Origin of the sequence: Diaphorobacter sp. C33 (genome assembly GCF_030503915.1) — a bacterium.
Classification (GTDB): Bacteria; Pseudomonadota; Gammaproteobacteria; order Burkholderiales; family Burkholderiaceae_C; genus Diaphorobacter; species Diaphorobacter nitroreducens.
This window is the reverse complement of record NZ_CP129980.1, coordinates 1,619,962-1,731,116: the sequence shown is the minus strand read 5'-3', so window position 1 is coordinate 1,731,116 and position 111,155 is coordinate 1,619,962. Positions and strand designations below refer to the sequence as shown.

At 67.8% G+C, this 111,155-nt stretch carries 106 protein-coding genes and 1 tRNA gene (2 of these 107 only partly in view); 38 read left to right on the top strand and 69 right to left on the bottom strand.

Translation table 11 applies throughout. The features are described 5' to 3' along the window. Both QY917_RS08225 and QY917_RS08220 read left to right on the top strand, forming a co-directional pair. On the top strand, positions 1-570 hold the 3' portion of the coding sequence (locus tag QY917_RS08225; RefSeq protein ID WP_041836343.1) for a tripartite tricarboxylate transporter substrate binding protein. Its footprint begins 417 nt before the window's first position; 570 of the gene's 987 nt are visible here — the last part of the coding sequence; its start codon lies off the left edge, out of view; the stop codon is at positions 568-570. A gap of 64 nt (positions 571-634) precedes the next feature. Beyond that, on the top strand, positions 635-1,150 hold the full coding sequence (locus tag QY917_RS08220) for a M48 family metallopeptidase (RefSeq protein WP_123676085.1): 516 nt from the start codon (positions 635-637) through the stop codon (positions 1,148-1,150). Between the two features lie 67 nt (positions 1,151-1,217). On the opposite strand, the gene murI is transcribed toward QY917_RS08220, so the two are convergent. The 10 genes from murI to QY917_RS08170 all read right to left on the bottom strand — a co-directional run bounded on the left by murI (position 1,218) and on the right by QY917_RS08170 (position 7,814). Then, positions 1,218-2,093, bottom strand: a complete 876-nt coding sequence (gene murI, locus QY917_RS08215; RefSeq protein WP_011806020.1) for a glutamate racemase — start codon at positions 2,091-2,093, stop codon at positions 1,218-1,220. A gap of 98 nt (positions 2,094-2,191) precedes the next feature. Beyond that, on the bottom strand, positions 2,192-2,623 hold the full coding sequence (locus QY917_RS08210) for a GFA family protein (RefSeq protein ID WP_123676032.1): 432 nt from the start codon (positions 2,621-2,623) through the stop codon (positions 2,192-2,194). 25 nt (positions 2,624-2,648) lie between these two features. Further along, on the bottom strand, positions 2,649-3,293 hold the full coding sequence (locus tag QY917_RS08205) for a DUF938 domain-containing protein (protein ID WP_123676033.1): 645 nt from the start codon (positions 3,291-3,293) through the stop codon (positions 2,649-2,651). An 11-nt stretch (positions 3,294-3,304) separates the two neighbouring features. Beyond that, positions 3,305-4,255 carry a CDF family Co(II)/Ni(II) efflux transporter DmeF gene (dmeF, locus tag QY917_RS08200; RefSeq protein ID WP_302079260.1) on the bottom strand — a complete coding sequence of 317 codons (951 nt, stop codon included), beginning with the start codon at positions 4,253-4,255 and terminating at the stop codon, positions 3,305-3,307. After that, entirely contained in the window at positions 4,252-4,524 is a 273-nt protein-coding gene (locus tag QY917_RS08195; protein WP_123676034.1) for a metal/formaldehyde-sensitive transcriptional repressor, read from the bottom strand. Before QY917_RS08195 ends, dmeF begins: the two co-directional genes overlap by 4 nt. A gap of 203 nt (positions 4,525-4,727) precedes the next feature. Then, complete coding sequence (locus tag QY917_RS08190) at positions 4,728-5,822, bottom strand: tartrate dehydrogenase (protein WP_123676035.1); 1,095 nt, start codon at positions 5,820-5,822, stop codon at positions 4,728-4,730. Positions 5,823-6,158: 336 nt separating this feature from the next. Further along, on the bottom strand, positions 6,159-6,620 hold the full coding sequence (locus QY917_RS08185; protein ID WP_123676036.1) for a GatB/YqeY domain-containing protein: 462 nt from the start codon (positions 6,618-6,620) through the stop codon (positions 6,159-6,161). Positions 6,621-6,717: 97 nt separating this feature from the next. Further along, positions 6,718-6,930, bottom strand: a complete 213-nt coding sequence (gene rpsU, locus QY917_RS08180) for a 30S ribosomal protein S21 (protein WP_007833691.1) — start codon at positions 6,928-6,930, stop codon at positions 6,718-6,720. A 129-nt stretch (positions 6,931-7,059) separates the two neighbouring features. Continuing rightward, positions 7,060-7,464: an antibiotic biosynthesis monooxygenase gene (locus tag QY917_RS08175; protein WP_123676037.1), complete on the bottom strand. Its 405-nt coding sequence runs from the start codon at positions 7,462-7,464 to the stop codon at positions 7,060-7,062. Further along, entirely contained in the window at positions 7,461-7,814 is a 354-nt protein-coding gene (locus QY917_RS08170) for an NIPSNAP family protein (RefSeq protein ID WP_123676038.1), read from the bottom strand. Before QY917_RS08170 ends, QY917_RS08175 begins: the two co-directional genes overlap by 4 nt. Positions 7,815-7,922: 108 nt before the next feature. Here QY917_RS08170 and QY917_RS08165 point away from each other — a divergent pair, with 108 nt between their 5' ends. From QY917_RS08165 to sufT, 7 genes are all read left to right on the top strand, one after another. Next, positions 7,923-8,642, top strand: a complete 720-nt coding sequence (locus QY917_RS08165) for a helix-turn-helix transcriptional regulator (RefSeq protein WP_123676039.1) — start codon at positions 7,923-7,925, stop codon at positions 8,640-8,642. A 150-nt stretch (positions 8,643-8,792) separates the two neighbouring features. Then, positions 8,793-10,286, top strand: coding sequence for a Fe-S cluster assembly protein SufB (gene sufB, locus QY917_RS08160; RefSeq protein ID WP_123676040.1), 1,494 nt, complete (start codon positions 8,793-8,795; stop codon positions 10,284-10,286). 79 nt (positions 10,287-10,365) lie between these two features. Further along, a complete protein-coding gene (gene sufC / locus QY917_RS08155) occupies positions 10,366-11,136 on the top strand; it encodes a Fe-S cluster assembly ATPase SufC (protein ID WP_123676041.1) in 771 nt (256 codons plus the stop codon). Positions 11,137-11,140: 4 nt separating this feature from the next. Continuing rightward, on the top strand, positions 11,141-12,388 hold the full coding sequence (locus QY917_RS08150; protein ID WP_123676042.1) for a SufD family Fe-S cluster assembly protein: 1,248 nt from the start codon (positions 11,141-11,143) through the stop codon (positions 12,386-12,388). Beyond that, the gene (locus QY917_RS08145; RefSeq protein WP_123676043.1) at positions 12,381-13,646 is read left to right on the top strand and encodes an aminotransferase class V-fold PLP-dependent enzyme; all 1,266 of its coding nucleotides are present in this window, start codon (positions 12,381-12,383) and stop codon (positions 13,644-13,646) included. Before QY917_RS08150 ends, QY917_RS08145 begins: the two co-directional genes overlap by 8 nt. Beyond that, on the top strand, positions 13,643-14,122 hold the full coding sequence (gene sufU, locus QY917_RS08140; RefSeq protein WP_011806006.1) for a Fe-S cluster assembly sulfur transfer protein SufU: 480 nt from the start codon (positions 13,643-13,645) through the stop codon (positions 14,120-14,122). The genes QY917_RS08145 and sufU overlap by 4 nt, the downstream gene beginning before the upstream one ends. Further along, positions 14,119-14,676 (top strand): putative Fe-S cluster assembly protein SufT, encoded by a 558-nt coding sequence (gene sufT / locus QY917_RS08135; protein ID WP_088886400.1) that lies wholly within the window; start codon positions 14,119-14,121, stop codon positions 14,674-14,676. Before sufU ends, sufT begins: the two co-directional genes overlap by 4 nt. A 67-nt stretch (positions 14,677-14,743) precedes the next feature. Here sufT and QY917_RS08130 read toward each other — a convergent pair whose 3' ends face one another. From QY917_RS08130 to QY917_RS08115, 4 genes are all read right to left on the bottom strand, one after another. Beyond that, complete coding sequence (locus tag QY917_RS08130) at positions 14,744-15,043, bottom strand: DUF2249 domain-containing protein (RefSeq protein WP_011806004.1); 300 nt, start codon at positions 15,041-15,043, stop codon at positions 14,744-14,746. A gap of 70 nt (positions 15,044-15,113) precedes the next feature. After that, positions 15,114-16,319: an NnrS family protein gene (locus tag QY917_RS08125; protein ID WP_123676044.1), complete on the bottom strand. Its 1,206-nt coding sequence runs from the start codon at positions 16,317-16,319 to the stop codon at positions 15,114-15,116. A 102-nt stretch (positions 16,320-16,421) separates the two neighbouring features. Next, positions 16,422-17,663, bottom strand: a complete 1,242-nt coding sequence (locus tag QY917_RS08120) for an NAD(P)/FAD-dependent oxidoreductase (RefSeq protein WP_123676087.1) — start codon at positions 17,661-17,663, stop codon at positions 16,422-16,424. Between the two features lie 70 nt (positions 17,664-17,733). Continuing rightward, positions 17,734-18,900: an ABC transporter substrate-binding protein gene (locus tag QY917_RS08115; protein ID WP_123676045.1), complete on the bottom strand. Its 1,167-nt coding sequence runs from the start codon at positions 18,898-18,900 to the stop codon at positions 17,734-17,736. Positions 18,901-19,094: 194 nt separating this feature from the next. Between QY917_RS08115 and QY917_RS08110 the strand changes: the two genes are divergently transcribed. Continuing rightward, positions 19,095-19,595 (top strand): acyl-CoA thioesterase, encoded by a 501-nt coding sequence (locus QY917_RS08110; RefSeq protein WP_011806000.1) that lies wholly within the window; start codon positions 19,095-19,097, stop codon positions 19,593-19,595. Positions 19,596-19,599: 4 nt separating this feature from the next. Here QY917_RS08110 and cobA read toward each other — a convergent pair whose 3' ends face one another. From cobA to QY917_RS08070, 8 genes are all read right to left on the bottom strand, one after another. After that, positions 19,600-20,409 (bottom strand): uroporphyrinogen-III C-methyltransferase, encoded by an 810-nt coding sequence (cobA, locus tag QY917_RS08105; RefSeq protein ID WP_123676046.1) that lies wholly within the window; start codon positions 20,407-20,409, stop codon positions 19,600-19,602. Next, positions 20,406-21,335, bottom strand: a complete 930-nt coding sequence (gene ybiB / locus QY917_RS08100) for a DNA-binding protein YbiB (protein ID WP_123676047.1) — start codon at positions 21,333-21,335, stop codon at positions 20,406-20,408. The genes cobA and ybiB overlap by 4 nt, the downstream gene beginning before the upstream one ends. A 93-nt stretch (positions 21,336-21,428) precedes the next feature. Next, a complete protein-coding gene (locus QY917_RS08095; RefSeq protein ID WP_123676048.1) occupies positions 21,429-24,287 on the bottom strand; it encodes a nitrate reductase in 2,859 nt (952 codons plus the stop codon). Positions 24,288-24,657: 370 nt separating this feature from the next. After that, a complete protein-coding gene (nirD, locus tag QY917_RS08090) occupies positions 24,658-25,047 on the bottom strand; it encodes a nitrite reductase small subunit NirD (protein WP_088886406.1) in 390 nt (129 codons plus the stop codon). Positions 25,048-25,123: 76 nt separating this feature from the next. Beyond that, positions 25,124-27,589, bottom strand: a complete 2,466-nt coding sequence (gene nirB, locus QY917_RS08085; RefSeq protein ID WP_123676049.1) for a nitrite reductase large subunit NirB — start codon at positions 27,587-27,589, stop codon at positions 25,124-25,126. A gap of 488 nt (positions 27,590-28,077) precedes the next feature. Continuing rightward, positions 28,078-29,664: an efflux transporter outer membrane subunit gene (locus QY917_RS08080; protein ID WP_123676050.1), complete on the bottom strand. Its 1,587-nt coding sequence runs from the start codon at positions 29,662-29,664 to the stop codon at positions 28,078-28,080. Continuing rightward, complete coding sequence (locus QY917_RS08075; RefSeq protein WP_088886409.1) at positions 29,661-32,828, bottom strand: efflux RND transporter permease subunit; 3,168 nt, start codon at positions 32,826-32,828, stop codon at positions 29,661-29,663. Before QY917_RS08075 ends, QY917_RS08080 begins: the two co-directional genes overlap by 4 nt. 18 nt (positions 32,829-32,846) lie before the next feature. Next, entirely contained in the window at positions 32,847-34,187 is a 1,341-nt protein-coding gene (locus QY917_RS08070) for an efflux RND transporter periplasmic adaptor subunit (RefSeq protein WP_123676051.1), read from the bottom strand. A gap of 376 nt (positions 34,188-34,563) precedes the next feature. Between QY917_RS08070 and QY917_RS08065 the strand changes: the two genes are divergently transcribed. Next, positions 34,564-35,232 carry a DUF937 domain-containing protein gene (locus QY917_RS08065; protein ID WP_123676088.1) on the top strand — a complete coding sequence of 223 codons (669 nt, stop codon included), beginning with the start codon at positions 34,564-34,566 and terminating at the stop codon, positions 35,230-35,232. Positions 35,233-35,411: 179 nt separating this feature from the next. Next, on the top strand, positions 35,412-35,849 hold the full coding sequence (locus tag QY917_RS08060; protein WP_011805990.1) for a CBS domain-containing protein: 438 nt from the start codon (positions 35,412-35,414) through the stop codon (positions 35,847-35,849). A 176-nt stretch (positions 35,850-36,025) separates the two neighbouring features. On the opposite strand, the gene QY917_RS08055 is transcribed toward QY917_RS08060, so the two are convergent. From QY917_RS08055 to QY917_RS08040, 4 genes are all read right to left on the bottom strand, one after another. Then, positions 36,026-36,829, bottom strand: a complete 804-nt coding sequence (locus tag QY917_RS08055) for an ABC transporter ATP-binding protein (protein WP_123676052.1) — start codon at positions 36,827-36,829, stop codon at positions 36,026-36,028. Continuing rightward, positions 36,826-37,767 (bottom strand): nitrate ABC transporter permease, encoded by a 942-nt coding sequence (gene ntrB, locus QY917_RS08050; protein ID WP_123676053.1) that lies wholly within the window; start codon positions 37,765-37,767, stop codon positions 36,826-36,828. Before ntrB ends, QY917_RS08055 begins: the two co-directional genes overlap by 4 nt. A 34-nt stretch (positions 37,768-37,801) precedes the next feature. Then, positions 37,802-39,046: a CmpA/NrtA family ABC transporter substrate-binding protein gene (locus tag QY917_RS08045; protein ID WP_123676054.1), complete on the bottom strand. Its 1,245-nt coding sequence runs from the start codon at positions 39,044-39,046 to the stop codon at positions 37,802-37,804. Positions 39,047-39,377: 331 nt separating this feature from the next. Continuing rightward, a complete protein-coding gene (locus QY917_RS08040) occupies positions 39,378-39,998 on the bottom strand; it encodes an ANTAR domain-containing response regulator (protein ID WP_011805986.1) in 621 nt (206 codons plus the stop codon). A 160-nt stretch (positions 39,999-40,158) separates the two neighbouring features. Between QY917_RS08040 and QY917_RS08035 the strand changes: the two genes are divergently transcribed. Then, entirely contained in the window at positions 40,159-41,319 is a 1,161-nt protein-coding gene (locus QY917_RS08035; RefSeq protein WP_123676055.1) for a branched-chain amino acid ABC transporter substrate-binding protein, read from the top strand. 77 nt (positions 41,320-41,396) lie between these two features. Beyond that, positions 41,397-42,446, top strand: a complete 1,050-nt coding sequence (gene tsaD, locus QY917_RS08030; RefSeq protein WP_123676056.1) for a tRNA (adenosine(37)-N6)-threonylcarbamoyltransferase complex transferase subunit TsaD — start codon at positions 41,397-41,399, stop codon at positions 42,444-42,446. A gap of 69 nt (positions 42,447-42,515) precedes the next feature. Here tsaD and QY917_RS08025 read toward each other — a convergent pair whose 3' ends face one another. Next, positions 42,516-43,967, bottom strand: coding sequence for an aldehyde dehydrogenase (locus QY917_RS08025; RefSeq protein WP_123676057.1), 1,452 nt, complete (start codon positions 43,965-43,967; stop codon positions 42,516-42,518). A gap of 158 nt (positions 43,968-44,125) precedes the next feature. Between QY917_RS08025 and QY917_RS08020 the strand changes: the two genes are divergently transcribed. From QY917_RS08020 to QY917_RS08005, 4 genes are all read left to right on the top strand, one after another. Then, positions 44,126-45,553 (top strand): efflux transporter outer membrane subunit, encoded by a 1,428-nt coding sequence (locus QY917_RS08020; RefSeq protein WP_123676058.1) that lies wholly within the window; start codon positions 44,126-44,128, stop codon positions 45,551-45,553. A 70-nt stretch (positions 45,554-45,623) separates the two neighbouring features. Further along, positions 45,624-47,024 (top strand): efflux RND transporter periplasmic adaptor subunit, encoded by a 1,401-nt coding sequence (locus QY917_RS08015; protein WP_123676059.1) that lies wholly within the window; start codon positions 45,624-45,626, stop codon positions 47,022-47,024. Then, complete coding sequence (locus QY917_RS08010; RefSeq protein WP_123676060.1) at positions 47,021-47,791, top strand: ABC transporter ATP-binding protein; 771 nt, start codon at positions 47,021-47,023, stop codon at positions 47,789-47,791. Before QY917_RS08015 ends, QY917_RS08010 begins: the two co-directional genes overlap by 4 nt. Continuing rightward, positions 47,791-48,996, top strand: a complete 1,206-nt coding sequence (locus tag QY917_RS08005) for an ABC transporter permease (RefSeq protein ID WP_302079270.1) — start codon at positions 47,791-47,793, stop codon at positions 48,994-48,996. Before QY917_RS08010 ends, QY917_RS08005 begins: the two co-directional genes overlap by 1 nt. Before the next feature lie 252 nt (positions 48,997-49,248). Here the strand turns inward: QY917_RS08005 and QY917_RS08000 are convergent, their stop codons facing one another. Further along, a complete protein-coding gene (locus QY917_RS08000) occupies positions 49,249-49,644 on the bottom strand; it encodes an Hsp20/alpha crystallin family protein (protein ID WP_123676089.1) in 396 nt (131 codons plus the stop codon). Between the two features lie 191 nt (positions 49,645-49,835). On the opposite strand from QY917_RS08000, the gene QY917_RS07995 reads away from it, so the two are divergent. Together QY917_RS07995 and QY917_RS07990 are read left to right on the top strand one after the other, a co-directional pair. Beyond that, a complete protein-coding gene (locus tag QY917_RS07995) occupies positions 49,836-50,729 on the top strand; it encodes a DUF2242 domain-containing protein (protein WP_123676062.1) in 894 nt (297 codons plus the stop codon). A gap of 67 nt (positions 50,730-50,796) precedes the next feature. Continuing rightward, the gene (locus tag QY917_RS07990; RefSeq protein WP_123676090.1) at positions 50,797-52,107 is read left to right on the top strand and encodes a branched-chain amino acid ABC transporter substrate-binding protein; all 1,311 of its coding nucleotides are present in this window, start codon (positions 50,797-50,799) and stop codon (positions 52,105-52,107) included. Between the two features lie 108 nt (positions 52,108-52,215). On the opposite strand, the gene mltB is transcribed toward QY917_RS07990, so the two are convergent. From mltB to QY917_RS07970, 4 genes are all read right to left on the bottom strand, one after another. Beyond that, positions 52,216-53,280, bottom strand: coding sequence for a lytic murein transglycosylase B (gene mltB / locus QY917_RS07985; protein ID WP_123676063.1), 1,065 nt, complete (start codon positions 53,278-53,280; stop codon positions 52,216-52,218). Further along, positions 53,277-55,343 (bottom strand): DUF3488 and transglutaminase-like domain-containing protein, encoded by a 2,067-nt coding sequence (locus tag QY917_RS07980; RefSeq protein ID WP_123676064.1) that lies wholly within the window; start codon positions 55,341-55,343, stop codon positions 53,277-53,279. The genes mltB and QY917_RS07980 overlap by 4 nt, the downstream gene beginning before the upstream one ends. 99 nt (positions 55,344-55,442) lie before the next feature. After that, entirely contained in the window at positions 55,443-56,468 is a 1,026-nt protein-coding gene (locus QY917_RS07975; RefSeq protein WP_088886423.1) for a DUF58 domain-containing protein, read from the bottom strand. Positions 56,469-56,472: 4 nt separating this feature from the next. Then, positions 56,473-57,393, bottom strand: coding sequence for a MoxR family ATPase (locus QY917_RS07970; RefSeq protein ID WP_011805970.1), 921 nt, complete (start codon positions 57,391-57,393; stop codon positions 56,473-56,475). A gap of 38 nt (positions 57,394-57,431) precedes the next feature. Here QY917_RS07970 and QY917_RS07965 point away from each other — a divergent pair, with 38 nt between their 5' ends. From QY917_RS07965 to QY917_RS07930, 8 genes are all read left to right on the top strand, one after another. Further along, entirely contained in the window at positions 57,432-58,391 is a 960-nt protein-coding gene (locus tag QY917_RS07965) for a histone deacetylase family protein (protein WP_015913716.1), read from the top strand. A gap of 48 nt (positions 58,392-58,439) precedes the next feature. Then, positions 58,440-59,258, top strand: a complete 819-nt coding sequence (locus QY917_RS07960; protein ID WP_123676065.1) for an enoyl-CoA hydratase — start codon at positions 58,440-58,442, stop codon at positions 59,256-59,258. Positions 59,259-59,277: 19 nt separating this feature from the next. Beyond that, on the top strand, positions 59,278-60,561 hold the full coding sequence (locus tag QY917_RS07955; RefSeq protein WP_123676066.1) for a mechanosensitive ion channel family protein: 1,284 nt from the start codon (positions 59,278-59,280) through the stop codon (positions 60,559-60,561). 161 nt (positions 60,562-60,722) lie between these two features. Next, entirely contained in the window at positions 60,723-61,472 is a 750-nt protein-coding gene (locus QY917_RS07950; protein WP_302079259.1) for an electron transfer flavoprotein subunit beta/FixA family protein, read from the top strand. A 21-nt stretch (positions 61,473-61,493) separates the two neighbouring features. Continuing rightward, on the top strand, positions 61,494-62,426 hold the full coding sequence (locus QY917_RS07945) for an electron transfer flavoprotein subunit alpha/FixB family protein (RefSeq protein WP_135149135.1): 933 nt from the start codon (positions 61,494-61,496) through the stop codon (positions 62,424-62,426). A gap of 80 nt (positions 62,427-62,506) precedes the next feature. Beyond that, the gene (locus tag QY917_RS07940; RefSeq protein WP_011805964.1) at positions 62,507-64,297 is read left to right on the top strand and encodes an acyl-CoA dehydrogenase; all 1,791 of its coding nucleotides are present in this window, start codon (positions 62,507-62,509) and stop codon (positions 64,295-64,297) included. 78 nt (positions 64,298-64,375) lie between these two features. Further along, positions 64,376-65,332, top strand: coding sequence for a nitronate monooxygenase family protein (locus QY917_RS07935; protein WP_123675589.1), 957 nt, complete (start codon positions 64,376-64,378; stop codon positions 65,330-65,332). Positions 65,333-65,518: 186 nt separating this feature from the next. Next, positions 65,519-66,682 (top strand): acyltransferase, encoded by a 1,164-nt coding sequence (locus QY917_RS07930; protein WP_123675590.1) that lies wholly within the window; start codon positions 65,519-65,521, stop codon positions 66,680-66,682. Between the two features lie 55 nt (positions 66,683-66,737). Here the strand turns inward: QY917_RS07930 and rnk are convergent, their stop codons facing one another. Continuing rightward, positions 66,738-67,145, bottom strand: a complete 408-nt coding sequence (gene rnk, locus QY917_RS07925; protein WP_015913710.1) for a nucleoside diphosphate kinase regulator — start codon at positions 67,143-67,145, stop codon at positions 66,738-66,740. A 278-nt stretch (positions 67,146-67,423) separates the two neighbouring features. On the opposite strand from rnk, the gene QY917_RS07920 reads away from it, so the two are divergent. Next, positions 67,424-68,581, top strand: coding sequence for a PA0069 family radical SAM protein (locus QY917_RS07920; RefSeq protein WP_123675591.1), 1,158 nt, complete (start codon positions 67,424-67,426; stop codon positions 68,579-68,581). A 55-nt stretch (positions 68,582-68,636) separates the two neighbouring features. Then, a complete protein-coding gene (locus tag QY917_RS07915) occupies positions 68,637-68,936 on the top strand; it encodes a putative quinol monooxygenase (protein WP_123675592.1) in 300 nt (99 codons plus the stop codon). 191 nt (positions 68,937-69,127) lie between these two features. Here QY917_RS07915 and fghA read toward each other — a convergent pair whose 3' ends face one another. The 10 genes from fghA to QY917_RS07865 form a co-directional block, all read right to left on the bottom strand. Then, complete coding sequence (gene fghA / locus QY917_RS07910; RefSeq protein WP_123675593.1) at positions 69,128-70,000, bottom strand: S-formylglutathione hydrolase; 873 nt, start codon at positions 69,998-70,000, stop codon at positions 69,128-69,130. A 106-nt stretch (positions 70,001-70,106) separates the two neighbouring features. Then, on the bottom strand, positions 70,107-71,222 hold the full coding sequence (locus QY917_RS07905) for an S-(hydroxymethyl)glutathione dehydrogenase/class III alcohol dehydrogenase (RefSeq protein WP_123675594.1): 1,116 nt from the start codon (positions 71,220-71,222) through the stop codon (positions 70,107-70,109). Between the two features lie 34 nt (positions 71,223-71,256). Beyond that, positions 71,257-71,523, bottom strand: coding sequence for a metal/formaldehyde-sensitive transcriptional repressor (locus QY917_RS07900; protein WP_011805955.1), 267 nt, complete (start codon positions 71,521-71,523; stop codon positions 71,257-71,259). 313 nt (positions 71,524-71,836) lie between these two features. Further along, positions 71,837-73,147: a citrate synthase gene (locus tag QY917_RS07895; protein ID WP_011805954.1), complete on the bottom strand. Its 1,311-nt coding sequence runs from the start codon at positions 73,145-73,147 to the stop codon at positions 71,837-71,839. A gap of 42 nt (positions 73,148-73,189) precedes the next feature. Beyond that, positions 73,190-73,462, bottom strand: coding sequence for a succinate dehydrogenase assembly factor 2 (locus tag QY917_RS07890; protein WP_047350435.1), 273 nt, complete (start codon positions 73,460-73,462; stop codon positions 73,190-73,192). A gap of 5 nt (positions 73,463-73,467) precedes the next feature. Further along, complete coding sequence (locus QY917_RS07885; protein WP_011805952.1) at positions 73,468-74,172, bottom strand: succinate dehydrogenase iron-sulfur subunit; 705 nt, start codon at positions 74,170-74,172, stop codon at positions 73,468-73,470. A gap of 30 nt (positions 74,173-74,202) precedes the next feature. Then, on the bottom strand, positions 74,203-76,008 hold the full coding sequence (gene sdhA / locus QY917_RS07880; RefSeq protein WP_011805951.1) for a succinate dehydrogenase flavoprotein subunit: 1,806 nt from the start codon (positions 76,006-76,008) through the stop codon (positions 74,203-74,205). 22 nt (positions 76,009-76,030) lie between these two features. Next, positions 76,031-76,396, bottom strand: coding sequence for a succinate dehydrogenase, hydrophobic membrane anchor protein (gene sdhD, locus QY917_RS07875; RefSeq protein WP_015913703.1), 366 nt, complete (start codon positions 76,394-76,396; stop codon positions 76,031-76,033). Positions 76,397-76,443: 47 nt separating this feature from the next. Then, positions 76,444-76,878 (bottom strand): succinate dehydrogenase, cytochrome b556 subunit, encoded by a 435-nt coding sequence (gene sdhC, locus QY917_RS07870; protein ID WP_015913702.1) that lies wholly within the window; start codon positions 76,876-76,878, stop codon positions 76,444-76,446. 137 nt (positions 76,879-77,015) lie between these two features. Next, positions 77,016-77,804, bottom strand: coding sequence for a GntR family transcriptional regulator (locus QY917_RS07865; protein ID WP_088886435.1), 789 nt, complete (start codon positions 77,802-77,804; stop codon positions 77,016-77,018). 200 nt (positions 77,805-78,004) lie between these two features. Here QY917_RS07865 and QY917_RS07860 point away from each other — a divergent pair, with 200 nt between their 5' ends. The 5 genes from QY917_RS07860 to acnB all read left to right on the top strand — a co-directional run bounded on the left by QY917_RS07860 (position 78,005) and on the right by acnB (position 84,173). Then, on the top strand, positions 78,005-78,991 hold the full coding sequence (locus tag QY917_RS07860) for a malate dehydrogenase (protein WP_015913700.1): 987 nt from the start codon (positions 78,005-78,007) through the stop codon (positions 78,989-78,991). 12 nt (positions 78,992-79,003) lie between these two features. Continuing rightward, a complete protein-coding gene (gene tam / locus QY917_RS07855) occupies positions 79,004-79,780 on the top strand; it encodes a trans-aconitate 2-methyltransferase (protein ID WP_123675595.1) in 777 nt (258 codons plus the stop codon). Continuing rightward, positions 79,777-80,787 carry a CoA ester lyase gene (locus QY917_RS07850; RefSeq protein ID WP_011805945.1) on the top strand — a complete coding sequence of 337 codons (1,011 nt, stop codon included), beginning with the start codon at positions 79,777-79,779 and terminating at the stop codon, positions 80,785-80,787. The genes tam and QY917_RS07850 overlap by 4 nt, the downstream gene beginning before the upstream one ends. A gap of 59 nt (positions 80,788-80,846) precedes the next feature. Next, positions 80,847-81,467, top strand: a complete 621-nt coding sequence (locus QY917_RS07845) for a hypothetical protein (protein WP_011805944.1) — start codon at positions 80,847-80,849, stop codon at positions 81,465-81,467. 114 nt (positions 81,468-81,581) lie between these two features. Beyond that, on the top strand, positions 81,582-84,173 hold the full coding sequence (acnB, locus tag QY917_RS07840; protein ID WP_123675596.1) for a bifunctional aconitate hydratase 2/2-methylisocitrate dehydratase: 2,592 nt from the start codon (positions 81,582-81,584) through the stop codon (positions 84,171-84,173). Positions 84,174-84,392: 219 nt separating this feature from the next. Here acnB and QY917_RS07835 read toward each other — a convergent pair whose 3' ends face one another. Beyond that, on the bottom strand, positions 84,393-85,208 hold the full coding sequence (locus QY917_RS07835) for a helix-turn-helix domain-containing protein (protein ID WP_123675597.1): 816 nt from the start codon (positions 85,206-85,208) through the stop codon (positions 84,393-84,395). A gap of 105 nt (positions 85,209-85,313) precedes the next feature. Here QY917_RS07835 and QY917_RS07830 point away from each other — a divergent pair, with 105 nt between their 5' ends. Then, a complete protein-coding gene (locus tag QY917_RS07830; protein ID WP_123675825.1) occupies positions 85,314-85,745 on the top strand; it encodes a hypothetical protein in 432 nt (143 codons plus the stop codon). Positions 85,746-85,752: 7 nt separating this feature from the next. On the opposite strand, the gene QY917_RS07825 is transcribed toward QY917_RS07830, so the two are convergent. From QY917_RS07825 to cyoA, 10 genes are all read right to left on the bottom strand, one after another. Beyond that, positions 85,753-86,637: a plasmid replication/partition related protein gene (locus QY917_RS07825; protein ID WP_103738442.1), complete on the bottom strand. Its 885-nt coding sequence runs from the start codon at positions 86,635-86,637 to the stop codon at positions 85,753-85,755. Positions 86,638-86,785: 148 nt separating this feature from the next. Next, positions 86,786-88,162 carry a tRNA 5-hydroxyuridine modification protein YegQ gene (gene yegQ / locus QY917_RS07820; RefSeq protein ID WP_015913693.1) on the bottom strand — a complete coding sequence of 459 codons (1,377 nt, stop codon included), beginning with the start codon at positions 88,160-88,162 and terminating at the stop codon, positions 86,786-86,788. A gap of 320 nt (positions 88,163-88,482) precedes the next feature. After that, positions 88,483-89,127: a glutathione S-transferase family protein gene (locus QY917_RS07815; RefSeq protein ID WP_302079241.1), complete on the bottom strand. Its 645-nt coding sequence runs from the start codon at positions 89,125-89,127 to the stop codon at positions 88,483-88,485. A 111-nt stretch (positions 89,128-89,238) separates the two neighbouring features. Continuing rightward, complete coding sequence (locus QY917_RS07810; RefSeq protein ID WP_011805937.1) at positions 89,239-89,772, bottom strand: response regulator transcription factor; 534 nt, start codon at positions 89,770-89,772, stop codon at positions 89,239-89,241. Beyond that, complete coding sequence (locus tag QY917_RS07805) at positions 89,762-91,102, bottom strand: ATP-binding protein (RefSeq protein WP_123675598.1); 1,341 nt, start codon at positions 91,100-91,102, stop codon at positions 89,762-89,764. Before QY917_RS07805 ends, QY917_RS07810 begins: the two co-directional genes overlap by 11 nt. Then, positions 91,099-91,908 carry an SURF1 family protein gene (locus QY917_RS07800; protein WP_123675599.1) on the bottom strand — a complete coding sequence of 270 codons (810 nt, stop codon included), beginning with the start codon at positions 91,906-91,908 and terminating at the stop codon, positions 91,099-91,101. The genes QY917_RS07805 and QY917_RS07800 overlap by 4 nt, the downstream gene beginning before the upstream one ends. 11 nt (positions 91,909-91,919) lie before the next feature. Then, positions 91,920-92,339, bottom strand: coding sequence for a cytochrome o ubiquinol oxidase subunit IV (gene cyoD, locus QY917_RS07795; protein ID WP_015913689.1), 420 nt, complete (start codon positions 92,337-92,339; stop codon positions 91,920-91,922). Continuing rightward, positions 92,340-92,975 (bottom strand): cytochrome o ubiquinol oxidase subunit III, encoded by a 636-nt coding sequence (cyoC, locus tag QY917_RS07790; protein WP_047350443.1) that lies wholly within the window; start codon positions 92,973-92,975, stop codon positions 92,340-92,342. Then, positions 92,968-94,974: a cytochrome o ubiquinol oxidase subunit I gene (cyoB, locus tag QY917_RS07785; protein ID WP_123675600.1), complete on the bottom strand. Its 2,007-nt coding sequence runs from the start codon at positions 94,972-94,974 to the stop codon at positions 92,968-92,970. Before cyoB ends, cyoC begins: the two co-directional genes overlap by 8 nt. A 61-nt stretch (positions 94,975-95,035) precedes the next feature. Continuing rightward, positions 95,036-96,085, bottom strand: coding sequence for a ubiquinol oxidase subunit II (cyoA, locus tag QY917_RS07780; protein ID WP_123675601.1), 1,050 nt, complete (start codon positions 96,083-96,085; stop codon positions 95,036-95,038). 311 nt (positions 96,086-96,396) lie between these two features. Between cyoA and QY917_RS07775 the strand changes: the two genes are divergently transcribed. Next, positions 96,397-97,728: an MFS transporter gene (locus QY917_RS07775; protein ID WP_015913685.1), complete on the top strand. Its 1,332-nt coding sequence runs from the start codon at positions 96,397-96,399 to the stop codon at positions 97,726-97,728. Between the two features lie 122 nt (positions 97,729-97,850). Here the strand turns inward: QY917_RS07775 and tolA are convergent, their stop codons facing one another. From tolA to QY917_RS07720, 11 genes are all read right to left on the bottom strand, one after another. Then, positions 97,851-98,822 carry a cell envelope integrity protein TolA gene (tolA, locus tag QY917_RS07770; protein ID WP_011805929.1) on the bottom strand — a complete coding sequence of 324 codons (972 nt, stop codon included), beginning with the start codon at positions 98,820-98,822 and terminating at the stop codon, positions 97,851-97,853. A 21-nt stretch (positions 98,823-98,843) separates the two neighbouring features. Next, positions 98,844-99,269 carry a biopolymer transporter ExbD gene (locus tag QY917_RS07765; protein WP_011805928.1) on the bottom strand — a complete coding sequence of 142 codons (426 nt, stop codon included), beginning with the start codon at positions 99,267-99,269 and terminating at the stop codon, positions 98,844-98,846. Between the two features lie 179 nt (positions 99,270-99,448). Further along, positions 99,449-100,150, bottom strand: a complete 702-nt coding sequence (gene tolQ, locus QY917_RS07760) for a protein TolQ (RefSeq protein WP_011805927.1) — start codon at positions 100,148-100,150, stop codon at positions 99,449-99,451. Then, positions 100,147-100,572, bottom strand: a complete 426-nt coding sequence (locus tag QY917_RS07755; protein WP_011805926.1) for a YbgC/FadM family acyl-CoA thioesterase — start codon at positions 100,570-100,572, stop codon at positions 100,147-100,149. Before QY917_RS07755 ends, tolQ begins: the two co-directional genes overlap by 4 nt. A 20-nt stretch (positions 100,573-100,592) precedes the next feature. Then, a complete protein-coding gene (locus QY917_RS07750; RefSeq protein ID WP_123675602.1) occupies positions 100,593-101,777 on the bottom strand; it encodes a pyridoxal phosphate-dependent aminotransferase in 1,185 nt (394 codons plus the stop codon). 92 nt (positions 101,778-101,869) lie between these two features. Continuing rightward, positions 101,870-102,403: a transcription antitermination factor NusB gene (nusB, locus tag QY917_RS07745; protein ID WP_015913682.1), complete on the bottom strand. Its 534-nt coding sequence runs from the start codon at positions 102,401-102,403 to the stop codon at positions 101,870-101,872. Beyond that, the gene (ribH, locus tag QY917_RS07740; RefSeq protein ID WP_047350450.1) at positions 102,400-102,864 is read right to left on the bottom strand and encodes a 6,7-dimethyl-8-ribityllumazine synthase; all 465 of its coding nucleotides are present in this window, start codon (positions 102,862-102,864) and stop codon (positions 102,400-102,402) included. Before ribH ends, nusB begins: the two co-directional genes overlap by 4 nt. Before the next feature lie 3 nt (positions 102,865-102,867). After that, a complete protein-coding gene (gene ribBA / locus QY917_RS07735) occupies positions 102,868-103,989 on the bottom strand; it encodes a bifunctional 3,4-dihydroxy-2-butanone-4-phosphate synthase/GTP cyclohydrolase II (RefSeq protein WP_123675603.1) in 1,122 nt (373 codons plus the stop codon). A gap of 258 nt (positions 103,990-104,247) precedes the next feature. Continuing rightward, a complete protein-coding gene (locus QY917_RS07730; RefSeq protein ID WP_011805921.1) occupies positions 104,248-104,541 on the bottom strand; it encodes a 2Fe-2S iron-sulfur cluster binding domain-containing protein in 294 nt (97 codons plus the stop codon). An 81-nt stretch (positions 104,542-104,622) separates the two neighbouring features. Further along, positions 104,623-105,537 (bottom strand): SPFH domain-containing protein, encoded by a 915-nt coding sequence (locus tag QY917_RS07725; protein WP_011805920.1) that lies wholly within the window; start codon positions 105,535-105,537, stop codon positions 104,623-104,625. A gap of 78 nt (positions 105,538-105,615) precedes the next feature. Then, positions 105,616-106,047 (bottom strand): NfeD family protein, encoded by a 432-nt coding sequence (locus QY917_RS07720; RefSeq protein WP_011805919.1) that lies wholly within the window; start codon positions 106,045-106,047, stop codon positions 105,616-105,618. Between the two features lie 170 nt (positions 106,048-106,217). Between QY917_RS07720 and QY917_RS07715 the strand changes: the two genes are divergently transcribed. Then, positions 106,218-108,587, top strand: a complete 2,370-nt coding sequence (locus QY917_RS07715; RefSeq protein WP_123675604.1) for an arginine/lysine/ornithine decarboxylase — start codon at positions 106,218-106,220, stop codon at positions 108,585-108,587. Between the two features lie 110 nt (positions 108,588-108,697). Here the strand turns inward: QY917_RS07715 and QY917_RS07710 are convergent, their stop codons facing one another. The 4 genes from QY917_RS07710 to pepN all read right to left on the bottom strand — a co-directional run. Further along, the gene (locus tag QY917_RS07710; RefSeq protein ID WP_123675605.1) at positions 108,698-109,678 is read right to left on the bottom strand and encodes a DNA ligase; all 981 of its coding nucleotides are present in this window, start codon (positions 109,676-109,678) and stop codon (positions 108,698-108,700) included. A 232-nt stretch (positions 109,679-109,910) separates the two neighbouring features. After that, a tRNA-Thr gene (locus QY917_RS07705) sits at positions 109,911-109,986 on the bottom strand. Between the two features lie 11 nt (positions 109,987-109,997). Continuing rightward, the gene (locus tag QY917_RS07700; RefSeq protein ID WP_015913677.1) at positions 109,998-111,017 is read right to left on the bottom strand and encodes a class 1 fructose-bisphosphatase; all 1,020 of its coding nucleotides are present in this window, start codon (positions 111,015-111,017) and stop codon (positions 109,998-110,000) included. Positions 111,018-111,028: 11 nt separating this feature from the next. Further along, positions 111,029-111,155, bottom strand: partial view of an aminopeptidase N gene (pepN, locus tag QY917_RS07695; protein WP_123675827.1) — the final stretch only. 2,582 nt of this gene lie beyond the right edge of the window; only the last 127 of its 2,709 coding nucleotides appear in the window; its start codon lies off the right edge, out of view; its stop codon occupies positions 111,029-111,031.

Genomic DNA, 111,155 nt, shown 5'->3' with positions numbered 1-111,155 from the left:
CCGGTGAAGACCCTGGCCGAGCTGGTGGCCTACGCCAAGGCCAACCCCGGCAAGCTCAACTACGCCTCGTCAGGCAACGGCTCGCTGCAGCACGTGACCGGCGCCATGCTGGAGCAGCAGGGCGGCATCAAGATGGTGCACGTGCCCTACAAGGGCACGGGCCCCGCGCTGCAGGACCTGCTGGGCGGCCAGGTGGACCTGACCTTCGGCACCGCACCGCCGTTCATGCCCCACATCCAGTCCGGCAAGCTGCGCGTGCTGGCCGTCACGGGTAAGGAGCGCCTGGCCAGCCTGCCCGACGCCCCCACCACGGCCGAGGCCGGCTACCCGGGCGTGAACGCCACCTCGTGGTTCGCGCTGTTTGCACCCGCAGGCGTGCCCAAGCCGGTCATCGACAAGCTGGCCGCCGACATGAAGAAGGTGGTGGAAGACCCGGCCTTCCGCAAGAAGGCGCAGGAACAGGGTGCCGCGGCCGACTACCAGGGCCCGCAGCAGCTGGGCGAGCGCGTGAAGAGCGACTTCGCCAACTGGGCGGGCGTGATCAAGAGCTCCAAGATCGAGGCGGAATAAATCCGCCCTACACTGGGCGCCCTTTGCAACCGGCAGCACGCGCGTGCTGTCGCCCGGCGCCCCCATGACCGCTCCCACTGATCTGCCCTACCTGCGGGCCTACGCGCCCGCGCTGCAGGCCCAGGCCCACGCGCTGCTGGCGCAGGGCCAACTGGGCGCGCTGCTGCAGCGCAAGTACCCCGAGGGCCACGCGGTGCGCAGCGACAAGGCGCTGTACGACTATGCCCAGGAGTTCAAGGCGCGCCACCTGCGCAACGCGGGCACGGTGAACAAGGTGCTGTTCGACAGCAAGATCCACGTGGTGCGCCATGCGCTGGGGCTGCACACCCACCGCACGCGGGTGCAGGGCGGGCGGCTGGCGGCGCGGCATGAGATTCGCGTGGCCGCACTGTTCAAGCAAACGCCCGACGAGTTCCTGCGCATGATCGTCGTGCACGAGCTGGCCCACCTGCGCGAGAAGGACCATGGCAAGGCCTTCTACCAGCTGTGCACCCACATGGAGCCGCAGTACCACCAGTTCGAGTTCGACCTGCGCCTGTACCTCACTCACCTGGACGCGGGCGGTGAGCTGCTGTGGTGAAATGCTATTGAAAAAATAGCTGCCAGCGCTTGATGGGTAAGCGCTAAGGCCCGTTTTGGCTTAAATCTCAGTCGATCTGCAGCGCCGCGCAGTACTGCGCGGGCAACTGTAGCCAGCGCTCGGCTGCCGACTGCAGCGCGGCCAACTGGCCCGTGGTGTAGAGCTGGATGTGCCCCGGCGCGGCGGGCGCGCCATCCGCCGCGTGCTCGGGTGCGAGGGCGCCGGCCTGGTCGAGGATGCGCCGGGTCTGGCGCGCCACGGGCGCACCTGTGTCGATGATCTGCACATCCGGCCCCACCAGGGCGCGCAGCATGTCCTTGGCGAACACGTAGTGGGTGCAGCCCAGCACCAGCGTGTCGATCTCGCCCGTTTTCAAGCCAAAAGTGCCCAGCGCGCCCGTGTACTGGACGCAAAGCGCTTCTATTTTTGCCATGGATGCGGCGGCGGGCAGCGGCTCCTCGGTGCTTTGCTCGATGGCGCGCGCCAGGCCGTCGCAAGGCTGCACCGAAAAGCGCGTGCCGGCCGAATGCCCATCGCGCAGGCGCTGAAAGCGCGCGCTGCCCACCGTGCCGCGCGTGGCCAGCACGCCCACGTGGTGCGTCTGGCTGCTGGCGGCGGCGGGCTTGAGCGCCGGCTCCACCCCGATGGCGGGCAGGTCGGGCAGGGCCGCGCGCAGTTGTTCCACCGCGGCGGCGGTGGCCGTGTTGCAGGCGACCACCAGCGCCTTGATGCCGTGGTGTTCGCGCAGCCAGCGGGCGATGGCCAGCGTGCGCTGCTGCACGAAGGCGTCACCCTTGGCGTCCCCATAGGGAGCGTTGCCGCTGTCGGCCAGGTAGACGAAATGCTCGTGCGGCAGTTCGTGGCGCAGCGCCTGCAGCACGCTCAGGCCGCCAATGCCGCTGTCGAACACACCAATGGGCCGGGCGGCAAGGGGCGATGTCATGGAAGGCGTGGCAAGAAATCGGGGAAAGGGCACCGCCAGGAGGGGCGGCGCACGGGCCTCCAGTATGCCCGTGCGGCGGCCGGGCTGCAGGGGGCGCTCTAGGCCGCGCCGGGCGGTACGTACCCCTGCGGGTGCTGGGGTAGATCGTCCTGGAGGGGCCACCAGCTGCAGCGCGAGGCCACATGCATGTGGAATGCCGGCGCCGCGGCCACGGGCTCGTCCAGCAGGCCTGCGCGGATGCGCACCACGCCGGGCAGGCTGTCACGTTCGCTGAATACCGGCGAGCCGCAGACACCGCAGAACACGCGCCGCTTGCCGGGGGAGGACTCGAAGCGCCGCAGCAGGTCCTGGCCGGCCTGGAACTGCAGCCGATCCACGTCCACCGGCAGATTGGCAGCAAACGCGCTGCCCTGCGCGCGGCGGCACTGCGCGCAGTGGCAGATCTGGATCGGGGCCAGCGGCCCGCGGATCGTGAAGCGCACGCCCTGGCAGAGGCAGGCGCCGTGGTGCAGCGGCTCGGATGGGTTCATGGCAGACGGCGAAGGTGTGTTGGCGTCACTCTACGGCAGGCTCCGCCGGGGCGGCGGTGCGGTGAAACACCAGCAGCCGGTTGTTCGCGGGCATGGCGTGGTCGTGCGTTAGCGCGAGGCGGTGCTGTGCCGCTAGTGCCACGATGTCCTCGAAATGGCGGATGCCGCTGTGCGGGTCGCGCTGGCGCAGCCAGGCATCAAAGGCGCGGTTGCTGTCACTGGTGTAGGTTCCGCCGTAGTTGAAGGGGCCGTACAGCGCCAGCACGCCGCCGCCAGGCAGGTGGGCACCGGCCAGCGCGAACAGCCGCTGCACCAACGGCCAGGGCACGATGTGCGCGGTGTTGCTGCTGAATACCGCGTCGAACGGCCCGCTGCCAGGGTCGCCCTGTGGCCAATCGCTGTGCGCCAGGTCCAGCAGCAGCGGCGGGCGCAGGTTGGGGGCCGGGTGTTGCGCATGCCAGGCGCGTATGCCCGCGTGGTTGTCCGCCAGGTCGCTGGTCTGCCACACCAGGTGGGGCAGGCGTGGCGCGAAATACACGCTGTGCTGGCCCGTGCCCGAACCCACCTCCAGCACATGGCGCCGGTCGGCAAAGGCCTGCTGCAGCACGGCGAAGATGGGCGCCTGGTTGTTTTCGCAGGCCTGGGAAAACGGCAGGGGAGGGTGATTCATGGCGTGTGTGCTTAAAGCGCCTGTACTTCCACGGTGACGTGCGACAGCTCGTGCACTGGCAGCAGCAGGGCCTTGTAGTGCTGTGCGGGCTGCGGCGTGGCCGAGGCGACGGAAACGATGGCAGCAAAATGGCCCGGGCCGATTTGCCAGACGTGCAGGTCTTTCAGCGTGTCGCCCGTGGCGGCGAGGATGTCCTCGATCTCCTGGCGGACCTGCGGCCCTTCCGCCGGCGCATCCAGCAGCACGCTGCCGGCGTCACGGATCAACCCCCAGGACCAGCGGGCGATCACCAGCGCGCCCACCACGCCCATGGCCGGGTCGGCCCAGAGCCAGCCGTAGCTGCGCCCCACGAGCAGCGCCGCGATGGCCAGCACGGAGGTCAGCGCGTCGGCCAGCACATGCAGGTAAGCCGCGCGCAGGTTGTTGTCTTGGCCATGGCGGCCGTGGTCGTGATCGTGGCCATGGTGGTGGTGCCCATGTCCGCCATGCAGCAGCCGGGCGGACACCAGGTTCACCACCAGGCCGATCACCGCCACGGCGATTGCCTGCTCGAAGCGGATGGGCACGGGGTCGGTCAGCCGCAGGAAGCTCTCCCACGCGATGAGCAGCGCCACGATGGCCAGCACCACGGCGCTGGCGAAGCCGGCCAGGTCGCCCATCTTGCCGGTGCCGAACGAGAAGCGTGGGTTGGCCGCATGGCGGCGTGCATACCCATAGGCCAGCGCCGTGATCAGCATGGCACCGGCGTGCGTGGACATGTGCCAGCCGTCGGCCACCAGGGCCATCGAACCGTACAGCTTGCCCGCCAGGATCTCGGCGACCATCATGCTGGCCGTCAGCGCGATCACGAGCCACACGCGCCGCTCGTTGCGCTGGTGCTCCGCGCCCAGGAAGACGTGGTGATGGTCGGCGGGGAAGGGTGCGGGCGCCGCGCCCGCGGTGTGCAGGGTGGAGGAAGTCATTTCAGGTACGAGCGCAGGATGTCCATCATTTCTTCGCCGCCGGTGCGGCGCTCGGCATCGGTGCCGGCGTCCACCACGTGATCCTGCAGGTGGCCCAGCATGACTTCGGTGGTCAGACCATTCATGGCGCCGCGTGCCGAAGCGAGCTGCCGCAGCACTTCCGCGCACGCGGCGTCACCCTCCAGGGCGCGCTCGATGCCCTCCATCTGGCCCTTGATGCGCCGCACGCGTGCGATCAGCTTGTCTTTTTGCCCGTGGGTGTGGGACATGGAATGACTCGAAAATATAGTGTGGGGGGCTATGCTAACCCGGCCGCACGGACCGCGGCGGGAACGCGGCCATTGCGCGCAGCGGGCGCGTGCGCAATATGTTGCAGAAATGGGCTGCAGCGCTTTATGGACAAGCGCTGTGTGCTATTTAATCAATAGCGTAAGTCCGTTGACGGAAACATGCCGCGCCCTGCGGGCGGGGGTTACCCGTGCGCGATGCGCGCGGCGATGGCCTCGCCCACCTGCGTGGTGCTTGCCGCACCGCCCAGGTCTGGCGTGCGCGGGCCGCTTTTGATGATCTCTTCGATGGCTGCAATGATGGCATCGTGGGCCTGCCGCCCCGCGCCTTGGCCGTGGGTCAGGAAGTCCAGCATCAGCGCGCCAGACCAGATCATCGCGATCGGGTTGGCGATGTTCTGGCCATAGATGTCGGGCGCCGAGCCGTGCACGGGCTCGAACAGGCTGGGGAAGGTGCGCTCGGGGTTCAGGTTGGCCGACGGTGCCAGGCCGATGGTGCCGGTGGTGGCGGGCCCCAGGTCGGAGAGGATGTCGCCGAACAGGTTGGTGGCGGCCACCACGTCGAAGCGCCCCGGCTGCAGCACGAAGCGTGCGGTGAGGATGTCGATGTGCTGCTTGTCCAGTGTGACTTCGGGGTAGCCCTTGGCGACATCGTCGGCGCGCTGGTCCCACCAGGGCATGCTGATGGCGATGCCGTTGCTTTTGGTGGCCAGCGTCACGTGCTTGCGCGGGCGGCTTTGCGCCAGGTCGAAGGCGAACTTCAGCAGGCGGTTGGCGCCGTGGCGCGAGTAGACCGACTCTTGGATCACGATCTCACGGTCCGTTCCCTCGTACATGATGCCGCCCAGCGACGTGTATTCGCCCTCGGTGTTCTCGCGCACCACGTAGTAGTCGATATCGCCGGGCTTGCGGCCGGCCAGCGGGCAGGGCACGCCCTCGAACAGACGCACGGGGCGCAGGTTGATGTACTGGTCGAACTCGCGGCGGAACTTCAGCAGCGAACCCCACAGCGAGATGTGATCGGGTACGGTCGCCGGCCAGCCCACGGCGCCGAAGGAGATCGCATCCATGCCCGACAGCTGCGCCTTCCAGTCGTCGGGCATCATCTGGCCGTGCCGGGCGTAATAGTCGCAATGCGCCCAGTCGAAGGTGTGCAGTTCCAGGTTCAGACCGAAGCGCCGGGCGGCGGCCTGCACGGCGCGCAGGCCTTCGGGCATGACTTCCTTGCCGATGCCGTCTCCGGCGATCACGGCGATCTTGTGGGTGCGTTGCTGCTGCATGGGTGGCTTTTCAAACGATGTAAGCCCGCCATTGTTCACTGAGGAGAGCGTCCGTTCAATGCGCGCGCCCGTGTCTGCGTCTTTCGTGACGTTGGCAGGACGCTTGCCGCTGCGCACGGAATGGCGGGGGGAAGCCCAATACGGGGGGCGTGCCCCGCGCGGCCCAGCGGTCTGCCAGCAGTCAGGTCTGTGGGTGTCCAAGCGGCTGTTGAGCGGGGTGTGTGCGGCGCAGCAGAAACGATAGCTGCCAGCGCTTGCCAGCGAATGGATTTAATGCCAAATTGGCATTGAACCGTTACGGATCAAGCGCAAGAAGCTATGAATAGCATAGCGAAATTAACTGGCCAGTGCGGCCTTCACGGCGGCCGACACCTGGCCCATGTCGGCCTTGCCGGCCAGGCGGGTCTTGGCCACGCCCATCACCTTGCCCATGTCTCCGGGGCCCACCGTCTTGCCCAGTTCTGCGCCGACTTCGGTCACGATGGCCTTCACGGCGGTAGCCACTTCGTCGGCCGACATGCGTTCGGGCAGGTAGGCCTGCAGCACGGCCATTTCGGCCTTTTCCTTGTCGGCCAGGTCCTGGCGGCCCGCGCCCTCGAAGGCGGTGATGCTGTCCTTGCGCTGCTTGATCAGCTTGTCCACGATGGCCACGATGGCCGCGTCATCCAGCGTGATGCGCTCGTCCACTTCCTTTTGCTTCATGGCGGCCTGCAGCAGGCGGATGGTGCCCAGGCGCTCGCTGTCCTTGGCGCGCATGGCGGTTTTCATGTCTTCGGTGATCTGGTCCTTGAGGCTCATGGTGTTTCTCCAGTCAAACGGTGTAGAAAACAAAAAACCCGCGCTTGGCGTCCCTAGCGCGGGTTTTGTGGCGTCTGGTGTCAACGCCGGGCTGTGCTTAGTACAGCTTCTTGGGCAGTTGCATGCTGCGCACGCGCTTGTAGTGGCGCTTCACGGCGGCAGCCTTCTTGCGCTTGCGCTCGGCGGTGGGCTTCTCGTAGAACTCACGGGCGCGTAGGTCGGTCAGCAGACCCAGCTTTTCGATGGTGCGCTTGAAGCGGCGCAGGGCCACGTCAAAGGGTTCGTTTTCTTTTACACGAATGGTCGTCATTAGCTAATGTTTTCCAATAGGTGCCGCTAGCGGGTTTTCGGGAAGATCGGGCCCAAAAGCCATATACGGCGGTTTTCCCCGTCTGTAACTAGTATCCGGCCGACGGGGTCATGCCAGCAGAGCCGAGCATTATAACGGCTCTGCGCTGCCGGGCAAGCGGCTGCCCGGCACAGAGTCGGGCACAGTCCGCGGCGCATGGCAGGCACGCGAGTCGGCGGGTGCCTGGTCACGTGCATGCAGGCCGTAGTCGCGCTGCACGGTGGCCACGCGCAGCCGGTAGTCGGCAAACACGCCTGCGCGACCCGCCGCCTGGGCCTGGCGGTGCTGCGGCAACGCGCGCCAGCGGGCCACGGCCTCTTCGTCGCGCCAGAAGCTCAGCGACAGCAGCTTGCCGGGCGTGGACAGGCTCTCGAAGCGCTCCACGGAGATGAAGCCGTCGATGGCCTGCAGCGCGGCGCGCAGGTCCGCCGCCAGGTCCAGGTAGGCCTGGCGGCCGTCGCTGCTCGGCTGCACTTCAAAGATGACGGCGATCATGGCTGAGCCTGCGTGTTGGTGGGCAATGCGGGGCGCGCGAGGGTGCCCGCCACCGCCTCGGTGAAGCTGCGTTCCTCGCGCAGGATGAAGCGCTGGCGCTGCGCCATCTCGAAGTTGGCGCGGCCCTCGGGGTCGGTCTTGAGCCGGGCGCGGTAGGCCTCGTAGTCGGCTAGGCTGGTGAAGGCGATCAGGCCCCAGGCCTCGTAATTGGTGCCCTCGCTGGGCAGAAAGTAGCCCAGCAGGTGGCCGCCGCAGCGCGGGATGATGCGCCCCCAGGCTTCGGCATAGGCGCAGAAGGCCTCGCGCTGAAAAGGGTCGATCTCGTAGCGGATGAAACAGGTGATGGGCATGGCGTGCTCCTGTGGTAGGTGGATGCGTCCATGGTGCCGGCCGTCGCACGGCCGATGTTTCGTCCTGGAGCGAAGCGTGCGCCGGGCTGGCTGCGGCACACTGCGCGCATGAACACCAACCAGATTGCGCATGTCGCGGCCCTGGTGGGCGAGCCGGCACGCACCGCCATGCTGGTCGCGCTGATGGATGGGCGCGCCCTTACGGCACGTGAATTGGCCGAGGCTGGGCGCGTGTCTGCCGCCACGGCCAGCCGCCACCTGGGCCTGTTGGTGGAGGCCGGGCTGCTGGTGCTGGAACGCCAGGGGCGCCATCGGTACCACCGCCTGGCTTCGCCCGAGGTGGCGCATTTGCTGGAAGGGCTGATGCAGCTGGCCGTGCGGCAGGCGACGGTGTCGCGGCCCGTGGTCGTGGGCCCGCGCGACGCGGCGCTGCGCCAGGCGCGTACCTGCTATGACCATATTGCCGGCCGCCTGGGCGTGGCCATCGCCGCGCACCTGTTGGAGGAGGGCGCCATCGTCTTCGATGACGATGCAGGTGGGCGGGTGACCGGCCGGGCGCAGGCTGTGCTGGCACCGCTGGGGCTGGCCGCGCAGGACGCACTGGCCGCAAGCGCCGCGCGGCGCCCGCCATGCCGGCCCTGTCTGGACTGGAGTGAGCGCCGCCCCCACATGGCCGGGCGCCTGGGGGCGCTGCTGTGCGTGCATTGCCTGGAGCGCGGCTGGTTGGGGCGCGCGCAGGCATCGCGCGCGCTGGAGATCACGCCGCCCGGCGTGGTGGCGCTGCGCAACTGGCTGGGCGTGGTGCGCTGGGGCGAGGTGACCGGCTGACTGGGGATGCGCTGGCCTGACGGCAAGCCGCTGCCCGCCCGAACCGGCGAGCCGGTAAACCCCTGATGCGGGTGCAGGGACCGCATGCGGGTTTGGCGGATTTTTAAAAGATTCATAACATATGAATATTAAAAACTCCGCCCCACGGTCATGTCCTCACAACCCGCCATCCTCGACGCGCCCGTCGCCGGTCGCGAGGCGTCGCAGGCGCCCGCACTGGAGCAGGCACTGCAGCGCCCGTACCAGCATGGTTTCGTCACCGACGTCGAGTCCGATTCCCTGCCGCCGGGCCTGGACGAGGACACCATCCGCGCCATCTCGCGCAAGAAGCGCGAGCCGCAGTTTTTGCTGGACTGGCGGCTGGCGGCGTTTGAGCGCTGGCGTGCGATGGAGTTGCCCGACTGGGCGCACCTCAAGATCGAGCCCATCGATTTCCAGGCGCTGAGCTACTACTCGGCACCGAAATCGCTCAAGAACGCACCCAAGAGCCTGGACGAGGTGGACCCCAAGCTGCTGGAGACCTACGAGAAGCTCAACGTGCCCCTGCACGAGCGCGCTCGCCTGGCCGGCGTGGCGGTGGACGCGGTGTTCGACTCGGTCTCGGTGGGCACCACCTTCCGCGAGCAGCTGGCCGAAGTGGGCGTGATCTTCTGCTCGTTCTCGCATGCGGTGCAGAACCATCCGGAGCTGGTCGAGAAATACCTGGGGACCGTGGTGCCGCAGGGCGACAACTTCTACGCCGCACTGAACTCGGCGGTGTTTTCCGATGGCTCCTTTGTCTACATTCCCAAGGGCGTGAAGTGCCCTATGGAGCTGTCGTCCTACTTCCGCATCAACGCGCAGAACACGGGGCAGTTCGAACGCACGCTGATCATTGCCGAGGAGGGCAGTTCGGTCAGCTATCTGGAGGGCTGCACCGCCCCGCAGCGCGACGAGAACCAGTTGCACGCCGCCGTGGTGGAGTTGATCGCCCACGACGACGCGTTCATCAAGTACTCCACGGTGCAGAACTGGTACCCCGGCGACGAGAACGGCGTGGGTGGCATCTACAACTTCGTGACCAAGCGCGGCCTGGCGGCCGGCAGGCGCTCGCGCATCGCCTGGACGCAGATCGAGACCGGCTCGGCCATCACCTGGAAGTACCCCAGCGTGGTGCTGCGCGGCGACGAATCGAACGGCGAGTTCCACTCGATCGCCGTGTCCAACCACTTCCAGCAGGCGGACACCGGCACCAAGATGATCCACCTGGGCAAGAACACCACCAGCCGCATCGTCTCCAAGGGCATCAGCGCAGGCCATGCGCACAACAGCTACCGCGGCCTGGTGCGTGTGAACCCCGGCGCCGCCGGCGCGCGCAACCACACGCAGTGCGACTCGCTGCTCATCGGGCCCGACTGCGGCGCCCACACCTTCCCTTACGTGGACACCGCGCGCAGCGATGCCGTGGTGGAGCACGAGGCCACCACCACGCGCATCTCGGAGGAGCGCCTGTTCTATTGCCAGCAGCGTGGCATCGACCCGCAGGAGGCCACGGCCCTCATCGTCGGCGGCTTTTGCCAGGCGGTGCTGGAAGAGTTGCCCATGGAATTCGCGCTGGAAGCCAAGGCGCTGCTTGCCGTGTCGCTGGAAGGCGCGGTGGGCTGAGATCACAAGATTTGAATAAAAAGGCATCCAGCCCTTATCCATCCAGCGCGAACAGCTATCAAATTAATAGGAAACCCACATGACCTCCATCACTCCTTTGCTGCAAGTGCGCGACCTGCGTGTGCGCGTTGGCGAGCGCACCGTGCTGCAATCGGTCTCGCTGGACGTGCCCGCCGGCGCGCTCGTTGTGCTGATGGGCGCCAACGGCAGCGGCAAGAGCACGCTGGGCATGGCGCTGGCCGGCCACCCGAGTTACCAGGTGCAGGACGGCCAGGCGCTGCTGGACGGGCAGGACCTACTGCAGCTGCCCGCGCATGAGCGCGCCCGCGCGGGGCTGTTCGTGTCCTTCCAGTCGCCGCCCGATGTACCCGGCGTGAAGAACAATCTGTTCATCCGCACAGCGCTGAATGCCGTGCACGAGGCGCGCGGCCAGCAGCCGCTGGACGCGTTCGACTTCCTGGCCAGCGCCAAGCAGACCGCCCAGGAACTGGGGTTGCCACAGGCCATGCTGGGCCGCCCGGTGAACGAAGGTTTTTCCGGCGGCGAGCGCAAGCGCAACGAACTGCTGCAGCTGGCCCTGCTGCAGCCCCGCCTGGCACTGCTGGACGAAATCGACTCGGGCATGGACGTGGACGGCGTGCGCGCCGTGGTCACGTTGGTGCAGAAACTGCGCGAACAGGGCACGGCCTTCATCGTCGTATCGCACTACCTGCACCTGATCGAGCAGCTGCAGCCTGACACCGTGCTGCGCCTGGACCAGGGCCGTATCGCCGAGACGGGCGACGTGGAGCTGGCGCGGCGCATCGCCCGCACGGGCTTTGCGCGCCAACCTGCCACGGCGGAGGCATGACACCATGAACAGCGCACAAGCCGAGATCCGCGCCGCGCGCGAGCACCTGCAGACGCAGGGCTGGATTGCGCGGCGCAGCGAAGCCTTTCACCACCTGCCCCCACCCGCGCTGCAGGACTGGCTGGGAACGCAGGCCGGGGTCGTCGATGAGGCCTCGTTGCCCGCGGGTGCGGGCTGGACGCTGCGCCTGCCCCACGCACAGGCGGCCACCAGCGTCCAGGCGCGTTGGCTGGACGCACTGGACCCGGCGCAGCGCGCCGAGTTGATGGCAGGGCTGCCGTCGCCAGAGTCCGGCGGTGGGGATGGGGCCGCCGCCCCCTTCGCCTGGGCGCATCGTGCCCTGTGCCGCCGGGGCCTGCGCCTGCGCGTGGCCGCCACGCCGGGCCGTGAGCGCGAGCCTGTGTGCCTGGAGCTGCACCACCAGCCCGGCGCCGCGGCCGAGGCGCCCTTGCTGGTGCTGGACGTGGAAGCCGGCGTGCAGTGCGTTCTGATCGAAACCCATGAGCGGCCTGCCGCAGACGGTCTGTCTGCCGTGGCGCAAAACCTGCACGCCCACATCCGTCTGGCGCAGGGGGCACGGCTACAACACCTGCGCGTCGCTGCGCCGTTGGCCGACGACCGCGTGGCGCACCACCTGCAGGTCCACGTGGCGGCAGGTGCCGCTTATGCCCAGGCGCTGGTTGCCACGGGCGCCAGCTACCACCTGCAGCGCAGCCACATCACGCTGCAGGGCGCAGGCGCCAGTGCGCGGCAGGCCGCGTTGCTGCTGTTGGCGGACGGCAAGCTGGACCAGCAGACGCACACCGACCTGCAAGCCGCCCAGGCCGTGAGCCAAGTCGAGACCTTGGCCCTGGCCCAGGGCCGCGCCCACGCGGTGGCGAATGCCTATACGCGCATCGCGCCCGGCAGTGACGGGGCCGATGTGCGCCAGCGCCTGGCCGGGGTGCCGCTGGCGGGCCAGCCACGTTTGATCCTGCGCCCGCACCTTGAGATCCTGCACGACAACGTGCAGGCCGCGCACGGCGCTACCTGGGGTGCGTTGCCCGAGGATGCGCTGTTCTACGCCCGCCAGCGCGGGTTGGATGATGCGGCTGCGCGCGCGCTCATCATCGAAGGTATGGCCCAAGCGTTGCTTGATCGATGCCTGGGGGCCGAGGGGGACGGCATGCTGGAGCAGTGGCTGCAGAGCGGCTGGCTGGCCGGTGCGATCGCCCGGCTGCAGCCCACAGCCGAGGAGGCACACCATGGGTAAACCACATCCTTTGCTGCACACCGGCGGCCTGCCGGTGCAGGCGCTGCGCGCGCAGTTTCCGGTGCTGGCGCAGCGCATCCACGGCCAGCCGCTGGCCTATCTGGACAACGCCGCCACCACGCAGATGCCGCTGGCGGTGCAGGAGGCCATGCAGCGCTTCGAACGCCATGACCGCGCCAACATTCACCGCGGCGTGCACACGCTGAGCCAGCGTGCCACCGACGCCTTTGAAGAGGCGCGCGCCACGCTCAAGCGCTTCATCGGCGCGGGCACGCAGCATGAACTGGTCTTCACCAGCGGCACGACCGAGGCGCTGAACCTCGTCGCCCAAGGGTTATGGGCAGCGGGGCCGGGCAAGGCCTGGCTGCGCCCCGACGACCGCATCATCGTGAGCGGGCTGGAGCACCATGCCAACCTGGTGCCCTGGCAGCAGGCCGCGCGCATGAGCGGGGCGGAACTGGTCGTTCTCAAACCCGACGCGCAGGGGCGCGTGCATGAGGCCGATCTGACGCCATTGCTCACACCCAACACCCGCGTGCTGGCACTCACGGCGTGCGCCAATGCCACGGGCGAGCGTCCTCCGTATGAGGCACTGCTGGCCATGGCACGCGCGGCCGGCGCCCTCACGGTGCTGGATGCCGCGCAGGCGGTGGGCCATGCCATGCCCGCTCTGGCGGAGCTGGAGGCGGACTTCATGGCCTTCTCCGGCCACAAGATGTACGGTCCCATGGGCACCGGCGCACTGGCCGGCCGGCGCGACGCGCTGGAGCGGTTGTACCCGCTGCGCCTGGGGGGCGACATGGTGGAGTGGGTGACCTACACCGCTGCGGGCTATGCGGCGCTGCCCGCGCGGCTGGAAGGCGGTACGCCCAACGTGGCCGGGGCCGTGGGTCTGGCGGCGGCGGCGCGCTTCATCGATGGTATTGGCCGAGAGGCCATTGACCTGCACGTGCAGGCCCTGCGCGCGCAGGCGCTGGCGGGCTTGTCGGCGTTGGAGGGGGTGACGGTGCTCGCCCCGCATGCCACGCAGGCGTCGCTGGTGTCGTTCGTGGCACGCGACGTGCACCCGCACGACATCGGCACGCTGCTGGACGAGCGCGGCATCGCCGTGCGCACGGGCCACCACTGCGCACAGCCGCTGCAGGAGCACCTGGGGCTGGGGCCGACCACGCGCGCATCGTTCGCGCTGTACAACAGCCATGAGGAGGTCGAGCGCTTGATCGCCGGCGTGGCGCAGGCCCTGGAGGTCATGCGATGACTGGATTTACCGGCAACGCCGAGAACGAGCTGTACCAGGAAGTGGTGTTGGAGCACAAGCGCGCACCGCGCAACTTCGGCCATCTGCCGCAGCCCACGCACCAGGCGCAGGGCACCAACCCGTCGTGTGGCGACCGCATTGCCGTGGAGCTGCAGCTGCAGCAAGGGCGCGTGCAGGACATCCGCTTCACCGGCCAGGGCTGCGCGATCTGCATGGCCTCTACCTCGATGATGACCGAGGCCGTAAAGGGCAAGGAGGTTGCCGCCGCGCAGGCGCTGCAGCAGCACTTTCGTGCGGTGCTGACGGGGGAAGAAGCCCCCGAGGATGCCCCGCTGGGCAAGCTGGTCAGCCTGGCCGGCGTGCGCCAGTACCCCAGCCGCATCAAGTGCGCCCTGCTGGGCTGGCATGCGCTGATGCATGCGATTGCCGACAACGGCAACGGCCAGAGCGTAAGTACTGAGGAGGAGCCCGCATGACCTACCGCCGCCATCGCGAGGATGTGCTGGTGCGCCGCAGCGTGACCGTGGAGGCGATTCCCAGCGGCGAGCCGATCGAACTGGAGGCCGGGCAACTGGCGCAGATCACGCAGGCGCTGGGTTCGTCCTTCACGCTGCTGGTCGAAGGCCAGCTCATGCGGCTGAAGGGCGTGGATGCCGACGCCATCGGCAAGACGCCGCCCGAGACCATCACCGCGCCCGCGGACCTGCCCATCGAGGAACTGGAGCCGCTGGTGTGGGAGACCCTACGCACCTGCTACGACCCGGAGATCCCGGTAAACATCGTGGACCTGGGCCTGGTGTACCGGCTGGCTTTCGAGCCGCTGCCCGACGATGCCCACAAGGTGCGCGCGCTGGTGGACATGACGCTCACCGCCCCCGGCTGCGGCATGGGCGAAGCGATTGCCGACGAGGTGTGCGACAAGCTGCTGGCCCTGCCACGCGTGGGCGAGATCACGGTGAATCTGGTGTTTGACCCGCCCTGGGACCGCTCCATGATGAGCGAGGAGGCGCAGCTGGCGCTGGGACTGTGAAGCAGGGACGATAAAAAAGGGGCAGGTGATACCTGCCCCTTTTGCTTTGGTTGAGTGGCTTTGCCGATCAGCCGCAGCAGGCACCGCCCGAGCAGCAGGAGTCTTCAGCCTCTGCGGCGGCCTGGGTCTTGGATGCCAGCTTGGTGATTTCGATCTGCCACTGGCGGGGACCTGCCTCCAGGTACGCCCACTGGAACTGGCCGGGTGCGCGGCCTTCCAGTTGCATGCGCAGCGGCACGGGGTCGTGGTCGTTCACGATCTGCAGCGACTCGCCCGCGCCCAGCGCGTCCAGGCGGCCAAAGATTTGCGCATGGCGCTCATAAGGAGCGATGGTGCGTACGTCGATCACGGAAACGGTGTTGCTCATGGTTCAACCTTTCGGGTGTGTGTAGAAAAAAGGGGGGAGGGAGCTTGCAGTTGTGAGGCATGGGCCGGCATCAGCCGTCCTTGCCGTCCAGACGGGTGCGCATCAGCCAGGGTGTGTAGATCACGAGGTAGATCGCGAAGGCGATGGCCCACAGGCAGGCGGCGCCTTCCAGCGCATAGGCGTACCACGCGGGTTGCACGGCGGGCACCAGCACGCGCAGCACGGCGGCCAGCATCACCAGGGCATAGGCCACCACCTCGCCGCGCGAGGGCTGCAGCGGCCGGCCGGTGTGGCCGCGCGCGGTGCGCGTGACCATGCCGATGATCAGCCCGCCGATCACGCCCACGGCAAAGGCATGCACGGCCAGCGACGGTACGACCCAGCCCAGTTGCGCCAGCGCCAGAAGCACGAAACCCAGGGGCAGCCATGCGTACGAAGCGTGCAGGATCCAGAGGATGGGGCGCTTGAACGTGACCTGCGGATGCCACTTCCACAGCCGCACCGCATGCATCACACCCGCCGCGAGGCTGGCCACCAGCACCACCGGCGCGGGCGCTGCGAACACCCACAGCGCCAGCGCCACGGCCGTGACGGCCAGCAGCGACAGCTCGAACTTGCGCGGCATGTTGATGACCAGGCCGGGCGTCACGTTGCGCGTGAACATGGGCACCACGCGGCCGGTGATCACGCTCACCACCATGAGGATCAGCGCCAGCTCGGCATACAGCGCGCTCACGGCCGGCACCGCCACGATGCCCAGCACCGAAAGATGGAACACCAGGTTGGCCGCAGCCATCAGCAGCAACAGGCAGATCAGCGGAATGTTGCGCTTGTTGCCGGCCTTGATCAGCACGCGCAGCAGCACGGCGGCCACGGCCGGCAGCAGCAGCATGTCCAGCGTGGCATAGACGGCGTAGGGCGCCACCAGCGAAGCCAGCCGCGCGGCCAGCCACAGCAGGGCCAGCGCGCCCAGCAGCGGACCACGGGCCGTCTCCAGGCCGGTCCAGGCCTTGACGGCGGTGAGCAGAAAGCCCACCACCACGCCCGCGGCGAAGCCGAACAGCATCTCGTGCGCATGCCACAGCAAAGGTGACATCGGCAACGGCACCTGGATGCGGCCCAGAAAGATCGCTATCCACAGCGGCACCGCCAGACAGGCCAGCAGGGCCGTGCCCAGGTAGAAGGGCCGAAACCCCAGTCGCAGCAATGGCCAGCCGTGCAGCGGAGCGGCGGACTGGGCCGGGCGGGAGGCGGAGACGAGCGGGGGCAGGGACATGGAAGGCCTTTGGCAGGGCGGTTTTCTTAAGATTCATTTTACATGAATATTAAAAATCGGCCAGAAGTTCGCGGGCAGACGGCCACTAGAGACGGAGGGCGTTCAGTGGAGCGGCAGAGCCTGGGCGCAGGCGTGGGCGCTGGCCCAGGCCCATTGGAAGTTGTAGCCGCCCAGCCAGCCGGTGATGTCTACCACCTCGCCGATGAAGTACAGGCCCGGCTGGGCCTTGCATTCCATGGTCTGCTGGGACAGGGCGCGCGTGTCCACGCCGCCCAGCGTCACCTCGGCCTTCTTGTAGCCTTCGGTGCCCGTGGGGGTGAGCTCCCAGCGCGCCAGCCGCTCGGCCAACCGCGCCAGGGCCTTGTCCGCGGCTTCGTTGATGGGGCGCTGCCAGTCCGCGCTCTGGCTGGCCCAGGCGTCGGCCAGACGGCTGGGCACGAGCGCGGCCAGTTCGTTGGCGATCAGCTTGCGCGAGCGCACCTTGGCTTGGGCCAGTGCGGCCGGCAGGTCCACGCCCGGGGCGAGGTTGATGGCCAGCGGCGTGCCCGGCTGCCAATAGCTGGAGATCTGCAGCACGGCCGGGCCCGACAGCCCGCGGTGCGTGAACAGCAGGTCTTCCACGAAGGCCATGCGTTCCTTCTTGGCGCCGGTGCTGATCTCCACCGGCAGTGCCAGCCCGGCAAGCTGCGCGTAGGGCGCCCAGGCCTGGCCGTCGAAGGTCAGCGGCACCAGGCCGGGGCGCTGCGCCACCAGCGGCAGTCCGAACTGCTGCGCCAGCCGGTAGCCGAAGTCCGTGGCACCAATCTTGGGGATGGACAGCCCGCCCGTCGCCACCACCAGGCTGCGCCCCTGCACCGGGCCGCGATCGGTATCGATTTGATAGCTGCCAGCGCTTGTGCCGCCTGCCTCATCGGCCAAAAAGACCACATTCTTGACGCTGCAGGGCTGCCAGCGCTCAACGCGCCCCTGGGCGCATTCGGCCAGCAGCATGGCGATGATGTCCTCGGCCGAGCGGTCGGCAAACAGCTGGCCCTTGTGCTTCTCGTGGTAGGCGATGCCGTGGCGCTCCACCAGCGCGATGAAGTCCGCCGGCGTGTAGCGCGACAGCGCGGAGCGGCAGAACTGCGCGTTCTGCCCCACGAAGTGCTTGTGCGGCGCGCGCACGTCCAGGTCGCGGTTGGTGAAGTTGCAGCGCCCACCGCCCGAGATGCGGACCTTCTCGGCCACTTTGTCGGCATGGTCGACGAGCAGCACCTTGAGCCCGCGCTGGCCCGCCTGGGCGGCGCAGAACAGACCGGCGGCGCCGGCGCCGATGATGACGGCATCAAAGAAGGGTGTGGACACGGGCAGCAACCTGGCGGGCAAAGCCGCCGATTGTCGCGTACGGGCTCCGAGGCCGTGCAGTGCAGGCAGTTCAGTGCATGTAGTTGCCGTCGGGCCCGATCACGGCAATGTCCACATAGCTGGAGCCATTGCGGTTCTGCGCACTGTACTGGTAGGTGTAGCCGCCCAGGTCCACCTTGTGCAGCCCTTCCAGGGTCGCGGCCAGCGATGCGCCCGTCACCGAAGGGCCCGCGGCGCGCAGGCCTTCAATGAGGATGCGCGCGTCCAGGTAGCCCCTGAAGCGGTCATAGTCCACGGGGTGGCCGTGGCGCTTCATGGACGCCTGGAACTCGCGTGCCACGGCGGTGGTCAGCCGCGTGGGCGGCGGCGTGGTGCGCGCCACGGCCAGCCCGCGCGCGTCACTGCCCAGCGCGCGGATGACCTGCGCACCCGCGCCCAGCGACAGCGTGTACACCGGCACGCCGAGGTGCGCCTTGTTGGCGCGCACGTAGGCCACCACGGGCGGGCCCGCGGCAATCATCACCACGGCTTGCGGCCGCAGGGCCGCCAGGGCCTTGGCGGCGGCCTCGGCATCCTGGCCGCTGCTGTGCATGGCATGGGCGCCCACGAAGGTGCCGCCCTCGGCCGTGATGGCCTTCTCGACCAGGGGCAGCGCGAGCTTGCCGAAGTCGTTGTTCTCGTAGGCGACGCCGATGCGCGTGGTCTGAATGGCCACGAGGTTGCGCACGATCTTCACCAGCTCGTCCGCGTAGCTGGCGCTGGTGGTGAACAGGTAGGGGCTGCGCGCGCCGTGCACTGCGGGGCTGCCGGTGTAGACGGCCACCAGCGGCGTGCGTGCCTGCGCCAGGTAGGGCAGCAGCGCCAGCACCTGCGAGGTGCCGGCCTGGCCGAACAGCGCGACCACGCCGCTGTCCTGCACGAGTCTGCGGGCGTTGTCCAGGGCGAGCGCGGCGTCGAACTTGTCGTCCAGGGACACGAGCTGCACCTTGCGCCCTGCGACGCCGCCGGCCTCGTTGAAGTCCGCCAGGGCGGCCTCCTGCCCCTCGTGCACCGGCGTGAGGAACGGCGCCATGGGGCCCGACAGGGCCGAGGAGCGCCCGATGAGGATGGCTGCCTTGGCGTCTGCCGAGCGCTGCTGGGCCAGCGCCGGCCACGCGAGCGCACAGGCACTCGCGCACAGCGACTGCAGCAGCCGCCTGCGCGGCGCACAAGGGTGGACGATGAACGGCGTGGTCATGGGAGCTCCCTGCTTTTTGTATTGGGCTGGCGCTGCACCGCCATGGGCAGCGCAGGGGCCATGCTAGGAACGCCGGCGCACGCGCCCACTGGGGGAAACCAAGAAACCGTGACGCGGGTGTGACACGGGGCGTGGCGGGTGAAGGCACGTGCTCCGGCCCCGCACGGTCGGCGTAAACACGCTCTAATACCGCCATGCACCTTCCCGCGCACCAACTCAGCATGACCGTGCTCATGTCGCCCGACATGGCCAACTTCTCCGGCAACGTCCACGGCGGCGCCATCCTCAAGCTGCTGGACCAGGTGGCCTATGCCTGCGCCAGCCGCTATTCGGGCAGCTACGTGGTCACGCTGAGCGTAGACCAGGTGATGTTCCTGCAGCCCATCCACGTGGGCGAACTGGTGACCTTCCTGGCCAGCGTCAACCACACGGGCACATCGTCCATGGAGATCGGCATCAAGGTGGTGGCCGAGAACATCCGCACCCAGGTGGTGCGGCATGTGAATAGCTGTTTCTTCTCGATGGTGGCAGTGGACGATGCGGGCAAACCCACCCCCGTGCCGCCGCTGGCCCCCACCAGCTACGACGAGCGCCGCCGCTGGGAGGCCGCGCTGCTGCGCAAGGCCCTGCGCAAGGAACAGGCCGAGCGCTTCGCGCAGATCCGCCAGGCGGCGCAGGCCAGCGCCGCCGGCTGAGCCGTCACACCGCCCGGCTGCGCGTGCCTGCTACCGGGGCTGCATCTTCGCCGTGCGCCACGGCCTGGATGCCGCGTACCACGTCGCCGATCACGATCACCGAGGGGCTGGCCAGCCCCTCGCGGGTGATGGTGGACTGCAACTGGCCCAGCGTAGTCACCGCGTGGCGCTGCTGCGGCAGGCTCACATGCTGGATCACCACCGCCGGCGTGTGCGCAGGCAGGCTGGTGAGCAGTTCCTCCTGGATGTGGGCGCAGCCGGTCACGCCCATGTAGATCACCAGGGTCAGGCGTGCATCGCGCGCGGTGGCGGCCAGCTGGCGCCAGTCGGTGCGTTGGTTCCCAGGCTTGTTGTGGCCCGTGATGAAGACCACGCCGTGCGCATGTTCGCGGTGGGTGAGCGGCGCGCCCAGCTGCGTCATGCCCGCCAGGCCGGCGGTGATGCCATTGACCACCTGCACCGGCACGCCCGCCGCGCGCAGGTGCTCCACTTCTTCGCCGCCCCGCCCAAAGATGAACGGATCGCCGCCCTTCAGGCGCACCACGGTCTCGCCCTCCTGCACGGCGGTGAGCATGAGCTTTTCGATGAACGCCTGGGGCGTGCTCTTGCAGCCGCCGCGCTTGCCCACATGCACGACGCGGGCGCCGGGGCGGGCCAGGGCGACGATGGCGTCGCTCACCAGGTCGTCCACCAGCAGCACGGTGGCGGCCTGGATGGCCTTCACCGCCTTGAGGGTGAGCAGCTCGGGGTCGCCGGGGCCGGCGCCCACCAGGGTGCAGCTGCCTGCATGGGCTGGAAGAGAAGGTGTGGTCATGACGAGGCCTGTGCAGTGATTTGACGGCTCAAGTGCAAGATATGTTCCACCTGCTGGCGCAGGGCAGGGGGCACGGGCGCGTCGCCCGCCAGCACGCGCCGGGTATAGGCGGCGGTGGTGGCCACGTCGATCTCGGTCGGCAGACCGGGCACTTCGGCGGCCGTGCCGGGCTGCTGGTCTTGCAGCAGTTGGTGCGTGCCGCCAATGAAGGCGTCGTAGCGCGGCGTGCGGCGCGGGTCGGCCGCCACCTCGCCCTCCAGCCCGCGCGACAGCAACGCGTGCGCGCCCAGCGTGGCAAAGGTGCCGCTCAGGATGTCGAAATATTCGGGGTGGGTGAAGCTGCTCACCACCAGCGCCGGGCCGGCGCAGGGGTTCATCAGCTTGGCCACGCTGTGCCCCGGTGTGCGCAGGCCGATCACCTCGCGCACCGCCAGCAGGCGCGCCAGCCCGGGCAGCAGCACCGCGGTGCCGATGTGCGCCACGCTGCCGGGTGCTATGGATTGAGGAGCTGTTAGCGCAGGTATATCCAGCGCTTCAAGCACATCTGATGCCAGAACGCGGCGCGCCTCGGTGCGCATGCCGTGCAGCAGCACGGGCAGGCCTTCGCGCGCCAGCAGCAGCGCCAGCAGCGGCGTGAGCACGGGCAGCTTGCGCGCGCCGTTGTAGCTGGGCAGCACGATGAGCGGCTGCCCGTTCGCACAGGCCGGTATGGCGGCGATGCGCGCATGCACCGCGTCCAGCAGGCCGCACATTTCCTCGGCGGTCTCGCCCTTGATGCGCATGGCCACGCAGAAGGCGCCGATCTCCAGATCGGTCACCTGGCCGTCGAGCACTTGCCCGAACAGGTCGGCGGCTTGCGCGCGGTCCAGTGCCTTGGCGCCGCGTGCGCCGCGGCCGATTTCCTTGATGTAGTGGCTGATGCCCATGGGGTATTGGCTGGCGGGTGGGACGAGTGGTGTCCATTCTGCGGCATGTCTGATAACCGCCTGTTATATGCGTGCGGCGGATTGCGTGCCGCGTCACGCTGCCTGCACCGCAGTGGTGCCTATGCCCGCGACCGCCGCCTGCACCATGCGCTTGAGCTCGGGTACGCAGGAGCCGCATTGCGTGCCGCAGCGCAGCGCGCCCTGCAACTGCGCCAGGCGCTCGGCCGGGCTGCCCTGGCACTGGCCCAGGCGCTCGGTGATGTCGGTATCGGTCACGTTCAGGCAGACGCACACCCGCTTGCCCCGTGCGGCCACGGCCACGGGCGGCTGTTGGGTGGGCAGCAGCAGCAACCGGCCATAGGTCTGCACGGGCAGTTCTTCCTGCAGCAGCGTGCGCAGCCAGCCGCCAGCGCTGCCATTGCCGGCCAGCAGCAGTGCGTCCAAAGTGGTGCGGCCGTCGGCCTGGCGCTGCAGGCGCGCGGCGCGGTGCTGGGCGCGGCGGCGGTCGGCGTAGCGCAGCGTGCCAGGCCCGTCCAGGTGCAGCAGGTGCTCGATGCGCGCGAGCAGGGCCGGTGGCGGCGCCTCGTGCGCGGCACCGCGCAGCAGAACACCCGTGCGCGGGGGCCCTGCGGCCGGCGCGGCGCCGCTGAAGGGCACACAGTGGGCGAAGGGTAGTTCGGGCATCAGCGCGGCCAGCGCCTCGCGCGCGGCCAGCACTTCATCTTCGGGCAGCCAGGCCATGGCCAACAGCGTCCAGGGCAGCTCGGCCTTGAGCACCTTCACCGCCGCGTGCTTGAGCTCCGGCTGTTTGGAGCCAGGGCAGAAGGCCGGCGTGGTGAGCGCGTTCACGCCCGCCAGTGGTCGGCCCGTGCTGGAGCGCCCGCCCAGGTATTCGCCGCCCCAGTGCATGGCCATGAAGGCCTGCCCGGGTGCCAGTGTGTCGTCGGCCTGCACGGGCGCGATGATGGAGCCGCGCGCGCTGGTCACATGCGCCAGGTCGCCAGCGGCCAGCTGCAGGCGCTGCAGGTCCTGCGGGTGCATCTGCAGCGCGGGCTCGGACGCGTGGCCGAACAGCCGCCCCAGCGTGCCGGTGCGGCTCATGCCGTGCCACTGGTCGCGCAGGCGTCCCGTGGTCAGGCTGAATGGGTAGCGCGCGCTGGGCGGCTCGGCCAGGGGCTGCCAGGCCGTGGGGACGAAGCGCGCACGCCCGTCGGGTGTGGGAAAGACGCCGTCCGCATACAAGCGCGCGCGGCCCGCGCGGGCGCCGCTCGGGTAGGGCCACTGCTGCGGCCCGTCGGCCTCCAGCGCGGCCCAGGTCAGGCCGGTGATGTCCAGGTCGCGCCCGCGCGTGGTCTCGCGGTGCTCGTTCCAAATGGCTTCGGCACAGGCCTGCGCCGTGTCCCCGGCGTAGGGGAACAGCGTGGGCTGGCCGGGGCGCAGGTGCCTCTCCAGCCGCTGCGCCAGCGCGAGCGTGATCTGCCAGTCGTGCCGCGCGCCGCCGGGTGCGGCCACTGCCGCGCGCACGCGGCTGATGCGGCGCTCACTGTTGGTGACGGTGCCGGTCTTCTCGCCCCAGGTGGTGGCAGGCAGCAGCAGGTCGGCGTACTGCGCGGTGGCGGTGGTGGCGAAGGCCTCCTGCACCACCACAAACTCGGCGCGCTGCAGGGCGCGGCGCACGGTGGTCTGGTCGGGCAGGCTCTGCGCGGGGTTGGTGCAGGCGATCCACAGCGCCTTGATCGCGCCGTCGGCCGCGGCCTGGAACATCTCCACCGCCGTCTTGCCGGGTCGCGCAGGCACCGACTCCACGCCCCACAGCCGGGCCACTTCGGTGCGGTGGTCGGGGTTGGCCATGTCGCGGTGCGCGGGCAGCAGGTTGGCCAGGCCCCCCACCTCGCGTCCGCCCATGGCGTTGGGCTGGCCCGTCAGGCTGAAGGGGCCTGCGCCCGGTTGGCCGATCTGCCCGCAGGCCAGGTGCAGGTGGATCAGCGCGGCGTTCTTGGCCGTGCCGCTGGTGCTCTGGTTCAGGCCCTGGCAGTACAGGCTCAGCGTGGGCCGGCGTGGCCCACCCTCCGCCATGCCCTCCACGCCAGCGAACCAGCGCGCTGCGGTGGCAATGTCCTGCGGCGGCAGGCCGCAGACGGCGGCAGCGCGCTCGGGCGTGCAGTCCTGCACTACGGCCTGCAGATCGGCGAAGCCGCTGGTGTGGCGCGCGATGTAGCCCTGGTCCACCCAGCCCTCGCGCAGCATCACGTGCAGCATGGCGTTGAACAGCATCACGTCGCTGCCCGGCAGCAGGGGCAGGAACAGATCGGCCATGGCCGCGGTGTCGGTGCGGCGCGGATCGGCCACGATGATCTTCATGGCCGGGTTGGCGGCGCGCGCGTCCTCGATGCGGCGAAACACGATGGGGTGCGCCCAGGCCGTGTTGCTGCCAGCGATGAACAGGCATTGCGCGTGGGCCAGGTCGTCGTAGCAGGCGGGCGGCGCGTCGGCGCCCAGCGTGGCCTTGTAGCCGGCCACGGCGCTGCTCATGCACAGGCGCGAGTTGGTGTCGATGTTGTTGGTGCCGATCAGGCCCTTGGCCAGCTTGTTGAAGACGTAGTAGTCCTCGGTGAGCAACTGGCCACTCAGGTAGAAGCCCACCGCGTCGGGGCCGTAGCGGTCGATGGTGGCGGCGAAGCGCTGCGCCGCGGTGTCGAGAGCCGCGTCCCAGTCGATGGGGTGCGCTGCCTGGCCGCGCTGCGGGCGCAGCTGGGGTTGCAGCAGCCGGGTCTGCAGTGTGACGGGCCGGCTGGCGGTGAGGTGCAGGGTGCTGCCCTTGGTGCACAGGCGGCCGAAGTTGGCGGGGTGGTGGGGGTCGCCGCGCACGCCGGTGATGGTGTCGCCGTCGGACTGGATGATCACGCCGCAGCCTACGCCGCAGTAGGGGCAGGTGGAACGGGTTTCTTGCATGGCGTGTTCTCTTGGTATTTTTGGGCTTTAGGGCTTGTGGTGTGGGCGCGAGTAGCTATTCTTTTTGGATGTGGCTGGCCGGGACTCGCCCCGGCGGGCGAGGTACTTTTCTTTGCTTCGCCAAAGCAAAGTACCCAAAAGAAAGGCGACCCTAGAGGCTGCGTCCCTTCGCTTCGCTACGGGCAACCTGCGGTGCTCGCGTCCAGCGGGGTCTCGCTCAAACTCGCTTCGCTCAAACAATCGCGAGCCCTGATCCGCTGGCCGCTGCGCTCCTCGGCGCATCCTGAAGGGAACCCGGAAACCGGACAGCCCATTCGGGCCATCGCTGCGCTCGGCCTGGCCTTGCGCGGCGCGTTGCGCCTGCGCGGGGTCATGGTGGGTTTGCCTTGCAGCGCAGCGCGGGGCCGGCCACCGGGCGTTGCAGGTCCAGGGCGTGGTGGGCCAGCTCCTGGGCGTCCAGGTAGACGGTGCCCGCTTCCACCTTGACCTGAAAGCGCGGCGTGCAGCCTTCGTCGGGGGCGGCGGCCTGGCCGTCGCACAGGCCGATGGTCCAGTTGTGCAGCGGGCAGGCCACGCTGTTGCCGAAGACGATGCCCTGGCTCAAGGGGCCGCCCTTGTGGGGGCAGCGGTCGAGCAGGGCGAACACGCCGCCGGCGTCGTTGCGGAAGACGGCCACGTCCATGCCGTGCGGGCGGGCCACGCGGCGCGCGCCGAGCACGGGGATGTCGTCCAGGGAGCAGATCGGGGTCCAGGTGGTCATAGCTATTCCTTTAGGAGCTGTTGGCGCTTGCTGGCAGGGCGTGACAGGCACTTTTGGCTGAAACTCATGCCAACGTTCATGCGGGGATCGGCGTGATCGGGATGAACTGGCGCCGGTCCACCGCCGCCGGCTCGAACTCAAACCACGGGTCGGGCTCGCCCGCCAGCGCGTCCTGCAGCTCGCGCCACAGCGCCTGGCGGCCGGGGGCATCTTGGAGTACGCGGCGCTTGACGTAGTCCAGTCCCACGCGGGCGACGAAATGCACCGTGCGCTCCAGGTACCAGCCCTCCAGGCGGTACAGCTGCATGAAGGCGCCCGTGTACTCCAGCACCTCCTCGGCGGTCTTGAGCTTGGTGAAGAACTGCGCCACCTCGGTCTTGATGCCGCCGTTGCCGGCCACGTACATCTCCCAGCCCGAGTCCACGCCGATGATCCCCACGTCCTTGATGCCGCTCTCGGCGCAGTTGCGCGGGCAGCCGCTGACGGCGAACTTGACCTTGTGCGGCGCGTACATGCCCACGAAGGCGTGCTCCAGGTCCTTGCCGAGCTGCGTGCTGTCCTGCGTGCCCATGCGGCACCACTCGCTGCCCACGCAGGTCTTCACGGTGCGCAGCGCCTTGGCGTAGGCGTGGCCGCAGGGCATGCCGATGTCGCGCCAGACGTTGACCAGGTCTTCCTTCTTCACGCCCAGCAGGTCGATGCGCTGGCCGCCCGTGACCTTCACCGTGGGGATCTGGTACTTGTCCACCACGTCGGCGATGCGGCGCAGTTCGGCGGCACTGGTCTCGCCGCCCCACATGCGCGGCACCACGCTGTAGGTGCCATCTTTCTGGATGTTGGCGTGGCTGCGCTCGTTGATGAAGCGGCTTTGCGGATCGTCCTGCGCCTCCTTGGGCCAAGTGCTGATGAGGTAGTAGTTCACGGCCGGGCGGCAGGTGGCGCAGCCGTTGGGCGTCTTCCACTCCAGGAAGCGAAACACGCCGTCTACGGTCAGCAGCCGGTGTGTGCGGATGGCTTCGCGCACGGCCTGGTGGCCGTGGTCGGTGCAGGCGCACACGGGCTTGGTCTTGGGCGTGGCGGAATAGTCGCCGCCCGCAGTGGCCATGAGGATCTGCTCCACCAGCCCGGTGCACGAGCCGCAGCTGGCGCTGGCCTTGGTGTGCTTGCGCACCTCGTCCAGCGTGAACAGGCCCTTGTCCTTGATGGCCTTGCAGATCTGGCCCTTGGTCACGCCGTTGCAGCCGCAGACCTCGTCGCTGTCGGCCATGGCGGCGGCCTTGTTTTGGCCCTGATGGCCCGCGTCGCCCAGGTGCGATTCGCCGAACATGAGCCGGTCGCGGATGTCGGCCACGCTGCGGCCGTCACGCAGCAGCTTGAAGTACCAGCTGCCGTCCACCGTGTCGCCATAGAGGCAGGCGCCCACGAGCCGGTCGTCCTTGAGCACCAGCTTCTTGTACACGCCGCCGCCCTCGGCATGCGGGTCGCTGAGCACGATTTCCTCCGTGCCCTCGCCGCCCTGGAAGTCGCCGGCGGAAAACAGGTCGATGCCCGTGACCTTGAGCTTGGTGGAGGTGAGCGAGCCCTGGTAGCGCCCGATACCCCATTCCGCCAGGTGGTTGGCCAGCACCTTGCCCTGCTCGAACAGCGGCGCCACCAGCCCGTAGGCGATGCCACGGTGCGCCGCGCATTCGCCCACGGCGTAGATGCGCGGGTCGGTCACGGTCTGCAGCGTGTCGCTGACGACGATGCCGCGGTTGACGTGCAGGTGCATCTGCTCGGCCAGGGCCGTGTTGGGGCGGATGCCCACGGCCATCACCACAAGCTGGGCGGACACCTCGCTGCCGTCCTTGAAGCGCACCGCGGCCACGCGGCCGTCGCCGCCGGCCACCAGTTCCTGCGTCTGCGCCTGCATGAGGAACTGCATGCCGCGCTCGGCCAGCGACTGCTGCAGCAGCTTGCCCGCCACGTCGTCAAGCTGGCGCTCCATGAGCCACTCGCCCGCATGCACCACGGTGACCTGCATGCCGCGCTTCATGAGGCCGTTGGCCGCCTCCAGGCCCAGCAGGCCGCCGCCGATCACTACGGCGTGCTTGTAGCTGGCGGCAGCGTCGATCATGGCCTGCGTGTCCGCGATGTCGCGGTAAGCCAGCACGCCGGGCAGCTCACGGCCCGGAATGGGCAGCATGAATGGGTTGGAGCCCGTGGCGAGGATCAGCCGGTCGTAGGGCGCCTCGACGGTGCGGCCGTCCTGCGCCACGCCATGCACGGTGCGCCGCGTGCGGTCCACATGGGTCACGGTGCACCCTGCGTGCAGCGTGATGTGGTGGTCCGCATACCAGGACCAGTCGTTGAGGACGATCTCCTCCAGCGTCTGCTCGCCCGCCAGCACGGGCGACAGCAGGATGCGGTTGTAGTTGGGGTGCGGCTCGGCGCCGAACACCGTGATGTCGTAGAGGTCGGGCGCGATCTTGAGCAGCTCTTCCAGCGCGCGCACGCCTGCCATGCCATTGCCCACCATCACCAGCCTGGATTGCTTCACCATCGTCTCCCCGGCGGGAATGCCCCGCGCAGCCACATCAACAAAAAAGGCGTCCGCACGCCGCACCGGGCAGGGGCCTGGTTGCGGGTGGGGACGCCTTCGTCCCGCGAGCCCTGCCTCCGCCGTTGGAGAGGGCACGCGCTGCGGCCTACCGTGGCCGCGCTGGCTTCAATGCAATGGGCGTGCCAGGGTGCGGCGGGGTGAGAGGTGCGCGCTCATGGGATGGGCTGAATAGTCCGCTAGCGCTTGATGGGTAAGCGCGAGAAGCTATGGTTTTAGTAGCAATCGCGCACGTGGCCGGGCGTGGCGGGCTGCGCACCGCCGTGGTGCAAGTGGCGGCGCGATGGTGCGGGCGCTGGCGTCCTGATTGCGCCCGGACCTCGTAGGGGATGTTGTGCCGGTGACACGGCCCCTGCGTGCGCGCCCGATGCACCGCAATTGAACAAAAACAGCGTCCAGCGCTTGCCCCTCAAGCGCTGCCAGCGATGGAATCAGGAGCCGCCTGCCGGCGGTGGTGTTGGGTCCGTCCAGGCGCCGCCCAGCACCTTGTAGAGCGTCACGCGGTTGACCTGCTCGGCCAATTGCAGCGTGATCTGCGCCTGCTGTGCGGCATACAGCGTGCGCTGCGCGTCCAGCACGGCGAGGTAGTTGTCCGCACCGAGGCGAAAGCGTGCATCCGACAGCTGCAGCGTGCGCTGCGTGGCCTGCACCAGCGAGCCCTGCGCCTGCAGGCGCTCAGTGAGCGTGGCGCGCTCGGCCAGCGCGTCGGACACCTCGCGGAAGGCGGTCTGGATGGCCTTCTCGTACTGGGCCACGGCGGTGTCGCGCGTCACCTCGGCCACGCGCAGGTTGGCCTGGTTGCGGCCGGCGTCGAAGATCGGCAGGCGGATCTGCGGTGCGAACGCCCAGGTGCCGTTGCCGCCCTCGAACAGGCCCGACAGCGCATTGCTGGCCGTGCCCACCGAGGCCGTGAGCGTGATCGACGGAAAGAACGCCGCGCGGGCCGCGCCGATATTGGCCGTGGCGCCCTGCAGTGCATGCTCGGCCGCGCGCACGTCGGGGCGGCGCAGCAGCACGCTGGACGGAACGTCTGCAGGCACGGCCAGCAGCGCCGTTGCGGGCGCCGCGGGATCGGCCAGCGCGGGGACGGGGGACCGGGGGGCCGGAACGTCCGCAGTACCGGTGCCGGGAGAGGGCTGGGTTGCAGCCGTGGCCGGGCCCGCCATGGCCGTGACCGACATGGCCGTTTCCACGGTGGCCACGCTGGCGGGCAACAACGCTGGGGGCACGGGCGATCCCACCAGCAGGGCCAAGGCGTTGCGGCTGCGCGCCAGCTGCGAGACGAAGGCGGCCGCATCCACGCGTGCGGTGTCGGCCGCCGACTGGGCCTGCGCCAGCACCAGGCCCGAGCTGGCGCCCAGTTCATGGCTGCGCTGCGTGAGCTCCAGGGCCTGCTGGCGCGTGCGCAGGGTCTCGCGCGCCAGTTGCAGGCGGCGCGCGTCGGCGTCCAGCGTGAGCCAGGCGCCGATCACCTCGGCCACCAGGCTGAGCTGCACGCTGCGGCGGTTCTCCGCCACGCGCAGGAACTCCTGCAGCGCGGCATCGTTCAGGTTGCGCACGCGGCCGAAGAAGTCGATCTCGTAGCTGCTGAAGCCCAGTGTGGCGCTGTACTGGCTGGTGGTGTTGGAGCGGCCCGCGGCGGTCAGGTCGTCGGCGGTGCGGCTGCGGTTGCCCGCGCCGGCCGCGTTCACCGTGGGAAAGCGGTCGGCCTGCACCACGCCGTACTGCGCGCGGGCCTTGTCGATGGCCAGTACCGCCACGCGCAGGTCGCGGTTGTTCGCCAGGGCCTGTTCCACCACCGTGCGCAGGCGGGTGTCCTGCACGAAGTCTTGCCAGGCCATGGGGCCGCCGTCCGGCAGCGCCACGGCGCCGGCGGTCGGTGGCTGGGGCAGGGGCGATGCCACCGTGTCCGGCACGGGCAGCGGCGGCGCTTCGTAGCGTGGCGCCAAGTTGCAGCCGGCCAGCAGGGCGCAGGCCAGGGCGGCGGTCACAGGCGTGAAGGGATGGGGGCGCGTCATGCGGCACTCTCCGGATGGATGGGGGCAGGCTGGGCCGCGTCTTCCTGGCGCGAGCGGCTCTTGAACCAACTGCGGATCAGCAGGAAAAACACCGGCACCATGAAGATGCCCAGCACCGTGGAGGCCACGGTGCCGCCCAGCACGGCCGTGCCGATGGCATTGCGCCCGCCTGCGCCGGCGCCCGTGCCCAGGGCCAGCGGCACCACGCCGAAGCCGAAGGCCAGCGAAGTCATGAGGATGGGGCGCAGGCGCATGCGCACGGCTTCCAGCGTGGCATCCAGCAGCTTGCGGCCCTGTTCCTGCAACTGCACGGCAAACTCGACGATCAGGATGGCGTTCTTGGAGGCCAGGCCCACCGTGGTGATCAGGCCGACCTGGAAGTACACGTCGTTGGCCAGGCCCCGCGTCCAGGTCGCCAGCAGCGCGCCCAGCACGCCCAGCGGCACGGCCAGCATCACCGACAGGGGCACGGTCCAGCTCTCGTACAGCGCGGCCAGGCACAGGAACACGAACAGGATCGAGATGGCGTACAGCAGCGGCGCCTGCGCGCCCGACTGGCGCTCCTGCAGCGAGGCGCCCGTCCATTCGTACGCAATGCCGGGCGGCAGGCCCTTCAGGATGTCCTCCACAATCTTCATGGCCACGCCCGAGCTGACGCCCGGCGCGGCGCTGCCCACCATCTCATAGGCGGGCGCGCCGTTGTAGCGCATGAGCTGCGGCGAGCCATAAGCCCAGTGGGCCTTGGAGAAGGCGCCGAACGGCACCATCTCGCCGTTCTTGTTGCGCACGGTCCACTTGCCGATGTCCTGCGGCAGCATGCGGTGCGGCGCGTCGCCCTGGATGTAGACGCGCTTGACGCGGCCGTTGTTCAGAAAGTCGTTCACGTAGGTGCCGCCCATGCCGCTGGAGAGCACGCTGTTGATGGCGTCGTAGCTCAGGCCCAGCGCGGCGGCCTTGCGGTCGTCGATGTCCAGGCGCAGCTCGGTGGCGTCGTCCAGGTTGGTGGTGCGCAGGTTGGTCAGCTCGGGGTGCTTGCGCGCCTCGGCCAGGAACCGGTCCTTGGCGGCCAGCAGCGCCTCGTGCCCCAGGCCGTTGATGTCCTTGAGCATGAAGTTGAAGCCCGCGTTGGAGCCCAGGCCGCGCACGGCCGGCGGCTGCGACACGAAGATGCGCGCGTCGCGGATCTTGGCCAGCTCCTGGGTGGCGCGGTGGGCGATGGCCGCCGCGGACTGGCTGGCCAGCGGCCGCTGGTCCCAGGGCTTGAGGCGGATGAATGCGCGCGCCGAGCTCTGGTCGCCGTTCAGGCCCGAGACCTGGTTGAAGCTGATGACCTCGGGCACGTCCTTGAAGTACAGATTCACCTGGTCCAGCACGTCCTGCAGCCGCGCGTCGGTGGCTCCAGCGGGCAGGTTGACGTTGGCCAGGATGTAGCCCTGGTCTTCATCGGGCAGGAAGGCCGTCGGCACGCGGCCGATGATCCACCACACGGCCAGGCAGATGGCGGCAAAGATCAGCAGCATGCGCTTGGCGCGGTGCAGCATCCAGCCCACGCCGCGCTGGTAGCGCAGCGTGTTGGTCTCGAAGTGGCGGTTGAACCAGAGGAAGAAGCGGTCGTTCAGCCCCAGCAGGCCGCGGCGCACCTGCGGGTCCTTGCCCAGGTGGGCGGACGGCTTGAGGATGCTGGCGCACAGCGCCGGCGTGAGCGTGAGCGCCACCAGCACCGACAGCGCCATCGCCGCCACGATGGTGATGGAGAACTGCCGGTAGATCACCCCCGTGGAGCCGCCGAAGAACGCCATGGGCACGAACACCGCCGACAGCGTGAGGCCGATGCCCACCAGCGCGGGCGTGATCTCGCGCATCGAGTGGCGCGTGGCCTCTTTGGGCGAGAGACCCGACTCGTGCATCACGCGCTCGACGTTCTCCACCACCACGATGGCGTCGTCCACCAGCAGGCCGATGGCCAGCACCAGCGCGAACATGGTCAGCGTGTTGATCGAGTAACCCGCCGCGGCCAGCACGCCGAAGGTGCCCAGCAGCACCACTGGCACGGCAATCGCAGGGATCAGCGTGGCGCGGAAGTTCTGCAGGAAGATGAACATCACGATCACCACCAGCACCATGGCCTCGCCCAGCGCGGTGGCCACTTCGCGGATCGAGGCGCGCACGAAGGGCGTGGAGTCGGAGCTGACGAAGTAGTCGATCTGGTTGGGGAAGTAGGGCTTGAGCTCCGCCAGCTTGGCGGCCACGGCGTCCGACACTGCCATGGCGTTGGCGCCGTCGGCCAGCACGATGCCCATGCCCGCACCCGGGCGGCCGTTCAGCTTGGCCTTGACCGACAGGTTGTCGGGGCCCAGTTCCACGCGCGCGACGTCCTTCACCGTGACCACCGAACCGTCGGTGGCGGTCTTGAGCACGATGTCCTCGAACTCCTGCACCGTCTGCAGCTTGGTGCGCGCGGTGATGGTGGCGTTGAGCTGCTGGTCGGGCACGGCGGGCAGCGCGCCGAGCTGGCCGGCCGAGACCTGTGCGTTCTGCGCGTTCAGCGCGCTGATCAGGTCCGACGGCATGAGCTGGAATTTCTCCATCTTGGCCGGGTCCATCCACAGGCGCATGGCGTAGAAGGTGCCGAACACGCGGATGTCGCCCACACCGTCCAGGCGGCCGATCACGTCCACGAGGTTGGAGTTCAGGTAGTCCCCGATGTCCACCGCGCTCATGTTCGGGTCGCCCGAGAAGAAGCTGTAGGTGACCAGGTAGTCCTGGCCGCCCTTGTTGACAAACACGCCCCGGCTCTTCACGGCATCGGGCAGGCGGTTCATGGCCGACTGCAGCTTGTTCTGCACCTGCACCTGGGCCACGTCGATGTTGGTGCCCGGCGCAAACGTGAGGGTGGTGGCCGAGCGGCCCGACGCATCCGACGTCGAGCCCATGTAGATCATGTTGTCGATGCCCTTGAGCTGCTGCTCGATGATCTGCGTGACCGAGTTTTCCACGGTCTCGGCCGAGGCGCCCGTGTACTGCGCGGAGATGGTCACGCGCGGCGGCGCGATGTCGGGGTACTGCTCCAGCGGCAGCGTGAAGATCGCCAGGCCGCCCGCCAGCATGATGATGATGGACAGCACCCACGCGAAGATGGGGCGGTTGATGAAGAACTGGGCCATGTGCGCCTGACCTCGTGCTCAGCGGGATGCGCCGGGGCGGGCGGTGATGTCCACGCTCTGGCCCGCCGCGGGGGGGGCGCTGGCGGCGGGTGCTGGCGCCGCGGCGGCCGGGCCCTTCTTGGTGTTCAGGTCCACCACCTGGGGCGCCACCTTGTCGCCGGGCTTGATGCGTTGAAAGCCATCCACCACCAGGCGCTCGCCGGGTTGCAGGCCGCTGTCCACCAGCCAGCGGTTGCCCAAGGCGCGTGCCAGTTCCACGGGGCGCTTCTCGACCACGTTGTCGGCGTTGACCACCAGCACGCTGGCGCGGCCCGTCAGGTCGCGGTTCACGGACTGCTGCGGGATCAGCAGCGCGTCGCTGGCCAGGCCCGTGGGCAGCAGCGCCTGCACGTACATGCCGGGCATGAGCACGCCGTCGGGGTTGGGCACCACGGCGCGCAGCGTCACCGTGCCCGTGGTGTCGTTGACGATCACGCCCGCGAACTGCAGCCGGCCCTCGTGCGGGTAGTCGCTGCCGTCGTCCAGCCGGATGCGCACGCGCATCTGGTTGCCGTCCACCTTCTGGTAGCGGCCGGCCTCCCAGTCGCGCTTGAGCTGCACCAGCTCGGTGCTGGACTGGGTGAAGTCCACGTACATCGGGTCCATCTGCACGATGGTGGTGAGCGCATTGGCCTGGTTGGCCGTCACCAGCGCGCCAGGGGTGACGCTGGACAGGCTGATGCGTCCGGCGATGGGCGCCTCGATGCGGCTGTAGCGCAGGTTGATGCGCGCCGTCTCCAGGTTGGCGCGGGCCACGCCCACGTCGGCGCGGGCTTGCGCGGCCGCGGCCTGGCTCTCGTCATAGGCCTGGCGGCTGATGGCGTCGATCTTGACCAGTTCGGCATTGCGGTGCGCATTGGCCTCCTGCGTGCGCGCCGTGGCCTCGGCGCGGGCCAGGGTGGCCTCGGCGCTGGCCTCGGTGGCGCGCAGCGGGCGGTCGTCGATCTGGTACAGCGGCTGGCCCTTGCGCACCAGCGCACCCTCGGTGAACAGGCGTTGCTGCACGATGCCCGAGACCTGGGGGCGCACTTCGGCGGTCAGGTAGGCACGGGTGCGGCCGGGCAGCGTGGCGTCCAGTTGCTGCGCGCGCGTTTGCAGGGTGACCACGCCCACGGCGGCGGGGCCCTGTGGCTCGGTGGCTGGCGCGTCCTTGCCGCCACAGGCCGCCAGGCCCAGCGCCAGGGCCAGGCCAGCCAGCCGCTGCGCGAGCGCGCCGTGACGGGCCGCAGTGGTGCAAGAGGGAGAAAAAGCGGGTGAAGCGGAAAGACGGGGGGCGCGGGCGGGGCGCTCAATGGGCGCGGGTGTCGTCGCGTGGATCATGGGGCGAAGGCGCAAGGTCTGGAAAGGGTGACGCAGAGCAGGAAAGCGGGGCCTGGAAGGGCGTCGCAGGGCGCTCCGCTCTACAGGCAAGCGTTGCACTTTCGCACATTGACGGCAAGGCTGCCGTGGTAGCAGCGATTCTTCATGCTTCTTTACAAGGCATTGTCAAAGGGCGTCGCGCGCCGCAGAGCCCCCACCGGCAGGATGTGGGGGTCAGCTGCTGGCGCTTTAAATCGGCGCTTGGGGCTTGGGTGTTCAGCACCTAAAGCTATGTAAATGATAGCGACCGACATGCAGCGAAGCCGTGCAGCGCCTACCATGTACGCCTGACGCGGCTGCCGTGGCCGCGCACCACCGCCTGAAGGAGTTGCCTGCCATGAACACTTCCACTTCCGCATCGACCCCGCTGCTGACCCAGCAGCTTTTGCAGCACCTGCAGGGGGCGCCGCTGCAGCAGATGGCCCAGCGCCTGGGCACCGACACCGCCCAGACGCAAAGCGCCGTGGAGATGGCCCTGCCGCTGCTGCTGGGTGCCCTGGGGCGCAACGCCGAGGGGCCGCAGGGTGCGCAGTCGCTGCTGGGGGCGCTGCAGCGCGACCACATGGACGCCGCGGCCCCTGCGGCGCAGGGCATCGGCGGCCTGGACCTGGGCGGGCTGCTGGGGTCGGTGCTGGGCGGCGGCATGGCCGGCGGCGCCGGGCAGGGCGGCGACGCGGGCGCCATCCTGGGCCATATCTTCGGCGGCGGCCGCGAGAGGGCCGAAGCCGGCCTGGGCCAGGCCAGCGGACTGGGGGCGAACGCCGGCCAACTGCTGCAGATGCTGGCGCCCATCGTCATGGCGTTCCTGGCGCAGCGGGTGCGCAGCGACGGGCTGGATGCCGGTGGCCTGGGGCAGGTGCTGGGCCAGGAGCGCGCCCAGGTGCAGCGCACGGGCGCGCCCGGCGGCGATCTGCTGGGCAGCCTGCTGGACCAGGACGGCGACGGCCAGGTGGGCCTGGGCGACCTGTTCAAGATCGGTAGCAGCCTGCTGGGTGGGCGGCGCTGAGCGCAGCGGCTCAGGCCGCATTGGCAGCTTCCAAAAGCATAGCTGCACTCGCCCGGCCCGTGGGCGCTGCGACCACCTGGTTGCAACAAATTTTGAACCCGGTTGCGCGCCCGCCCTGGTTCGGCGGACACTGTGGGCGCGTGTTCGGTTTCGTTCCATCCACAGCCAGGGAGGCAGCCATGACGACTGTTGCAGAAATCCTCAGAACCAAAGCCGATGGGCAGGTCCATGCCGTCGAACCTTCGGACACCGTGCTCACCGCGTTGCGGCGCATGGCCGACAAGGGCATCGGCGCGCTGCTGGTGATGGAAGGCGATCAGATCGCGGGCATCTTCACCGAGCGCGACTACGCCCGCAAGATGGTGCTGTTGGGCCGCTCGTCGGGCGACACCCCGGTGAGCGAGGTGATGACGCGCGCGGTGCGCTTCGTGCGGCCCGCGCAGAGCGCCGAGCAGTGCATGGCGCTGATGACGGAAAACCGGCTGCGGCACCTTCCTGTGGTGGAGGGCGGGCGCGTGGTGGGGCTGGTGTCCATCGGCGACCTGGTCAAGAGCGTGATCTCGGAGCAGCAGTTCATCATCGAGCAGATGGAGCTTTACATCACGGGGGTGCGGTGACGGTGTTCCGGGCGGGCCTGTGCTGAGCGGGGCGCGGGCTCTGTGAAGCCTTGCGGTGTGAGTTTCTTCGTCGCTGGCCGGGACTCGCCCCGGCCAGCGACATGGAACCCAAGGGCAAAGAATCAAAAACAATAGCTGCCAGCGCTTACCCAGCAAGCGCTAGAGCCCAAAAACCCTCAAGCCGCGCTCTCCACGTGCCCCTGCCGCGTGTAGAGAAAGTCGATCACCGCCTTGCGGCACTGCAGGTACCGCGCATCCTCCGCCAGCGCCACCCGGTTGCGCGGGCGTGCAATGCCCACGTCCAGCACTTCGCCAATGGTGGCGGCGGGGCCGTTGGTGAGCATCACGATGCGGTCGGACAGCAGCACGGCCTCGTCCACGTCGTGCGTGACCATGACCACGGTGCTGCACGTGCGCGCCACGATCTCCAGCAGCTCGTCCTGCAGCCGTGCGCGCGTGAGCGCGTCCAGCGCGCCGAAGGGCTCGTCCATCAACAGCACCTGGGGCTCCATCGACAGTGCGCGTGCGATGCCCACGCGCTGCTTCATGCCGCCCGATATCTCGCCGGGGCGCTTGTGCGCGGCATGGGCCAGGCCCACCAGTTCCAGCGCGGCGTGGGTGCGCTCCTTCAGCCGGGCCTTGGACTCGCGCGCGCCGAACACGCGTTCCACGGCCAGGTGCACGTTGCCTTCGCAGGTCAGCCAGGGCAGCAGCGAGTGGTTCTGGAACACCACCGCGCGCTCGGGACCGGGGCCCTTGATCTCGCGTCCGGCGCAGATCAGCGCGCCGGCGGTGGGGGTGGTCAGGCCCGCGATCAGGTTCAGCAGCGTGCTTTTGCCGCAGCCCGAGTGGCCTATCAGTGCCACGAATTCGCCCCGGGCGATGGCCAGGTCGATGCCGCGCAGCGCGGGAAACACGCCCTTGGCGGTGCGGAAGGTCTGCTCGACCCCCTGGATCTGCAGGAATTTTGCGTCGCTCATGATTGCACCTCCTCGAACGTGAAGGCCGTGGCCAGCCGGACCAGCGCCCATTCCAGCAGCAGGCCCACGCCGCCGATGACGAAGATGGCCACCAGGATGTTGGTGACGTTCAGGTTGTTCCACTCGTCCCACACCCAGAAGCCGATGCCCACGCCGCCGGTGAGCATCTCGGCCGCCACGATCACCAGCCAGGCCGTGCCCACGGCCAGGCGCACGCCGGTCAGCATGTAGGGCAGCACCGCCGGGAACAGGATGGTGGTGGCGATCTTCCATTCGCTCAGGTTGAGCACGCGCGCCACGTTCATGTAGTCCTGCGGCACGCGTTGCACACCCACGGCGGTGTTGATGACCATGGGCCAGATGGAGCAGATGAAGATCGTCCAGATGGCGGCCGGGTTGGCGCCCTTGAACACCAGCAGGCCGATGGGCAGCCACGCCAGCGGCGAGACGGGCCGCAGCAGGCTGATGACCGGGTTGCACATGCGCGAGAGGAACGCGAAGCGCCCGATCACGAAGCCCGCCGGTATGCCCACCAGCGCGGCCAGGCCGAAGCCCACGGCCACGCGCTGCAGGCTGGCCAGCACGTTCCAGCCCACGCCCTGGTCGTTGGGGCCGTTGCGGTAAAACGGGTCGCTGAAGATCTCCACCGCCTGCGCCCAGGTCTGCAGCGGGCCAGGAATGCTCTGGCCCGTGGTGGCCGAGACCACGGCCCACAGGCCCAGCAGCAGGCCCACGCCGCACAGCGGCGGCAGCACGGCCAGCCAGAGGGCGTTCCAGCGCTGGCGCGCGTCGCTGCGCGGGGGTGGGCTGGCAGGCCCTGAGGCTTTTGGGCCTGCAGCGCTTGTGGGATGGGCGCTAACAGCTATCGGTTTGGAAGCATCGGACGCGCCGGCCGGCGCTTGCGGCTCCAGCGGGCTGTGAAAGACGGCACTGACCATGGTTTCTCCTGGTGGGGGTGGGGCGATCGGGGCGTCAGGCCTTGAGCTTGAAACCGTCGGCGTACTTCGCGGGGTCCTTGCCGTCCCAGACCACGCCATCCACCAGCTTGTGGCTGCGCATGTCGCTTGCGGGCAGGGGGGCCTTCGCGGCCGTGGCGGCTTGGCGGTACACGTCGGTGCGGTTGATGGCCTTGGCCACGCCCAGGTAGTCCGGGTGGTCCTTGAGCAGGCCCCAGCGCTTGTGCTGGGTCAGGAACCACATGCCGTCGGACAGGTAGGGGAAGTTCACCGCGCCGCCACCATAGAACTTCATGTGGTCGGGGTCGTCCCAGGTCTTGCCCAGGCCGTCCTGGTAGCGCCCCAGGATGCGCTGGTTGATGGCGTCCACGCTGGTGTTCACGTAGGCCTTGCCGGCGATGGTTTCGGCCATCTGGTTCTTGTGGGCCAGGCTTTCGTCGATCCAGCGGCTGGCCTCCAGGATGGCGGCCGTCACGGCGCGCGCGGTGTTGGGGTACTTCTGCACGAAGTCGGCGGTGGTGCCCAGCACCTTTTCGGGGTGGTCCTTCCAGATCGCCTGCGTGGTGGTGGCGGTGATGCCGATGCCGTCCATGATGGCGCGGTGGTTCCAGGGCTCGCCCACGCAGAAGCCGTCCATGTTGCCCACGCGCATGTTGGCCACCATCTGCGGGGGCGGCACGGTGATGACCTTGGCGTCCTTCAGGGGGTGGATGCCGTGCGCGGCCAGCCAGTAGTACAGCCACATCGCATGCGTGCCGGTGGGGAAGGTTTGCGCAAAGGTGTACTCGCGCCGTTCCTTGGCCATCAGCTGGGCCAGGCTTGCGCCGTTGACGGCCCCCTTGTCGGCCAGCTTGCGCGACAGCGTGATGGCCTGGCCGTTGTGGTTGAGCGTCATCAGCACTGCCATGTCCTTCTTGGGGCCGCCCACGCCCAGATGCACGCCGTAGACCAGGCCGTAGAGCACATGGGCGAAGTCCAGCTCGCCGTTGACCAGCTTGTCGCGCACGCCGGCCCAGCTGGCCTCCTTGGTGGGGATGATCTTCACGCCGTACTTCTGGTCGATGCCCAGCACCGATGCCATGACCACGCTGGCGCAGTCGGTGAGGGGGATGAAGCCGATGCGCACCTCTTTCTTCTCGGGGGCGTCCGAGCCCTGGGCGTGCACCAGGGCACGCAGCGCGGGGCTCACGCCCACGGCGCCCACGGTGGCCGCCTGCAGCACGGTGCGTCGGGGGATTCGGGTGTGGAGCAGATCGGTCATGCAAGAGTCCTTTGGGGTCGTCAAAAAAGCAGTGCAGCAACGGAAAAAGGCGTCCTCACGCCGCGCGGCCGGCGCATGTGCGCTGCCCGAGCGGGTGGGGACGCCTTTGTCCTGGGAGCCCGGCCCTTCCGCCGTTGGAAGGGCCGGGTGCGTGACCAGCGGTGGTCACCGGGCCTGTTGCAAGCGGTGTGCCATCTTTGGGGTTGCTTTCGTTTTGATAGCTGTTTGCGCTTGATGGTCGGGCGTTTCAGGTCGGTTTTGTTTGAATACTTCATCGCCGTGTGGCGCGGCATCGGATGCACCGCATTTGTGCAATGCACAAACTGGCGCATCAACCCAGCAAATCGGCTGCGTCCAGCATGCGCTGCGCCACCTCGGCCAGGCGCAGGCCGCGGTCCATGGCGGCGCGGCGCAGCCGCTCGTAGGCCTGCTGCTCGGTCAGGCCCTGGCGCTGCATCAGCAGGCCCTTGGCGCGGTCGATGGTCTTGCGCTCGTGCAGGGCGGTGCGTGCCTGCGCCAGTTCGGTGCGCAGCGCCTGTTCGTGGGCAAAGCGGGCCAGCGCCACCTCCAGGATGGGGCGGATGCGCTGCGGTGCCAGGCCCGCGACGATGTAGGCCGTCACGCCCGCGGCCAGCGCGTCCTTCACGTGGCGCGTGTCCTCGTCGTTGGTGAACATCACGATGGGGCGGGGCGCCTCGCGCGTGGCCATCACCACATGCTCCAGCGCGTCGCGCGCCTCGCTTTCGGCGTCCACGATCACCAGGTCGGGCTGCAACTGGGCCAGGCGCTCGCCCAGAAACATATCGCCCGGCAGCGTGGCCACGAGGTTGAAGCCGTTCTCCAGCAGCCCGATGCGCAGCGCGCGCGAACGCTCGGCCTGCAGCGCTGCATGCGCGTCGCCGTCGGCCGCCAGGTCCGGCGCCACCACCACGATCCGCAGTTGTTCAGTCATGCCGCAGGCGCCAGCAAGAAATACGCCACACCCGCCCCGATGCGTTGTGGAAGATTGCCGAAACGCACCGGTTGGGGCCGCGGGCAATCCCCCTGGCGCGGGCGGCATCCTTTCGCGAACATCCTGTCACATATCCACATGAATGAGAGAGGAGTCGACTGTGCAGCAGGGAATCAAACGACGCGGTTTTTCCGCCAGCCTGGGGCTGGCGGCGCTGGGAGTGGGCGGGTGGATCACGGGATGCAGCAAGGTGCCGGACACCATCAAGATCGGTGTGGCGCAGCCCTTGTCCGGTCCCTTGGCGGGTCTGGGGCAAGACCTGCTCAATGGCGTGAAGCTGGCAGTGGACGAGATCAACCGATCCGGCCTGAACGTGGACGGCAAGCGCGTGACGCTGGAGGTGGTGGCGCAGGACGACCGCGCGGACGCCGCTTCGGGCAAGGCGGCTGCGCAGCAGCTGCTGGAGTCGGGCGTGGTGGCCGTCATCGGGCACCTGAACTCGGGCGTGAGCCTGGAGACCGCGCCCATCTATGCCGCCAAGGAGGTGCCGCAACTCATCATCTCCACCAACCCGCGCATCACGCAGCTGGGGCTGGCCACCACCTTCCGCATCGTCGCCAACGACAACCTGCAGGCGCGCGCCATCGGCGCGTTCGCGGCCGCGCAGCTCAACGCCGATGCCTACGCGGTGGTCGACGACGGCTCGCCCTACGGCAAGGGACTGGCCGAGGGCGCGGCCGCGCAGTTGCTGGCGGCCAAGAAGCACATCGCCGTGCGCCAGAGCTTCGACGACAAGACCGTGGCCTTTGCTGAACTGGCGGCCCGGCTCAAGGAGGCGCAGGTGCGCGTCATCGTCTGCATGCTCAACGACTTCCAGGCGCTGGCGCTGCTGCAGGAACTGCAGAAGCTGGGCCACAGCCGTGTGGCGCTGCTGGGCGGCGACCTGGTGAAGACGGCCGACATGGCCAAGGGCATGGGCGTGATCGACGGGATCTACGCCACCTCGCCGGTGCTGGACGTGGCCGAGTTCACCACCGGCCGCCAGTTCCTGGAGAAGTACATCGCCGCCTTCCAGAAGCCCCCGGCCTATGGCGGCCACTACACCTACGACGCCGTGTACGTGGTCAGCGAGGCGATCAAGAAGGCCGGCTCCGCCGCGCCCGCCGACATCACACGCGCGCTGCGCGGCATCAACGGCTACGCCCCCGTCACCGGCACCATGGCCTGGGACGGTCAGGGCGAGCTGCGCTACGGCGCCGTGGGCGTGTACGAGCTGCGCAAGGGCCAGTGGGAGCTGCGCATGCGCTCCGACCGCTGGTAGCCGCCGTCCGGGTATGCGAGGGCGTGCGATTGCCCCCGGCCCGGCGGGCGCGGGGGGCGGCCACTACACTCGCGGGCATGAGTCAGCTGATCCTCGGTATCGAATCTTCCTGTGACGAAACCGGCGTGGCCCTGGTGCGCGCCGGCGAGGGCGGCGCCGTGCCGGTGCTGCTGGCGCATGCGCTGCACAGCCAGATCGACATGCACCAGGCCTATGGCGGCGTGGTGCCCGAGCTGGCCAGCCGCGACCACATCCGCCGCGTGCTGCCGCTGACCCGCGAGGTGCTGCGCGAATCGGGCGAGCACCTGGAGGATGTGGACGTGGTGGCCTACACGCGCGGGCCGGGCCTGGCGGGTGCGCTGCTGGTGGGCGCGGGCGTGGCCTGCGCGCTGGGCGCTGCGCTGGACAAGCCCGTGCTGGGCGTGCACCACCTCGAAGGCCATCTGCTGTCGCCGTTCCTGAGCAGCGACCCGCCGGAGTTTCCATTCGTCGCGCTGCTGGTGTCGGGCGGGCACACGCAGCTCATGCGCGTGGAGGGCGTGGGGCGCTACGAGATCCTGGGCGAGACCATCGACGACGCGGCGGGCGAGGCCTTCGACAAGTCGGCCAAGCTCATGGGCCTGGGCTACCCCGGCGGGCCGGCGCTGTCGCGCCTGGCCGAGCAGGGCAGCGCCACCGCGTTCAAACTGCCGCGCCCGCTGCTGCACAGCGGCGACCTGGATTTCTCGTTCGCGGGACTCAAGACCGCCGTGCTCACCCAGGCCAAGAAACTGGGCGACGAGCTGCCCGCGCGCAAGGCCGACCTGGCCGCGAGCACCGAGGCCGCCATCGTGGAGGTGCTGGTCAAGAAGACGCTGGCCGCCCTTCAGAAAACAGGGCTCAAGCGTGTGGTGGTGGCCGGCGGCGTGGGCGCCAACCGGCATCTGCGCGCGCAACTCAACGCGGCCTGCGCGCAAGCCAAGGTGCGTGTGCACTACCCCGAGCTGCACCTGTGCACCGACAACGGTGCCATGATCGCCATGGCCGCGGCCATGCGCCTGCAGGCCGGGCAGCAGCAGCCCAACCGCGATTACGCCTTCGACGTGAAGCCGCGCTGGCCGCTGGACGCCATCACGCTCGCGGCCTGAAGATATTGGTCAAAATAGGCTCCAGCGCTTGTCCATCAAGCGCTGGCAGCTCACATTTTTGATAGCAGGCTAGAACGGGTAGTGGCGTGGGGCGGTCTGCACCGTGATCCAGCGCAGTTCCGTGAACTCGCGCACGCCCGCCATGCCGCCAAAGCGCCCCCAGCCCGACTGCTTCACGCCGCCAAAGGGCATCTGCGGCTCGTCGTGCACCGTGGGGCCGTTCACATGGCAGATGCCGGACTGGATGCGTGCGGCCACGTTCCAGGCGCGCGCCACGTCGCGCCCGAACACGGCGGCCGACAGGCCATAGGTGGTGTCGTTCGCGGTGGCGATGGCTTGCTCCACGCTGCGCACCCGCACGATCGCCTTGACCGGGGCAAAGGTCTCCTCGTGGTAGATGCGCATGGCGGGCGTCACCCGGTCCAGCAGCGTGGCGGGCATCAGCGGGGTGTCGCTTTTGCCGCCGCACACCAGCGTCGCGCCCTGGCCCAGCGCGTCGTCGATCAGCGCGTTGCAGCGCTGCACGGTGGCCATGTCCACCACCGGGCCCAGCACCACCGGGCCCTGGCGCGGGTCGCCCAGCGGCAGGGCACGGGCGCGTTCGGCCAGTTGGTGCACGAACGCATCGGCTACAGCCTCGTCCACCACCAGGCGCTCCGTGGACATGCAGATCTGCCCCGAATTGGCGAACGCGCCAAACACGGCGGCGTTCACGGCGGCATCCACGTCGGCATCGTCCAGCACCACCAAGGGGGCCTTGCCACCCAGCTCCAGCACCACGGGTTTGAGGTGGCGTGCGCAGGTTTGCGCGACCAGCCGCCCCACCTTGGTGGAGCCCGTGAAGTTCACGCGGCGCACGGCTGGGTGGGCCACCATGGCTTCCACCACGTCGGCCGCATCGCCGGGCGCATGGGTGATGAAGTTCACCACGCCCGGGGGCAGGCCGGCGTCGTGCAGCGCCTCGGCAATGAGGCGGTGGGTGGCCGGACAGGTTTCCGAACCCTTGAACACCACCGTGTTGCCGCAGGCCAGCGGCGTGGCAATGGCGCGTACCCCCAGGATGACCGGCGCATTCCACGGCGCCATGCCCAGCACCACGCCGGCGGGCTGGCGCACGCCCATGGCCAGGCTGCCCGGCATGTCGGACGGGATCACCTCGCCGGTGATCTGCGTGGTGAGGGCGGCGGCCTCCTGCAGCAGGTTGGCGGCCAGGTGCACGTTGAAGCCGGCCCAGGCGGCAGAGGCGCCGGTCTCCGCCGCCATGGTGGCGGCGAAGGCATCGGCGCGCGCCGTGAGGGCCTGCGCGGCGCGCTGCAGCAGGTCGCGTCGCGCGGCGGGGCCCAGCGCGGCCCACGCGGGAAAGGCCTGGGCGGCTGCCTGCACGGCGGCCACGGCGTCTTCGGGGGTGGCCGCAGCGGCCGTGGTGGCAATGCGGCCATCCAGCGGGTTGCGGCGCTCGAACGTGGCGCCGCCCGAGGCAGGCCGGGGCGCGCCGTTGATCAGCAGGGGAAGAGGGGGCATGGGAACTCCTTTGCGAGGGGCGGCCGCGGCGGTGAGGCCACGCGGGCATTTGGCACGCAAGGGTAGCAGCGTGCCACGCCACGGGTTCTCCGGTTTTCTTTACAAAAGTTCATCTGCCGCTGGTGGCGCTGACAAGGAGCGCTGTAACAATTGCCCTCATGTTTGCCGCAGCGCTTCCTTCTCGCTCCCGCCGTCGCCCGCGCGCTTCGGCGCCACTGGCCTTGCTGGCCGCCCTGGTGCTGGCCGGTTGCGCCACGCGGCCGCCTCCCGCGCTGGAGGGGGCGGTGGCCGCTCCCGCTGCGTGGGCCGGCCAGGCGGCAGTGCAGGCTGGCGCGGCCGCGACCCCGCAAGACCTGGCCCAGTGGTGGCGGCAACTGGGCGATGCGCAGCTCACCGGCCTGGTGGAACGCGCGCTGCAGTCGCACACCAGCATGCGCAGCGCACGCGCCGCCGTGGAGCAGGCGCGTGCCCAGCGCGACGTGCAGGCCGCCGGCCTGCTGCCTTCCGTGAACGCATCGGGCTCCGCCCAGCGCAGCCGCAGCAATGGCAGCACCGGCAACACTTTCCAGGCGGGACTGGACGCGAGCTGGGAGCCCGACCTGTTCGGCCGCCTGTCCAGCGGCGTGCGCGCCAGCGAGGCCGACCTGCTGGCCGCCGAGGAGGGCGTGGCCGCCGCCCAGGTGGCATTGGCCGCCGAGGTGGCGGTGAACTACATCAGCCTGCGCAGCCAGCAGCAGCGCCTGCAGATTGCCCAGCAGAACCTGGCGGCGCAGAGCGAAACTGCGCAGATCGTCCAATGGCGTGTGCAGGCGGGGTTGGCCAGTTCGCTGGCGGCCGAGCAGGCCCGCGCCGCCGTGGAGCAGACCGCCGCCCAGGTGCCCACGCTGCAGGCGGGCATCGCGCAGGCGCGGCATGCGCTGGCGGTGCTCACCGGCCAGCCGCCCGCGGCGCTGGACGAGGCCCTGTCCGCGCACGCGCCCGTGCCCCAACCGCCAGCGGACCTGGCGCTGGCCTTCCCCGCAGACACGCTGCGCCAGCGCCCCGACGTGCGCCAGGCCGAGCAGCGCGTGCGCGCCGCCTGGGAGCGCGTCGCCCAGGCCGAGGCGCAGCGCATGCCCAGCCTGCGCATCAGCGGAACGCTGGGCCTGCGCGCCCTCACGCTGGGCGCGCTCACGGGTGGGGGCGCCACGGTGGCGTCGCTGCTGTCCAGCGTGTCGCTGCCGGTGTTTGATGGCGGGGCGCTGCGTGCTCAGGTGCGCGCGCAGGAGGCTGCGCTGCAGCAGGCGCAGGTGGGCTACGAGGAATCGGTGCTCGGCGCGCTCAAGGATGTGGAAGATGCGCTCGTCGCGCTGCAGGGCGACCGTGACCGACTGCAGCGCCTGTCCGCCGCGGCCGAGGCTGCGGGCAACGCGGCGCTGTTGGCGCAGAACCAGTATGCGAGCGGGCTGGTGGACTTCCAGACCGTGCTGGACACCCAACGCACGCTGCTGTCCGCGCAGGACAGCGTGGCCAGTACGGCCGCCAGCGTGAGTACCGACCATGTGCGCCTGTACAAGGCGCTGGGAGGCGGCTGGCCCGCGCCCTGAGCGGCCCCCCAAAAAACCTGCTGAATGACCCGGCGCTGCCGCCCAAGCGGCGCCTTCCCAGGCAAGAACCATGACCGACCAAGAATCCCCAAGCTCTTCCAGCGCCCCCGCTTCCCATGCCGCCGCGGCGGCCCCGCAGCGCCTGCAGGCCCTGCTGGGCGACGGCCTGCGCCGGCGCTGGTGGCAGAGCATCACCCTGTGGCTGGCCGTGCTGGTGCTGGCCGCCGCTGCCGGCGGCTGGTGGTACTGGCAGGACCGCCAGCGCGCCCAAGCGGCGCCGCGCTATGTCACGCAGGAGGTGCAGCGCGGGCAGATCACGCTCACCGTGGCGGCCAACGGCACGCTGCAGCCCACGCGGTCGGTGAACATCGGCAGTGAACTCTCAGGCACCGTGCGCCGCGTGCTGGTGGACGTGAACGACCAGGTCAAGAAGGGCCAGGTGCTGGTGGAGCTGGACACCACCAAGCTCGACTCGCAGGTGCTGCGCTCGCGCGCTTCGGTCGCGTCGGCGCAAGCGCGCCTGGCACAGGCGCAGGCCACCATGCAGGAGGCGCGCGCCAGCCTGTCGCGCCTGGAGGAAGTGGCCCGCCTGTCCGGCGGCAAGGTGCCTTCGGCGGCCGAGCTGGACACCGGCCGCGCCGCCTACGAGCGCGCCCAGGCCGACGAGGCCGCTGCGCGCGCCAGCGTGCAAGATGCGCGCGCGGCGCTGGCCACCGACGAGACCAACGTCACTAAGGCCTCCATCCGATCGCCGATCGACGGGGTGGTGCTCTCGCGCGCGGTGGAGCCGGGCAATGCCGTGGCTGCGTCGCTGCAGGCGGTGACGCTGCTCACCCTGGCCGAGGACCTGACCAAGCTGCGCCTGGAGGTCAACGTGGACGAGGCCGACGTGGGCTCGGTGCGCCCGGGCCAGAAGGCCACCTTCACCGTGAGCGCCTACCCCTCGCGGCGTTACCCGGCGCGCACCACGCGCGTGGCCTTCGGCTCCACCAAGACCGACAACGTGGTCACCTACATCACCTACCTGGAGGTGGACAACGGCGATCTGAGCCTGCGCCCCGGCATGACGGCCGCGGCCACCATCACCTCCACCGAGCGCAATGACGTGCTTACCGTGCCCAACACGGCCCTGCGCTTCAAGCCCGCGGGCGCGGCGGGGGAAGCCCCCCAGGCAGGCCGGCCCGGTGCACAGGGCAGCTCTGGCGCAAGCGCGGGCGGCAGCGGAGGCATCATGTCCCAGCTGATGCCGCGCATGCCACGCCCCTCGGGCCAGCGGCGCAGCGCGGGCGCGGACGGCAGCCGCGGCGACGGCCCCCAGCGCCAGGTGTGGGTGCTGCAGGACGGCACGCCCAAGCCCGTGCGCGTGAAGACCGGCATCAGCGACGGCCGCGTCACCGAGGTGGAGAGCGACGAGCTGCAGCCGGGCATGCAGGTCATCACCGACCAGCTTGCGAGCGGGGCGAAGCCATGATTGCGCCCGCCGATGCGCAACCGCTGATCCGCCTGCGCGGCATCACCAAGGTGTACGGCGAGGGCGCGCTGGCCTTCCAGGCGCTCAAGGGCGTGGACCTGGACATCGACAGCGGCGACTTCGTGGCCATCATGGGCCCCAGCGGCTCGGGCAAATCCACGGCCATGAACGTGCTGGGCTGCCTGGACCGGCCCACCGCGGGCACCTACCTGTTTCGCGGCCTGCCGGTGCACTCGCTGTCGCGCGACGACCGTGCGCGGCTGCGGCGGCGCTTCCTGGGCTTCGTGTTCCAAGGCTTCAACCTGCTGGCGCGTACCTCGGCGCAGGAGAACGTGGAGCTGCCGCTGCTGTACCGCGGCGAGAGCACGGCCGCGCGCCATGCGGCTGCGGCCCGCGCCCTGGAAGCCGTGGGCCTCAAGGGCTGGGAGCACCACACACCGGCCGAGCTGTCCGGCGGGCAACAGCAGCGCGTGGCGATTGCGCGCGCCATCGTCACCGAGCCTACGGTGCTGCTGGCCGACGAGCCCACCGGCAACCTGGACACGCAGCGCAGCCGCGAGATCATGGAACTGCTGTGGCGCCTGAACACCGAGCAGGGCATCACCGTACTCATGGTCACGCACGAGCCCGACATGGCGCAGTACGCGCGGCGCATCGTGCGCTTCGTGGACGGGCGCATCGAAAGCGACGAGCGCAATCCGCACCCGCATGCGCAGGTGTCCCGGGAAGCGCCTGCAAGCGCAGGCACGGGGGAGGTGGCGCCATGATGCTGCTCAACTCTCTGCTGCAGGCGCTGCGCTCGATACGGCGCAACCTGATGCGGTCCTTTCTCACCGTGCTGGGCATCGTGATCGGCGTGAGCGCGGTGATCACCATGGTCACGCTGGGCAACGGTGCCACGCTGGCGGTGCAGGCGCAGATCTCCAGCCTGGGCACCAACCTGCTGCAAGTGCGTCCTGGCCAGCGGCTGGGCCCCGGGGGCAGTGGCGGCGCACCCTCGTTCAAGGATGTGGATGCCGAGGCCATCGCGCAGCAGATCGGCGGCATTCTGGCCGTGGCGCCCGAGGCGCGCACCAGCGCCACCGTGGTGGCCAACGGGCGTAACTGGGCCACCAGCGTCATGGGCAGCACCAATGCCTGGCTGCAGACCGGCAACTGGACGCTGGAAAGCGGGCGCGAATTCACCACCGACGAGCTGCGCGTGGGCGCTGCCGTGTGCCTGATCGGCCAGACGGTGCGGCGGGAGCTGTTCGCCGGCGGCGATGCGCTGGGTGAGCGCGTGCGCGTGCGCCAGTTTTCGTGCGAGGTGGTGGGCGTGCTGGCCTCCAAGGGGCAGGGCGCCTTCGGCAACGACCAGGACGATCTGGTGCTGCTGCCGCTCAAGACGCTGCAGCGCCGCGTGACGGGCTCCACGCGCGTGCCGACGCTGCTGGTGTCCATGAAGGATGGCAGCGACCCCGAGCGCGTGAAGGCCAGCCTGACCGAGTTGCTGCGCGAACGCCGCAAGCTGGCCGACACCGACGATGACAACTTCAACGTGCTGGACACCAAGCAACTGGCCGACACCTTCTCGGGCACCACGCGCGTGATGACCACGCTGCTGGGCGCGGTGGCGGCCGTGAGCCTGCTGGTGGGCGGCATCGGCATCATGAACATCATGCTGGTGAGCGTGACCGAGCGCACGCGGGAGATCGGCCTGCGCCTGGCCATCGGCGCGCTGGAGCGCGAGGTGCTGATGCAGTTCCTCATCGAGGCCGTGGTGCTGGCTGCTTTGGGCGGCCTCATCGGCATCGTGCTGGCCACGGGCGCGTCGATTGCGCTGGCGCAGGTGATGGGCATCCCCTATGTGTTCCACGCGGGCGTGAACCTGCTGTCGTTCGTGTTCTCGGCGGGCATCGGGGTGGTGTTCGGCTATTTCCCGGCCCGCCGCGCCGCGCGGCTGGACCCCATCGAGGCGCTGCGCCATGAGTGAGGCGCTGCGATGGGGCAGCACCCGGCCGCGGCGTTCGATGCGGACAGGCGCCGGACTGGACAAGCCGGGACAAGGCCCCACATGCGTCGAACGCGGACGGTTTAGTCGGAGTCTCGCTGTGGTGTGCCCTGGAAGAGGATCAGGTTAAAAATGGGCGGTAGCGCCCATCCGGCAAGCGGTAGTAGCTAGATAAAAAATAGCAAATGGGCGGCCACCCGGCCGCCCTGGAATCAGGCGACGCTCTGCGTCTTGTCAGTCGATGGCCAGTCGAACGGCGCTGCTCTGCGGCGGCTTCTTGGCCAGCACCAGGGTGAGCACGCCATGTTCCAGTCGCGCCGTGCTGGCCTGCGGGTCGATGTCCTGCGCCAACTCCCATGCACGCTGCACGCGCCGGGGCGCACCTTCGGCGCTGGCGACGCGCACTTGGTTGCCTTCGATCGTGACCGCGAGTTGCTCGCGCGACAGGCCTGGCACGTCCAGATGCACGGTGATAGCCTTGTCGTCCTGCTGCACGTTCACGCCTGTGGCGCGTGCATCGTGCGGCGCGGCGGCGGCAGTGAGCGTGTGGCGCAGGAAGCGTTGCACGGCGGCGTCTCCCACGCGCGGTGCGACATAGGTGGCGTGGCGGATCACGGGGGCGAAAATCATGTCGGTGGCTCCTGGGTCAGACGCGGCACGGGTCGGCCGCATGGACCGCACATGTGTTTGCGTGCGGTGTTTTTCAAGAGTGCCCCACCGCGCGGATGGAACGTCGCCTTGCAATGGGTTACAACGAGCGCGCGCGGGAGGGACATCGCTCAGGCTTCACAATGCGGCCCTGCTGCGGATTTTTCTAGCTGATGCCCGTGTCTCGATTCCCACGCCTTTCCCCCTTCGCTTCCCTGGGCTGCCGGCTGGGCCTGGTGGCCTGTGCCCTGCTGGCTGGCTGCGCCCACATTCCCGACACCATGCCCGGCCTGGACCGCAACCTGCAGTTCTCGCCCAACGACTTCGATACCGCCGGCATGCACACGCGCCATATGGCGGCGCCGCAGGCCAGTACCTGCGAGGCGGCCCGGCGGGCGCTGCTGAGCCAGGGCTACATGGTGCACGTGGCCTCCAGCGACACGGTGGCGGGCCGCAAGTACTACCAGCCCCACACCGACGTGCACTACGTCGTGGAGATGCGCGTGGTCTGCGCATCCGAAGGGCAGGGCGACGTGCGTACGTCGGCCTTTGCCAGCGCGCTGCAGGACCGCTACGTGATCAAGAAGATCAACAACTCGGCGTCGCTTGGCGTCGGTGGCATCGGCTCGGTGTCGCTGCCCGTCACGGCGATCGACGACACGCTGGTGAAGGTGGGCAGCGAGACCATCGCCGATCCGCAGTTCTACGAGCGGTTTTTCCAGCTCTTCGAGCAGTTCGTGCGCGCGGCGCCCGTGGTGCCGGCAGCGCCGACGGTGGCGGCCAAGCCAGCCCTGCACGAGCGCGAAGCCGTGCCGCACGCTGCGGTCGCCGCGACCGTTGCGGCGCAGCCGCCTGCCGCTGCTGCAGCCGCCACCGCCAGCCCGGCTGCAGAGTCCAGCACCCCCGCGCCCCGGGTTCCAGCCTGGGAGCAACCGCGCACGCAGGCGTCCGCGCAAGCCCCTCAGCCAGCGCCAGAATCGCAGCCGGCCGGCGCATCCGACGGCGCACCTGACGGCGCATCCGACGGCGCAGCGCCGCCGGGCATCCAGCAGCTCATGGCCCAGTGAATTCCATTCTTCGTGAGCCAGCGCGCGGCTGCGCTGCCATCTTTTCCTGCTTGTGCCCATTGCCATGATGATCCTGCCCCGCCGCCATGTTCTGCGCGCCTGTGCGTTGGCTCTGTCCTCCCTGCTGGGCGTTGCGACGCCACTGGCCGGTGCAGCGGCGCCACCCCAGGGCGCGCCGATCCGCGTGGCGCTGATCGAGAGCCTGTCCGGCAGCTTTGCCAATACCGGCGAGGCGGTGTTCCGCAACATCGCCTGGGCCATGGAACGTGTGAACGCGCGCGGCGGCGTGGCACTGCCCCCTGCGGCGGGCGGGGCGCGGCCGCTGATGCTGGTGCGCTACGACAGCAAGGGCACCAACGAAGAGGCGCTGTCCGCGCTGCGCGCCGCCATTGACGGCGGCGCGCGTTTCGTCATGCAGGGCAACTCATCGGCCACGGCCGCTGCGCTCATCGACGCGATCAACAAGCACAACCAGCGCGAGCCCGGCAAGCGTGTGGTGTTCCTGAACTACTCGGCCGTGGACCCCGCCCTCACGAACGAGAAGTGCAGCTTCTGGCACTTTCGCTTCGACGCGCATGCCGACATGCGCATGGCAGCGCTCATGGAGGTGATCCGCGAGGACAAGGCCCTGCAGCGCGCCTACCTCATCGGGCAGGACTACAGCTTTGGCCAGGCCGTGCTGCGCGAAACCCGGCGCCAGCTGGCCGCGCAACGGCCCGATGTCGCCATCGTCGGCGACGAGCTGCACGCCGTGGGCCGCGTGAAGGACTTCGCGCCCTACGCCGTGAAGATCAAGGCCAGCGGCGCGCAAGCCGTCATCACGGGCAATTGGGGCAATGACCTCACGCTGCTGGTCAAAGCTGCGCGGGAGGTGGGCTACGACGGCATGTTCTATACCTTCTACGGCAACGCGCTCGGCGCGCCTGCGGCCCTGGGCGATGCCGGCGTGGGCAAGGTGGTGGCCGTGGCCGACTGGCTGCCCAATCTGCCCACGCAGGGCAGCGAGACCTTCTACCGTGCCTTCCGCGAGCGCTTTCCCAGCCCGCAGGACGACTATGTGCACATGCGCATGCAGCTCATGGTCGAAGCGCTTGCGCAGGCCCTGCAGCAGGCGGGCAGTGACGATCCGTTGGCCGTGGCGCGCGCGCTGGAGCATGCCAGTGTGCGCCTGTACGGCCAGGCAGGCGCCATGCGCGCGCAAGACCACCAGTTCCAGCAGAACCTGGTGGTGGGGGTGATGGACCGGCTGGGCGCGCCCGGCGTGAAGTTCGACGTGGAAGGCTCGGGCTACGGCTTTCGCGTGGTACGCACCATCGCCGCGGACAAGGCGGCGCAGCCCGCCAGCTGCCAGATGCAGCGGCCTGGAGTGGGTGGGTAATGGGCGGGGTGGTTGGACGTTGATGTGGCTGGCCGGGCGCACCTACAGGCCAGCGGCATCCACCTTACGACCAGAGGCTCATGCAGAGCACAACCGATACCACTGGAATCAAGGCCGCGCCGCCGCTACCGCCCGCCCCAACTCGATCACCGCCATGGCGTAGTAGCTCGACCAGTTGTAGCGCGTGATCGCATAGAAGTTCTCGGTGCCGGCCACGTAGCTGGGCGCCTCAGCGCCATTCTGCAGTTCCACCAGCGCTAATGGACCCGTGTGCTGCGCGCCTTCGCTCTGCACGTGCGCCCCTTGGGCCGCCATGCTGGCGACGCTGAAGGTGGGCAGGATGTCCGGCGCCAGCAGCGCGTCCAACTGCAGCGTGGCCGCGTCAAACGCCACTGCGTAGTGCGTGGGCATGCCGCTCTGCCAGCCGTGGCCCACGAAGTAGTTGGCCACGGAGCCGATGGCGTCCTGCGCGCTGCGCCACAGGTCGATGCGGCCGTCGCCGTCGAAATCCACCGCGTAGCGCGACCAGCTCGACGGCATGAACTGCCCCAGACCCATGGCGCCCGCGTAGCTGCCGCGCGGGGTGTGCGGGTCGATGCCCGTGCGGTCCATGAGGGTCAGAAACTGCTCCAGCTCGCGCTGGAAGAACGCGCGCCGCTCGGCCGCGCGCGGGTGTGCGTCGGGAAAGTCGAAGGCCAGCGTGGCCAGCGCGTCGATCACCCGCAGGTTGCCCATGTGCTGGCCGTAGAGTGTCTCCACGCCGATGATGCCCACGATGATCTCGGCGGGCACGCCGTATTGCGTTTCAGCGCGCGCCAGCGCATCGGCGTTGTCCTGCCAGAAGCGCAGGCCCGCGCGGATGCGCGTGGGCTCCACGAAGCGCGCACGGTAGGCCGCCCAGTTCTTGGGCGTACCCCGCGCGGGCGGCAGCACCAGGCGCGGCACCTGGGGCAGCAGCCGCGCTTGCCCGATCGCCTGGCGCACCCATTCGCGGTCCAGCCCGCGCCGCTCTGCCAGATCGTCGGCGAACTGCATGGCCTGCGCACGTTGCGCATAGTGGTAGGTGGCCGCGGTCTTGGTGGCTGTTTTTTTAGAATGATTTTGGGCTAAGGTGCTTATGGGTAAAGCGCTGACAGCTATGAAAAATGTAGCTTGTGCAAGGGTGCGGATCATGGGGCAGAGGGGCGTGGATTCTGCGCGGTGGGCCAGGGCAGGCGGGGCAATTCGCGCTGCAGGTCGGCCAGCAGGACGCGGGGTTCGGGGGCGTAGCGGGCCTGCTCCACGCGCAGCAGCCACTGCGCGGCGGCTTCGGCGGGGGCGCCCAGTTCGGCGCGCGCACGCGCGGCCATGGTGCGTGGCGGCAGGTGGGGTGGCAGCGGCAGGCCGGCGCGTGCCAGTCGCTGGCGGGCCTGCAGCAGCAGGCGCTGCCAGGGGTCCTGGCGGCTGCGCTCCCACAGGGCCCAGCCTGCGCCCACGGCGGCGGCCAGCGCGGCCAGCAGGCCCAGCAGGCGCACCAGGTCCTGCCAACTGGGCGACTGCATGCCCAGCGACTTGAGCAAATCGAGCTGGCGCCCCTGGGTGTAGTTCAGCACCCATTGGTTCCAGCCGTTGTTCACGGCCTCCCACACCGACCGCAGACTGCGTACCAGCGAAGGATTGACGACGGCATCCATCGCGGTGCCCAACACGCCGCGAGGCGCCTGCAATCGCTGGAACTGGCCGATGCGCCCCGGCGACACGGCCCCCGTGGGGTCCACGCGCACCCAGCCGCGGCCCTCCAGCCAGACCTCGGCCCAGGCGTGTGCGTCGCTCTGGCGCACGGTCCAGTAGCCGTCGATACCGTTGAGCTCGCCCCCCTGGTAGCCCGTGACGATGCGCGATGGCACGTCCAGCGCGCGCATCAGCACCACGAAGGCCGAGGCGATGTGCTCGCAAAAGCCTTCCTTGCGGTCGAACCAGAACTCGTCGGCGGTGTGCTCGCCGTACACGCCGGGCTCCAGCGTGTAGGTGTAGCCGCCCGTGCGCAGCCGTGCCAGCGCGGCGTCGATGTAGGCCTGTGCCCCGCTGGCGGCCACGCGCGCCGCGATCGCGGGGTCGGCCTGCATCTGTTCGGCCAGGGCCAGGGTGCGGGGGTTCATCTCCGCAGGCAGTTCCACGTAGCCGTTCAGCAGGGAGGTGCGCCGCGTGGGGCCGTGGGTGAAGCGCAGGTGGCTTTCGGCGCGGTAGCGCAGCACGCTGGAGATGGGCCGGCTGGCAGACCATAGCAGTTCGGGCGACATCATCGCGCCGGTGCCCTGTGGGAGTTCGGGCCGCTCCTGCACGGCGTCCAGCGTCAGCAGCCAGGGGCGGCGGCTGGGCTCCAGCGTGACCTCGTAGCGCACGGACTCACCCTGCATTTGCAGGTTGGCCGGCGTGGGGTAGGCCCAGGTGATGCCGCGCGCCTCGGGCTGCGACAGTGCATACCAGTCACGCCCGTTGAAGGCCGTGAGCACCGGGCCGCGAAAGTACAGGCTGCTTTGCGGCGGTGGGGCTCCGCCTGGCGTGTCAAAGCGCACGCGCAGCGCTACGCTGTCGTCCAGCACCAGCGACGCCATGCTGCCGATGGACATCTCCCCCGACAGGCCGCTGCGCCCCGAGCGCGCATCGTCCGGCACGCCCCACAGCGGTGCCATGCGCGGAAACAGCAGGAACAGCGCCACCATAATGGGCGCGCCCAGCAGCGCCATGCGCGCGGCGGTGCGCATGGAGGCCACCAGCGGCGGCCGCCCCACCGGCATGTGGGCGTTGACCAGCGCGGTGAGCAGCCCGAGCAGCGCCACCAGCAGGGCGGCGGCCGTGGGCAGCGACTGCGAGAAGAAGAAGTTGGCCAGCAGCGTAAAGAAGCCGAGGAAGAACACCACCATGGCATCGCGCCGCGCGCGCAGCTCCAGCGTCTTGAGCGCCAGCAGCACCACGATCAGCGTCACGCCCGCGTCGCGCCCGACGATGGTGCGGTGCGACAGCAGCGTGAGCGCCACAGCCGCCGCAAGCAGTGCGCCAATCACCCAGCGCCCCGGCAGGGCACGCGCGCCCACGGCCAGCCAGCCGCGCCAAGCCAGCAGCGCTGCGGCCAGCGCGCTGGTCCACAGCGGCAGGTACGCGGCCAGCGGCGCCACGCAACAGGCCACCACCGCCAGCAGGAACAGGGTGTCGCGCGCTTCGCGCGGCAGGTGCGAAAGCCGCTGGGCCAGATTCACGTCGAGGCTCCCGCGCGTCGATAGGGGCTGCTATTGAATGAATAGCTGGTCGCGCTTATTGGTAGAGGGCTAGGTGCTTTTTTCATGTCAAAAACAGAATCAGCACAGCGCCAGTGCCTCCAGGCAGCGGTGGCGGTGTGCGGCGCCGCTGTCCGGTGCAATCTGCTGGCCGGGCAGGCGCAGGCCGTATTCCACGCCCAGCCGGTCGGCCTGCAGCACCCAGGCCGTGAGGCGCGAGACGCGGGCCTCCGGGTCCTGCAGGCCGGTGGCAGCGCCGTCCAGCCAGAGTTCGTGGTGCTGCGCCTGCTGGGTGTCGCGGCTCACCAGGTCGTCGGTGCCGGTGGCAAGCGACTTGGCGGCTTTCTTCCAGACCACCAGCTTGAGTGGGTCACCCCGCCGGTACGCGCGCACGCCATCGAATTCCCCGATGCCGCGCGCCGGTGCCTGGCCGCCGCTGCCCGAGCGCGGCTCGCCGGCGGGCAGCGCAGGGGCGCCCACCTCCGGGCGCGGGTAGACCAGCAGCTGCGCGGCGGGCTGCCACAGCGTCCACACGCGGAACGTGCCCAGCGGGTAGCGGGTTTCCGCCATCAGCACGGGCACGTCCTGCAGCCCGCGCCGCCCGGGCTGGAACGCCACCCGCACGGTGGCGGAGCCTTCGGCGGGCACGTCGGTCCAGGCCCATTCCGCGGCCTGGCCGCCGCGCACCGCCAACGCGATGCCATGGCGCGTGGCGCGCCGCGGGTTGTGCAGCTGTACCTGCAGCAGCGCGCCAGCACCGAGGAACTGCGGCTGCGGCGGCACCAGGTGCAGCGTGAGTCCGCGCAGTGTGGCGTGGCACAGGTGCACGCCCACCACCACGCTGCCGGCGAGCAGAAAGGTGAGCAGGTAGCCCAGGTTGAGTTGGAAGTTGATGGACGCCACCAGCAGCACCAGCAGCGTGAGGGCCAGCATCCAGCCAGCGCCTGTAGGCAGGATGTAGATGTTGCCCTGCGTGAGCGTGAGCGTGTCGGTGCGCCGCAGGCGCGCCAGCCACCAGCGCTGCCAGCGCGCGGCCACGGCACGCCAGGGCATCTGCCGCGGGGCCGCGGCACCGGGCGGTGCGGCCTGCTCGAATGCTGCGGGCATGGCGTCAGGGCAGGGGGACGGACTCGACCATGGCGCGCACCTGCTCCACGGCGCCGCGGCCGGCGTCGCCCACCGGCACCAGGCGGTGGGCAATGGTCTGCGGCAAGATGGCCTGCACATCGTCCGGCGCCACGTAGTCGCGCCCCTCGATGAGCGCCTGGGCCTTGGCCGCCCGCATCAGCGCGATGCCCGCGCGCGGCGACAGGCCCTGCAGGAACCAACGGCCCGAGCGCGTGGCGGCGATGAGATCCTGCACATAGTTGAGCAGCGGCTCGGCCGTGTGCACGGCCAGCACCTGGTGCTGCAGCGCGGCCAGATCGTCCAGCGACAGCAGCGGCAGCAGGCCGTCCAGCATGTCGCGGCGGTCGCTGCCGGCCAGCAGCAGGCGCTCGGCGCCACGGTCGGGATAGCCCAGCGAGATGCGCATGAGGAAGCGGTCGAGCTGGCTCTCGGGCAATGCGAAGGTGCCCAGCTGGTCGTGCGGGTTCTGCGTGGCGATCACGAAGAACGGGTGGGGCAGGGCGCGCGTCTCGCCTTCCACCGACACCTGCTTTTCCTCCATGGCCTCCAGCAGCGCGCTCTGCGTCTTGGGGCTGGCGCGGTTGATCTCGTCGGCCAGCAGCACCTGGGCGAACACCGGCCCGGGGTGGAACACGAAGGCCTCCTTGCCACGCTCGTACACCGACACGCCGGTGAGGTCGCTGGGCATCAGGTCGGCCGTGAACTGCACACGCGCGAACTGCAGGCCGAAGGTGCGTGCCAGCGCATGGGCCAGCGTGGTCTTGCCAACGCCCGGTACGTCCTCGATGAGCAGGTGCCCGCCGGCCAGCAGGCAGGCCACGCAGTCCTGTACCTGCGCGGTTTTGCCCACGATCACCGTGTTAAGCTGATCCAAAAGCGACTTGATCTTCTGCTGTGCATGCATGGCGTGACGTTATCCGAAAACGATTGAGACACCGGGGAATGACTGTGAGCAAGACGGGCTATTACACCCACCGTGACTGCTGGAAGCACGAGATGGGCCCAGGACACCCCGAATGCCCGGCGCGGCTGGACGCCATCGAGGATCGGCTGCTGGTGACCGGCGTGGCCGATGCCTTGCAGCATTGTGAGGTACCGCTGGCCTCGCTGGCCGACATCGAGCTGGCCCACGACCGCATGCACATGGCTGCGCTGCGCGGCCTGTCCGACCGGCTGATCGAGGAAGAGGCCGCGGGCGGACCGCCCTATGTGCAGGTGGACACGGACACCTCGATGAATCGCCACACCTGGACGGCCGCGCTGCGCGCCGCGGGCGCCGCACTGGCCGCCACCGACGCGGTGATGGCCGGAGAGATCGAGAACGCCTTTTGCAGCGTGCGCCCGCCTGGCCACCACGCCACGCGCACCAAGGCCATGGGCTTTTGCTTCTTCAACAACGTGGCCATCGCCGCCAAGTACGCGCTGCAGCGCTACAACCTCAAGCGCGTGGCGGTGGTGGACTTCGATGTGCACCACGGCAACGGCACGGAGGACATCCTGGCCGGCGACCCGCGCGCGCTCATGGTGAGCATCTTCCAGCATCCGTTCTACCCGTACTGCGGGGACCAGGAGCCGGCGTCCAACATGCTCAACGTACCCGTCCCCGCCTACACCAAGGGCATGGAGGTGCGCGACATCGTGGACATGGTCTGGATGCCGCGGCTGGAATCGTTCAAGCCCGAGATGATCTTCGTGAGTGCGGGCTTTGACGCGCACCGCGAGGACGACATGGGCCAGCTCAGCCTCAACGAGCAGGACTACGCCTGGATCACCATGCGCGTCAAGGATGTGGCCCGGCGCTTTGCACGCGGCCGCATCGTGTCGTGCCTGGAGGGCGGCTACATGATGGGGCCGCTGGCGCGCAGCGTGGAAGCCCATGTGCGCGTGTTGGCAGACCTTTGATTCTTCCCCGCGCGCGCCGCGCGGTATTCGTACTCAGGAGACTTCGCCATGACTTCCTCCCCCTCCACGGCGGCCGGTGGCGGCCCACTGCGTGTGCAGCGCGACGATCGCGGCGTAGTCACCCTCACGCTGGATGACGCGCCGCGCTTCAACGCCCTCGGCCACGAGATGCTGGCAGCACTGCAGCAGGCACTGGACGAGGTTGCGCGCGACGACAGCGTGCGCGTGGTGGTGCTCGCCGCGACTGGCAAGGCCTTCTGTGCGGGCCACAACCTTAAGGATATGGCGGCCAACCCGGACTTGGCGTGGTACCAGCGCCTGTTCGCCCAGTGCAGCCGCATGATGCTGAGCATCCACAAGCTGCCCGTACCGGTGATTGCGCGTGTGCACGGCATGGCCACGGCGGCGGGCTGCCAGTTGGTGGCGCAGTGCGACCTGGCCGTTGCCAGCGAAAACGCGACCTTTGCGACCAGCGGCATCCACTATGGCCTGTTCTGCGCCACGCCCAGTGTGCCATTGGTGCGCAACGTGCCGGCCAAGCGGGCCATGGAGATGCTGCTCACCGGGGACTTTATTGACGCGCGCACCGCGTTGGACCAGGGGCTGGTCAACCGCGTGGTGGCGCCCGAGTCGTTGGACGCCGAGGTGGAGTCGCTGGTGCGGTCCATTCTGCAGAAACCCCGCGTGGCTGTGGCCATGGGCAAGGCGCTGGTGTACCAGCAACGCGAACTGGGCCTGGACGCGGCGTACCAACTGGCGGGCCAGACCATGGCCACCAACATGATGGACGACGCCGCGCAAGAAGGTGCGCGCGCCTTTGCAGAGAAGCGTCAGCCGGCCTGGAAGCCGGCTGCTGATAAGGCTTGAGCCGAGGAGCGCCGCGCTGATGGAATGGTGGGAACGGCTGGCGGCCGACTTCCGGCTGTCCAGCCTGTGGCTGGAACTGGCGGTGCTGGCCGGTAGCGTGGCACTCGCTTATGGGCTGAGCCGGCGGGCCGGTCGAGGACAGCCGCCGGAGTCGGTCTGGTTCGGCCGCCGCATCGCGGACGGGTTGATGTTTCCTGCGGTGGTGCTGGCACTGGTGTATGCGGCGCGCGTGGTGGTGGAGCATTACCAGGCGGTTTTCCTGCTGCGCCTGGCGGTGCCGGTGTTCACGTCGCTGGTGCTGATCCGCTTCGTGGCACGCGTGCTGGCCATGGCGTTTCCGCGTTCAGGCCTGATGCGCCTGATGGAGCGCGTGCTCTCCTGGCTGGCCTGGGGCGTGGCTGCCTTGTGGATCGCCGGGCTGCTGCCGCGCGTGCTGCAGGAACTGGACGACATCCGCATCGCGTTCGGCAAGTCCAGCGTCAGCCTGCTGGCGCTACTGCAAGGCGGTCTGTCCGCGGTCTTGGTGCTGGTGGCTGCGCTGTGGGCGGCGTCGACTTTCGAGCGGCGCGTGCTCGACCATGCGGTGGCCGACCTGTCCATGCGCAAGGTGGCGGTGAATGCCACGCGGGCGCTGCTGCTGTTCGTGGGGTTGCTGCTGGCGCTGGCCGCTGTGGGGGTGGACCTCACCGCGCTGTCGGTTCTGGGCGGTGCGCTCGGCGTGGGCCTGGGCTTTGGCCTGCAGAAGCTGGCGGCCAATTACGTCAGCGGCTTCGTGATTCTGCTGGAACGCTCGCTGCGCATCGGGGACAACGTGCGCGTGGATGGTTTCGAGGGCCGCATCACGGACATCAAGACGCGCTACACGTTGATCCGCGCGGGCAACGGGCGCGAGTCCATCGTGCCCAACGAAAGCCTGATCACCCAGCGCGTGGAAAACCTGACCGCGTCCGACCGCAAATTCAACCTCACGACCAATATCACCGTCGCCTACGGCAGTGATGCCGCGAAGGTGCAGCAGATCCTGTGTGCTGCGGCGAGTGCGCAAGCGCGCGTGCTGGGCGACCCGGCGCCCGTAGCCTTCTTGCTCGATTTCATGCCGGACGGGCTGGTGTTCAACCTCAATTACTGGATCAATGATCCGGCTGCCGGTACTGCCAGCGTGCGGTCTGCGGTCAACCTCGCGGTGCTGGAAGGCTTGCGCACAGCGGGTATCGAGATCGCACAGCCGCAGCGCGTGGTGCATGTCGTGGCTTCGACGCCGGGGCAGGACGGAGTCGCGCCGGCAGCACTGCCACCGGCGTAGGCCTCGACCTGCCATGAATGCACTGGCATAATCGTCAAAAAGCACGATCGTTCGTTTTTGCCGTGTGCACCATGTTCCCATGACGGAGATGCTGCAGTGCGCAATAGAATGGACCGGTTTACGTAAACGTCAAGCAATCAACTATTGAAGGAGCCGCAGCAATGAAGGTTTTGGTCCCCGTCAAGCGCGTGGTGGACTACAACGTGAAGGTCCGGGTGAAGTCGGACGGCACGGGCGTAGACATCGCGAACGTGAAGATGAGCATGAACCCCTTTGACGAAATCGCCGTGGAAGAGGCGGTGCGGCTCAAAGAAAAAGGCCTGGCCACGGAAGTGATCGCGGTGAGCTGCGGCGTGGCGCAATGCCAGGAAACGCTGCGCACGGCGATGGCCATTGGCGCCGACCGCGGCATCCTGGTGGAAACCGATGCCGAGCTGCAACCCCTGGCCGTGGCCAAGCTGCTCAAGGCCCTGGTGGACAAAGAGCAACCGGGCCTGATCATCCTGGGCAAGCAAGCCATCGACGACGACGCCAACCAGACCGGCCAGATGCTGGCGGCCCTGGCAGACCTGCCCCAGGCCACCTTCGCCAGCAAGGTCGAAGTGGCCGGCGACAAGGTCAGCGTCACACGCGAAGTCGACGGCGGCCTGGAAACCCTGCAACTGACCACCCCGGCCGTCATCACCACCGACCTGCGCCTGAACGAGCCGCGCTACGTCACGCTGCCCAACATCATGAAGGCCAAGAAAAAGCCGCTGGACACCATCAAGCCCGAAGACCTCGGCGTAGACGTGGCCCCGCGCCTCAAGACCCTCAAGGTGGCCGAACCCCCGAAGCGCGGCGCTGGCGTGAAAGTGCCCGACGTCGCCACGCTGGTGGACAAGCTCAAGAACGAAGCCAAGGTCATCTAAAGGCAGGACAGGAGAAACAACATGACCGTACTCGTCATTGCAGAACACGACAACGCCAGCCTCAAGGCCGCCACCCTGAACACCGTCACCGCCGCACTCGCCTGCGGGGGCGACGTGCACGTGCTCGTAGCCGGTGAAGGCGCGCAGGCCGCCGCCCAGGCCGCCTCCCAAATCGCCGGCGTCGCCAAAGTCCTGCACGCCGACGGCGCCAGCCTGAAGGACGGCCTGGCCGAGAACCTGGCCGCCCAGGTGCTGCAGATTGCCGGCAACTACAGCCACATCCTGTTCCCGGCCACCGCCAGCGGAAAGAACGTCGCCCCGCGCGTGGCCGCCAAGCTGGACGTGGCGCAGATCAGCGACATCACCAAAGTGATCTCCGCCGACACCTTCGAGCGCCCCATCTACGCGGGCAACGCCATCGCCACCGTGCAAAGCGCGGACAACGTCAAGGTCATCACCGTGCGCGGCACCGGCTTTGACGCGGCGCCCGCCACGGGCGGCAGCGCCGCGGTGGAAACCACCGCCGCCGTGGCCGATGCCGGCAAGAGCAGCTTTGCCGGACGTGAAGTCACCAAGAGCGACCGCCCCGAGCTCACCGCCGCCAAGATCATCGTCTCGGGCGGCCGGGCGCTGGGCAGCAGCGAGAAGTTCAACGAAGTCATGACCCCGCTGGCGGACAAGCTGGGCGCGGCCATTGGCGCGAGCCGCGCAGCGGTGGACGCAGGCTACGCCCCGAACGACCTGCAGGTGGGGCAGACGGGCAAGATCGTTGCGCCGCAGCTGTACATCGCGGCGGGGATCTCGGGGGCCATCCAGCACCTGGCAGGGATGAAGGACAGCAAGGTGATCGTGGCGATCAACAAGGACCCGGAGGCACCGATCTTTGCGGTGGCCGACTATGGGCTGGAGGCCGATCTGTTCCAGGCCGTGCCGGAACTGGTGAAGGCCCTGTAAGCCGCTGCGCCGGCAAAAAGGCATCGCTTGCGATGCCTTTTTTTTGATCACATTCGTACCGTTTTGAGTTGGAGACACCCATGAGTTACACCGCCCCCGTCAAGGACATGCTGTTCGCCATCGAGCACTTGGCACGCATCGACCAGGTCGCGCAGATTCCCGGTTTCGAGGACGCTGGTCTGGACACGGCCGCTGCCGTGCTGGAAGAGTGCGCGAAGTTCAACGAGGGCGTGGTGGCTCCGCTCAATGTGGTTGGCGACGAGAAACCCTCCTGGTTCAAGGATGGTGCCGTGACCACCACGCCGGGCTTCAAGGAGGCCTTCAGCCAGTTCGCCGAGGGCGGCTGGCAGGGCTTGCAGCACCCTGCCGACTTCGGCGGCCAGGGCCTACCCAAGACCATCGGCGCGGCCTGCGTGGAAATGCTCAACAGCGCCAACCTGAGCTTTGCGCTGTGCCCGCTGCTGACCGATGGTGCCATCGAGGCGCTGCTCACGGCCGGCAGCGACGAACTCAAGGCCACCTACCTGGAAAAGCTGGTCACGGGCGAGTGGACCGGCACCATGAACCTGACCGAGCCGCAGGCAGGCTCCGACCTGGCGCTGGTGCGCACCAAGGCCGATCCCCAGCCCGACGGTACGTACAAGGTCTTCGGCACCAAGATCTTCATCACCTATGGCGAGCACGACATGGCGGAGAACATCGTGCACCTGGTGCTGGCGCGCGTGGCGGGTGCACCCGAGGGCGTGAAGGGCATCAGCCTGTTCGTGGTGCCCAAGTTCCTCGTGAACCAGGATGGCAGCCTGGGCGCGCGCAACGACGTGCATTGCGTGTCCATCGAACACAAGATGGGCATCAAGGCGTCGCCCACGGCCGTGCTGCAGTACGGTGATAACGGCGGCGCCATCGGCTACCTCGTGGGAGAGGAAAACCGCGGCCTGGAATACATGTTCATCATGATGAACGCCGCGCGCTACGCCGTCGGCGTGCAGGGCATCGCGGTGGCCGAGCGCGCGTACCAGAAGGCCGTGCAGTATGCGCGCGACCGCGTGCAAAGCCGCCCGGTCGACGGCAGCGTGGCCGGCAGCGCCGCCATCATCCACCACCCCGACGTGCGCCGCATGCTGATGACCATGCGCGCCTACACCGAGGGTTGCCGCGCCATGGCCACCACGGCTGCTGCGGCCTACGACGCCGCGCACCACCATCCCGATGCCGAGGTGCGCAAGCAGAACGCGGTGTTCTATGAATTCATGGTGCCACTGGTCAAGGGCTACAGCACCGAAATGAGCCTGGAAGTGGCCAGCCTGGGCGTGCAGGTACACGGCGGCATGGGCTTCATCGAGGAAACGGGCGCTGCGCAGTACTACCGCGACGCGAAGATCCTCACCATCTACGAAGGCACGACCGCCATCCAGGCCAACGACCTGGTGGGCCGCAAGACGGCGCGCGACGGCGGCCAGACGGCCAAGGCGATTGCCGCGCAGATCGAGGCCACCGAGGGCGAGTTGCGCGCCAGCGGCACGGCCGACGCTCAAGCGGTGGCCCAGCGCCTGGCTGCCGCACGCCAGGCATTCCTGGAAGTGGTGGATTTCATCGCCGGTGGCGCCAAGGCCCACCCCAACGACGTGTATGCGGGCAGCGTGCCCTATCTGATGCTGGCCGGCAATCTGGTGGCGGGCTGGCAGCTGGCGCGCGCGTTGCTGGTGGCGCAGGAGCTGTCCGCCAAGGGACAGGACGTGGCCTTCATGCAGGCCAAGATCGCCACGGCGCGCTTCTATGCCGACCACCTGCTGACCAAGGCGCCGGGCCAGCGCGACGCAATCGTGCACGGTGCGGCCAGCGTCACGGCTCTGCCGCTGGAAGCATTCTGAAAATTGCTTCTGTTTTGATAGCTGTTAGCGCTTGCGGGTAAAGCGCTACAGCCCATTTTTATTATGGAGACCGTCCGAATGTCCAAACTGCCCCCAGCGTTGCAGAAACCCTCGCTGCCCGTCATCGGCTCGCCGCTGTTCATCATCAGCAACCCCCAGCTCGTGATCGAGCAGTGCAAGGCCGGCATCGTGGGCTCCATGCCTGCGCTCAACGCACGGCCGGCGGAGCAACTCGACGACTGGCTCGCCGAGATCACCGAAACGCTGGCGGCGTGGGACAAGGCGCATCCTGAGTCGCCCTCCGCTCCGTTCGCTATCAACCAGATCGTGCACAAGAGCAACGACCGGCTGGAGCACGACATGCAGATCTGCGCCAAGTACAAGGTGCCGATCGTCATCACCAGCCTGGGCGCGCGCGAGGACGTGAACCAGGCCGTGCACAGCTGGGGCGGCATCGTGCTGCACGACATCATCAACAACAAGTTCGCGCACAAGGCCATCGAGAAGGGGGCCGACGGCCTCATCGCCGTGGCGGCGGGCGCGGGGGGCCACGCAGGGGTGAAGAGCCCGTTTGCGCTGATCCAGGAAATCCGCCAATGGTTTGACGGTCCGCTCGCGCTGTCGGGCTCCATCGCCTCGGGCGGCGCCATCCTGGCCGCGCAGGCCATGGGCGCGGACTTCGCCTACATCGGCTCGGCCTTCATCGCCACGCACGAGGCGCGCGCCATCGATGCGTACAAGCAGGCCATCGTCGAGGGCAACTCCGACGACATCGTCTACAGCAATCTGTTCACGGGTGTGCACGGCAACTACCTGGCGCAGTCGATCCGCGCGGCAGGCCTGGACCCCGACAACCTACCGGAGTCCGATCCGAGCAAGATGAACTTCGGTGGCGACGCCAAGAAGGCTTGGAAGGACATCTGGGGCTGCGGCCAGGGCATCGGCAGCATCACCGAGGTCACTTCGACGGCTGAACTCGTCGCGCGCCTGCGCCGCGAGTACCAGCAAGCGCGCGAGCGCCTGGCCCTGGGCTGATGCCCGCGCGGGGCTGCCACGTAGCCCCGTTGGCCCAACGGCGCCCCAGGGGCACCGTTTTTGTTGATGCGCGCCCGCTGTGTAGCGGTCAGCAGCATCAGCGCAAAAGGCGCAAAATCTCGGGCTTGCCCGATTACCGTGAACCCCCGTCGCAGGCCTGCTGCCGGCACGGGGTTCCTGTTTTGAATGTCCCAGCACACCCCGTCTCATGCCTCCCGCAGCGCGTTGATCGACTGCACCAAAGGCCTGGCCTGCGCCGCCATCGTCTGGCACCACCTGGCGTTCTACGGGCCCATGTCCGACGTGGCGCGCCAAGCGGTGCCGGGATTGATCGACTGGCTCTACGAATACGCGCGCATGGCGGTGCAGGTGTTCCTGGTGCTGGGGGGATTCCTGGCAGCAGCCAGTCTGGCGCCGCAGGGGCAGGCGCGCTTTACCGACCCTGCCCAGCGCATCGCACGGCGTTTCGTGCGCCTGGTGGTGCCCTACGCGGTGGCGCTGGTGATCGCCATCGTCGTGCAGGCGACCGTGCAACCGTGGTTCGACCACGCCTCGGTATCCGACGTGCCGGACCTGAGCCAGTTGCTCGCGCATGCGCTGCTGCTGCAAAGCGTGCTGAACGAGGAGTCGCTGTCGGCCGGCGTCTGGTACGTGGCCATCGACTTTCAGCTGTTCGCCCTCACCACGCTGGTCCTGACTGGGGTATCACGCGCGGCGGTGGCGCTGCGTGCGCGCGGCATGTCCCGCTACTGGCCCTGGGCCCTGAGCGGCGCGCAGGCACTCGTGGCGACGGGCGTCGCCGCCTCGCTGCTGTACTTCAACCGCGACGCCGATTGGGACGTCTGGGCGGTGTATTTCTTCGGTGCCTATGGCCTTGGCATGCTGGCCTACTGGGCCGTGCAGTCGCCCCGCGCGCTGGGAGCCTGGAGCTGGGCGCTGCTGATCGCGGCGCTGGTGGTGGCTGCGTTGGCACTGGAGTGGCGCCCCCGCATTGCGCTGGCCGGCGTGACTGCGCTGCTGCTGGTGGTGGCCATGCGCAGCCTGGCCATGCAGCGCTGGCAAGGCTGGGCACCGCTCAGCCGGCTGGGGCAGATCTCGTATTCGGTATTCCTCGTGCACTTTGCGGTGTGCGTGCTCGTCAACGCGGTGGAAAGCTACTTCTGGCCGCAGTCAGTAGCCGCCGCGATGGCGGGCATGGGCATCGCTTTCGTGCTGTCGATCGCCGCGGGCCACCTGCTGTACGAGCGTGTGGAGCGCCACGTTCCCACATGGCAATCTGCGCTGCGCTGGCAGGCCGGACTCGTGGGAACCGGCCTGCTGACCACCGCGCTCATGGCAGGCCTGCGCTGACGAAAAAAAGGCAGCCAGTCATGGCTGCCTCGGGTCTTGGGTGGTGCGATCGCGCTCAGCGATGCAGTTCACCCGCGTTCTCGGGTTGGAAATCAATGGCGTCCACGCGCACGGTGACCTGGCCGGTGGGACTGGGCATCTGGAATTCGTCGCCCACGCCCAGGCCCAGCAGTGCGATGCCGACGGGTGCGAACACCGACACCTTGTCGCCCGAGCCGTCCATCTCCTTCGGATAGACCAGCGTCAGCGTGTTCGTCTTGCCGGTTTCCAGCAGCGTGAAGCGCACGGTGGAATTCATGGTCACCACGTTGGGGGGCATGTCCTTGGGATCGAACACGTCGGCGCGGTCCAGCTCGGCCTCCAGTGCTTCCCGGCCAGGAAAGGGGGCGGTTTGTTTTTCCAGCAGGGCTTCGATGCGCTCCAGGTCCAGGGACGACAGGATGATGTGGGGCTTGCGCTGCATGGTGTGATTCCCTTGTAAACGATAGTGAAAGCGCGCCTGCCGGGCAGCCGCGCTCAAACGGACAAAAGCCCGGGCAACGGGGTTGTCCGGGCCAAGGCATGTTCTCAAAAAAAGCACCAAATTGGGTGCGGAAGTGGTGAATTGTGCGGCCTGGTGCCGCGTTTGCCAAGCGATCTCACACGCGCGCAGTGCGAATTGCGCTGCGCTTGCAGCCCCCCGGCAAATGGCGTAGGCCTTTGGATATTGCCAGAATAACTGTTTATTTATACAGTTATTCAATGCATTCCGAAGACGATCCCCCGCCCTCACTGGCTCCTGTCGTATGGGCGCCCGTGCAGCCACTCAAGGGGCGGGGTACAGCCACGCGTATGGCCCACCGTTTCATGCGCGATGTGCGCGAGGCGTTTGACGACGGCTGGGGCGGGCCGGCGGAGGGTGTGATGGGCGACGAAAGTGCCGCGCCCGCCGCGCCGCTGACCCAGGTGATCTGGGAAGACGCGCGCAGCGCGCTGTGCGGCAATGATTCGCCCGACATCTTCTTCGAGCAGTCGGTGAACCCTTACCGTGGCTGCGAGCATGGCTGTGTGTACTGCTACGCACGGCCCACGCACAGCTACCTCAACCTGTCGCCGGGGCTGGACTTCGAGACCCGCATCATCGCCAAGCGTAATATCGCCACGGTGCTGCGGGGCGAGTTGGCGCGCGCCAGCCATCGGCCTTCGGTGGTCAACATCGGCTCCGCCACCGACTGCTACCAGCCGGTGGAGCGTGAGCTGCGCCTCACGCGCGCGCTGATCGAGGTGATGCGCGATGCGCGACACCCGTTCTCGCTGATCACCAAGAGCAGCGGCGTGGAACGTGACCTGGACCTGCTGGCTCCGCTGGCGCACAGCCGGCTGGCGGCGGCCTACGTGACCATCACCACGCTGGATGCGCGCCTGGCCCGCGTGCTGGAGCCGCGCGCGGCCGCGCCGCACCGGCGGCTGCGCACCATCCGCGCGCTGGCCGAAGCCGGCGTGCCCGTCGGCGTGAGCGTGGCGCCGCAGATTCCTTTCATTACGGAGGACATGGAGCAGGTGCTGGCCGCCGCGCGCGATGCGGGCGCCACCTCGGCCTTCTACACGGTGATCCGCCTGCCGTGGGAACTCAATGCCCTGATGCGCGAGTGGCTGCAACTGCACTACCCGCAGCGTGCCGAACGCGTCCTGGCGCGCATTCAGGATCTGCACGGAATCGACGCAACCGCGCGTATCGCGGGCAAGAGCTACGACAGCAGCCACGCCACGCGCATGAAGGGCTCGGGCCTGTGGGCCGACCTGCTGCGCCAGCGCTTCGAGAAGACCTGTGCGCGCCTGGGCCTGAACCGCCAGCGCACGGAACTGGACCTGTCGCAGTACCGCCCGGCGCTGGCGCGCGGGCAGGGGGTGCTGTTCTGAGCGCGGTGCGCGCCGCGGCTAGCATGGGCGCTTTGCTGTGGGGAGGGAGTGCCGAATGCTGTTGATCGTAGGAACCATTCGCCTGCCGGCGGACGGGCTGGCCGCCGCGCTGCCGGCCATGCGGGCGATGGTGCAGGCTTCACGGGCCGAACCGGGCTGCATCGAATATGCGTATGCGCAGGATGTGCTGGACGCCGGGCTGATCCACGTGCATGAGCTGTGGCGCAGCCAGGACGACCTGGACCGGCACTTCGCCAGTGCCCACATTGCGCAGTGGCGCGCTCTGTGGCCGGCGCTGGGCATCGGCGGGCGCGACCTGCGCACCTATGCGGTGGGTGCGCCCCGCCCGGTGTGAGCGGTTTGGCGGGCGCCGGGTGTCAGACGGTGCATGAACCTCAGGCGGCCCGGGCAACCGCGAAAGGGCGGCAGAAACGCGGCCAGTCGCGGCGCAAGGCGCTCCCCTCGTTCGGGCTGTAGCGGGCATCCGCAACGGCGCGCGGACAGGTTGTGCGGAACGAGCGAGCCGGGCAGTTCGTTCACACTGCCTCAGGCGCCCAACTGCTGCGCGTGGTGGCGCAGGTGGTCGTCGATGAAGCTCTGGATGAAGTAGTAGCCGTGGTCATAGCCTGCGTGGCGGCGCAGCGTGAGCGGCTGGCCGATGGCGCTGCAGGCCGCCTCGAACAGGTGCGGGTGCAGTTGATCGGCCAGGAATTTGTCGTCCAGCCCCTGGTCGATGAGGATGCCGCCGGGGTAGGGCGCGAGGGGCTGGTTCTCCATGAGCACGGTGGCGTCGTGCTGTCCCCAGGAGGTGCGGCCCGGGCCCAGGTAGCCGGTGAACGCCTTCTCGCCCCAGGGGCAGCGCGTGGGGGCGCAGATGGGCGCGAAGGCCGACAGGCTCTTGAACCGGCCCGGGTGGCGCAGTGCCAGCGTCAGCGCGCCATGGCCGCCCATGCTGTGGCCAAACAGGCCCAGCCGGGCACCGTCGATGGGCAGGGCGTTGGTGACAAGCGGCAGCAGTTCCTCCAGCAGGTAGCTTTCCATACGCCAGTGCGTGGACCAGGGGGCTTGCGTGGCGTCCAAATAGAAGCCCGCGCCCACGCCGAAGTCCCAGGCGTCGGCCTCGCCCGCCACGCCCGCGCCGCGCGGGCTGGTGTCGGGGGTGATGAGGGCCAGGCCCAGCTCTGCCGCCAGGCGCTGGGCGCCGGCCTTGATGGGGAAGGTCTCCTCGGTGCAGGTCAGGCCCGCGAGGTAGAGCAGCGCGGGGACCTTTCTATCCGCACTCTCGGCTGCCAGCGCACGGGGCGGCAGGTAGACGGCGAAGCGCATCGGCAGACCCACTGCGTGCGATGCATGGCGGTAAAAGCGTTGCTCGCCGCCAAAGCAGGCGTGGGCCGAGAGTTGTTCCAGGGTGTCGGACATGGGCGTGTTGCTCCTTTTTAAGTAGCTGTTGGCGTTTGGTATGGGGGGGATTCAGTAATAAAAGTACTGGAATCCCTTGTGCATCAAGCGCCAAGCGCTCCTGTTTTTATGCAGCGTAGTTCACCACCGAGCGGATCGACTTGCCCTCGTGCATCAGGTCGAACGCCTGGTTGATGTCCGTGAGGCCCATGGTGTGGGTGACGAACGGGGCGAGCTGGATCTTGCCGGCCATGGCGTCCTCCACCATGCCGGGCAGTTCGCTGCGGCCCTTGACGCCGCCGAAGGCCGTACCCAGCCACTTGCGGCCCGTGACGAGCTGGAACGGGCGAGTCGAGATCTCTTGTCCCGCACCGGCCACGCCGATGATCACGCTCTGACCCCAGCCGCGGTGTGCGCATTCCAGCGCCGCACGCATCACGTTGACGTTGCCAATGCACTCGAAGCTGTGGTCCACACCCCAGCCAGTCATCTCCACGATCACCTGCTGGATGGGCTTGTCGAAGTCCTTGGGGTTCACGCAGTCGGTGGCTCCGAAGGTGCGTGCCAGGTCGAACTTGCCCGGGTTGGTGTCGATGGCGATGATGCGGCCCGCGCCGGCCAGGTGGGCGCCCTGGATCACCGCCAGGCCGATGCCGCCCAGGCCGAACACGGCCACGCTGTCGCCCGGCTGCACCTTGGCGGTGTTCTTGACCGCGCCCAGCCCGGTGGTCACGCCGCAGCCCAGCAGGCAGACCTGCTCGGGGTTGGCATCGGGGTGAACCTTGGCCAGCGACACCTCGGCCACCACGGTGTATTCGCTGAACGTGGAGCAGCCCATGTAGTGGTACACGGGCTGGCCGTTGTAGCTGAAGCGCGTGGTGCCGTCGGGCATCACACCCTTGCCCTGCGTGGCGCGCACGGCCACGCACAGGTTGGTCTTGCCGCTCTTGCAGAACAGGCATTCGCCGCATTCGGCGGTGTACAGCGGAATCACATGGTCGCCCGGCTTGACGCTGGTGACGCCTTCGCCCACCTCCACCACGACGCCCGCGCCCTCATGGCCCAACACGGCGGGGAAGATGCCCTCGGGGTCGTCGCCGCTGAGCGTGAAGGCATCGGTGTGGCATACGCCGGTGTGGGTGATCTTGACCAGCACTTCCCCCTTGCGGGGCGGGGCCACGTCGAGTTCGACGATCTGCAGGGGTTCACCAGCTTTGAAGGCGACGGCGGCGCGGGATTTCATGGGAGGGCTCCTTGTAGTGAAAGGGTGGGGGGCGTTACTTCAGGTACGAGCGCAGCAGGGCCAGCGTCTCGTCCACGGCCTGGGGCGAGGGGGCGGGCTCTTGCGCCAGCGTTTCGCGCACATGGCTGTCCAGCATGTCGGCCATCAGCCCATGCACGGCGCCGCGCAGGGCGGCCAGCTGCTGCAGGATGGGTGCGCAGTCGCTGCCCGCCTGCACGGCGCGCTCCAGCGCCTCGGCCTGGCCGCGGATGCGGCGCAGGCGCGTGATGGCGCGTTGCTTGTCTTCGGCGGTATGGGGCATGGCGGTTGGATGGGCGGGCGTTGCGCCAGGATGTGTTGCTATGTGTCTTGTACTAGGGGGAAGTATAAATCGATGGCGCTTTAGGATAAAGCGATGGCGGGCAATAAATGCCTATTACTGGGAGGGGGTATAGATGGATGCGCCTGATCGGCGTGTCGCGCGGGCATTGGCGGCGTAGCGGTTGACCGCGGCTGCAGCACGCTTCCCGTTGTGCGCAGCAAAAAGGCCCGGACGCAAAAAAGCCCGCAGGCAACAGGTGCGTGCGGGCTGAGGGCGGGGCACGCCTGCCTTCGCGGCAGGCGGCGCTGCTTGATCAGCGCTTGTTGAGGGCCGGAACGTCGCGGCGCTCGGCGCCCACGAACAGCTGGCGGGGGCGGCCGATCTTGTACTCGGGGTCGCCGATCATCTCGTTGAGCTGGGCGATCCAGCCCACCGTACGGGCCAGCGCGAAGATGCCGGTGAACAGGTTGACCGGGATGCCGATCGCGCGCTGCACGATGCCGGAGTAGAAGTCCACGTTCGGGTAGAGCTTGCGCTGCACGAAGTAGTCGTCCTCCAGGGCGATCTTCTCCAGCTGCTTGGCCAGGGCGAACAGCGGGTCCTTTTCCAGGCCCAGCTCGGCCAGCACTTCGTTGCAGGTTTCCTGCATGAGCTTGGCGCGGGGGTCGTAGTTCTTGTACACGCGGTGGCCAAAGCCCATCAGCTTCACGCCGGAGGACTTGTCCTTGACCTTCTCCATGAACTCGCCCACCTTGGACACGCCGCCCATGGCCTGGATTTCTTCCAGCATGTTCAGGCAGGCCTCGTTGGCGCCGCCGTGGGCAGGGCCCCACAGGCATGCCACGCCGGCAGCGATGGCGGCGAACGGGTTGGTGCCCGAGGAGCCGCACAGGCGCACCGTGGAGGTGGAGGCGTTCTGCTCGTGGTCGGCGTGCAGGATGAAGATGCGGTCCATCGCGCGTTCGATCACGGGGTTGACCTTGTAGTCCTCGCAGGGCGTGCCGAACATCATGCGCAGGAAGTTGCCTGCGTACGAGAGGTCGTTGCGGGGGTACATGTAGGGCTCGCCCTTGCCGTACTTGTACGCCATGGCCACCAGCGTGGGCATCTTGGCGATCAGGCGAATGGCGGAGATCTCGCGGTGCTCGGGGTTATTGATGTCCGTGCTGTCGTGGTAGAAGGCCGACAGCGCGCCCACCAGACCGGTCAGCACGGCCATGGGGTGTGCGTCGCGGCGGAAACCGCGCAGGAAGAACTGCATCTGCTCGTTGACCATCGTGTGCTTGGTCACGCGGTCGTTGAACGTGGCCTTCTGCGCGGCGTTGGGCAGCTCGCCATTCAGCAGCAGGTAGCAGGTTTCGAGGTAGTCGCACTGGGTGGCGAGCTGCTCGATGGGGTAGCCGCGGTACAGCAGCTCGCCCTTGTCGCCGTCGATGTAGGTGATGGACGACTGGCAGGAGGCCGTGGAAAGGAAACCGGGGTCATAGGTGAACATGCCCGTTTGCGCGTACAGCTTGCGGATGTCGACCACGTCCGGGCCGATGCTGCCTTGGTACACGGGGAGTTCCACGCTCGGGCTGCCGTTGCTGAACGATAGCGTCGCTTTGTTGTCTGCCAGTTTCATTTCCAGTTTCCTTCTGTTGTTTGCCTTGCACGGGGCTGGGGCTTAAGCGCGGTTGCGCAACTGCTCCAGCACTTCCTTGACTTCGTCCTTAGCGACTTCGCCCGTGGGTTCCTTGCGGCGCAGCAGCAGGTCCAGCAGGTCGTTGTCCGACAAGTCCATCAGTAGCGTGAGTCCTCGCGCCTGACGGATCGTCAGGCAGGAGCCGTGGGTTGCGAAGAACCGCTCGAGAAACAGGTCGTTCTCCACCAGCCCGCGGCGGCAGCGCCACCGCAGGATGGCCACTTCGCGTTCGTCCAGCAGCGCTTCGTCAGCCATGGTTCTCAGATGGCACGGCGTGCCATCAATTCCTTGATCTTGCCAATCGCGCGCGTGGGGTTCAGGTGCTTGGGGCACACGTCCACGCAGTTCATGATGGTATGGCAGCGGAACAGGCGGTAGGGGTCTTCCAGGTTGTCCAGGCGCTCGCCCGTGGCCGTGTCGCGGCTGTCAGCGATGAAGCGGTAGGCCTGCAGCAGGCCGGCGGGACCCACGAACTTGTCGGGGTTCCACCAGAACGAGGGGCAGCTCGTGGAGCAGCTGGCGCACAGAATGCACTCGTACAGGCCGTTGAGCTCTTCACGCTCTTCGGGCGACTGCAGGCGCTCCTTGGTGGGCGACGCGTAGATGTCGCTTTGCAGGTAGGGCTTGATCGAGTGGTACTGCTTGAAGAACTGCGTCATGTCCACGATCAGGTCGCGGATCACCGGCAGGCCGGGCAGGGGCTTCAAGACGATGTCGCCCGAGAGGGTCTTCATGTTCGTCAGGCAGGCCAGGCCGTTCTTGCCGTTGATGTTCATGGCGTCGGAGCCGCACACGCCTTCGCGGCAGGAGCGGCGGAACGACAGCGTGGGATCCTGTGCCTTGAGCTTGAGCAATGCATCCAGCAGCATGCGTTCGTGGCCGTCGAGCTCGACCTCCACGGTCTGCATGTAGGGCTTGGCGTCCTTGTCCGGGTCGTAGCGGTAGATCTTGAAAGTGCGTTTCATGGGTTATTTCTCTCGTGGGCGGCGGCTGTCTTAGAACGTGCGGACCTTCGGAGGAATGCTGTCCACCGTCAGGGGCTTCATGTTCACGGGCTTGTAGCTCAGGCTGTTGCTGGCGCTGTGCCACAGCGTGTGCTTTAGCCACTCCTTGTCATTGCGGCCCAACGGGAAGTCGGGATGGTCGGCAGGGTGCTCGTAGTCGTCCACGGTGTGTGCGCCACGGCACTCCTGGCGGGCCGCGGCCGAGGTCATCGTGGCCTGGGCGACCTCGATCAGGTTGTCCACTTCCAGCGCTTCCATGCGTGCGGTGTTCCAGACCTTGGACTTGTCCTTCAGGGTCACGGTGCCCACGCGCTCGCGGATGGCGTTGATCTTGACCACGCCTTCGTCCATGCCCTTTTGCGTGCGGAACACGCCGGCGTGCTGCTGCATGGTCTGGCGGATGTCGTTGGCCAGGTCCTGGGCGTAGACGCCGTCCTTGGATTCTTCCAACTGGTTCAGGCGCGCCAGGGTGCGGTCGCTGCCGTCGGCCGGCACGGCCTTGTGCTCGCCGTAGCCCCCAACGAATTGCACGATGTGCTTGCCGGCCGACTTGCCGAACACCAACAGGTCGAGCAGCGAGTTCGTGCCCAGGCGGTTGGCGCCGTGCACCGACACCGCGGCGCATTCGCCGACGGCGTACAGACCATTGACCACGTTGTTCTTCTCGCCGTCCCAGGTGACGACCTGGCCGTGGATATTGGTCGGAATGCCGCCCATCTGGTAGTGGATGGTGGGCACGACGGGGATCGGTTCCTTGGTGATGTCCACGTTGGCGAAGTTGTGACCGATCTCTTCCACCGACGGCAGGCGCTTGCGGATGGTGTCAGCGCCCAGGTGGTCGAGCTTCATCAGGATGTAGTCCTTGTTGGGACCGCAGCCACGGCCTTCCTTGATCTCCTGGTCCATCGAGCGGGACACGAAGTCGCGCGGTGCCAGGTCCTTCAAGGTGGGCGCGTAACGCTCCATGAAACGCTCGCCATTGCTGTTCAGCAGGATGGCACCTTCGCCGCGGCAGCCTTCGGTCAGCAGCACGCCCGCGCCGGCCACGCCGGTGGGGTGGAACTGCCAGAACTCCAGGTCCTGCAGCGGGATGCCCGCGCGTGCGGCCATGCCCAGGCCGTCGCCGGTGTTGATGAAGGCGTTGGTCGATGCCGCAAAGATGCGGCCAGCGCCGCCTGTGGCCAGCAGCACGGCCTTGGCGTGCAGTTCGTACAGGTCGCCGGTTTCCAGTTCCAGCGCGGTTACGCCGACCACGTCGCCCTCAGCGTCGCGGATCAGGTCCAGCGCCATCCATTCCACGAAGAAGTTGGTCTTGGATTCGACGTTCTTCTGGTACAGCGTGTGCAGCATGGCGTGGCCGGTACGGTCGGCCGCGGCGCAGGCGCGCTGCACGGGCTTCTCACCGTAGTTGGCCGTGTGGCCGCCGAAGGGGCGCTGGTAGATGGTGCCGTCGGGGTTGCGGTCGAACGGCATGCCGAAATGCTCGAGCTCGATCACCACCTTGGGTGCTTCGCGGCACATGAACTCGACGGCGTCCTGGTCGGACAGCCAGTCGCCGCCCTTGATGGTGTCGTAGAAATGGTAGTGCCAGTTGTCTTCGCTCATGTTGCCCAGCGATGCGGACACGCCGCCTTGCGCTGCCACGGTGTGCGAGCGGGTGGGGAAGACCTTGGACAGGCAGGCCACGTTCAGGCCTGCGCGGGACAGTTCCAGCGAGGCGCGCATGCCCGAGCCGCCGGCACCGACGATGACCACGTCGAACTTGCGCTTGGTGATGTTGGCTTTGGTGTAGCTCATTGTTTTCTTTCAGTCGCGGGAATCAGAGACGCCACAGAACCTGGATACCCCAGCCGGTGCAGGCCACCAGCCAGACGATGGTGAAGACTTGCAGCGTCAGACGCAGGCCTGCCGGCTTTATGTAGTCCATCCACACGTTGCGCACGCCTACCCAGGCGTGCCAGGCCAGCGCCACGATGACGGACAGGGTCAGAACCTTCATCCACTGGCTGGAGAAGATGCCGGCCCACAGGTCGTAGCCGATGGGGCCCTTGCTGAAGATGACGCAGGCCAGCAGCACCAGGGTGAACAAAGCCATCAAGACGGCGGTGGCGCGCTGCACCAGCCAGTCGCGCACGCCATAGTGGGCACCCACGACGGTGCGCTTGGAGCCGTAATTCACGGACATGGAAATTCCTTTTTTATGTGAAAAAGTGATCTGCGCAGGTGCGCCGATCAGTACAGGCCGAAGAGCTTGGCGCCCAGAATCGCGGTCAGGCCGAAGCTTGCGACCAGCGTGACGGCAGCAGAGCTCTTGCCAAATTCCTTCGTGACGGCGGCATGGTTCATGTCCATCAGCAGGTGGCGCAGGCCGGCGATGAAGTGGTGCAGATAGCCCCAGATCAGGCCCAGGGTCAGCAGCTTGATGAGCCAGCCAGGCGCGAAGCCCAGGCCCGACGAGAAGGCAGAGGTGAACTTGCCGAAGGAGATTTCCGACGACACCGAGGTATCGAACATCCAGATCACCAGAGGCAGCAGCAAGAACATGATCATGCCGCTGATGCGGTGCATGCCAGAAACCAGCGCGGCCAGCGGCCACCGGTAGCTGGGCAGGTCGCGAAACGCGTGGATGTTGCGGTATTCAGGCCGTTGCTTGGCAAGTTCTGTCATGGCGTGTGTGCTTTCGTGGATGTAACTGCGTTGTAATTGCGCGGATGCAAACAACCCAAAATTCTATTGCAATGCATTACGGGAAGCTTGCGGAGACTGCGTATTTTCCCTGGTTGCATTCGTGGTCGGGCAGTGGATCAGCTCAGTTCATTGTGATAGTGATGTGTGTCAGTCCGGTACAGCCCGCGCCGTAACTCCATGGGAACATCGTTATAGGTGTAAGCGAGGCGCTCCACGCTGAGCAGTGGTGTGGCGACAGGGATATTCAGCCATTGAGCCTGCGTTTCATCGGGAAACACAGCGCGGATCTTTTCTTCGGCGCGCACCATGCGCACGCCAAAATCCAGCTCGAACATGGCATAGGTGGGCCCCTGGTAGTGGGCCATCTGCTCCGCGGTCAGGCCCTTGAAGGCCTGCCCTGGCAGCCAGATGTCCTCCAGGATGGTGGGTACGCCCACAAACGACAGGATGCGCTTGACCTGCACCACCACATCTCCGGTCCGCAGCGCCAGCGTGCGTGCGATCTCCGCACTGGCGCGCATGCGCCGGCACTCCAGGATGGTGCGCTGCGCCGGGCCTTCCACGCGGGCGTCCCCCGTGTCAGGCAGCAGTTTCAGGAAGCGGTACTGCACCTGCCGCTCTGCGTGGGTGGCCACGAAGGTGCCTTTGCCCTGGCGGCGCATCACGAGGTTTTCGGCTGCCAGCTCGTCGATGGCCTTGCGCACCGTGCCCTGGCTCACGCGAAAGCGCGCAGCCAGTTCCATTTCGCTGGGGATGGCTTCACCGGGCTTCCATTCACCATGCTGCAGGCTGTGCAGGATGAGCCCCTTGATCTGCTGGTACAGGGGGCTGAATGCGGGAGTCGATGCCCCAGCACCCGCGCCTGGGGGCGTGCCTTCTGTGGTCGGAGGGAGCGAGGAGGACATGGTGGGCTGTGCCGGGGGCGGAGCATGCCGCTGAATTGAGGGCGATCATATCTTATATAAGACATAAGACAAATTGACCCTGCGCAGTAATCGGCGGTAAACTCCTGGGCTGTTCTGCGGGGCACGGGCTGCTGATGACTGGCGCTGGTGCGACCTTGCACCAACACCACCTCCCTCACACCTCTTTCTGGAGTTTTCGCATGAGCAAGAAACCCGTTCGTGTCGCCGTGACCGGCGCTGCAGGCCAAATCGGTTACGCGCTGCTGTTCCGCATCGCTTCCGGCGAAATGCTGGGCAAGGACCAGCCCGTCATCCTGCAACTGCTGGAAATTCCCGACGAGAAGGCCCAGAACGCGCTCAAGGGCGTGATCATGGAATTGGAAGACTGCGCGTTCCCGCTGTTGGCTGGCATCGAAGCCCACTCGGACCCCATGACCGCCTTCAAGGATACCGACTACGCCCTGCTGGTCGGCGCCCGTCCGCGCGGCCCCGGCATGGAGCGTGCCGACCTGCTGGCTGCCAATGCCCAGATCTTCACGGCCCAGGGCAAGGCCCTGAACGCCGTGGCCTCGCGCAACGTGAAGGTGCTGGTGGTGGGCAACCCCGCCAATACCAACGCCTACATCGCCATGAAGTCGGCCCCCGACCTGCCGGCCAAGAATTTCACGGCCATGCTGCGCCTGGACCACAACCGTGCAGCTTCCCAACTGGCGGCCAAGGGTGGCTTCAAGGTGGGCGACATCAAGAAGCTGACGGTGTGGGGCAACCACTCGCCCACCATGTATGCCGACTATCGCTTCGCCACGGTGGACGGCAAGTCCGTGAAGGACGCCATCAACGACCAGGCCTGGAACAAGGATGTGTTCCTGCCCACCGTCGGCAAGCGCGGCGCAGCCATCATCGCCGCTCGTGGCCTGTCCTCGGCTGCTTCTGCCGCCAACGCCGCCATTGACCACATGCGCGATTGGGCCCTGGGCTCCAAGGGCGAGTGGGTGACGATGGGTGTGCCCTCCAACGGCGAATACGGCATTCCCGCCGGTATCGTGTTCGGCTTCCCCGTCACCACCGAGAACGGCGAGTACAAGATCGTCGAAGGCCTGGCCATCGACGCCTTCTCGCAAGAGTGCATCGACAAGACCCTGGCCGAGCTGCAAGGCGAGCAGGACGGCGTCAAGCACCTGCTGTAATCGCGCATCTCCATGCACGACTGGGATCCCGCGCTCTACCAGCGCTTCGAGAGCGAGCGCACACGCCCGGCTGTCGAGTTGCTGGCGCGGGTCTCCCATCCCGCACCCCGCCACATCGTGGACTTGGGCTGCGGGAATGGCAATTCCACGCAATTGCTGCTGGAGCGGTTCCCGCAGTCGCAACTCATCGGTCTGGACAACTCCGAAGCGATGCTGGCCAGTGCGCGCAAGCGTCTGCCCGGTGTGCCCTTCGTGCAGGCCGACATTGCCGACTGGGCGCCCACCGTGGCGCCCGATTTGATTTTTGCCAACGCCTCCCTGCAGTGGGTGGCAGGGCATGCCGGGCTGTTCGCCCGGCTGATGCGCTGCCTGGCACCCGGCGGTGTCCTGGCGGTGCAAATGCCCGACAACCTGGACCAGCCGTCGCACCAGCTCATGCGCGAGTTGGCGAGCCAGTCTGCGTGGCGTGATCTGCTGGCGCATGCCGCGGACCAGCGCGCGGCGCTGTTGTCGGTGGAGGCTTATTACGACCTTCTCGCGCCCATGGCCTGCCGGGTCGATATCTGGCATACCGCATACCGCCATGTCATGCCTTCGGTCCAGGCCATCGTCGAGTGGCTGGAGTCCACAGGCCTGAAACCCTTCCTTGATCCTCTCTCCGCCGTGTTGCGGGATGCGTATCTGCAAGCCTACACGCAGCGCATTGGCGAGGCCTATACCGAGCGCGCGGACGGCCATCGGCTGTTTGCGTTTCCCCGTTTGTTCATCGTTGCCCAGCGTGCCCCATGACCTCGTCCGCTGCCCATCCCGCTGAAGTCCTGCTGGGCGCTCAGGCGGGCGCCCATGCGATTCCCGTGTGCGACCACTACAGCGGCGTGGAAGTGCGCATGCGCAAGAGCCTGCAACTGCAGCAGGAGCTGCTTGCCGAGTTTGGCCATTGCGTGTTTGACGTGACGCTCGACTGCGAGGACGGCGCGCCCGTGGGGCAAGAGCGCGAGCACGCCATGCTGGTGGCACGCCTGGCGCGCGAAGCCGGAGCCGGCGCGCGCGTGGCGGCACGTGTGCACACGGTCGACCACCCCGCCTTCGCGCAGGACATGGCCATCATCGCCGGTGAGGCGGGGCAACACCTGTGCCACATCATGCTGCCCAAGGTGGAAACCGTGGACGACGTGCTCGCAGCCGAGCGAGCGCTGGAGGCCGCAGGCGCCAGCCATCTGCCGCTGCACGCCCTTATCGAGTCCCCCGCTGCCGTGCACCGGGCCTTCGAGATCGCCGCGCACCCGCGCATCCAGAGCCTGAGCTTCGGCCTGATGGACTTCGTTTCCGCCCATGGCGGTGCGATTCCCGCCTCGGGCATGACGTCCACCGGGCAGTTCGAGCATCCGCTCGTCGTGCGTGCCAAGCTGGAGATCTCCGCCGCCTGCCATGCCAATGGCAAGGTGCCGTCGCACTGCGTAGTCACTGAATTCAGCGATCCCGACGCCATGCAGGCCGCGGCCGGCAGGGCTGCGCGCCAGTTCGGCTACACGCGCATGTGGAGCATCCACCCCGCGCAGATCCGGCCCATCCTGGCGGCTTTCGCACCGGAAGGTGCGGAAATCGCGCGGGCCAGCCGCATCATTTCTGCCGCCATCCAGGCTGACTGGGCTCCCATCAGCGAGGAGGGCGTACTGCACGACCGCGCAAGCTACCGCTATTTCTGGCAGGTGCTCGAGCGTGCACACCAGACCGGCCGCATGCTGCCCGCCGAGGCGCAGGGCTGGTTTGCCAAGGCTGAGACCACGTTCACCTGATACGGGTATTCTTGTCGCCCCATCTGCCTTCCATTCATTCTTTCCCCGCAGGAGTCACCATGAAGACCCTCATCGCTTCCGCATTGATACTGTTGGCGCCCGCCCTCACCACGGCGCAGACGGCGACCAAGCCCGCCGCCCCCGCCGAGGCCAAGAAGAGCAGCGCCAAGCCTGCGGCGAAGAGCACCTCCGCCAAGGCGACCAAGCCCAAGGCCGAGAAGAAGAGCGACACCGTCGCCAAGGCGTCGCCCACCAGCAGCCGCACGCGCCTGCACAGCGGTGCCGTGCAGGTGGCGTCGGGCCTGGCCGCAGCCGAGGCGGCGCTCACTCCCGAAGAACTGCAGATCGCCGAGCGCGTGTACACGGGCCGCATGGCGTGCGAACTGGGCGCGTTCGTGAGCATCGAGGCTGATACGCAGTCGCCCGGCCGCTTCCATGTGGAAGGCAAGGGCTTCAAGTACCACATGGCCCCGGTGGCCACCACCACCGGCGCCGTGCGCCTGGAAGACCAGCGCGCGGGTGCCGTGTGGGTGCAGATCGCCAACAAATCCATGCTCATGAACCAGAAGCTGGGCCAGCGCATGGCTGACGAATGCATGAGCCCGCAGCAGGTGGTGGTGGCCGAGGCCATCAAGAAGAACCCGCCGCAAAGCCTGCTGGACAACCCGGCCGCCAAGTAAACCTAGAGCCGCCTGCCGGCGGGGCCACGCAGTGCACGCCTGCCGTGTGCGCCAGTGTGGCCGGCCGGTTGTCGCCCCACTTTGAAAACCTAGACTATCCCGGAGAAAGAAGACATGTTGAAAGCCTACCGCGACCATGTGGCCGAGCGCGCTGCATTGGGCATCCCGCCGCTGCCGCTCGATGCCAAGCAGACGGCCGAACTGATCGAGCTGATCAAGAACCCGCCCGCTGGCGAGGAGGCTTTCCTGGTGGACCTGCTGACCCACCGCGTGCCGCCGGGGGTGGACGACGCTGCCAAGGTCAAGGCGTCCTTCCTCGCGGCCGTCGCCCATGGCGACATCACGGTCGGCCTGATTTCCAAGGCCAAGGCCACCGAGCTGCTGGGCACCATGGTGGGTGGCTACAACGTGCACCCGCTGATCGAGCTGCTGGACGACGCCGAAGTCGCTTCCGTGGCTGCCGAAGCGTTGAAGAAGACGCTGCTGATGTTCGACTTCTTCAACGACGTGGCCGCCAAGGCCAAGGCCGGCAACGCCAAGGCCCAGGAGGTCATGCAGAGCTGGGCCAATGCCGAGTGGTTCACCAGCCGCCCCAAGGTCGAGCAAAAGATCACCGTCACCGTGTTCAAGGTGCCCGGCGAGACCAACACCGACGACCTGTCGCCCGCGCCTGACGCCTGGAGCCGCCCCGACATCCCGCTGCACTACCTGGCGATGCTGAAGAACACGCGCCCCGACGCAGCCTTCAAGCCCGAGGAAGACGGCAAGCGCGGCCCGATGCAGTTCATCGAGGACCTGAAGAAGAAGGGCCATCTGGTCGCCTACGTGGGTGACGTGGTGGGTACCGGCTCGTCGCGCAAGTCCGCCACCAACTCCATCATCTGGGGCACGGGCGTGGACATTCCCTTCGTGCCCAACAAGCGCTTTGGTGGCGTGACGCTGGGCGGCAAGATCGCTCCCATCTTCTTCAACACGCAGGAAGACTCCGGCGCTCTGCCGATCGAAGTAGACGTTTCCAAGCTGGAGATGGGCGACGTAATCGATGTGCTGCCCTACGACGGCAAGATCGTGAAGAACGGCGAGACCGTGGCCGAGTTCGCGCTCAAGTCCGACGTGCTGCTGGACGAAGTGCAGGCCGGTGGCCGCATCAACCTGATCATCGGCCGCTCGCTCACCGCCAAGGCGCGTGAGTTCCTGGGCCTGCCCGCCTCGACCGCGTTCCGCCTGCCCCAGGCACCGGCGGCGTCCAATGCCGGTTTCACACTGGCCCAGAAGATGGTCGGCCGCGCCTGCGGCCTGCCCGAAGGCCAGGGCATCCGCCCGGGCACGTACTGTGAGCCCAAGATGACCACCGTGGGCAGCCAGGACACCACCGGCCCCATGACGCGTGACGAACTGAAGGACCTGGCCTGCCTGGGCTTCTCGGCCGACCTGGTGATGCAGTCCTTCTGCCACACGGCCGCCTACCCCAAGCCCGTGGACGTGAAGACCCACCGCGAACTGCCTGCCTTCATCTCCAACCGCGGCGGCGTGGCTCTGCGCCCCGGCGACGGCGTGATCCACAGCTGGCTCAACCGCCTGCTGCTGCCCGACACCGTCGGTACCGGCGGTGACTCGCACACCCGCTTCCCCATCGGCATTTCCTTCCCCGCAGGCTCGGGCCTCGTGGCTTTCGGCGCCGCCACCGGCGTGATGCCGCTGGACATGCCCGAGTCGGTGCTGGTGCGCTTCAAGGGCGAGATGCAGCCCGGGGTGACGCTGCGCGACCTGGTGCACGCGATCCCGCTGTACGCCATCAAGGCGGGCCTGCTGACCGTGGCCAAGGCCGGCAAGAAGAACATCTTCTCGGGCAAGATCCTCGAAATTGAGGGCCTGCCGGACCTGAAGGTGGAGCAAGCCTTCGAGCTGTCCGACGCCTCGGCCGAGCGTTCCGCCGCCGGCTGCACGATCAAGCTCAACCCCGAGCCGATCAAGGAGTACCTGCGCTCCAACATCGTGCTGATGAAGAACATGATCGCCGATGGCTACCAGGACGCGAAGACGCTGCAGCGCCGCATCGAGAAGGTCGAAGCCTGGCTGGCCAACCCGAATCTGCTCGAAGCCGACAAGGACGCCGAGTACGCCGCCGTCATCGAGATCGATCTGGCCGACATCAAGGAGCCGATCGTTTGCTGCCCGAACGACCCGGACGACGCCAAGTTCCTGTCCGAAGTGGCTGGCACCAAGATCGACGAGGCCTTCATCGGCTCGTGCATGACCAATATTGGCCACTTCCGCGCAGCGGCCAAGCTGCTGGGCGGCCAGCGCGACATTCCGGTCAAGCTGTGGGTGGCTCCGCCCACCAAGATGGACCAGAACGAGCTGATCAAGGAAGGCCACTACGCTGCCTTCGGTACGGCTGGCGCGCGCACCGAAATGCCCGGCTGCTCGCTGTGCATGGGCAACCAGGCGCAGGTGCGTGAAGGTGCGACGGTGATTTCCACCTCCACCCGCAACTTCCCCAACCGCCTGGGCAAGAACACCAACGTGTTCCTGGGTTCGGCCGAGCTGGCCGCCATCGCCTCGCGTCTGGGCAAGCTGCCCACCAAGGAGGAATACCTCCAGGAAATGGGCGTGATCGATGCCGACAAGGCCAGCGTGTACCGCTACATGAACTTCGACCAGATCGAGGAGTATGCAGAGGTCGCCAAGGGCGTGACGGCCTGATCGCCGGCTGAGGCCCGGGCCGCGGCGCGGCCCCTCCCGTCAACCCCCGCAGGGCGCATGCCTGGCGGGGGTTTTCTTTTGCTCATTAATTAATAGCTGCTGACGCTTGCTGGTGCTGCGTTAGCGGCCATTTTCACTTAAATGCTCGCGCCGCGTGTGCCGCGCGTCGGGGGATGTCGCACGCCGAGACCGTGGTCACCACCCGGGAGACGGTGCCGTTCAGGCCGCGGCCAGCGCGCGCAGTGCGGCGGCGCTGGCGTCGTCGGCGGGGAAGAACGTTTCCAGCGCCAGCTCCTGCAGCGTCACGTCGACGGGCGAGCCGAACACCGTGGTGGTGCTCACCAGCTGGAGCGTGCCGGCCGACGTGCGGAACTCGAACGGCATGAGCACGCCCAGGTGCTCGCCCGGCAGCGGCGGGCTGGCAGGCGGCAAAGGGTAGGCCTGCAGTTCCTGCAGCAGGGCGGCCAGCACCGGGTCGCTGCTCTCGTGGATCTGCTGGCGCAACCGCTCCAGCAGGTGCGCGCGCCATTGCGCCAGGTTGGCGATGCGCGGTGCCAGGCCCCCCGGGTGCAGGCTGAGGCGCAGCACGTTCACGGGCGGCTGCAGCAGCTGGGCGTCCACGCGGGACAGCAGCAGGGGCACGATGCGGTTGGCCATGAGCAGGTTCCAGTGCCGGTCCATCGCCAGCGCCGGCCAGGGTTCGTGGCAGTCCAAAATGCGCTGCACCGCCGCGCGCGCATCGGCCATCTCGGGCGCATCGAGCGGGCGTTCGCGGTACATCGGGGCATAGCCCGCGGCCACCAGCAGCGCGTTGCGCTCGCGCAGGGGCACGTCCAGGCGATGGGCCAGGCGCAGCACCATGTCGCGGCTGGGGCTGGCGCGGCCCGTTTCCACGCAGCTCAGGTGGCGCGTAGACACCTCGGCCGCGTGTGCCAGGTCCAGTTGGCTCAAGCGCCGGCGCTGGCGCCAGTGGCGCAGCCGTTCTCCAAAAGGCGCGGGTGTCGATAGGGCGGGAGCGTGGTGCATGGCCTGCATGGTAGGGCCGGCCGCGCGGCGTGGGCATGACCTGTCAGGTCATGGACGCGCAGCCGCCGCGTGACGACGATGCAGGCCATGTTCAACCCCTCAGGAGATCACACCATGGCCTTCATCGATGCTTTCACGTCCCCCGGCGGCCTGCGCCGCGTGCTCTGGGCCGATGCCGCCGCAGGCGCCGGCATGGCGGCGCTGCACCTGGGCGCGGCAGCGCCGCTGGCTGAATGGCTGGGCATGTCGCCCCGGTTGCTGTTGGCCAGCGGCTGGCTGCTGCTGCCTTTCGTGCTGCTGGCCGGGTCGCTGGCCCTGCGGCGCGATGCAGCCGGCGGCGCGCTGGCGCTGCTGGTGGCGGGCAATGTCCTGTGGGTGCTGGCCAGCGCAGTGGTGCTGTGGGGCACGACGTGGGTGACCGGCGGCTGGGGCCAGGCCTATGTGGCCGTGCAGGCGGTGGCCGTGCTGGCCCTGGCGGAACTGCAGTGGATGGCGCTGCGCCGTGCACGCGTGGCGGTGCAGGGCGTGCGCGCGGCAGTCTCCTGACGGGCGCTCAGCCCTGCTCGGCCAGCAGGTCCTGCAGAGCCTTGACCTGTTGGCGCAGGCGCTCGTTTTCGGCCTCCAGTTCCGCCACGCGCTGCTGCAGCTTTGCGGCGTCGGGGGCGGCCGTCGATTCCGGCCCGGCGGTGCCGTCGGCCTCCGTTGCGGCGGCATCGGGCTTTGGTTTCTTCTTGCCATCGCGCACGCGCTTGGCGGCCTGCTTGAGTTCCTGCGCACCGCCGGCCGCGGCGCTCTTTTGCTCGTCCACCGGCAGGGTGGCCACCACGGCAGCGGCGTTCAAGGACAGTTCGCCCGACTTGACCGCAGCCACCACTTCCGGCGCTGCGTTCTGGTGGATGGTCTCGATGGCCTTGACCTGGGCGGCCGTCAGGCGGGCGGCGCGGGCCAGGGCCTCGCGCGTGTCCAGCGCGTCTTCGGGCACCTTGGGCACGCTGGCCAGCGCCTGGGCGACGACCGGGTCGGTGTCGCCCTCCCACGGCGCTTGTTCAGGCGCCTGGGCGGCCTCGGCCTTGGCTGCCACCACGGCAGCAGCGGCCGCGGCGCGGCGCTCGGCAATGATCTCGCGCTTGCGCAGTGCCAGCACGCCGCGCTGGAACTCCGACACGCTGCGCCGCCCCAGGTGCTGGTCGATCATCCACAGGTGCACGTCCTCCATGTTCTGAAAGCGGGTGTTCTGCACCGTCTGGAAGGGCAGGCCGTGCTTGTGGCAGATGCCGAAGCGGTTGTGGCCGTCCACGAGGATGTTGCCCCACAGCACCAGCGCGTCGCGGCAGCCCTCTGCGAGGATGCTGCGCTCCAGCGCGTCGTGCTCTTCGGGCGTGAGCGGGTCGATGTAGGCCTTGAGTTCGGGCAGGACGACGATGTCTTCAGGATTCATGGATTCTTGGTATGGGGCGGGGCAAGAAATGGGCAAAGGCCCCGGCGGGGCCTTTGCAAAAATAGGAGCTGCTCGCGCTTGATGGTTGAGCGTTTCGGTATCAAATCTACCTGAAACGCCCTGTGGACGGGCACTGCCAGCTATGGTTTCAGGAAGGCTGCAGCAATCGCGCGATGAGCGCGCCTTCCACCGGGCCGTCGATCGGAATGCGCACACGCAGCGGATTGCCCGGCGCCACCTGCACGCTTTCGCCGTCCAGGTTGAACATCTGCGTGAGCTGCACCGTGCGGTTGCCGCTGGGGTGGATCACCTCCAGCGTGTCGCCCACGGCGAAGCGGTTCATGGTCTCGACCTCGGCCATGCCGTCGGCGTAGCCGCGCACCTGGCCGACGAAGTGGGCGCGCTGCAGCACGCTGTTGCCGGTTTCGTAGTTCTGGTAGTCGTTGGCCGGGCGGCGCTCCAGCAGGCCGCCGGTGTAGCCGCGGTTGGCCAGGCCTTCCAGCTCGGTGATCAGGTGCGGGTTGAACGGGCGGCCCGCCACCGCGTCGTCGATCGCGCGGCGGTACACCTGGGCGGTACGCGCCACGTAGTACAGGCTCTTGGTACGGCCCTCGATCTTGAGCGAATCCACGCCGATCTTCACCAGGCGCTCCACATGCTCCACGGCGCGCAGGTCCTTGGAGTTCATGATGTAGGTGCCGTGCTCATCCTCCATGATGGGCATGAGCTCGCCGGGGCGGCCGATCTCTTCGATCAGGTAGACCTGGTCGGCCTTGGGGTGGCGTTGGCCGCTACCGCAGGTGCTGGTGAACTGGCTGTCGGCTTCCTCGCGCGCCTGTTCGAAGTTGAAACCCTGCTCCATGGACGTGGCCAGCGCTTCGCCGGTGTTGGGGTCCACCGCCGCGTCGTGGGTCTTGTATTCCCAGCGGCAGGCGTTGGTGCAGGTGCCCTGGTTGGGGTCGCGCCGGTTGAAGTAGCCGCTGAGCAGGCAGCGGCCCGAGTAGGCAATGCACAGCGCGCCGTGCACGAAGACCTCGATCTCCATGTCAGGGCATTCCTGGCGGATCTTCTCGATCTCGTCCAGGCTCAGTTCGCGCGAGAGGATGATGCGCGACACGCCGGCTTTCTGCCAGAACTTCACCGTGGCGTAGTTGGTGGTATTGGCCTGCACCGAGAGGTGGATCTCGGTCTCGGGCCACTTTTCCTTCACCATCATGATCAGGCCGGGGTCGGCCATGATGAAGGCGTCGGGCTTGCACTCGATGACAGGCTCGATGTCGCGCAGGTAGGTGCGCACCTTGTCGTTGTGCGCGATCAGGTTGCTGGTGACGAAGAACTTCTTGCCCCGCGCGTGCGCCTCCTGGATGCCCTGGGCGATCTGCTCCAGGCGGAACTCGTTGTTGCGCGCACGCAGGCTGTAGCGCGGCTGGCCGGCGTAGATGGCGTCGGCGCCGAAGTCGTACGCCGCACGCATCTTGTCGAGCGAGCCGGCGGGCAGCAGCAGTTCGGGGGCTTTGAGGGTCATAGCCTGCAATTTTCGCTGATGTGCGGGGTGAGGGTGGGGCGCGTGGGTAATGACCGGGTTGGGGTCTTTGGGGCGGTTGCTTTGCGTTGTCGGTGGTGGCAGTTGTGAGGATTAGGAGGGGTGTTCGACGTAGGGTTGAGAGGCTGGGGCGAGAGCGGACTGCTCGCCGGTGGCGGAGTTTGGCCCCCAGCGGCTTGTGCCGGACGCTAATCCGACGCCACGAACCGTGGCTCGACGCCGCGTGCGCCCGGCCTTCCCTTGGATGCCATGAACAGGTATATCCAAGACGAGGGCCTGTTCACATTCCGTGCCAACAGGCCCTAGCTTCGTGGCATCGCCTCGAAATCGCTCGGGGCGGCGGCGCGGAAGGCGGGCAGCGCTTCACAGTGTTCGGCCAGTGAGATCAGCGCGGCGTGGGCGGACGGTGACAGCACTTCATCCATCCGGTCCTGCATGTACCAGATCAGCGTGGTAATCATCACATCGGCATGGGTGAGTGCCGCCCCGCAGGCATACGGTGTGGTAAGGCGTTTGGTCAGTTCGTCGAGACCAGCGCGTGCCTGGCCAAGGCAGCGATCCAGCCAGACGGCGCTGCGGTGTTCGGGGGGGTGAAAGTGCCTTTCGTACACCACAGCCGCGACCTTTTCGAGGGTGCCTTGCGCCAGTGCCGTCATCTGGAGAACGCGCCGGCGTTGGGGGCCGGAGCGGGGGATCAGCGCCGCGTCGCCTGCCTGCTCATCGAGATGATCCAGGATGGATGCGCTGTCGATCAGCACTTCGCCATCGTCGAGGACGAGGGCCGGGATGCGGGTCAGCGGGCTGATCCTACCGATTGCTGCCGCATCGCCAAAGATGGATCGCGTATCGCGGGTGAAGGGGATGCCGTAGTGATGCAGCGCGATGGCGACACGGCGCGTGACGGGGCTGTCATATTGGCCGACGAGGATCATGGGCAGGTCTTCCATCTCAAACAACGCGCTTCAAGCATCCTGAATGTGTACGGCGACAGCCTCCCCATCAGCCGCCCTTCGTAAAGGCAGGCTCTGGCCGATGACAGCCCATGCGCGCTCAATGCGCTAAACCCGCCGCTTGTCCAGCTTGCGCGTGAGTGTGCGGCGGTGCATGCCCAGGCGGCGCGCGGCCTCGGAGATGTTGAAGCCGGTCTCGGCCAGCACTTCGTGGATGCGCTCCCACTCCAGCGTCTTGATGGAGCTGGCGCGGTTGGTCAGTTCCACGTCGGCATTGCCTTCGGTGAGGCCGAAGGCGGCCTCGATATCGTCGGTGTTCGATGGCTTGGCCAGGTAGTGGCAGGCACCCAGCTTTACGGCCTCGACGGCGGTGGCAATGCTGGCGTAGCCCGTGAGCACGACGATGAGCATGTCCGGGTTGGCCGCGTGCAGCGCCCGAACGCAGGCCAGGCCCGTGGCCTCGCCCTTGAGCTTGAGGTCCACGACGGCATAGTCGGGCGTGTGCCCGGCCAGCAGTGCTTCGGCCTGTGCCAGGCTGTCGGCGTGCAGCACGCGGTAGCCGCGCCGCTCGAACGAACGGGCCAGCGTGCGCGCGAAGGCCTCGTCGTCTTCCACGATGAGCAGCAAGCGTTCAGCGTCCATGGTGCGTGGGTGTCTCCTGCAACGCAATCGCGGCCAGCGGCAGCGTGATCGTGACCTGGGCGCCGCCGCCCGGGAGGTTGCGTGCCTGCACGGTGCCCCCCAGGGTGCGCGCCACGTTCATTGCCAGGAACAGGCCCAGCCCGCCGCCGGGGCGGCCCTTGCTGGACTGGTAGGGCTTGCCGAACTGCGACAGCATGGCCGGCGCGAAGCCGGGGCCATTGTCTGTGACGGTAATGCGCAGCAGGTCTTGATCACGCTCGGCCACCAGGCCGACCCGATGGGGCGATGCGTCGCGGGCATTGTCCAACACATTGAAAACCATTTGCTGCAGCGTGACATCGGACACCATAGGAGTGTCCTGGCCGAAGCGGTTGTCGTAGGTGAACTCGTCAACCGAGCGCGTGGCCTGCCACTCGCTGGCGAGCGTGTCCAGGAACTGGCACACGGTGGTCTGCGCCGATGCCTCGCCGCGCGTCTCGCCGGCGGACATCAGGATGCCGCTGACGATGGTCTTGCAGCGCTGCACCTGCGCCTGCATCTCGGCCACGTCTTCCTGCAGCGCGGGGTTGGCGGCCAATGCAGGATCACGCTTCCAGTCCCCCAGGATCACCGCCATGGTGGCCAGCGGCGTGCCTAGCTCATGGGCCGCGCCTGAAGCCAGCAGCCCCATGCGCACCACGTGCTCTTCCTCGGCGGCGCGTTGACGTATGGCGGCCAGACGCGCGTCCCGCTGGCGCAGGTTCTGGCCGATGCGGCTGATGAAGATCACCACCAGCGCCGCGTTGAGCATGAAGCACACCAGCAGGCCCAGCACGTAGGGACTGCCCAGCCCGCGCGCGAAGTCGGGCGCCAGCTGCAATGGCACGCTGTAATGCGCCAGCAGCGCAAAGCAGGCTGCGGTGACGAGCACCATGGTCCAGATGTAGGCGCTGCGCAGCAGCGCCGCGCCCAGCGCCACCTGCAGCAGGTACAGAAAGACGAATGGGTTGCGGATGCCCCCGCTCAGATACAGCTGCACGGTGAGCACGGCCACGTCCACCAGCAGCGCCAGGAACAGCTCCACGTTGCGCACGCCGCGGCCGGTGCGCCAGCGCACGAAGCTCACCCCGTTGTAGAGCACCAGGCAACCCACCACCATGAGCATCTCGCGCAGGGGCAGGGGAAGTTGCAGCACGTAGTGCGCCACCTCGATGGTGAACACCTGGCCCACCACGGCGATCCAGCGCAACTGGATGAGTTGGTGCAGGTTTTTCAGCCCGGCCGCGGCATCGGCCGAGCGCGCCTTCAGGGCGGGCGGGGAGGAGGGGGTGGAGGTGGCGGATGCGGTCATCGGGAGCGCAAGGTGGCACGCAGGCGAAGCTCGTAGCGTGCCACATACGCAGCCGCTGCCGCCACCATGGCGGCCAGCCCAAACCAGGTGATGGCATACACCAGGTGGCTGTTGTGGAAGCGAACCACCGTCAGTCCCGGGCGGGGCCAGGGACCGGCGGTGGTGGAAGTCTCGGCATCCATCGGCGCTGGGGCGTTCGCGTCGGGAATGCCCGCGTCGATGAAAAACGGGGCCGCGGCGTCCAGGCCCTGGGCCTGGGCGATGGCCGCCACGTCGCGCGAATGCCAGCGCTGCGCCCCGGGGTCGTTGCGGCGCAGGAAGCCGCCTCCGGGCTCGCTCATGCGCAACAGGCCCTGCAGCTGTACGGTTTCGCCTTCCTGCATGCCGGGGCCGCCAGCGGCCCACTGGGCGCGCTGCGCCTGGGGGATGAAGCCGCGGTTGACGAGCACCTGGCCGCCGCCGTCCAGCTGCAGCGGGGTCATGACCCAGAAACCCGCGCCGAGCGCCGTGGTGGCCTGGGTGAGTACGGTTTTGCTGGCCAGCCAGTGACCCTCAGCCTGCACAGGCTGGTATTCAAAGCCAGCCGCATCCACGCCAGGCCACTGCGCCCGCGCGGGCAGCGGCGCGGGCGCGGCGTGCAGATGCTGCTCTACGCGTTCCATCAGGGCCAGCTTCCAGGTGCGCCGCTCCACCTGCCACCAGCCGAGGGCACAGAACACAACGAACAAGGCGATGCCCGCCAGAGCGAGCACCGCCATCGTCAGGTTGGAGTGCGCGCGGGTGCGCTGCGGCTCCGGGGCGTGCATGGTCGGAGCGGTCAAGGCGCCTTCGGCTGGTGTGCCTCGCTGCCCTGGTGCTGTGCGGCCATGGGGTTGGCGTGCGCGGGCATCATGTTGGCGTTCATGTGGAACATGACCCACAACGTGCCGATGATGGTCACTGCCAGGAACACGATGGTGAAGATGGTGGACAGCATCGTCCAGCCGCCCTGGATCTTGCCGTTCATGTGCAGGAAGTACACCATGTGCACCACCACCTGGACCATGGCGAAGATGCCCAGCACCAGCACGGCGGTGGTGCGGTTCTGGATCACGTCGGCCATGACCAGCCAGAACGGGATCACGGTGAGGATCACGGCGAGGATGAAGCCCTTGACGTAGTCCCCCTTGGTGACGTGCAGGTCGTCATGGTCGTGGCCATGGTCGTCGTGGCCGGCGTGAATTTCGTGTGCGCTCATTTACAGCACCCCCATCAGGTACACAAAGGTGAAGACGCCGATCCAGACCACGTCCAGGAAGTGCCAGAACATGGACAGGCAGTTCAGGCGGCGCTTGTTTTCATGGATCAGGCCGTGCTTGCTGATCTGAATCATCAATGTCACCAGCCAGATCAGGCCGAAGGTCACGTGCAGTCCGTGCGTGCCCACCAGCGTGAAGAAGGCCGACAGGAACGCGCTGCGCTGGGGTGTCGCGCCCTGGTGGATCAGGTGTGCGAACTCGTACAGCTCCACGCCCAGGAAGGCCAGGCCCAGCAGGCCGGTGACGGCCAGCCAAGTCAGCGTGCCGCGTGCGTTGCCCGCCTGCTTTTGCAGCATGGCAAAGCCGAAGGTGATGGACGACGTCAGCAGGAAGGCCGTGTTGATGGCCACCAGCGACAAGTCGAACAGCTGCGCGCCCGTGGGGCCCGCGGCGTAGCTGCGGCCCAGCACGCCGTACGTGGCGAACAGCGCTGCGAAGATGAGACAGTCGCTCATCAGGTAGAGCCAGAAGCCCAGGGACGTGCCGTTCTCGGGGTGGGGTTCATGCGCGAGGTGGTACTCGCGCGGTGCCAGGGCGGCGGTGCCGCCCGCTTGGAGGGTGTGCGTATTAGACATGGGCTGCGGCAAGCTGCTTGGTGCGTGCGTCTTCCGTGGCGGCCACTTCGGCTGCCGGAATGTAGTAGTCACGCTTGTAGTTGAAGGTGTGGATGATCGAGGCCACCACGGTCGCGGCGAACGAGGCGATCGCCAGCGGCCACATGTGCCAGATCATGGCGAAACCGAACACGGTGGACAGCGCGGCGATCACCACGCCGGCGCCAGTGTTGGCGGGCATGTGGACGGGCTGGAAGCCGGTCAGCGGGCGCTTGTAGCCGTGCTTCTTCATGTCCCACCAGGCGTCGATCTCGTGCGCCACGGGCGTGAAGGCGAAGTTGTACTGCGGCGGGGGCGAGGAGGTGGCCCACTCCAGCGTGCGGCCGTCCCAGGGGTCGCCGGTCACGTCGCGCAGCTGGTCGCGCTTGAGGTAGCTCACGAACAATTGGATGAAGAAGCAGGCGATGCCCGCCGCGATCAGGCATACGCCCACCGCGGAGATGATGAACCAGATGTGCAGCGAAGCGTCTTCCACGTGGTTGACGCGGCGCGTGATGCCCATCAGGCCCAGGATGTACAGCGGCGTGAACGTGACCCAGAAGCCAGTCAGCCAGAACCAGAACGATGCCTTGCCCCAGGACTCGATCAGGCGGAAACCGAAGGCCTTGGGGAACCAGAAGTTGATGGCAGCGAACACGGCGAACACCACGCCGCCGATGATCACGTTGTGGAAGTGCGCGACCAGGAACAGGCTGTTGTGCAGCACGAAGTCGGCCGGGGGAACGGCCAGCAGCACGCCAGTCATGCCGCCGATGGCGAAGGTGCACATGAAGCCCACCGTCCACAGCATGGGCACGCTGAAGCGGATGCGGCCCTTGTACATGGTGAACAGCCAGTTGAAGATCTTGGCGCCCGTCGGGATCGAGATGATCATCGTCGTGATGCCGAAGAAGGTGTTCACCGTGGCGCCCGAGCCCATGGTGAAGAAGTGGTGCAGCCACACCAGGTACGACAGGATGGTGATACACACCGTGGCGTACACCATGGAGGTGTAGCCGAACAGGCGCTTGCGCGAGAACGTGGCGACGACCTCGGAGAACACGCCGAAGGCCGGCAGCACCAGGATGTAGACCTCGGGGTGGCCCCAGATCCAGATCAGGTTCACGTACAGCATGGAGTTGCCCCCCAGGTCGTTCGTGAAGAAGTTGGTGCCGATGTAGCGGTCCAGCGACATCAGCACCAGCGCGGCCGTCAGCACGGGGAACGAGGCGACGATCAGCGCGTTGGTGCACAGCGCGGTCCAGGTGAACACGGGCATCTTCATCAGATTCATGCCCGGCGCGCGCATCTTGATGATGGTGACGATCAGGTTGATGCCCGACAAGGTGGTGCCCACCCCCGCAATCTGCAGGCCCCAGATGTAATAGTCGAGACCTACGCCAGGGTCCTGCGCCCCGAGGTTGGACAGCGCCAGCCAGCCGGAGGTGGAGAACTCGCCCAGGAACAGCGAGATCATCACCAGCACGGCGCCGCCGGTGGTCATCCAGAAGCTGAAGTTGTTCAGGAAAGGGAACGACACGTCGCGCGCGCCGATCTGCAGCGGCACGAGGTAGTTCATCAGGCCCGTGACGAAGGGCATGGCCACGAAGAAGATCATGATCACGCCGTGGGCCGTGAAGATCTGGTCGTAGTGGTGCGGCGGCAGGTAGCCCATGCTCTCGCCCACAGCCATGGCCTGCTGCAGGCGCATCATCACCGCGTCGGCGAAGCCGCGCAGGAACATGACCAGGCCCAGGATCATGTACATGATGCCGATCTTCTTGTGGTCGATGGAGCAGATCCAGTCGCGCCACAGCGGGCCCCACAGACGGAACTTGGTGAGGCCGGCCAGCATCACGATGCCACCCAGGACCACCGCGATGAAGGTCCACAGCACGATGGGCTCGTGCGCCATCGGGATCGAGTCCCAGGTGATGCGGCCCAACAGCCAGTGGGCTGGGGTAGTTTGTTCAGACAACATATCGAATCTCTTGGCTAATGGGCCCGGCGCCGGCTTGGCGCCCGCGTCGGGTCCGTCAAATTCACTGTTGGATGGGGGCCTCGGGGAGGGCTAAGCCCGGCTGCAGCGCGGCCAGGATCTGTGGCGCGTTGCCGGCGGTGCATACGTCCTGCGGCAGCGTCAGACCGTTGGCTTTGACGAAGGCTTCGCCGCCGAGCGCGTCGATGGCCATCATGTCGTGCATGCACATCTGCCCGTCTTCCACGCAGCGGTTGAGCACCTTGCCGTACAGGCCCGTTTCCACGGTAGAAAAGCGCTGCACGGGGTCGCGCTGGCTGGGCTTGGCCAGTTGCAGGTAGGTGGTCTTGTCCAGGGGCTTGCCTTCGGTCTTGGCCTTGTCCACCCACTGGGCGAATTCAGCATCGCTCAGGCCGTGGAACTTGAAGGTCATGCCGGAGAAGCCGGGGCCGCTGTAGTGCGAGGCAAGGCCATGGAACACGCCGGGCTTGTTGATGATGGCGTTCAGCTCGGTCTGCATGCCAGGCATGGCGTAGATCATGCCGGCCAGGTCGGGCACGTAGAACGCGTTCATGGTCGACGTGGCGGTGAGTTTGAACAGGATCGGGCGGTCCACCGGCGCGGCCACCTCGTTCACCGTGGCAATGCCCTGCTCGGGGTAGAAGAACAGCCACTTCCAGTCCATGGCCACTACCTGCACTTCCAGCGGTTTGACGTCGGCGGCCAGCGCGCGCTGGGCGTCGATGCGGTCCAGAGGGCGGTAGGGGTCCAGCTTGTGGGTAGCGATCCAGGTCAGCGCGCCCAGGGCAATGATGATCATCAGCGGCACGCTCCAGATCACCAGCTCCAGCGAGGTGGAGTGGTGCCAGTCGGGGTCGTACTCGGCGTCGGTGTTGCCCTGGCGGTACTTCCAGGCGAACAGCAGCGTCAGCAGGATCACCGGCACGATGACGATCAGCATCAGCACCGTGGCAGTCACCACCAGGTTGCCCTGCTGGGCAGCGATATCACCCGCCGGGTTCAATACGACGGCCTTGCTGCAACCAGCCAGGCTGGCTGCGGCCAAAGCCGCGGCGAGCCAGGTGGGCCCGCGGAGTTTCTTCAGTTGGAGCATTGCTAGGCGTGTCAAAAAGCGTGCACGGCCTTGCGTCGCGCGGGCGGGCGCGGCGCTAGGTGTAAACGCGAATTACTGGACGGAGACGAATGTAATACGCCTAGCGCATTTGTCGATTGGACATTTTGTCCAGGGTCAAACTTATGGCGTGATGGCAGGCCGTATGCGGCCTGCGGGCGCGACCATGGCGGCGCGGATGGCCGACTGGGCGTGAGGGTTTTCCCGCGCGGGACGTCAGTGTAAGCGTACTTGTTGACCGCGGGGCTTGCGTGTAGAACGGAGCTGTGTCTGCAAAGCCAAGGAGTACGGTCATGAGTAGCGGTTCCGTCGCATACCCCGTTTACGGCCCCGAGAGCGCGGCATCGCTGTCGCGCGCGCACACCGACGAAGACGTCACCCCGGGCGAGATCGCCGTGGGCGTGATCATCGGGCGCGCGTCGGAGTATTTCGACTTCTTCGTATTCGGGATCGCCTGCGTGCTGGTCTTCCCGTCGCTGTTGTTTCCCTTCATGACGCGGCTGGACGGCACGCTCATGGCTTTTGCCATCTTTGCCATCGCCTTCATCGCCCGGCCGCTGGGCACCGCCATCTCCATGGCCGTGCAGCGGCGCTGGGGGCGCGGCACCAAGCTGACGCTGGCGCTGTTCCTGCTGGGCGGCTGTACGGTAAGCATGGCCTTCCTGCCCAGCTACCAGGTGGCGGGGCTGGCAGCCGCTGGGGCGCTGGCGGTGCTGCGCTTCGGCCAGGGGCTGGCGCTGGGCGGCTCCTGGGACGGGCTGCCGTCGCTGCTGGCGATGGCCGCACCGCCGGAGCGCCGGGGCTGGTATTCCATGGTAGGGCAACTGGGCGCGCCCGTGGGGTTTGCATTGGCCGCCGGGTTGTTCGCCTACCTGTACGGCAGCCTCTCCAGTGAAGAATTCCTGGCCTGGGGCTGGCGCTACCCGTTCTGCGTGGCCTTTGCGATCAACGTGGTGGCGCTGTTTGCGCGGCTGCGCCTGGTGGTGGGGCAGTCCTATGCCGAATTGCTGCAAGAGAAGGAACTGGAGCCCGTGGGCGTGGCCCGCGTGATGCGCGAAGAGGGGAGCAATGTGGTGCTGGGCGCCTTTGCGGCACTCGCCAGCTTCGCACTCTTTCACGTGGTGACGGTGTTCCCGCTGTCGTGGTTCGCCCTGTTCTCCGACCGCTCCATGGCCGAGGTGCTGTGCGTGCAGATCGCCGGCGCATTCCTGGCCATCGGCGCTGTGGTGGTGTCGGGGCGGTTGGCCGACCGCATGGGCCGGCGCAACCTGCTGGGCTCCATGGCCGTGCTGATTGGCCTGTTCAGCCTGGCCACGCCCTGGCTGCTGGGCGGTGGCGCGGTGGGCGGCACGGTGTTCCTGCTGCTGGGCTTCGTGCTGCTGGGCCTGTCGTACGGCCAGGCATCGGGCACGGTGACGGCCAACTTCTCCACCCTGCACCGCTACACCGGGGCGGCACTGTCGTCCGACCTGGCCTGGCTGATCGGCGCGGCCTTCGCGCCGTTGGTGGCTCTGGGGTTGTCGGCACGTTTCGGGCTGGGGGCGGTGACGCTGTATCTGCTGTCGGGCGTGGTCTGCACACTCGGCGCGTTGCGTATCAATCGCCTCATCGAGCAGCGCAGCTGAGTTCGACTGGCTGTCGGCTGTTATCGAAAATGATAGCTGCCGGCGCTTGTTTCAACTAGGTTTCACGGTGTTTTCAATGTGAAACCTTTGAGGGGCAAGCGCAGGTAGCTCTCTTTTTTGCTTCAGTCGCGCGGGCGGAAGCCGATCACCAGGGACGACGGCACGCGGCCGTCCACGTCGCGTGGCAGGGTTTCCGTGCGGTGCAGCGCACGAATCACCGCGTCGTCCCACGCCTTGTTGCCGCTGGACTGGGTGATGCGCGCGCCGACGATGGTGCCGTCTGGCGCGGCGCGCACCTCGACCTCGGCGCGCGGGTTGCCCGAGATGGTGTCGGGATAGACGATGTTGGGGCGTACCTTGGCGGCCACCTTGCCACCGTAGCTGCCCGAGGGGCCGGAGCTGCGCTGCGCGGTGCCCGTGGCGGTCTCGCCGCCCGTGGCGCCTGCCAGCCCCTGCATGCGGCGCAGGTTCTCCTGGCGGCGCGCCTCGGCCTCCTTGGCTTCACGGGCTTCCTCGGCCTTGCGGCGCTTGTCCTCGGCCAGCTTCTTCTGTTTGTCCTGCTCGGCCTTGGCGGCCTTCTCCTTCTCGGCCTTTTCGCGTTCGGCTTTCTCGCGCTCGGCCTTTTGCTGCGCCAGCAGGCGTTCCTTCTTCTCCTGCTCCAGCCGCTCGCGGCGCTCTTCTTCCTTGCGCTCGCGTTCGCGCTTCTCGCGCTCCAGTTGCTGTTCGCGCTTTTTCTTTTCTTCTTCCAGGCGCTTCTTCTGCTGCTGCAGGGCGATATCGGCCTCGCGCGTGTCGGCTTGCTCCGGACGCGGTGGTGGCGGTGGAGGCGGCGGTGCGGGCGCGGGCTCTGGTGCGGGGGTAGGGGCCGGAGCAGGGGGTGGGGGCGGCTCCACGGCGCGCGGCGCCGCTTGCTGGGGGACGGCAGACCAGAGTTCGGCCTCCACCGCCGGTTGGTCGGAACTGCTCTTCCAGTTCACGCCCCAGGTCAGCGCGCCGATCAGCGCGGCATGGGCGAGTACCGCCAGGGCGATGGCCCGCATGCGTCCGGGCGGGCGGGGCGGGGCAAACTGGTCGCGGTCGTTCGTGGCGTGCATTAGATCGTGTGAAAGTTCTCGTCAGCCGCCGCTCTTCACCGCCAGGGCGACGCGTGCCACGCCCGCCTGTTGCAGCGCAGACATGGCCTTCATCACCGCGTCGTACGACACGTTCTTGTCGGCGCTGATGAGCACGGGTGTGTCCTCTGGCTGGTCCTTGAGCCAGTTCTTGGCGGTGGCGCCCAGGTTCTGCAGCGGCACGGTGCGTTCGTTGCCGTCGGCCTTGAAGCGGATGCTGCCATCCTTGTCGACGATGACGTCCGCGCGCGTCTTGGGCACCTTGGCGCCTTTGCCCACGGAAGGCACGTTCACCGAACTGGGCGTGAGCATGGGCGCGGTCACCATGAAGATGATGAGCAGCACCAGCATCACGTCGATGAACGGCACCATGTTGATTTCGTTCATGGAGCGGCGGCGGGTGCCGCTGCGTGAGGCCATGGCAGGCATTTCAGTTCTCCATTGCGCTGAGCAGTGCGCGTTGTGGATAAAACGGACGTGTCCGATGCCAGCAGATGCCGCGCAAGGGCCGTCCCGCCGCGCTGAGCAATCGATCCCCTTTCCCGCAGTGCGTAGCGCTGCGAGAGAAAGGGGAAGCCGCCCAGCGGCTCAGGGGGATGTCCTTCATCTCAATGCCCCGAGGGGGATGCGGGGTGTGCGCCCAGGTTGCGCTGCAGGATGTTGGAGAACTCCTCGATGAAGGTCTCCTGGTGGGTCGCCACGCGGTCGATGTCGCGTGCGAAGCGGTTGTACGCAATCACGGCGGGAATGGCGGCGAACAGGCCGATGGCGGTGGCCACCAGCGCTTCGGCGATGCCGGGCGCCACCGTGGCGAGCGTTACCTGCTCCATGCCGGCGAAACCGGTGAAGGCGTGCATGATGCCCCAGACGGTGCCGAACAGGCCCACATAGGGCGACACCGAGGCCACCGAGCCGAGGAACGAGAGGCTGGACTCGATCACGTCCATCTCGCGCTGGAAGCTCGCGCGCATGGCGCGGCGCGCGCCGTCCAGCAGTGTGCCGGGGTCGCTGATGCGGCGTTCCCGCAGCTTTTGGTATTCGCGCATGCCGCTGGCGAAGATGCGCTCCATCGGGCCCGCGCTCTTGGCGTTGTGCGTGGCGCTGGCGTACAGGTCATTCAGGCTGGTGCCCGACCAGAAGTCGCGCTCGAAGTCTTCGTTCAGAGCCTTCACGCGCTTGAGTGCGAACAGCTTGCGGAAGATGGCGGCCCAGCTGGCCACGGAAACCGCGAGCAGCAGCAGCATCACCAGCTGCACCACCCAGCTGGCATTGAGCACCAGGCTCAAGATGGACATGTCTTGGGAATTCATGATGAGGAGAGTCGTTCCAAAAGGGACCCCGGAATGCGTGCAGGGCGCATGGTGGCGGCATCCACCCAGCCGATGCGGATGGTGCCTTCGCACAGCAGTGCGGGGGGAGAGTCGGGGATCATCTGCTCTGGTTTCAAGAGCGCCTGCTGCTCGATTGTGAGCGAAGCGCGGCCCCCTTCGCGCAGGCTGGCGGTAACAATCAGTTCATCGTCCAGGCGGGCGGGGCGCAGGTAGCGCAGGCGTGCGTCGGTTACGACAAACATGCCGCCCGTGAGTTCCCGCAATCGTTGCTGGCCCAGGTCCCGCGAGCGCAGCCACTCGGTGCGCGCGCGCTCGAAGAACTTGAGATAGTTGGCATAGAACACGATGCCGCCGGCATCGGTGTCTTCCCAGTAAATGCGAACGGGCCACTCGAAAGCCATTCTGGCACGCCTGGATGGGGTCAGCCGATCAGGCGCTGCAGGCGCGCCACCGCTTCCTGCAACTGCGCCATGGAGTTGGCCGTGGAAAAGCGCACGAAGCGTTGGGTGTCGGCCGTGCCGAAGTCGCGCCCCGGCGTGATGGCCAGGTGGGCACGGCGCATCAGCTCGTAGGCGAAGTCCCAGCTGCCGGCGACGCCCAGGCGCTCGGCGGCCTGCGTGCAGTCGGCCCAGGCGTAGAAGGCGCCATCGGGCTGCACCGGCACCGTGAGGCCCAGGGCATCGAGTGCGGGGATGAAGTAGTCTCGCCGCGCCTTGAACTCTGCGCGGCGGCGTTCGTACTCGGCGATGCTGTCCGGCTCGAAGCAGGCCAGCGCCGCATGCTGCGACACCGTGCTGGCGCAGATGAACAGGTTCTGCGCCAGACGCTCCACCACGGGCACCATGGCCTCGGGCACCACCATCCAGCCCAGGCGCCAGCCGGTCATGTTGAAGTACTTGCTGAAGCTGTTGATGCTGATGACGTCCTCGCCCAGCGCCAGCGCCGTCTGGCCGAAGGCGTCGTCATAGGACAGGCCGAGGTAGATTTCGTCGATGATCGTGAGCCCACCCTTGCCGCGCACCACATCGTGGATGCGGCGCAGTTCGTCTGGCGCAATCGAGGTGCCCGTGGGGTTGGAGGGCGACGCCAGCAGCACGCCGCGCGTCTTCGCCCCCCAAGCCGCCTCGACCTTGGCGGCGCTGAGCTGGAAGCGCTCCTCGGCCGTGGTGGGGATCAGCACCGCTTTGCCTTCCGCCGCGCTCACGAAGTGGCGGTTGCAGGGGTAGCTGGGGTCGGGCATCAGGACCTCGTCGCCCGCGTCGATCAGCGCCAGGCAGGCCAGCTGCAGCGCGGCCGATGCGCCGGCCGTGACCACGATGCGCCGCGCGGGTACATCCACGCCAAAGCGCTCGGCATACCAGCCGCTGATGCGCTCGCGCAGCGCCTCCAGGCCCAGGGCGTTGGTGTACTGCGTGACGCCGCTGCGCACCGCGCGGTCGGCCGCCTCCACCACCAGCGGGGGCGCGGTGAAGTCGGGCTCGCCGATGTTCAGGAAGATCATCGGCTCGCGGGTGCCGGCGACCTCGCGCGCCAGGGCCTGGGCGGCCTTGGCCACTTCCATCACGTAAAAGGGTTCGATGCGCTCGGCGCGGGTGGAAAACTTCATGGCGATGCAACGTGCAGGCACCCGCCGGCTGAGGCCGGCGGCGGGTGCGCTGAGGGAACGAACAATGCGAAGCGGCGCAAGAGGGCTGGCCTTCAGCCGCGGGCGGCGGCCTTGTCGGCCGCGACCTCGGTGGCGCGCAATTGCGGCGCCAGGCCGTTGAGCACGCCGTTGACGTACTTGTGGCCGTCGGTGCCGCCGAACTCCTTGGCCAGCTCGATGCACTCGTTGATGACCACGCGCCAGGGCACGTCCTGGCAATGTTGGAATTCGTATACGCCGATCCACATCACCGCATGCTCGATGGGCGAGATCTCGCTCATCTTGCGGTCCAGCTGCGGTGCGATCAGCTCGTCCATGTACTGGGCGGTGGTGATGCAGCCGTGCAGGAGCGCGTCGTAGTGCGCCGCGTCGGCCTTGTGAAAGCCCGACAGGTCGCGCGTGAACACGTCGATGGCGGTGGCGTCGTTGCCTCCCACCAGGTGCTGGTAGAGCGCCTGCAGGGCGAATTCGCGCGCGCGGCTACGGCCCGACTTGGAGCCGGCCTTGCGCGCGCCGGTGCCGGTGGTGCCGGTGCGCGGCTGGCGCGGCGGCCGCGCGGATGGCGTGGGGTTGGCGGAATCGGTCACGACAGCTCCTCCAGCAAGTTGGCCATTTCCACGGCCACGCGGGCCGCGTCCACGCCTTTTTCGGTCTGGCGGGCGAGGGCCTGTTCCAGGTTTTCGGTGGTGATGATGGCGTTGGCGATCGGTACCTGGTAGTCCAGGGCCAGGCGGGTCACGCCCGCGCCAGATTCGTTGGCCACCAGCTCGAAGTGGTAGGTCTCGCCGCGGATGATGCAGCCCAGCGCGATCAGCGCGTCGTACTCGTCGCGCTCGGCCAGGGCCTGCAGCGCCACGGGCACTTCCAGCGCGCCGGGCACCAGCACGTGGCGGATGTGCTTTTCCTGCACGCCCAGGCGCAGCAGCTCTGCACGGCAGGCCGCGGCGAGGGTGTTGGTGATGTTCTCGTTGAAGCGGGCCTGCACGATGCCGATGTGCAGCTTCTTGCCATCGAGCTTGTCCGCGGTTCCTTTGTCTGCGCCAAACATGTCTTATTCCTTGGGGATGTAGCCGGTGATTTCGAGTCCATAGCCCACCATGCTGGGCATGCGGCGCGGCTGGCCCATGAGCTGCATCTTGGCCACGCCCACCTCGCGCAGGATCTGCGCGCCCACGCCGTAGGTGCGCAGGTCCATGCGACCGCGCTCGGGCGCCTGGGCGGCGCGGGCCGTGCCTTCGAACTGCTCCAGCAGTTGCTCGGCACTCTCGCCGCAGTTCAGCAGCACGGCCACGCCCTGGCCGTGGTGGTGGATGTATTGCAGGCTGGCGTCCAGGCTCCACGAGTGCATGCTGCGGCCCACTTCCAGCAGGTCCAGCACCGACAAGGGCTCATGCACGCGCACGGGCACGCTCTCTGCGGCGTCCCACTGGCCCTTGACCAGGGCCAGGTGCACGGCCTGGCTCGGCTCGTCGCGGAAGGCGTGCATGGTGAACTCGCCGAACGCCGTGGTGATCTGGCGCGAAGCCACCTTGTGCACCAGCGACTCGGTGCGGCTGCGGTATTCGATCAGGTCGGCGATCGTGCCGATCTTGATGCCGTGCTCGGCCGCAAACAGCTGCAGGTCGGGCAGGCGGGCCATGGTGCCGTCGTCCTTCATCACCTCGCAGATCACGGCGGAGGGGCTGCAGCCGGCCATGGCGGCCAGGTCGCAGCCGGCCTCGGTGTGGCCGGCGCGCATGAGCACGCCGCCATCCACCGCCTGCAGCGGGAAGATGTGGCCGGGCTGCACCAGGTCGGCAGCCTGGGCGTTGGCGGCCACGGCGGCCTGCACGGTGCGCGCGCGGTCGGCGGCGCTGATGCCGGTGGTCACGCCCTCGGCCGCCTCGATGGAGACGGTAAAGGCGGTGCCCATCTTGGTGCCGTTGCGCGCCACCATGGGCGGCAGGCGCAGGCGCTCGCAGCGTTCGCGCGTGAGGGTCAGGCAGATCAGGCCGCGGCCGAAGCGCGCCATGAAGTTGATGGCCTCGGGCGTGACATGGTCCGCGGCGATCACGAGGTCGCCTTCGTTCTCGCGGTCTTCCTCATCGACGAGGATCACGATGCGGCCGGCGCGCAACTCGGCCACGATGTCCTGGACGGGCGAGATGGGCGCGGGCGTGAGGGGGGTGGTCATGCAGGGCTTTCGGATGGGCCATGCGGGCCGGGGCGGTGTGCGTTCCCCGGCGGGCGGGCAACGGGCGTGCCCCCAAAGAACGGCGATGCGGCCCCTGCCGCACGGAGGAGGGACGCGCGGTCCCGAAGCGGCCAATTCTAGTCGCGCCGCCGGGCCGTTGTCCGCGCGCCGCCGCGGTAAGTCTGCCGCAGGTGGGGGCAAGCGGGCCGCAGGTTGCGCTGCCTCAACCGTACCGGTGCGCGGAGCGCGGCACAGGGCTCAGATGGCGGGGGCCTCCAGCTTCACGTCGCTCACGGGATAGGCCACGCAGGGCAGCACGCAGCCCTCGGCCTTTTCTTCTGCCGTCAGGCCCGGCCAGTCGATGGCGTAGCGCACCTCGCCCTCCGCCAGCACGCCGATGCAGGTGCGGCAGGTGCCGTTGCGGCAGGAGCTGGGCCAGTCGATACCGCCTTGCTCCAGCGACAGCAGCAGCGGCTGCTCGGGCCAGGCATCGCACTGGGTGCCGTCGTCGCCCACGCGGGCCGTGAAGAAGGGGGCTACGGGGGAGTTCATGCGCAGTTCTAAGCAAAAAGTGGCTCCAGCGCTTGTGGGGTGAGCGCTGGTAGCTATAAAAAAAAGAGCGAAAGCGTTGGGTCAGCTGCGCTGCTGCGTCTGGATCATCTTCATGGCCGAACTGACGAGTGCGGATACCTCGGTCATGTTGCTGGGCACGATGAGCGTGGTGGTGGCGTCCGCGGCCACCTTGCCATACGCCTCCACGGCCTTTTCGGCGACCTTGAGCTGCACGGCCTGCTCGCCGCCCGGCTGGCGGATGGCGGCGGCAATGCGCTCGATGGCCTGGGCGGTGGCGTCGGCCACGGCGGTGATGGCGGCGGCCTCGCCCTGGGCGTTGTTGATGGCGGCTTGTTTTTCACCTTCGGAGCGGGCGATGAAGGCCTCACGCTCGCCGGTGGCGATGTTGATCTGTTCCTGGCGGCGGCCTTCCGAAGCGGCAATCAACGCGCGCTTTTCACGCTCGGCGGTGATCTGGGCCTGCATGGCGCGCAGGATCTCGGCGGGCGGCGTCAGGTCCTTGATCTCGTAGCGCAGCACCTTCACGCCCCAGTTCAGCGCCGCTTCGTCGATGGCCTGCACCACCTGGGCGTTGATCATGTCGCGCTCTTCGAACGTCTTGTCCAGCTCCAGCTTGCCGATCACGCTGCGCAGCGTGGTCTGGGCCAGCTGCGAGATGGCGGTGATGTAGTTGGACGAACCGTAGCTGGCGCGCATGGGGTCGGTCACCTGGAAGTACAGGATGCCGTCCACCTGCAGCTGGGTGTTGTCCTTGGTGATGCAGACCTGGCTGGGCACGTCCAGGGGGATTTCCTTCAGGCTGTGCTTGTAGGCGATGCGGTCGACGAAGGGGATGATGAACTTCGGCCCCGGCGTGAGCGTGCCGGCGTACTTGCCCAGGCGCTCCTTCACCCAGGCATGCTGCTGCGGCACGATCTTGACGGCGCGCGCGATGAAGATCACCGCGATGACGAAGAGGATGATGGCGATTTCCATGAGGTTTTTCTTTCTGTGCCGCGTGCGGCGGTGAAGGGCAGGGCGGATGGTAGCGAGGCCGCCCCCGGTTCCGGATGACTACAGCGGATCCACCAGCAGGCGGTTGCCCACCAGTTCGGCCACGCGGTGCGGGCCAGTGGCGGGCGTGATGCCCGGGCGGTGGATGGCGGTCCAGCTCGCGCCGCGGTACTTCACGACGGCTGTGCCATCGGGCTGCCAGGCGTCGATGAACACCGTCTCGCCCACGTCCAGGTTCACGCTGCGGTCGGCCCGCGCGGACGGCTCGCCCGGCCGGCTGCGGCGCTTGACGTAGGCCCCCAGCACGGTGCCGGCCCCGACCAGTGCGCTCACCAGGATCTGCGCCGTGTTGCCCAGGCCCGCGTGGGCCGCGAGTGCGCCGGCCGCCAGGCCCACGGCCAGCATCAGCAGGTAAAAGGTGCCGGTGAGCAGCTCGGCCACCACGGCCACCCCGGCCATGAGCCACCAGAGCGTGGATGCGTCCAGATTCATGTGTGTTTTCTCCTTCCCTCTCTGTCGGGTGCGCGCCGGCGGGCGGCGCGGTGTTGTTTCCAGGTCGATGGATTCTGGGCGAAATGCTGCGGTGTTCATAGGGATAGCACGCATATTCCTTACACTGCGCGCCTCTTTCGTTTTTTTGGCCCGGTCATCGGAGGCAGCGCATGAAATTTCGCTTTCCCATCGTCATCATCGACGAGGACTATCGTTCAGAGAACACCTCCGGCCTGGGGATTCGGGCGCTGGCGCAGGCCATCGAGGCGGAAGGGTTCGAGGTCTTGGGAGTGACCAGCTACGGCGACCTGTCCCAGTTCGCCCAGCAGCAAAGCCGCGCCAGCGCGTTCATCCTGTCGATCGACGACGAGGAATTCACGCTGGGCACGGGCCAGGATCCCATCGTGCACAGCCTGCGCACCTTCATCGAAGAGGTACGCCGCAAGAACGCCGATGTGCCGATCTACGTGCACGGCGAGACCAAGACCGCGCGCCACCTGCCCAACGACATCCTGCGCGAGCTGCACGGCTTCATCCACATGTTCGAGGACACGCCCGAATTCGTGGCCAAGCACATCATCCGCGAGGCCAAGAGCTACCTGGAGGGCGTGCAGCCGCCATTTTTCAAGGCGCTGCTGGACTACGCGGAAGACGGCTCCTACAGCTGGCACTGCCCGGGCCACTCGGGCGGCGTGGCGTTCCTCAAGAGCCCCGTGGGCCAGATGTACCACCAGTTCTATGGTGAGAACATGCTGCGCGCGGACGTCTGCAATGCCGTCGAAGAACTGGGCCAACTGCTGGACCACAACGGCGCCATCGGCGAGAGCGAGCGCAATGCCGCGCGCATCTTCAACGCCGACCACTGCTTCTTCGTGACCAACGGCACGTCCACCTCCAACAAGATGGTGTGGCACCACACCGTGGCACCGGGTGACGTGGTGGTGGTGGACCGCAACTGCCACAAGTCCATCCTGCACAGCATCATCATGACCGGGGCGATTCCCGTGTTCCTGAAACCCACGCGCAACCACTTCGGCATCATCGGGCCCATTCCGCAAAGCGAATTCGAGCCCGCGACCATCCAGGCGAAGATCAAGGCCAACCCGCTGCTCAAGGGCGTGGACGCCAAGAAGGTCAAGCCGCGTGTGTTGACTCTCACGCAGTCCACCTACGACGGCGTGCTCTACAACACCGAAACCATCAAGGGCATGCTCGATGGCTACGTCGAGAACCTGCACTTCGACGAGGCCTGGCTGCCCCACGCGGCCTTCCACCCGTTCTACGGCAGCTACCACGCCATGGGCAAGAAGCGCGCGCGGCCCAAGCAGTCGGTGGTGTACGCCACGCAGTCCATCCACAAGCTGCTGGCCGGCATCAGCCAGGCCAGCCATGTGCTGGTGCAGGACAGCCAAACGACCAAGCTGGACCGCCACCTGTTCAACGAGGCGTACCTGATGCACACCTCGACCAGCCCGCAGTACAGCATCATCGCCAGCTGCGACGTGGCTGCAGCCATGATGGAGCCGCCCGGCGGCACCGCCCTGGTGGAGGAAAGCCTGGTCGAAGCGCTGGACTTTCGCCGCGCCATGCGCAAGGTGGAGGACGAGTTCGGCAAGGACGACTGGTGGTTCAAGGTCTGGGGCCCCGACAAGCTCGCCGACGAGGGTGTCGGCCGTGCAGATGACTGGATCATCCGCGGCGACGCCAAGGGCAAGAAGAACGGCCCGAGCAAGTGGCATGGCTTCGGTGCGCTGGCCGACGGCTTCAACATGCTGGACCCGATCAAGTCCACCATCGTCACGCCCGGCCTGAACCTGGACGGCAAGTTCGACAAGACCGGCATTCCGGCCAGCATCGTCACGAAATACCTGTCGGAGCACGGCGTGGTGGTGGAGAAGACGGGCCTGTACTCGTTCTTCATCATGTTCACCATCGGCATCACCAAGGGCCGCTGGAATACGCTGCTGGCCGCCCTGCAGCAGTTCAAGGACGACTACGAGAAGAACCAGCCCATGTGGCGCATCCTTCCCGAGTTCTGCCAGCAGCACAAGCGCTACGAGCGCATGGGCCTGAAGGACCTCTGCCAGCATGTGCACCAGCTGTACGCCAAGTACGACATCGCCCGCCTGACGACCGAGATGTATCTCTCGGACCTCACGCCGGCCATGAAGCCCAGCGACGCCTATGCCCACATCGCGCAGCGCAAGACCGAGCGCGTGGAGATCGACCAGCTGGAAGGCCGCATCACCACCAGCCTGATCACGCCGTACCCGCCGGGCATTCCGCTGCTGATTCCCGGCGAGGTGTTCAACAAGAAGATCGTGGACTATCTCAAGTTCTCGCGCGAGTTCTCCAAGCTCTGCCCGGGGTTCGAGACCGACATCCACGGCCTGGTGGAGATCGAGGACGACAACGGCAACGTGCGTTATTACGCCGACTGCGTGACGCAGGGCACGGGCGGCAGCCGCAAGCCCCGCGCCAACGACCCTGAGTCGCTGGTGCAGGTGGGCAGCGACGGCCCGTTTGGCCGCACCATCTGAAGTGCCGGCAGCGCCTATCGCAGGAGGGGCGGGCTGAAAAGGGGCGGACGACCGCCCCTTTTGCTTCTGTTTTAGTAGCTGGAAGCGCTTGCTGGGCGTGCGCTAGGGCCTCATTTACCTCTGTTTCTTGCTGGGGCGGGCTCCAGATTGGCCTGCCCGCCGGCAGCGGCCGCGTTGGCCGCAGAGGGCGCGTCGGCGCGCACTCGCCAGAAGCGCGCAAACCGCGGCAAGCCGCTTGCGTGGGTGCCGTTGAAGCGGTAGGTCACCACGGTGCCCGCCGGCGGTGGATTGCGCCGCACCGCATCCGGCAGGCCGCTGCCCAAGCGCAGGCGCCGGCCGTCGGGCAGCGCCACCAGCAGCGCGCCGGTCTGGCCCGCGTATTTTCCGCGTCCGGGCACGTGCCCTACCACCACGGCCTCCGCATCCTCGAAGGTCTTGAGCTTGAGCAGATCGTCGCTGCGCCCGCCACGGTAGGGCGCGTCGTCCCGGCGCAGCATCAGTCCCTCGGCGCCAGCCTTCTCCAGCCGGTGCAGCTGCCCCACCAGTTCCGTGTGGCTGGACACCCGCCACTGCGCGGCAGGCTGGACCCACGGCTGGTACAGATGGGCCACGGTGCGGCGCAGCAGGGGCAGGCGCTCGCCGAAACCGCCCGGCGCGCGCGGCAGGTCGAACACCATGTACTGCAGCGCGCGCCACTGGGCATCGTCGGGCGTGGCCTGCGCCACGGCCGCCTGCGCGGCGGCAAACTGGCCGCGGCCTGCCCACAGTTCGCCATCCATCGGTACCGGCGGCCAGCCGGCGGTGAACCACGCTGGCGCCCGGATGGGCAGGCCCTGCCGGCTGATCAGTTGATGACCGGTCCAGAGGGCGCGCACACCGTCGTATTTTTCGCTCACCCAATAGTCCGCGACCACCACGCCCGGGTGGTAATGCTGCGCCAGCGTGGGCGAGGGCGCCGCCGGGTCCGCGGAGGAGGGCGACTCCAGGGCAGCAGCCGGCTGCGCGTTTGATGCTCCTACACAAGCAGCTACGGCTAGTAGCCAGGCCCAGCGTCGGAGGGCCAACAGTGCGAAGTGCGTTGCAGGGAGCATGGCAGAGTCCGGATTCAGGAACTCTGGATTGTCGGCGATGCAAAAAATATAGCGGTCAGCGCTTGCTGGATGCTTGCTAGAGGTCGAAGGGGTCTTTACGTCGGCTTTGCGGTGCGGCGGGTGGATGGCAGAGAAGCCGCAACGGATGGTCCAACTCTCCGAGAGCGCCGGACTTCCCATGCACTCCGCAAAGCAAAAGCCCCTGACTCTTGCGAATCAGGGGCTTTCATTGTGGTGCCGGAGACATGAATCGAACACGCGACCTTCTCATTACGAATGAGCTGCTCTACCGACTGAGCTACACCGGCGAAGACTCAGATTATATACCGGAGTGGTAACTTGTCACGCGATCGACCTCATTCTTTGAGCCCAGGATCACGCTCACGCGTTCGTGCAACTGGGCGGGCTGGATGTCCAGGATGCGCTGGCGGCCGTTGGTGGCGGCGCCGCCGGCCTGCTCGACCAGCCAGCCCATGGGGTTGGCCTCATACATCAGGCGCAGCTTGCCGGGCTTGTTTGGCTCGCGCTTGTCCCAGGGGTACATGAAGATGCCGCCGCGCATCAGGATGCGGTGCACGTCGGCGACCATGCTGGCGATCCAGCGCATGTTGAAGTCCTTGCCGCGCGGGCCTTCCTTGCCCTGCAGGCATTCGTCGATGTAGCGGCGCACGGGCGCATCCCAGTGGCGCATATTGCTCATGTTGATCGCGAATTCCTTGGTGTCCTCGGGAATACGGATGTTCTCGCGCGTGAGCACGAAGGAGCCCTGTTCGCGGTCCAGCGTGAACATGGCCACGCCGTCGCCCACGGTCAGCACCAACGTGGTCTGCGGACCATAGATGCAGTAGCCTGCTGCGACCTGCTGGTGGCCGGGTTGCAAGAAGTCGGCTTCGGTGACGGGTTCGTCGGTGGTGGGATCGTCATGGTGCTTGTGCAGCACCGAGAAAATGGTGCCAATGCTCACGTTGACGTCGATGTTGGACGAACCGTCCAGGGGGTCGAACATCAGCAGGTACTCGCCCTGGGGAAAGCGGTTAGGCACCACATAGATCCCATCCATTTCCTCAGATGCCATCGCAGCCAGATGCCCGCCCCATTCGTTGGCTTCGATCAACACCTCGTTCGCAATGATGTCCAGCTTCTTCTGCACCTCACCCTGAACGTTCTCGGTTCCGGCGGTGCCCATCACGTCGCCGAGATCGCCCTTGTTCACGGCGAAGCTGATGCGCTTGCAGGCGCGCGCGACCACCTCCACCAGCAGGCGCAACTGCGGGGGGATGCGGCCATGGACGCGCTGCTGCTCGACAAGGTAGCGGGTGAGGCTGATACGTTCGGTCATGGAGGCCTTTCTTAATCGGCAAGGGCGCGGGTGACGACTTCGCGCACGTCGTTGGAGAGGTCGGACTTGGCGGCCACGCGGGAGATGGCTTCGTGGGCGGCCGTGCGGTAAGGCTCGGCGAGCTTCTTCCAGCGGTCC

Excerpts from the sequence above, each read along its gene's own strand:
- QY917_RS08175 (WP_123676037.1), bottom strand. The coding sequence starts at position 7,464 with ATGATCGCCGTCATCTTTGAAGTGCAGCCGAGCAGCGACGGCCGCCAG.
- nirD (WP_088886406.1), bottom strand. The coding sequence starts at position 25,047 with ATGACCACCTGGACCCCGATCTGCTCCCTGGACGACATCCCCGTGCTC.
- QY917_RS08010 (WP_123676060.1), top strand. The coding sequence starts at position 47,021 with ATGATTGCGCCCGCCGATGCGCAACCGCTGATCCGCCTGCGCGGCATC.
- mltB (WP_123676063.1), bottom strand. The coding sequence starts at position 53,280 with ATGATCCGCACCCTTGCACAAGCTACATTTTTCATAGCTGTCAGCGCT.
- QY917_RS07945 (WP_135149135.1), top strand. The coding sequence starts at position 61,494 with ATGACCGTACTCGTCATTGCAGAACACGACAACGCCAGCCTCAAGGCC.
- dmeF (WP_302079260.1), bottom strand. The coding sequence starts at position 4,255 with ATGACTTCCTCCACCCTGCACACCGCGGGCGCGGCGCCCGCACCCTTC.
- QY917_RS08130 (WP_011806004.1), bottom strand. The coding sequence starts at position 15,043 with ATGAGCAACACCGTTTCCGTGATCGACGTACGCACCATCGCTCCTTAT.
- QY917_RS07905 (WP_123675594.1), bottom strand. The coding sequence starts at position 71,222 with ATGAAATCCCGCGCCGCCGTCGCCTTCAAAGCTGGTGAACCCCTGCAG.
- sufU (WP_011806006.1), top strand. The coding sequence starts at position 13,643 with ATGACTGGATTTACCGGCAACGCCGAGAACGAGCTGTACCAGGAAGTG.
- QY917_RS07725 (WP_011805920.1), bottom strand. The coding sequence starts at position 105,537 with ATGGAAATCGCCATCATCCTCTTCGTCATCGCGGTGATCTTCATCGCG.
- ntrB (WP_123676053.1), bottom strand. The coding sequence starts at position 37,767 with ATGGTCAGTGCCGTCTTTCACAGCCCGCTGGAGCCGCAAGCGCCGGCC.
- QY917_RS08020 (WP_123676058.1), top strand. The coding sequence starts at position 44,126 with ATGTTTGCCGCAGCGCTTCCTTCTCGCTCCCGCCGTCGCCCGCGCGCT.
- QY917_RS07715 (WP_123675604.1), top strand. The coding sequence starts at position 106,218 with ATGAAATTTCGCTTTCCCATCGTCATCATCGACGAGGACTATCGTTCA.
- QY917_RS08205 (WP_123676033.1), bottom strand. The coding sequence starts at position 3,293 with ATGAATCACCCTCCCCTGCCGTTTTCCCAGGCCTGCGAAAACAACCAG.
- rnk (WP_015913710.1), bottom strand. The coding sequence starts at position 67,145 with ATGCAGCGCAAGCCCCACATCATCCTGTCGTCCCTGGACCTGGAGCGC.
- QY917_RS08075 (WP_088886409.1), bottom strand. The coding sequence starts at position 32,828 with ATGGCCCAGTTCTTCATCAACCGCCCCATCTTCGCGTGGGTGCTGTCC.
- QY917_RS08080 (WP_123676050.1), bottom strand. The coding sequence starts at position 29,664 with ATGACGCGCCCCCATCCCTTCACGCCTGTGACCGCCGCCCTGGCCTGC.
- QY917_RS07830 (WP_123675825.1), top strand. The coding sequence starts at position 85,314 with ATGGCCTTCATCGATGCTTTCACGTCCCCCGGCGGCCTGCGCCGCGTG.
- tolQ (WP_011805927.1), bottom strand. The coding sequence starts at position 100,150 with ATGAATTCCCAAGACATGTCCATCTTGAGCCTGGTGCTCAATGCCAGC.
- QY917_RS07965 (WP_015913716.1), top strand. The coding sequence starts at position 57,432 with ATGACTGTGAGCAAGACGGGCTATTACACCCACCGTGACTGCTGGAAG.
- sdhA (WP_011805951.1), bottom strand. The coding sequence starts at position 76,008 with ATGAGCTACACCAAAGCCAACATCACCAAGCGCAAGTTCGACGTGGTC.
- yegQ (WP_015913693.1), bottom strand. The coding sequence starts at position 88,162 with ATGACCCTCAAAGCCCCCGAACTGCTGCTGCCCGCCGGCTCGCTCGAC.
- QY917_RS07810 (WP_011805937.1), bottom strand. The coding sequence starts at position 89,772 with ATGGACGCTGAACGCTTGCTGCTCATCGTGGAAGACGACGAGGCCTTC.
- QY917_RS07960 (WP_123676065.1), top strand. The coding sequence starts at position 58,440 with ATGACTTCCTCCCCCTCCACGGCGGCCGGTGGCGGCCCACTGCGTGTG.
- QY917_RS07845 (WP_011805944.1), top strand. The coding sequence starts at position 80,847 with ATGAAGACCCTCATCGCTTCCGCATTGATACTGTTGGCGCCCGCCCTC.
- QY917_RS07800 (WP_123675599.1), bottom strand. The coding sequence starts at position 91,908 with ATGCACGCCCCGGAGCCGCAGCGCACCCGCGCGCACTCCAACCTGACG.
- QY917_RS08070 (WP_123676051.1), bottom strand. The coding sequence starts at position 34,187 with ATGATCCACGCGACGACACCCGCGCCCATTGAGCGCCCCGCCCGCGCC.
- QY917_RS08095 (WP_123676048.1), bottom strand. The coding sequence starts at position 24,287 with ATGCAAGAAACCCGTTCCACCTGCCCCTACTGCGGCGTAGGCTGCGGC.
- QY917_RS08150 (WP_123676042.1), top strand. The coding sequence starts at position 11,141 with ATGAACAGCGCACAAGCCGAGATCCGCGCCGCGCGCGAGCACCTGCAG.
- cyoC (WP_047350443.1), bottom strand. The coding sequence starts at position 92,975 with ATGTCTAATACGCACACCCTCCAAGCGGGCGGCACCGCCGCCCTGGCA.
- acnB (WP_123675596.1), top strand. The coding sequence starts at position 81,582 with ATGTTGAAAGCCTACCGCGACCATGTGGCCGAGCGCGCTGCATTGGGC.
- QY917_RS08055 (WP_123676052.1), bottom strand. The coding sequence starts at position 36,829 with ATGAGCGACGCAAAATTCCTGCAGATCCAGGGGGTCGAGCAGACCTTC.
- QY917_RS08115 (WP_123676045.1), bottom strand. The coding sequence starts at position 18,900 with ATGACCACGCCGTTCATCGTCCACCCTTGTGCGCCGCGCAGGCGGCTG.
- QY917_RS07915 (WP_123675592.1), top strand. The coding sequence starts at position 68,637 with ATGCTGTTGATCGTAGGAACCATTCGCCTGCCGGCGGACGGGCTGGCC.
- QY917_RS08040 (WP_011805986.1), bottom strand. The coding sequence starts at position 39,998 with ATGACTGAACAACTGCGGATCGTGGTGGTGGCGCCGGACCTGGCGGCC.
- QY917_RS07865 (WP_088886435.1), bottom strand. The coding sequence starts at position 77,804 with ATGTCCTCCTCGCTCCCTCCGACCACAGAAGGCACGCCCCCAGGCGCG.
- QY917_RS07700 (WP_015913677.1), bottom strand. The coding sequence starts at position 111,017 with ATGACCGAACGTATCAGCCTCACCCGCTACCTTGTCGAGCAGCAGCGC.
- QY917_RS08190 (WP_123676035.1), bottom strand. The coding sequence starts at position 5,822 with ATGCAGCAGCAACGCACCCACAAGATCGCCGTGATCGCCGGAGACGGC.
- QY917_RS08220 (WP_123676085.1), top strand. The coding sequence starts at position 635 with ATGACCGCTCCCACTGATCTGCCCTACCTGCGGGCCTACGCGCCCGCG.
- QY917_RS08125 (WP_123676044.1), bottom strand. The coding sequence starts at position 16,319 with ATGTCCCTGCCCCCGCTCGTCTCCGCCTCCCGCCCGGCCCAGTCCGCC.
- QY917_RS07850 (WP_011805945.1), top strand. The coding sequence starts at position 79,777 with ATGACCTCGTCCGCTGCCCATCCCGCTGAAGTCCTGCTGGGCGCTCAG.
- sdhC (WP_015913702.1), bottom strand. The coding sequence starts at position 76,878 with ATGACAGAACTTGCCAAGCAACGGCCTGAATACCGCAACATCCACGCG.
- cobA (WP_123676046.1), bottom strand. The coding sequence starts at position 20,409 with ATGACCACACCTTCTCTTCCAGCCCATGCAGGCAGCTGCACCCTGGTG.
- QY917_RS08005 (WP_302079270.1), top strand. The coding sequence starts at position 47,791 with ATGCTGCTCAACTCTCTGCTGCAGGCGCTGCGCTCGATACGGCGCAAC.
- tsaD (WP_123676056.1), top strand. The coding sequence starts at position 41,397 with ATGAGTCAGCTGATCCTCGGTATCGAATCTTCCTGTGACGAAACCGGC.
- QY917_RS08065 (WP_123676088.1), top strand. The coding sequence starts at position 34,564 with ATGAACACTTCCACTTCCGCATCGACCCCGCTGCTGACCCAGCAGCTT.
- ribH (WP_047350450.1), bottom strand. The coding sequence starts at position 102,864 with ATGTTTGGCGCAGACAAAGGAACCGCGGACAAGCTCGATGGCAAGAAG.
- QY917_RS08110 (WP_011806000.1), top strand. The coding sequence starts at position 19,095 with ATGCACCTTCCCGCGCACCAACTCAGCATGACCGTGCTCATGTCGCCC.
- QY917_RS07815 (WP_302079241.1), bottom strand. The coding sequence starts at position 89,127 with ATGGAAGACCTGCCCATGATCCTCGTCGGCCAATATGACAGCCCCGTC.
- QY917_RS07895 (WP_011805954.1), bottom strand. The coding sequence starts at position 73,147 with ATGAAACTGGCAGACAACAAAGCGACGCTATCGTTCAGCAACGGCAGC.
- QY917_RS07900 (WP_011805955.1), bottom strand. The coding sequence starts at position 71,523 with ATGCCCCATACCGCCGAAGACAAGCAACGCGCCATCACGCGCCTGCGC.
- QY917_RS07930 (WP_123675590.1), top strand. The coding sequence starts at position 65,519 with ATGTCCCAGCACACCCCGTCTCATGCCTCCCGCAGCGCGTTGATCGAC.
- QY917_RS07920 (WP_123675591.1), top strand. The coding sequence starts at position 67,424 with ATGCATTCCGAAGACGATCCCCCGCCCTCACTGGCTCCTGTCGTATGG.
- QY917_RS08060 (WP_011805990.1), top strand. The coding sequence starts at position 35,412 with ATGACGACTGTTGCAGAAATCCTCAGAACCAAAGCCGATGGGCAGGTC.
- QY917_RS07940 (WP_011805964.1), top strand. The coding sequence starts at position 62,507 with ATGAGTTACACCGCCCCCGTCAAGGACATGCTGTTCGCCATCGAGCAC.
- QY917_RS08170 (WP_123676038.1), bottom strand. The coding sequence starts at position 7,814 with ATGCCCATCACCTGTTTCATCCGCTACGAGATCGACCCTTTTCAGCGC.
- QY917_RS07750 (WP_123675602.1), bottom strand. The coding sequence starts at position 101,777 with ATGAAGTTTTCCACCCGCGCCGAGCGCATCGAACCCTTTTACGTGATG.
- tolA (WP_011805929.1), bottom strand. The coding sequence starts at position 98,822 with ATGCACGCCACGAACGACCGCGACCAGTTTGCCCCGCCCCGCCCGCCC.
- QY917_RS08195 (WP_123676034.1), bottom strand. The coding sequence starts at position 4,524 with ATGTCCCACACCCACGGGCAAAAAGACAAGCTGATCGCACGCGTGCGG.
- QY917_RS07835 (WP_123675597.1), bottom strand. The coding sequence starts at position 85,208 with ATGCAGGCCATGCACCACGCTCCCGCCCTATCGACACCCGCGCCTTTT.
- cyoB (WP_123675600.1), bottom strand. The coding sequence starts at position 94,974 with ATGTTGTCTGAACAAACTACCCCAGCCCACTGGCTGTTGGGCCGCATC.
- QY917_RS07950 (WP_302079259.1), top strand. The coding sequence starts at position 60,723 with ATGAAGGTTTTGGTCCCCGTCAAGCGCGTGGTGGACTACAACGTGAAG.
- QY917_RS08145 (WP_123676043.1), top strand. The coding sequence starts at position 12,381 with ATGGGTAAACCACATCCTTTGCTGCACACCGGCGGCCTGCCGGTGCAG.
- QY917_RS08185 (WP_123676036.1), bottom strand. The coding sequence starts at position 6,620 with ATGAGCCTCAAGGACCAGATCACCGAAGACATGAAAACCGCCATGCGC.
- QY917_RS08015 (WP_123676059.1), top strand. The coding sequence starts at position 45,624 with ATGACCGACCAAGAATCCCCAAGCTCTTCCAGCGCCCCCGCTTCCCAT.
- QY917_RS08165 (WP_123676039.1), top strand. The coding sequence starts at position 7,923 with ATGAACACCAACCAGATTGCGCATGTCGCGGCCCTGGTGGGCGAGCCG.
- cyoD (WP_015913689.1), bottom strand. The coding sequence starts at position 92,339 with ATGAGCGCACACGAAATTCACGCCGGCCACGACGACCATGGCCACGAC.
- QY917_RS08000 (WP_123676089.1), bottom strand. The coding sequence starts at position 49,644 with ATGATTTTCGCCCCCGTGATCCGCCACGCCACCTATGTCGCACCGCGC.
- QY917_RS08025 (WP_123676057.1), bottom strand. The coding sequence starts at position 43,967 with ATGCCCCCTCTTCCCCTGCTGATCAACGGCGCGCCCCGGCCTGCCTCG.
- rpsU (WP_007833691.1), bottom strand. The coding sequence starts at position 6,930 with ATGACGACCATTCGTGTAAAAGAAAACGAACCCTTTGACGTGGCCCTG.
- QY917_RS07765 (WP_011805928.1), bottom strand. The coding sequence starts at position 99,269 with ATGCCTGCCATGGCCTCACGCAGCGGCACCCGCCGCCGCTCCATGAAC.
- sufB (WP_123676040.1), top strand. The coding sequence starts at position 8,793 with ATGTCCTCACAACCCGCCATCCTCGACGCGCCCGTCGCCGGTCGCGAG.
- QY917_RS08210 (WP_123676032.1), bottom strand. The coding sequence starts at position 2,623 with ATGAACCCATCCGAGCCGCTGCACCACGGCGCCTGCCTCTGCCAGGGC.
- ybiB (WP_123676047.1), bottom strand. The coding sequence starts at position 21,335 with ATGGGCATCAGCCACTACATCAAGGAAATCGGCCGCGGCGCACGCGGC.
- QY917_RS07775 (WP_015913685.1), top strand. The coding sequence starts at position 96,397 with ATGAGTAGCGGTTCCGTCGCATACCCCGTTTACGGCCCCGAGAGCGCG.
- ribBA (WP_123675603.1), bottom strand. The coding sequence starts at position 103,989 with ATGACCACCCCCCTCACGCCCGCGCCCATCTCGCCCGTCCAGGACATC.
- QY917_RS07860 (WP_015913700.1), top strand. The coding sequence starts at position 78,005 with ATGAGCAAGAAACCCGTTCGTGTCGCCGTGACCGGCGCTGCAGGCCAA.
- nirB (WP_123676049.1), bottom strand. The coding sequence starts at position 27,589 with ATGGTGAAGCAATCCAGGCTGGTGATGGTGGGCAATGGCATGGCAGGC.
- sdhD (WP_015913703.1), bottom strand. The coding sequence starts at position 76,396 with ATGTCCGTGAATTACGGCTCCAAGCGCACCGTCGTGGGTGCCCACTAT.
- murI (WP_011806020.1), bottom strand. The coding sequence starts at position 2,093 with ATGACATCGCCCCTTGCCGCCCGGCCCATTGGTGTGTTCGACAGCGGC.
- QY917_RS07995 (WP_123676062.1), top strand. The coding sequence starts at position 49,836 with ATGCCCGTGTCTCGATTCCCACGCCTTTCCCCCTTCGCTTCCCTGGGC.
- QY917_RS07975 (WP_088886423.1), bottom strand. The coding sequence starts at position 56,468 with ATGCCCGCAGCATTCGAGCAGGCCGCACCGCCCGGTGCCGCGGCCCCG.
- QY917_RS07805 (WP_123675598.1), bottom strand. The coding sequence starts at position 91,102 with ATGACCGCATCCGCCACCTCCACCCCCTCCTCCCCGCCCGCCCTGAAG.
- QY917_RS07970 (WP_011805970.1), bottom strand. The coding sequence starts at position 57,393 with ATGCATGCACAGCAGAAGATCAAGTCGCTTTTGGATCAGCTTAACACG.
- sufT (WP_088886400.1), top strand. The coding sequence starts at position 14,119 with ATGACCTACCGCCGCCATCGCGAGGATGTGCTGGTGCGCCGCAGCGTG.
- QY917_RS08045 (WP_123676054.1), bottom strand. The coding sequence starts at position 39,046 with ATGACCGATCTGCTCCACACCCGAATCCCCCGACGCACCGTGCTGCAG.
- QY917_RS07885 (WP_011805952.1), bottom strand. The coding sequence starts at position 74,172 with ATGAAACGCACTTTCAAGATCTACCGCTACGACCCGGACAAGGACGCC.
- QY917_RS07990 (WP_123676090.1), top strand. The coding sequence starts at position 50,797 with ATGATCCTGCCCCGCCGCCATGTTCTGCGCGCCTGTGCGTTGGCTCTG.
- QY917_RS07710 (WP_123675605.1), bottom strand. The coding sequence starts at position 109,678 with ATGCTCCCTGCAACGCACTTCGCACTGTTGGCCCTCCGACGCTGGGCC.
- QY917_RS07935 (WP_123675589.1), top strand. The coding sequence starts at position 64,376 with ATGTCCAAACTGCCCCCAGCGTTGCAGAAACCCTCGCTGCCCGTCATC.
- tam (WP_123675595.1), top strand. The coding sequence starts at position 79,004 with ATGCACGACTGGGATCCCGCGCTCTACCAGCGCTTCGAGAGCGAGCGC.
- QY917_RS07730 (WP_011805921.1), bottom strand. The coding sequence starts at position 104,541 with ATGAACTCCCCCGTAGCCCCCTTCTTCACGGCCCGCGTGGGCGACGAC.
- QY917_RS07755 (WP_011805926.1), bottom strand. The coding sequence starts at position 100,572 with ATGGCTTTCGAGTGGCCCGTTCGCATTTACTGGGAAGACACCGATGCC.
- fghA (WP_123675593.1), bottom strand. The coding sequence starts at position 70,000 with ATGTCCGACACCCTGGAACAACTCTCGGCCCACGCCTGCTTTGGCGGC.
- cyoA (WP_123675601.1), bottom strand. The coding sequence starts at position 96,085 with ATGCTCCAACTGAAGAAACTCCGCGGGCCCACCTGGCTCGCCGCGGCT.
- QY917_RS07825 (WP_103738442.1), bottom strand. The coding sequence starts at position 86,637 with ATGAATCCTGAAGACATCGTCGTCCTGCCCGAACTCAAGGCCTACATC.
- sufC (WP_123676041.1), top strand. The coding sequence starts at position 10,366 with ATGACCTCCATCACTCCTTTGCTGCAAGTGCGCGACCTGCGTGTGCGC.
- QY917_RS07955 (WP_123676066.1), top strand. The coding sequence starts at position 59,278 with ATGGAATGGTGGGAACGGCTGGCGGCCGACTTCCGGCTGTCCAGCCTG.
- QY917_RS07720 (WP_011805919.1), bottom strand. The coding sequence starts at position 106,047 with ATGAATCTGGACGCATCCACGCTCTGGTGGCTCATGGCCGGGGTGGCC.
- QY917_RS07890 (WP_047350435.1), bottom strand. The coding sequence starts at position 73,462 with ATGGCTGACGAAGCGCTGCTGGACGAACGCGAAGTGGCCATCCTGCGG.